The 112,513-nt window shown below is 65.0% G+C and carries 103 protein-coding genes, 1 tRNA gene and 1 riboswitch (2 of these 105 only partly in view); of the genes, 57 read left to right on the top strand and 47 right to left on the bottom strand.

Annotated elements, in window-relative coordinates; translation table 11 throughout:
* Positions 1–2,276, bottom strand: partial view of an RNA polymerase sigma factor RpoD gene (rpoD, locus tag ACIGJG_RS04430; RefSeq protein WP_011297072.1) — the 5' portion only. 76 nt of this gene lie to the left of the window's left edge; 2,276 of the gene's 2,352 nt are visible here — the first part of the coding sequence; its start codon is at positions 2,274–2,276; its stop codon lies beyond the left edge, outside the window.
* On the opposite strand from rpoD, the gene ACIGJG_RS04425 reads away from it, so the two are divergent.
* Positions 2,188–2,541 (top strand): hypothetical protein, encoded by a 354-nt coding sequence (locus ACIGJG_RS04425; protein ID WP_235679863.1) that lies wholly within the window; start codon positions 2,188–2,190, stop codon positions 2,539–2,541. The two genes, rpoD and ACIGJG_RS04425, sit on opposite strands and share 89 nt — an antisense overlap.
* A gap of 142 nt (positions 2,542–2,683) precedes the next feature.
* Here ACIGJG_RS04425 and dnaG read toward each other — a convergent pair whose 3' ends face one another.
* From dnaG to ACIGJG_RS04410, 3 genes are all read right to left on the bottom strand, one after another.
* On the bottom strand, positions 2,684–4,498 hold the full coding sequence (gene dnaG / locus ACIGJG_RS04420) for a DNA primase (RefSeq protein WP_483672810.1): 1,815 nt from the start codon (positions 4,496–4,498) through the stop codon (positions 2,684–2,686).
* Positions 4,499–4,691: 193 nt separating this feature from the next.
* Positions 4,692–5,138 (bottom strand): GatB/YqeY domain-containing protein, encoded by a 447-nt coding sequence (locus tag ACIGJG_RS04415; RefSeq protein WP_011297070.1) that lies wholly within the window; start codon positions 5,136–5,138, stop codon positions 4,692–4,694.
* A gap of 171 nt (positions 5,139–5,309) precedes the next feature.
* Positions 5,310–6,560, bottom strand: coding sequence for a BaiN/RdsA family NAD(P)/FAD-dependent oxidoreductase (locus ACIGJG_RS04410; protein WP_011297069.1), 1,251 nt, complete (start codon positions 6,558–6,560; stop codon positions 5,310–5,312).
* A gap of 155 nt (positions 6,561–6,715) precedes the next feature.
* Between ACIGJG_RS04410 and tsaD the strand changes: the two genes are divergently transcribed.
* A complete protein-coding gene (gene tsaD, locus ACIGJG_RS04405; protein ID WP_483672808.1) occupies positions 6,716–7,750 on the top strand; it encodes a tRNA (adenosine(37)-N6)-threonylcarbamoyltransferase complex transferase subunit TsaD in 1,035 nt (344 codons plus the stop codon).
* A gap of 67 nt (positions 7,751–7,817) precedes the next feature.
* On the opposite strand, the gene folE2 is transcribed toward tsaD, so the two are convergent.
* The 4 genes from folE2 to ACIGJG_RS04385 form a co-directional block, all read right to left on the bottom strand.
* On the bottom strand, positions 7,818–8,630 hold the full coding sequence (gene folE2, locus ACIGJG_RS04400; protein WP_483672807.1) for a GTP cyclohydrolase FolE2: 813 nt from the start codon (positions 8,628–8,630) through the stop codon (positions 7,818–7,820).
* 235 nt (positions 8,631–8,865) lie between these two features.
* Positions 8,866–10,782 (bottom strand): 1-deoxy-D-xylulose-5-phosphate synthase, encoded by a 1,917-nt coding sequence (dxs, locus tag ACIGJG_RS04395; RefSeq protein WP_483672806.1) that lies wholly within the window; start codon positions 10,780–10,782, stop codon positions 8,866–8,868.
* Between the two features lie 43 nt (positions 10,783–10,825).
* Positions 10,826–11,710 (bottom strand): polyprenyl synthetase family protein, encoded by an 885-nt coding sequence (locus ACIGJG_RS04390; protein WP_011297065.1) that lies wholly within the window; start codon positions 11,708–11,710, stop codon positions 10,826–10,828.
* Complete coding sequence (locus ACIGJG_RS04385; RefSeq protein WP_140951739.1) at positions 11,707–12,009, bottom strand: exodeoxyribonuclease VII small subunit; 303 nt, start codon at positions 12,007–12,009, stop codon at positions 11,707–11,709. The genes ACIGJG_RS04390 and ACIGJG_RS04385 overlap by 4 nt, the downstream gene beginning before the upstream one ends.
* Before the next feature lie 369 nt (positions 12,010–12,378).
* On the opposite strand from ACIGJG_RS04385, the gene ACIGJG_RS04380 reads away from it, so the two are divergent.
* From ACIGJG_RS04380 to ACIGJG_RS04370, 3 genes are all read left to right on the top strand, one after another.
* A complete protein-coding gene (locus ACIGJG_RS04380) occupies positions 12,379–13,482 on the top strand; it encodes an aromatic ring-hydroxylating oxygenase subunit alpha (protein WP_011297063.1) in 1,104 nt (367 codons plus the stop codon).
* Between the two features lie 206 nt (positions 13,483–13,688).
* On the top strand, positions 13,689–14,612 hold the full coding sequence (locus tag ACIGJG_RS04375; RefSeq protein WP_011297062.1) for a DMT family transporter: 924 nt from the start codon (positions 13,689–13,691) through the stop codon (positions 14,610–14,612).
* A 34-nt stretch (positions 14,613–14,646) separates the two neighbouring features.
* A complete protein-coding gene (locus tag ACIGJG_RS04370; protein ID WP_483672805.1) occupies positions 14,647–15,510 on the top strand; it encodes a sulfurtransferase in 864 nt (287 codons plus the stop codon).
* A 15-nt stretch (positions 15,511–15,525) separates the two neighbouring features.
* Here ACIGJG_RS04370 and ACIGJG_RS04365 read toward each other — a convergent pair whose 3' ends face one another.
* The 4 genes from ACIGJG_RS04365 to polA form a co-directional block, all read right to left on the bottom strand.
* Positions 15,526–16,341 carry a ZIP family metal transporter gene (locus ACIGJG_RS04365; protein ID WP_224009731.1) on the bottom strand — a complete coding sequence of 272 codons (816 nt, stop codon included), beginning with the start codon at positions 16,339–16,341 and terminating at the stop codon, positions 15,526–15,528.
* 177 nt (positions 16,342–16,518) lie between these two features.
* A complete protein-coding gene (locus ACIGJG_RS04360) occupies positions 16,519–17,394 on the bottom strand; it encodes a dienelactone hydrolase family protein (protein WP_140951747.1) in 876 nt (291 codons plus the stop codon).
* A gap of 114 nt (positions 17,395–17,508) precedes the next feature.
* The gene (locus ACIGJG_RS04355; protein ID WP_011297058.1) at positions 17,509–18,843 is read right to left on the bottom strand and encodes an NAD(P)/FAD-dependent oxidoreductase; all 1,335 of its coding nucleotides are present in this window, start codon (positions 18,841–18,843) and stop codon (positions 17,509–17,511) included.
* A gap of 214 nt (positions 18,844–19,057) precedes the next feature.
* Positions 19,058–21,883, bottom strand: coding sequence for a DNA polymerase I (gene polA / locus ACIGJG_RS04350; RefSeq protein WP_220631418.1), 2,826 nt, complete (start codon positions 21,881–21,883; stop codon positions 19,058–19,060).
* 4 nt (positions 21,884–21,887) lie between these two features.
* On the opposite strand from polA, the gene ACIGJG_RS04345 reads away from it, so the two are divergent.
* The 4 genes from ACIGJG_RS04345 (at position 21,888) to ACIGJG_RS04330 (ending at position 25,356) form a co-directional block, all read left to right on the top strand.
* Positions 21,888–22,829 carry an LOG family protein gene (locus ACIGJG_RS04345; RefSeq protein WP_224009699.1) on the top strand — a complete coding sequence of 314 codons (942 nt, stop codon included), beginning with the start codon at positions 21,888–21,890 and terminating at the stop codon, positions 22,827–22,829.
* A gap of 209 nt (positions 22,830–23,038) precedes the next feature.
* Positions 23,039–23,455 carry a hypothetical protein gene (locus ACIGJG_RS04340; protein WP_011297055.1) on the top strand — a complete coding sequence of 139 codons (417 nt, stop codon included), beginning with the start codon at positions 23,039–23,041 and terminating at the stop codon, positions 23,453–23,455.
* A 114-nt stretch (positions 23,456–23,569) separates the two neighbouring features.
* Positions 23,570–24,562 carry a homoserine kinase gene (locus tag ACIGJG_RS04335; protein ID WP_483672804.1) on the top strand — a complete coding sequence of 331 codons (993 nt, stop codon included), beginning with the start codon at positions 23,570–23,572 and terminating at the stop codon, positions 24,560–24,562.
* A 5-nt stretch (positions 24,563–24,567) separates the two neighbouring features.
* Positions 24,568–25,356 (top strand): BPSS1780 family membrane protein, encoded by a 789-nt coding sequence (locus ACIGJG_RS04330; RefSeq protein WP_011297053.1) that lies wholly within the window; start codon positions 24,568–24,570, stop codon positions 25,354–25,356.
* A gap of 61 nt (positions 25,357–25,417) precedes the next feature.
* On the opposite strand, the gene ACIGJG_RS04325 is transcribed toward ACIGJG_RS04330, so the two are convergent.
* On the bottom strand, positions 25,418–26,176 hold the full coding sequence (locus ACIGJG_RS04325) for an IclR family transcriptional regulator (protein ID WP_011297052.1): 759 nt from the start codon (positions 26,174–26,176) through the stop codon (positions 25,418–25,420).
* A 209-nt stretch (positions 26,177–26,385) separates the two neighbouring features.
* On the opposite strand from ACIGJG_RS04325, the gene sauS reads away from it, so the two are divergent.
* The 3 genes from sauS to ACIGJG_RS04310 all read left to right on the top strand — a co-directional run bounded on the left by sauS (position 26,386) and on the right by ACIGJG_RS04310 (position 30,932).
* The gene (sauS, locus tag ACIGJG_RS04320; protein ID WP_011297051.1) at positions 26,386–27,852 is read left to right on the top strand and encodes an acylating sulfoacetaldehyde dehydrogenase; all 1,467 of its coding nucleotides are present in this window, start codon (positions 26,386–26,388) and stop codon (positions 27,850–27,852) included.
* A complete protein-coding gene (locus ACIGJG_RS04315) occupies positions 27,849–29,378 on the top strand; it encodes an acyl--CoA ligase (RefSeq protein WP_011297050.1) in 1,530 nt (509 codons plus the stop codon). Before sauS ends, ACIGJG_RS04315 begins: the two co-directional genes overlap by 4 nt.
* 261 nt (positions 29,379–29,639) lie before the next feature.
* Entirely contained in the window at positions 29,640–30,932 is a 1,293-nt protein-coding gene (locus ACIGJG_RS04310; RefSeq protein WP_011297049.1) for an MFS transporter, read from the top strand.
* Between the two features lie 24 nt (positions 30,933–30,956).
* Here the strand turns inward: ACIGJG_RS04310 and ACIGJG_RS04305 are convergent, their stop codons facing one another.
* Positions 30,957–33,317 (bottom strand): UvrD-helicase domain-containing protein, encoded by a 2,361-nt coding sequence (locus tag ACIGJG_RS04305; RefSeq protein WP_220631413.1) that lies wholly within the window; start codon positions 33,315–33,317, stop codon positions 30,957–30,959.
* Between the two features lie 767 nt (positions 33,318–34,084).
* Here ACIGJG_RS04305 and ACIGJG_RS04300 point away from each other — a divergent pair.
* A complete protein-coding gene (locus ACIGJG_RS04300; protein WP_011297047.1) occupies positions 34,085–36,952 on the top strand; it encodes a valine--tRNA ligase in 2,868 nt (955 codons plus the stop codon).
* A gap of 115 nt (positions 36,953–37,067) precedes the next feature.
* Entirely contained in the window at positions 37,068–37,964 is an 897-nt protein-coding gene (gene galU, locus ACIGJG_RS04295) for a UTP--glucose-1-phosphate uridylyltransferase GalU (RefSeq protein WP_011297046.1), read from the top strand.
* A 76-nt stretch (positions 37,965–38,040) separates the two neighbouring features.
* Here galU and ACIGJG_RS04290 read toward each other — a convergent pair whose 3' ends face one another.
* The 7 genes from ACIGJG_RS04290 to ACIGJG_RS04260 all read right to left on the bottom strand — a co-directional run bounded on the left by ACIGJG_RS04290 (position 38,041) and on the right by ACIGJG_RS04260 (position 42,570).
* Positions 38,041–38,268, bottom strand: coding sequence for a sulfurtransferase TusA family protein (locus ACIGJG_RS04290; protein ID WP_011297045.1), 228 nt, complete (start codon positions 38,266–38,268; stop codon positions 38,041–38,043).
* A 29-nt stretch (positions 38,269–38,297) separates the two neighbouring features.
* A complete protein-coding gene (locus ACIGJG_RS04285; RefSeq protein WP_011297044.1) occupies positions 38,298–38,882 on the bottom strand; it encodes an NUDIX domain-containing protein in 585 nt (194 codons plus the stop codon).
* Positions 38,883–38,948: 66 nt separating this feature from the next.
* A complete protein-coding gene (locus tag ACIGJG_RS04280) occupies positions 38,949–39,989 on the bottom strand; it encodes a threonine aldolase family protein (protein WP_140949616.1) in 1,041 nt (346 codons plus the stop codon).
* Between the two features lie 31 nt (positions 39,990–40,020).
* Positions 40,021–40,209: a 4-oxalocrotonate tautomerase gene (locus ACIGJG_RS04275; protein ID WP_011297042.1), complete on the bottom strand. Its 189-nt coding sequence runs from the start codon at positions 40,207–40,209 to the stop codon at positions 40,021–40,023.
* Between the two features lie 58 nt (positions 40,210–40,267).
* Entirely contained in the window at positions 40,268–41,041 is a 774-nt protein-coding gene (locus ACIGJG_RS04270) for a class II aldolase/adducin family protein (RefSeq protein WP_011297041.1), read from the bottom strand.
* Between the two features lie 87 nt (positions 41,042–41,128).
* Positions 41,129–42,367 carry a YbfB/YjiJ family MFS transporter gene (locus ACIGJG_RS04265; protein ID WP_483672803.1) on the bottom strand — a complete coding sequence of 413 codons (1,239 nt, stop codon included), beginning with the start codon at positions 42,365–42,367 and terminating at the stop codon, positions 41,129–41,131.
* Positions 42,367–42,570: a tautomerase family protein gene (locus tag ACIGJG_RS04260; protein WP_140949614.1), complete on the bottom strand. Its 204-nt coding sequence runs from the start codon at positions 42,568–42,570 to the stop codon at positions 42,367–42,369. Before ACIGJG_RS04260 ends, ACIGJG_RS04265 begins: the two co-directional genes overlap by 1 nt.
* Positions 42,571–42,717: 147 nt before the next feature.
* Here ACIGJG_RS04260 and ACIGJG_RS04255 point away from each other — a divergent pair, with 147 nt between their 5' ends.
* The 3 genes from ACIGJG_RS04255 to ACIGJG_RS04245 all read left to right on the top strand — a co-directional run bounded on the left by ACIGJG_RS04255 (position 42,718) and on the right by ACIGJG_RS04245 (position 45,909).
* Entirely contained in the window at positions 42,718–43,611 is an 894-nt protein-coding gene (locus ACIGJG_RS04255; protein WP_140949613.1) for a LysR family transcriptional regulator, read from the top strand.
* Between the two features lie 93 nt (positions 43,612–43,704).
* A complete protein-coding gene (locus tag ACIGJG_RS04250; protein WP_011297037.1) occupies positions 43,705–45,123 on the top strand; it encodes an NfeD family protein in 1,419 nt (472 codons plus the stop codon).
* Positions 45,124–45,135: 12 nt separating this feature from the next.
* Positions 45,136–45,909, top strand: coding sequence for a slipin family protein (locus ACIGJG_RS04245; RefSeq protein ID WP_011297036.1), 774 nt, complete (start codon positions 45,136–45,138; stop codon positions 45,907–45,909).
* A gap of 21 nt (positions 45,910–45,930) precedes the next feature.
* On the opposite strand, the gene ACIGJG_RS04240 is transcribed toward ACIGJG_RS04245, so the two are convergent.
* Both ACIGJG_RS04240 and alaS read right to left on the bottom strand, forming a co-directional pair.
* Positions 45,931–46,134 carry a type II toxin-antitoxin system VapB family antitoxin gene (locus ACIGJG_RS04240; RefSeq protein WP_041679515.1) on the bottom strand — a complete coding sequence of 68 codons (204 nt, stop codon included), beginning with the start codon at positions 46,132–46,134 and terminating at the stop codon, positions 45,931–45,933.
* An 86-nt stretch (positions 46,135–46,220) separates the two neighbouring features.
* Positions 46,221–48,845, bottom strand: a complete 2,625-nt coding sequence (gene alaS / locus ACIGJG_RS04235) for an alanine--tRNA ligase (RefSeq protein WP_140950834.1) — start codon at positions 48,843–48,845, stop codon at positions 46,221–46,223.
* Between the two features lie 293 nt (positions 48,846–49,138).
* Between alaS and ACIGJG_RS04230 the strand changes: the two genes are divergently transcribed.
* The 3 genes from ACIGJG_RS04230 to ACIGJG_RS04220 all read left to right on the top strand — a co-directional run bounded on the left by ACIGJG_RS04230 (position 49,139) and on the right by ACIGJG_RS04220 (position 51,997).
* Positions 49,139–50,359: a CaiB/BaiF CoA transferase family protein gene (locus ACIGJG_RS04230; protein WP_140950833.1), complete on the top strand. Its 1,221-nt coding sequence runs from the start codon at positions 49,139–49,141 to the stop codon at positions 50,357–50,359.
* Positions 50,360–50,506: 147 nt separating this feature from the next.
* Positions 50,507–50,962, top strand: coding sequence for a DUF2214 family protein (locus ACIGJG_RS04225; RefSeq protein WP_011297032.1), 456 nt, complete (start codon positions 50,507–50,509; stop codon positions 50,960–50,962).
* A gap of 39 nt (positions 50,963–51,001) precedes the next feature.
* A complete protein-coding gene (locus tag ACIGJG_RS04220; protein WP_140950832.1) occupies positions 51,002–51,997 on the top strand; it encodes a Bug family tripartite tricarboxylate transporter substrate binding protein in 996 nt (331 codons plus the stop codon).
* Between the two features lie 10 nt (positions 51,998–52,007).
* On the opposite strand, the gene ACIGJG_RS04215 is transcribed toward ACIGJG_RS04220, so the two are convergent.
* On the bottom strand, positions 52,008–53,774 hold the full coding sequence (locus ACIGJG_RS04215) for a potassium/proton antiporter (protein WP_011297030.1): 1,767 nt from the start codon (positions 53,772–53,774) through the stop codon (positions 52,008–52,010).
* A 372-nt stretch (positions 53,775–54,146) separates the two neighbouring features.
* Here ACIGJG_RS04215 and ACIGJG_RS04210 point away from each other — a divergent pair, with 372 nt between their 5' ends.
* Together ACIGJG_RS04210 and ACIGJG_RS04205 are read left to right on the top strand one after the other, a co-directional pair.
* The gene (locus ACIGJG_RS04210) at positions 54,147–54,608 is read left to right on the top strand and encodes a tripartite tricarboxylate transporter TctB family protein (protein ID WP_011297029.1); all 462 of its coding nucleotides are present in this window, start codon (positions 54,147–54,149) and stop codon (positions 54,606–54,608) included.
* Positions 54,609–54,621: 13 nt separating this feature from the next.
* Positions 54,622–56,124: a tripartite tricarboxylate transporter permease gene (locus tag ACIGJG_RS04205; RefSeq protein WP_011297028.1), complete on the top strand. Its 1,503-nt coding sequence runs from the start codon at positions 54,622–54,624 to the stop codon at positions 56,122–56,124.
* Between the two features lie 103 nt (positions 56,125–56,227).
* Here the strand turns inward: ACIGJG_RS04205 and ACIGJG_RS04200 are convergent, their stop codons facing one another.
* On the bottom strand, positions 56,228–57,112 hold the full coding sequence (locus ACIGJG_RS04200; RefSeq protein ID WP_011297027.1) for a LysR substrate-binding domain-containing protein: 885 nt from the start codon (positions 57,110–57,112) through the stop codon (positions 56,228–56,230).
* 218 nt (positions 57,113–57,330) lie between these two features.
* Between ACIGJG_RS04200 and ACIGJG_RS04195 the strand changes: the two genes are divergently transcribed.
* The 8 genes from ACIGJG_RS04195 (at position 57,331) to ACIGJG_RS04160 (ending at position 66,528) form a co-directional block, all read left to right on the top strand.
* On the top strand, positions 57,331–58,308 hold the full coding sequence (locus ACIGJG_RS04195) for a Bug family tripartite tricarboxylate transporter substrate binding protein (protein ID WP_483672801.1): 978 nt from the start codon (positions 57,331–57,333) through the stop codon (positions 58,306–58,308).
* A gap of 56 nt (positions 58,309–58,364) precedes the next feature.
* Positions 58,365–59,990 (top strand): gamma-glutamyltransferase, encoded by a 1,626-nt coding sequence (ggt, locus tag ACIGJG_RS04190; RefSeq protein WP_011297025.1) that lies wholly within the window; start codon positions 58,365–58,367, stop codon positions 59,988–59,990.
* Between the two features lie 261 nt (positions 59,991–60,251).
* The gene (locus tag ACIGJG_RS04185; RefSeq protein ID WP_011297024.1) at positions 60,252–60,800 is read left to right on the top strand and encodes a fimbrial protein; all 549 of its coding nucleotides are present in this window, start codon (positions 60,252–60,254) and stop codon (positions 60,798–60,800) included.
* A gap of 72 nt (positions 60,801–60,872) precedes the next feature.
* On the top strand, positions 60,873–61,628 hold the full coding sequence (locus ACIGJG_RS04180; RefSeq protein ID WP_011297023.1) for a fimbria/pilus periplasmic chaperone: 756 nt from the start codon (positions 60,873–60,875) through the stop codon (positions 61,626–61,628).
* A 116-nt stretch (positions 61,629–61,744) separates the two neighbouring features.
* Positions 61,745–64,303: a fimbria/pilus outer membrane usher protein gene (locus tag ACIGJG_RS04175; RefSeq protein WP_483672800.1), complete on the top strand. Its 2,559-nt coding sequence runs from the start codon at positions 61,745–61,747 to the stop codon at positions 64,301–64,303.
* Between the two features lie 89 nt (positions 64,304–64,392).
* On the top strand, positions 64,393–65,253 hold the full coding sequence (locus tag ACIGJG_RS04170; protein ID WP_011297021.1) for a PhzF family phenazine biosynthesis protein: 861 nt from the start codon (positions 64,393–64,395) through the stop codon (positions 65,251–65,253).
* Between the two features lie 28 nt (positions 65,254–65,281).
* Positions 65,282–65,899, top strand: a complete 618-nt coding sequence (locus ACIGJG_RS04165; RefSeq protein ID WP_011297020.1) for a pyridoxamine 5'-phosphate oxidase family protein — start codon at positions 65,282–65,284, stop codon at positions 65,897–65,899.
* Between the two features lie 11 nt (positions 65,900–65,910).
* Positions 65,911–66,528, top strand: coding sequence for an FMN-binding negative transcriptional regulator (locus ACIGJG_RS04160; protein WP_140949658.1), 618 nt, complete (start codon positions 65,911–65,913; stop codon positions 66,526–66,528).
* A gap of 7 nt (positions 66,529–66,535) precedes the next feature.
* Here ACIGJG_RS04160 and ACIGJG_RS04155 read toward each other — a convergent pair whose 3' ends face one another.
* A complete protein-coding gene (locus ACIGJG_RS04155) occupies positions 66,536–67,975 on the bottom strand; it encodes a CoA transferase (protein WP_483672799.1) in 1,440 nt (479 codons plus the stop codon).
* Between the two features lie 255 nt (positions 67,976–68,230).
* On the opposite strand from ACIGJG_RS04155, the gene ACIGJG_RS04150 reads away from it, so the two are divergent.
* The 7 genes from ACIGJG_RS04150 to ACIGJG_RS04120 all read left to right on the top strand — a co-directional run bounded on the left by ACIGJG_RS04150 (position 68,231) and on the right by ACIGJG_RS04120 (position 72,812).
* Positions 68,231–69,991, top strand: a complete 1,761-nt coding sequence (locus ACIGJG_RS04150) for a glutamine--tRNA ligase/YqeY domain fusion protein (RefSeq protein WP_483673049.1) — start codon at positions 68,231–68,233, stop codon at positions 69,989–69,991.
* Positions 69,991–70,233 carry an RNA-binding S4 domain-containing protein gene (locus tag ACIGJG_RS04145; protein ID WP_011297016.1) on the top strand — a complete coding sequence of 81 codons (243 nt, stop codon included), beginning with the start codon at positions 69,991–69,993 and terminating at the stop codon, positions 70,231–70,233. Before ACIGJG_RS04150 ends, ACIGJG_RS04145 begins: the two co-directional genes overlap by 1 nt.
* Before the next feature lie 63 nt (positions 70,234–70,296).
* A complete protein-coding gene (locus ACIGJG_RS04140) occupies positions 70,297–70,683 on the top strand; it encodes an MAPEG family protein (RefSeq protein WP_011297015.1) in 387 nt (128 codons plus the stop codon).
* Between the two features lie 12 nt (positions 70,684–70,695).
* Positions 70,696–71,295: a YceI family protein gene (locus ACIGJG_RS04135; protein WP_011297014.1), complete on the top strand. Its 600-nt coding sequence runs from the start codon at positions 70,696–70,698 to the stop codon at positions 71,293–71,295.
* Positions 71,296–71,410: 115 nt separating this feature from the next.
* A complete protein-coding gene (locus tag ACIGJG_RS04130) occupies positions 71,411–71,719 on the top strand; it encodes a hypothetical protein (RefSeq protein WP_011297013.1) in 309 nt (102 codons plus the stop codon).
* Positions 71,720–71,844: 125 nt separating this feature from the next.
* A complete protein-coding gene (locus ACIGJG_RS04125) occupies positions 71,845–72,393 on the top strand; it encodes a YaeQ family protein (RefSeq protein ID WP_011297012.1) in 549 nt (182 codons plus the stop codon).
* A 71-nt stretch (positions 72,394–72,464) separates the two neighbouring features.
* A complete protein-coding gene (locus ACIGJG_RS04120; RefSeq protein ID WP_011297011.1) occupies positions 72,465–72,812 on the top strand; it encodes an FKBP-type peptidyl-prolyl cis-trans isomerase in 348 nt (115 codons plus the stop codon).
* Positions 72,813–72,881: 69 nt separating this feature from the next.
* Here the strand turns inward: ACIGJG_RS04120 and ACIGJG_RS04115 are convergent, their stop codons facing one another.
* Complete coding sequence (locus ACIGJG_RS04115) at positions 72,882–73,202, bottom strand: hypothetical protein (protein ID WP_011297010.1); 321 nt, start codon at positions 73,200–73,202, stop codon at positions 72,882–72,884.
* 215 nt (positions 73,203–73,417) lie between these two features.
* Between ACIGJG_RS04115 and ACIGJG_RS04110 the strand changes: the two genes are divergently transcribed.
* Both ACIGJG_RS04110 and ACIGJG_RS04105 read left to right on the top strand, forming a co-directional pair.
* Positions 73,418–74,200, top strand: coding sequence for a gamma-glutamylcyclotransferase (locus ACIGJG_RS04110; protein ID WP_041679846.1), 783 nt, complete (start codon positions 73,418–73,420; stop codon positions 74,198–74,200).
* Between the two features lie 16 nt (positions 74,201–74,216).
* The gene (locus ACIGJG_RS04105) at positions 74,217–75,017 is read left to right on the top strand and encodes an ankyrin repeat domain-containing protein (protein WP_011297008.1); all 801 of its coding nucleotides are present in this window, start codon (positions 74,217–74,219) and stop codon (positions 75,015–75,017) included.
* Positions 75,018–75,044: 27 nt separating this feature from the next.
* On the opposite strand, the gene ACIGJG_RS04100 is transcribed toward ACIGJG_RS04105, so the two are convergent.
* Entirely contained in the window at positions 75,045–76,760 is a 1,716-nt protein-coding gene (locus ACIGJG_RS04100; protein ID WP_140951093.1) for a long-chain fatty acid--CoA ligase, read from the bottom strand.
* 218 nt (positions 76,761–76,978) lie between these two features.
* On the opposite strand from ACIGJG_RS04100, the gene trxA reads away from it, so the two are divergent.
* On the top strand, positions 76,979–77,824 hold the full coding sequence (gene trxA, locus ACIGJG_RS04095) for a thioredoxin (RefSeq protein WP_220631403.1): 846 nt from the start codon (positions 76,979–76,981) through the stop codon (positions 77,822–77,824).
* Positions 77,825–77,900: 76 nt separating this feature from the next.
* Positions 77,901–78,284, top strand: a complete 384-nt coding sequence (locus ACIGJG_RS04090) for a cupin domain-containing protein (protein WP_041679512.1) — start codon at positions 77,901–77,903, stop codon at positions 78,282–78,284.
* 1 nt (position 78,285) lies between these two features.
* On the opposite strand, the gene ACIGJG_RS04085 is transcribed toward ACIGJG_RS04090, so the two are convergent.
* Positions 78,286–78,732, bottom strand: coding sequence for a bacteriohemerythrin (locus tag ACIGJG_RS04085; protein WP_041679511.1), 447 nt, complete (start codon positions 78,730–78,732; stop codon positions 78,286–78,288).
* Between the two features lie 159 nt (positions 78,733–78,891).
* Between ACIGJG_RS04085 and ACIGJG_RS04080 the strand changes: the two genes are divergently transcribed.
* The gene (locus ACIGJG_RS04080) at positions 78,892–79,470 is read left to right on the top strand and encodes a P-loop nucleotide/nucleoside kinase family protein (protein WP_011297003.1); all 579 of its coding nucleotides are present in this window, start codon (positions 78,892–78,894) and stop codon (positions 79,468–79,470) included.
* Here ACIGJG_RS04080 and tcdA read toward each other — a convergent pair.
* Positions 79,467–80,354: a tRNA cyclic N6-threonylcarbamoyladenosine(37) synthase TcdA gene (tcdA, locus tag ACIGJG_RS04075; protein ID WP_011297002.1), complete on the bottom strand. Its 888-nt coding sequence runs from the start codon at positions 80,352–80,354 to the stop codon at positions 79,467–79,469. The two genes, ACIGJG_RS04080 and tcdA, sit on opposite strands and share 4 nt — an antisense overlap.
* Before the next feature lie 194 nt (positions 80,355–80,548).
* On the opposite strand from tcdA, the gene ACIGJG_RS04070 reads away from it, so the two are divergent.
* The 5 genes from ACIGJG_RS04070 (at position 80,549) to ACIGJG_RS04050 (ending at position 87,609) form a co-directional block, all read left to right on the top strand.
* Entirely contained in the window at positions 80,549–82,924 is a 2,376-nt protein-coding gene (locus tag ACIGJG_RS04070) for an AsmA family protein (RefSeq protein ID WP_220631402.1), read from the top strand.
* A gap of 251 nt (positions 82,925–83,175) precedes the next feature.
* Complete coding sequence (locus tag ACIGJG_RS04065) at positions 83,176–84,381, top strand: MFS transporter (protein WP_483672798.1); 1,206 nt, start codon at positions 83,176–83,178, stop codon at positions 84,379–84,381.
* A gap of 84 nt (positions 84,382–84,465) precedes the next feature.
* Positions 84,466–85,104 (top strand): pyridoxamine 5'-phosphate oxidase, encoded by a 639-nt coding sequence (gene pdxH / locus ACIGJG_RS04060; protein ID WP_011296999.1) that lies wholly within the window; start codon positions 84,466–84,468, stop codon positions 85,102–85,104.
* 205 nt (positions 85,105–85,309) lie between these two features.
* Complete coding sequence (locus ACIGJG_RS04055; protein WP_140952545.1) at positions 85,310–86,545, top strand: SAM-dependent methyltransferase; 1,236 nt, start codon at positions 85,310–85,312, stop codon at positions 86,543–86,545.
* Between the two features lie 5 nt (positions 86,546–86,550).
* Positions 86,551–87,609: a DUF72 domain-containing protein gene (locus tag ACIGJG_RS04050; RefSeq protein WP_483672797.1), complete on the top strand. Its 1,059-nt coding sequence runs from the start codon at positions 86,551–86,553 to the stop codon at positions 87,607–87,609.
* Between the two features lie 18 nt (positions 87,610–87,627).
* Here ACIGJG_RS04050 and msrA read toward each other — a convergent pair whose 3' ends face one another.
* The gene (gene msrA / locus ACIGJG_RS04045; protein ID WP_011296996.1) at positions 87,628–88,170 is read right to left on the bottom strand and encodes a peptide-methionine (S)-S-oxide reductase MsrA; all 543 of its coding nucleotides are present in this window, start codon (positions 88,168–88,170) and stop codon (positions 87,628–87,630) included.
* Positions 88,171–88,479: 309 nt separating this feature from the next.
* On the opposite strand from msrA, the gene ACIGJG_RS04040 reads away from it, so the two are divergent.
* Positions 88,480–89,040, top strand: coding sequence for a flavin reductase family protein (locus ACIGJG_RS04040; RefSeq protein WP_011296995.1), 561 nt, complete (start codon positions 88,480–88,482; stop codon positions 89,038–89,040).
* Positions 89,041–89,066: 26 nt separating this feature from the next.
* Here ACIGJG_RS04040 and ACIGJG_RS04035 read toward each other — a convergent pair whose 3' ends face one another.
* Positions 89,067–89,555 carry an Lrp/AsnC family transcriptional regulator gene (locus ACIGJG_RS04035; RefSeq protein WP_011296994.1) on the bottom strand — a complete coding sequence of 163 codons (489 nt, stop codon included), beginning with the start codon at positions 89,553–89,555 and terminating at the stop codon, positions 89,067–89,069.
* Between the two features lie 155 nt (positions 89,556–89,710).
* Between ACIGJG_RS04035 and kynB the strand changes: the two genes are divergently transcribed.
* The 3 genes from kynB to kynA are packed head-to-tail and all read left to right on the top strand — an operon-like array spanning position 89,711 to position 92,556.
* Complete coding sequence (gene kynB / locus ACIGJG_RS04030) at positions 89,711–90,370, top strand: arylformamidase (protein ID WP_220631400.1); 660 nt, start codon at positions 89,711–89,713, stop codon at positions 90,368–90,370.
* Positions 90,371–90,402: 32 nt separating this feature from the next.
* Positions 90,403–91,659, top strand: coding sequence for a kynureninase (gene kynU / locus ACIGJG_RS04025; RefSeq protein WP_011296992.1), 1,257 nt, complete (start codon positions 90,403–90,405; stop codon positions 91,657–91,659).
* Positions 91,660–91,671: 12 nt separating this feature from the next.
* Positions 91,672–92,556 (top strand): tryptophan 2,3-dioxygenase, encoded by an 885-nt coding sequence (gene kynA / locus ACIGJG_RS04020; protein ID WP_011296991.1) that lies wholly within the window; start codon positions 91,672–91,674, stop codon positions 92,554–92,556.
* Between the two features lie 27 nt (positions 92,557–92,583).
* On the opposite strand, the gene ACIGJG_RS04015 is transcribed toward kynA, so the two are convergent.
* The gene (locus ACIGJG_RS04015) at positions 92,584–93,387 is read right to left on the bottom strand and encodes an IclR family transcriptional regulator (RefSeq protein WP_011296990.1); all 804 of its coding nucleotides are present in this window, start codon (positions 93,385–93,387) and stop codon (positions 92,584–92,586) included.
* 217 nt (positions 93,388–93,604) lie between these two features.
* Here ACIGJG_RS04015 and ACIGJG_RS04010 point away from each other — a divergent pair, with 217 nt between their 5' ends.
* Positions 93,605–94,798: an acyl-CoA dehydrogenase gene (locus tag ACIGJG_RS04010; RefSeq protein WP_011296989.1), complete on the top strand. Its 1,194-nt coding sequence runs from the start codon at positions 93,605–93,607 to the stop codon at positions 94,796–94,798.
* A 153-nt stretch (positions 94,799–94,951) separates the two neighbouring features.
* Here the strand turns inward: ACIGJG_RS04010 and ACIGJG_RS04005 are convergent, their stop codons facing one another.
* Complete coding sequence (locus ACIGJG_RS04005; RefSeq protein ID WP_140952552.1) at positions 94,952–95,590, bottom strand: peroxiredoxin; 639 nt, start codon at positions 95,588–95,590, stop codon at positions 94,952–94,954.
* Positions 95,591–95,822: 232 nt separating this feature from the next.
* On the opposite strand from ACIGJG_RS04005, the gene ACIGJG_RS04000 reads away from it, so the two are divergent.
* From ACIGJG_RS04000 to ACIGJG_RS03990, 3 genes are all read left to right on the top strand, one after another.
* On the top strand, positions 95,823–96,149 hold the full coding sequence (locus ACIGJG_RS04000; protein WP_011296988.1) for a DUF883 family protein: 327 nt from the start codon (positions 95,823–95,825) through the stop codon (positions 96,147–96,149).
* Between the two features lie 173 nt (positions 96,150–96,322).
* The gene (locus ACIGJG_RS03995; RefSeq protein WP_011296987.1) at positions 96,323–96,700 is read left to right on the top strand and encodes a phage holin family protein; all 378 of its coding nucleotides are present in this window, start codon (positions 96,323–96,325) and stop codon (positions 96,698–96,700) included.
* Entirely contained in the window at positions 96,697–97,188 is a 492-nt protein-coding gene (locus ACIGJG_RS03990) for a DUF3318 domain-containing protein (RefSeq protein ID WP_011296986.1), read from the top strand. The genes ACIGJG_RS03995 and ACIGJG_RS03990 overlap by 4 nt, the downstream gene beginning before the upstream one ends.
* Here the strand turns inward: ACIGJG_RS03990 and ACIGJG_RS03985 are convergent.
* The 11 genes from ACIGJG_RS03985 to ybgC all read right to left on the bottom strand — a co-directional run bounded on the left by ACIGJG_RS03985 (position 97,185) and on the right by ybgC (position 107,951).
* Complete coding sequence (locus ACIGJG_RS03985; RefSeq protein ID WP_483672796.1) at positions 97,185–100,022, bottom strand: EAL domain-containing protein; 2,838 nt, start codon at positions 100,020–100,022, stop codon at positions 97,185–97,187. The two genes, ACIGJG_RS03990 and ACIGJG_RS03985, sit on opposite strands and share 4 nt — an antisense overlap.
* 245 nt (positions 100,023–100,267) lie before the next feature.
* Positions 100,268–100,343, bottom strand: a tRNA-Lys gene (locus tag ACIGJG_RS03980).
* A gap of 62 nt (positions 100,344–100,405) precedes the next feature.
* Positions 100,406–101,527: a YeeE/YedE family protein gene (locus ACIGJG_RS03975; RefSeq protein WP_011296984.1), complete on the bottom strand. Its 1,122-nt coding sequence runs from the start codon at positions 101,525–101,527 to the stop codon at positions 100,406–100,408.
* Between the two features lie 33 nt (positions 101,528–101,560).
* On the bottom strand, positions 101,561–102,241 hold the full coding sequence (queC, locus tag ACIGJG_RS03970; RefSeq protein ID WP_483672795.1) for a 7-cyano-7-deazaguanine synthase QueC: 681 nt from the start codon (positions 102,239–102,241) through the stop codon (positions 101,561–101,563).
* A gap of 120 nt (positions 102,242–102,361) precedes the next feature.
* The gene (gene ybgF, locus ACIGJG_RS03965; protein WP_011296982.1) at positions 102,362–103,120 is read right to left on the bottom strand and encodes a tol-pal system protein YbgF; all 759 of its coding nucleotides are present in this window, start codon (positions 103,118–103,120) and stop codon (positions 102,362–102,364) included.
* A 23-nt stretch (positions 103,121–103,143) separates the two neighbouring features.
* Positions 103,144–103,656, bottom strand: a complete 513-nt coding sequence (gene pal, locus ACIGJG_RS03960; protein WP_011296981.1) for a peptidoglycan-associated lipoprotein Pal — start codon at positions 103,654–103,656, stop codon at positions 103,144–103,146.
* 23 nt (positions 103,657–103,679) lie between these two features.
* Complete coding sequence (gene tolB, locus ACIGJG_RS03955) at positions 103,680–105,032, bottom strand: Tol-Pal system beta propeller repeat protein TolB (protein ID WP_011296980.1); 1,353 nt, start codon at positions 105,030–105,032, stop codon at positions 103,680–103,682.
* A gap of 199 nt (positions 105,033–105,231) precedes the next feature.
* Positions 105,232–106,359 carry a cell envelope integrity protein TolA gene (gene tolA / locus ACIGJG_RS03950; RefSeq protein ID WP_483672794.1) on the bottom strand — a complete coding sequence of 376 codons (1,128 nt, stop codon included), beginning with the start codon at positions 106,357–106,359 and terminating at the stop codon, positions 105,232–105,234.
* A 43-nt stretch (positions 106,360–106,402) separates the two neighbouring features.
* Positions 106,403–106,840 carry a protein TolR gene (gene tolR / locus ACIGJG_RS03945; protein WP_011296978.1) on the bottom strand — a complete coding sequence of 146 codons (438 nt, stop codon included), beginning with the start codon at positions 106,838–106,840 and terminating at the stop codon, positions 106,403–106,405.
* A 26-nt stretch (positions 106,841–106,866) separates the two neighbouring features.
* On the bottom strand, positions 106,867–107,550 hold the full coding sequence (gene tolQ / locus ACIGJG_RS03940) for a protein TolQ (RefSeq protein WP_011296977.1): 684 nt from the start codon (positions 107,548–107,550) through the stop codon (positions 106,867–106,869).
* Complete coding sequence (ybgC, locus tag ACIGJG_RS03935) at positions 107,547–107,951, bottom strand: tol-pal system-associated acyl-CoA thioesterase (RefSeq protein ID WP_011296976.1); 405 nt, start codon at positions 107,949–107,951, stop codon at positions 107,547–107,549. The genes tolQ and ybgC overlap by 4 nt, the downstream gene beginning before the upstream one ends.
* Positions 107,952–108,106: 155 nt before the next feature.
* Positions 108,107–108,207: riboswitch (ZMP/ZTP riboswitch) on the top strand.
* Positions 108,208–108,331: 124 nt separating this feature from the next.
* Between ybgC and glyA the strand changes: the two genes are divergently transcribed.
* Both glyA and nrdR read left to right on the top strand, forming a co-directional pair.
* Positions 108,332–109,579 (top strand): serine hydroxymethyltransferase, encoded by a 1,248-nt coding sequence (gene glyA, locus ACIGJG_RS03930; RefSeq protein ID WP_011296975.1) that lies wholly within the window; start codon positions 108,332–108,334, stop codon positions 109,577–109,579.
* A 143-nt stretch (positions 109,580–109,722) separates the two neighbouring features.
* Positions 109,723–110,187, top strand: coding sequence for a transcriptional regulator NrdR (gene nrdR, locus ACIGJG_RS03925; protein ID WP_011296974.1), 465 nt, complete (start codon positions 109,723–109,725; stop codon positions 110,185–110,187).
* 21 nt (positions 110,188–110,208) lie between these two features.
* Here the strand turns inward: nrdR and ACIGJG_RS03920 are convergent, their stop codons facing one another.
* Complete coding sequence (locus ACIGJG_RS03920) at positions 110,209–110,700, bottom strand: type IV pilin protein (protein WP_011296973.1); 492 nt, start codon at positions 110,698–110,700, stop codon at positions 110,209–110,211.
* Positions 110,697–112,513, bottom strand: the final stretch of a protein-coding gene (locus ACIGJG_RS03915) for a pilus assembly protein (RefSeq protein ID WP_483672793.1). It continues 1,846 nt past the right edge of the window; 1,817 of the gene's 3,663 nt are visible here — the last part of the coding sequence; its start codon lies beyond the right edge, outside the window; it ends in the stop codon at positions 110,697–110,699. Before ACIGJG_RS03915 ends, ACIGJG_RS03920 begins: the two co-directional genes overlap by 4 nt.

The following is a 112,513-nucleotide window of genomic DNA, read 5'->3' as shown; positions in this document are numbered from 1 at the left end:
ATCTGGCGGATACGTTCGCGGGTGACGTCGAACTGCTTGCCGACCTCTTCCAGCGTGTGATCGGTGCTCATTTCGATGCCGAAGCGCATGCGCAGCACCTTGGCTTCGCGCGGCGTCAGCGAGTCCAGCACGTCCTTGACGACGTCGCGCATGGAGCCGTGCAGTGCCGCTTCGGCCGGGGCCAGCGTATTGGTGTCCTCGATGAAGTCGCCCAGATGGGAGTCGTCGTCGTCACCGATCGGCGTTTCCATGGAGATCGGTTCCTTCGCGATCTTCATGATCTTGCGGATCTTGTCTTCCGGCATCTCCATCTTCTCGGCCAGCGTTGCCGGATCCGGCTCGTTGCCGGTTTCCTGCAGGATCTGGCGCGAGATGCGGTTCATCTTGTTGATCGTCTCGATCATGTGCACCGGGATACGGATGGTGCGCGCCTGGTCGGCGATCGAACGCGTGATGGCCTGGCGGATCCACCACGTGGCATACGTCGAGAACTTGTAGCCGCGGCGGTATTCGAACTTGTCCACCGCCTTCATCAGGCCGATGTTGCCTTCCTGGATCAGATCGAGGAACTGCAGGCCGCGGTTGGTGTACTTCTTGGCGATCGAGATCACCAGGCGCAGGTTGGCCTCGGTCATCTCGCGCTTGGCTTCGCGGGCGCGCTTTTCGCCCTCGGCCATCTTGCGGTTGACGCCCTTGAGTTCCTTGAGCGGCAGCACCACGCGCGATTGCAGGTCAATCAGCTTCTGCTGCAGTTCATGCACGGCCGGCACGTTGCGTTCGACGATGGTGCTGTAGGGCTTGCCATCGGCCACGATGGTGCCAACCCAGTCGAGGTTGGTTTCGTTGCCCGGGAAGCGCGCGACAAAATCCGAGCGCGGCATGCCGCATTTGTCGACCACGATATTCAGGATCGAGCGTTCGAGCTTGCGCACTTCGTCGACCTGGCCGCGCAGCGTGTCGCACAGGCGCTCGACGCTGCGCGCGGTAAAGCGGATGCCCATCAGCTCGGCCTGGATGGCTTCCTGCGCCTTCACGTAAGGCTTGGAGTTATAGCCTTCCTTCTCGAACGCGCGGCGCATCTTGTCGAACTGCTCGGCGATGACGCGGAATTTCTCGAGTGCGGACAGCTTCAGCTCTTCGAGCTGGCGTGCCGAGGCACCGGCGCCGGCAGCGTCGTCGTCTTCCTCGTCCTCGTCGGACTCTTCGTCCTCGTCGGATTCCAGGTCTTCTTCATCCGCGGCCGAAGCACCCGCGGCTTCCTGGGCCATTTCATCGGCGTTCGGGTCGATCAGGCCATCAACGAATTCGTCGATCTTGATTTCGTCGCTGGCGACGCGCTCGGCGTTGGCCAGAATTTCCGAGATCGTGACCGGGCACGCGGAAATGGCCATCACCATGTCCTTCAGGCCCGCCTCGATACGCTTGGCGATCACGATTTCGCCTTCGCGCGTGAGCAGCTCCACCGTGCCCATTTCGCGCATGTACATACGCACGGGGTCGGTGGTGCGGCCGAATTCGGAGTCGACGGTCGACAGCGCGGCTTCGGCTTCTTCCTCAGCCTCTTCCTCGCTGGTGGCGGACGGCGCGTTGTCGTTGAGCAGCAGCGTTTCGGCGTCCGGCGCCTGTTCGTACACGGCAATGCCGATGTCGTTCAGGGTGGCGACGAGCGTGTCGATCGTCTCCGAATCGACCATGTCGTCCGGCAGGTGATCGTTGATTTCGGCGTAGGTCAGGTAGCCGCGCGACTTGCCCAGCTTGATCAGCGCCTTGAGCTTCTGTCGACGCAGCTCGAGCTCTTCCTCCGTGCCCTGCTGGGTCGAGGCGAACTCCTTCAGCAGCGCCTTCTCCTTGGCCTTGCGGTCCTTGGCCTTCTGCTTTTCGGTCTTCGGCGCGGCGGCAGGCGCCGCTGCGGGCGTGTCGTTCTCGAAGAACTCTTCAGTCACGTCGTCAGTCGTGCTCTCGTCGCGCTGCAACTCCGCCTTTGGCTTGCGGCCACGCTTTTTCGGTTCCGGCTTGACTGCCGGCGCTGCGGGACGCTCGGATGCAACGGCGGCGGGAGAAGCGGCGCGTGCCTTGGGTGCCGGCGCAGTCGCACCTGCCTTGGCGCTTGCGCTCTTGGCACCGGCTGCTGCTGCCGTCTGCTTGCTTTCGACTTCGGTATTCTGCTGTTTCGCCACGGTGATACTCTTGCCTTTCACTGGTGCAGATGCGGCGACCTTGCCGCTCGTACTGGCGCTCTTGCCGCTCTCGCGTGCCGAAGTCGAGGCCTTTGTCATTTCGGATGTGCGATTCCTGGTGGCAGTGGCCAGGGCGGGCGATTCGGCGCCTCGCGCTGGCTTTGATGGCGCAGACCGGGGGGCCGGAGTCTTGACTGACGCGGTCGATGTCTTCGCCGCCGTCGTTTTTGCAGACGCCTTGCCGCTCCCTGATTGGGGAGCTTTCACGGAAACCTTTTCGGTTGCTTTGGCCTTTGCCATTGGCACGCTCACTTTTCACCAGACTTGGAGAGAAAGATTTCGCAATCCAAACCGGCTATTGTAGCACGCCACAGATAGCCAGCTTCCTGTCAGATATGGTTTTCACCTGAAAAATCAAGGGCTAAGCTCGACCCCGCCTTGGCTCAGCCTACTACATCTTCCTTGCTGCCCCGCGCAAATGCCCCCTCGGCACCATTCAGCCTGCTTCAGCCGAGACGGCGGCGGCGATGGATTTCACCCACCAGCCAGCGCATGCGCTGCTTGCCATCCTCATCGGCGGTACCGGCAATCACGGCCGCCTGCAGCCTTTCCAGTTCGCGGCTCAGCGGTTCAGCGAGCAGCTTGGTGACCGCGGCGTCGAATTCCTGCGTCGCGGGTTCCTCTTCAATTTCTTCACGCAGCACCGCTGTGCGCGCCGCAGCATACATTTCCGCATACGGCGATTGCGCCAGGTGCTCGCTAAAGGCCGCAAAGTTCACCTGACCTTCCACCTCGTCACAGGCAGCGACTAGGTGAGCCAGCACTTCGGCGTCCGCACCCTCCGGATCAAGCAGCAGTGCCCGGCTATCCTCGTCAAGACGCGCCGCCAGGGACGGATAGCACATCAGCAATTGCAGCACGCGCTGCTCGAGACCGGTCGGTGCCTGGCGCTTCGCACGTGGCCGCGGCTGGGCGAAGCGGCCGGCACGTGCCGGGTCGCTGCGCAGCCCGCAAATCGCCTCGATCTCGGCCGGTGTTGTCCCTGTAGCATCGGCAAGTTCGCGGATAATCTGTAGCCGCAGGCCGCAAGCCGGCATCGCCTGCAGCAGGGGCTTGGCTTCATACTGTGCGCGGGCACGACCCTCCGGCTGACGCATATCCTGCTCTTCCGTCACCGCCTGCAGCAGGAACCGCGACAACGGCATGGCGTCGCGCACCTGAGCAGCGAACGCTTCGGTACCCTCTTCGCGTACATAGCTGTCCGGATCGTGCTCGGCCGGCAGGAACAGGAAGCGGATGGCCTTGTTGTCAGCCACGTGCGGGAGGCACGCCTCGAGCGCGCGCCGCGCGGCGCGCCGGCCCGCCGCGTCCCCATCGAACGAGAACACGACCGAATCAGTCTGGCGCAGAAGCTTTTGCACGTGCACGGGCGTGCACGCCGTGCCCAATGTGGCCACGGCATTGGCAAACCCAAGCTGCGCCAGCGCCACGACATCCATATACCCTTCGACCACGAGGACGTAGCCGGTTTCCCGAATCGCGTGACGGGCCTCAAACAGCCCGTACAGTTCAGTGCCTTTGCTGAACAGAGGCGTCTCGGGCGAATTAAGGTACTTGGGCTCGCCCTGCCCCATGACGCGCCCACCGAAGCCGATCACCGCACCCTTGGTGTTGCGGATAGGGAACATGATGCGGTCGCGGAAACGGTCGTAGCGGCGTGGCTTGCCGTCCGCATCGCGCTTCTCGCTGCTTTCGATCAGCAGGCCGGCCTCCACAAGCGGCGCCGCAATCGTGTCATCGCGATAGCTGCCAAAGACGGCTTCCAGACCCTGCCAGTCGTCCGGCGCGTAGCCAAGGCCGAACTGGGCCGCGATCTCGCCGGTGAGGCCGCGCCCCTTCAGGTACTGGATCGCCTGCGGTGCGCCGCGCAGCTGGCGGCGGTAGAACTCCGTGGCGCGGCTCATGGCGTCGGACAACGCCACCGAACGCGCCTGCTGTTCCGCGCGCTGGCCCGGCGGCAGGCGGTCGCGCTCCTCGGGGACCGACATGCCCACGGACTGGGCAAGCTCTCGGACAGCCTCCGGATACGACTGCCCCGAATACTCCATCAGGAAACCGATCGCCGACCCGTGCGCCCCGCAGCCAAAGCAGTGATAGAACTGCTTGGTCGGCGACACCGTGAACGACGGCGATTTCTCGTTATGGAAGGGGCACAGCCCCATAAAGTTGGCGCCGCCCTTCTTCAGCTGCACATACTTGCCCACCACATCGACAATGTCGACACGGTTGAGCAGGTCCTGAATGAAGGATTGCGGAATCACCCGACTGACCGTCCTGATGGCATGGCCGTCCCTTGGTCGGGCAGCCGCTTTTTAAGAATGCGTGACCGGAAAGTCTCCCGGTTGCTATCGAACCATTGTAGTGTAGGCGCGACAATGCGCCTGAACTATCTGCATCGCCGTCCAATCTCGCCGATCAGTCGCCGATTTTCATGCAAAGGAATTAAACGTGCATTTACTTGGCCAGTGCGGCCTTGACCTGCGCGGACACGGCAGTCATGTCGGCGCGGCCGGCAAGTTTCGCCTTCAGCACGCCCATCACCTTGCCCATGTCCTGCGGACCGGCGGCGCCGGTTTCGGTGACGGCTTGCTGTACCGCGGCGGCGACTTCAGCTTCGGAAAGCGCCGCCGGCATATAGACCTTGAGCACTTCGACCTCGGCCTGTTCCTTCTGCACCAGATCATCCCGGCCGGCCTGCTCGAACTGGGTGATGGAATCCTTGCGCTGCTTGAGCAACTTTTCCACCACCGCCAGCACGGCGGTGTCGTCCAGTTCAATGCGCTCATCGACTTCGCGCTGCTTGATGGCGGCCAGCAGCAGGCGGATGGTGCCGAGGCGCTCGGTTTCGCGGGCGCGCATGGCGGCCTTCATGTCATCGTTGATTCGGGCTTTAAGAGACATCGTGATCTTCCGGGAAATTGGCGGGCGGCAAGCCTGCAAGCCAGAAATGCAAAAACCCGCAGCGGCGCTGGCCACAGCGGGTCTGCGCGCAAAGGCGGGCGCGGTAGGTCAGGATTGTAGCACCAAGCCCCCCACCGTCGATGGCGGCGCACCGGGCTGGATGCGCCGCATTCACGCGACAGCGCGGCCGTTGCGCGCGGCCTCGGCCAACGCGTGTCCGGCTGCCACCGCGGAAGCCCACGCCCATTGGAAGTTGTAGCCGCCGAGCCATCCCGTCACGTCGACGACCTCGCCGATGAAATACAGGCCCTCCACCTCGCGCGCCATCATGGTAGTGGAAGAGAGCCCGCGCGTGTCCACTCCGCCGATCGTCACTTCGGCCTTTCGGTAGCCTTCCGTGCCGGAAGGAACGACTTGCCAGTCGTTCAGCGACGCCCCGAGCCGCCGCAGCGCCTTGTCGGCAATGTCATGCAGCGGCAGGCTGCCGTCTACGCCGGCCGCCGCACACCACGCGTCCGCCAGCCGCGCCGGCAAGCGCTGAGATAGCAGGTTGGCCAGGTGCTTGCGGCTACCGGCCTTCTGCTCGAGCAGCCAGCCGGCGGCGTCCTCGCCATCGAACAGGTCGATCTTGATGGGCGTGCCGGGCCGCCAGAAGCTCGATATCTGCAGCACGGCCGGGCCCGACAGGCCGCGGTGGGTCCACAGCAGGTCTTCGCGAAACGCGCCGGCCGTCTTGCCGGCTCCGGTCGAGATATCGACTTCGAGCGACACCCCGGCCAGCGGCACGAACGGCTGCCAGGCCTGCCCGTCGAAAGTCAGCGGCACCAGCGCCGGCCGGGTCTCGATGATCTTCAGGCCGAACTGGCGGGCAATGCGGTAGCCGAAGTCCGTGGCGCCGATCTTCGGGATCGAAAGCCCGCCCGTGGCCACCACCAGCGCCCTGGCGCGCACGGTGCCCTGAGAGGTCAGCAGCAGGTAGTCGTCGCCCTCGCGGCGGACTTCCTCGATGCTGCAGCCGGTCTGCCAGTGCACATGGCCCGCGTCACACTCGGCGCGCAGCATGGCGATGACGTCTTCGGCACTGTCGTTGCAGAACAGCTGACCCCGATGCTTTTCATGCCAGTCGATACGGTGGCGCCGCATCAACTCCAGGAAATGCTGAGGCGTGTAGCGGGCGAGCGCCGAGCGGCAAAAGTGCGGATTGGACGACAGATAGTTGGCCGGCCCTGCCTGCAGATTGGTGAAATTGCAGCGGCCGCCGCCTGAGATGCGAATCTTCTCGGCCAGTTTCGTGGCATGGTCGATCAACACCACGCGCGCGCCGCCCTGGCCCGCCACGGCGGCACACATCATGCCGGCCGCGCCCGCGCCCAGCACGGCCACGTCATACCGGCCCGCCTGCCGACCCGCCACACCACTCATTCCAACCCTCTTTAAATGGGAACCCTGCCGTGCAGGGAAAGCGCAGATTGTAGCGAAAAGCACGCCGGGCGCCGGTGTGCTAACCTGCTGGGTTCCACGCAACCCGTTGTTTTGACGGCTGTTTCGATCCGATCGGACAGCCGCCCCTGCTTCCCATGCTTGTCCTCGGCATCGAATCTTCCTGCGACGAAACCGGCCTGGCCCTCTACGACACCGAGGCCGGCCTGCTCTCGCACGCCCTGCATTCGCAGATCGCCATGCACCGTGACTACGGCGGCGTGGTGCCTGAACTGGCCTCGCGCGACCATATTCGCCGCGTGCTGCCGCTGCTGCAGCAGGTGCTCGATGAAGCGGGCCGCAGCCGCGCGGACATCGACGCCATTGCCTTCACCCAGGGTCCTGGGCTTGCGGGCGCGCTGCTGGTCGGCGCTTCGGTCGCCAATGCGCTGGGCTTCGCGCTGAACGTGCCGATGGTGGGTGTCCACCACCTGGAAGGCCACCTGCTGTCGCCGCTGCTTACGCGCGAGCCACCGCCGTTCCCGTTCATCGCCTTGCTGGTTTCAGGCGGCCACACGCAGCTCATGGAAGTGAAAGGCATCGGCGACTATACGCTGCTCGGCGAAACGCTCGACGATGCCGCCGGCGAGGCCTTCGACAAGACCGCCAAGCTGCTCGGCCTTGGTTATCCGGGCGGACCGGAAGTGTCGCGCCTTGCCGAGTTCGGCACGCCCGGCGCGTTCGACCTCCCCCGGCCAATGCTGCATTCGGGCAACCTCGATTTCTCGTTTGCCGGGCTCAAGACCGCCGTGCTGACGCAGACGCGCAAGCTCGCCAACACCTGCGAGCAGGACCGCGCCAACCTCGCGCGCGCGTTCGTCGATGCGATCGTCGATGTGCTCGCTGCGAAGTCCTTTGCCGCGCTCAAGCAGACCGGCCACAAGCGGCTGGTCGTGGCCGGCGGTGTCGGCGCCAACCGCCAACTGCGCGAACGCCTGAACCAGCTCGGCAAGCAGCGCAAGATCGACGTCTATTACCCGGACCTCGCGTTCTGCACCGACAACGGCGCGATGATCGCTTTCGCTGGCGCCATGCGGTTGCAGGCAGCACCTGAGCTCGCGCAGCACAGCTACGGCTATGGCGTGACGCCGCGATGGGATCTGGCAGATATCCGCCTGCCTTCGGCTGCCTGAACAATGCCGACGCTGAAAACAGAAAGGCCACCGCGAAGGTGGCCGTTCCGTTTGTACTCAAACCGACTTACACAGTCGGCTCGAGCCGCTTGTCGCGTTCAATCACGGCGTAAGCGCTGTGGTTGTGGATCGACTCGAAGTTCTCGGCTTCGAGCACGTACGCCACGATGCGCTCATCGGCATTGAGCCGCATGGCGATATCGCGCACCAGGTCTTCCACGAACTTCGGGTTTTCGTACGCGCGCTCGGTCACGAACTTCTCGTCCGGACGCTTGAGCAGGCCCCACAGTTCGCACGACGCCTCTTCTTCCGCCATGCGCACCAGCGCTTCCACCGGCAGTTCGCCCGCCAGCTCGACATTCATGGTGATGTGCGAGCGCTGGTTGTGCGCGCCGTACTGCGAGATCTTCTTGGAGCACGGGCACAGGCTCGTCACCGGCACCAGTGCCTTCAGGAACACGCGCGTCACGCCGTTGCGGATCTCGCCGGTCAGCGTGACCTCGTAGTCCATCAGCGACTCCACCCCCGACACAGGCGCGATCTTGCTGATGAAGTACGGGAACGTGACCTCGATGCGACCGGCCTCGGCTTCGAGCTTTTCCAGCATCTTGTCGAGCAGCACGCGGAAGCTCGCTAGCTCCAGCGGCGCGCGCTCTTCTTCGAGCAGCGCGACAAAGCGCGACATGTGCGTACCTTTGACTTCGGCAGGCAGATGCACGTCGAGATTGAAGGTGCCCACGCTCGGAACCACGCCGGCCGGCGTCTTCAGCGAGACGGGATAGCGCACGCCCTTGACACCGACACGCTGGATGGGAATCTGGCGGGTGTCACGGCTCGACTGGACGTCGGGCATCACGAAGGCGGGATTGATGTCATTCATCTACGGTTTCCTCCAGGAGTGCACCAGGGGATGGCACAGGTCCTTACGGTCGCGGCATTTTCGCAGTCCATCCATGCCGCGCAACGAGTGTGAAACCACGGCGCCGGCAACACTCAAAGCCGACCCGCAGCTGCGAACACAAAAACGGGAAGTTTAAGGGAATTCACACGGAGCCGCCGAAAGCGGCTCCGTACCCTTACAGATCGTACGGGTGATGCCGTGCGCCTGCCGTGGATCAGGCCACGCGAGAAGCAACCGCGACGGGTGCCTGGCCGATGCCGAAACGCTCACGTACCGAGCGCTCGATGCCGGCGGCGTCGAGCCCGCACTGCGACAGCAGCAGGGCTGGATCGCCATGGTCGATGAAGCGGTCGGGCAGGCCCAGCACGAGTACCGGGATGTCGATGCCCGCTTCCGCCAGCGCTTCCAGCACGGCACTGCCAGCACCGCCCATGACACTGCCCTCTTCCACGGTCACGAGGTAGTTGTGCTCCTCCGCCAGTCGCTTGACGAGTTCAACGTCGAGCGGCTTGACGAAGCGCATGTCCGCCACCGAGGCGTCGAGCGCCTGCGCCGCGCCAAGCGCCGGGTGCACCATCGAACCAAAACCCAGGAACGCCACGCGCTGGCCCGAGCGTGCGCCGCCCGTACGGCGCATCACGCCCTTGCCCACCGGCACATCCTTCAGTACAGCTTCCGTCGCCACACCCTGGCCAGCGCCGCGCGGATAGCGCACGGCAGTCGGGCAGTTCTGGTGGAACGCGGTCGTCAGCAACTGACGGCACTCGTTCTCGTCGGACGGCGTCATCACCATCATGTTGGGGATGCAGCGCAGGTAGGCGATATCGTAGGCACCCGCGTGCGTGGCGCCGTCGGCGCCGACCAGGCCCGCGCGGTCCAGCGCAAACACCACCGGCAGGTTCTGCAGCGCCACGTCGTGGATCAACTGGTCATAGCCACGCTGCAGGAACGTCGAATAAATCGCCACGACGGGCTTCAGTCCTTCGCAAGCCATGCCGCCCGCGAACGTCACGGCATGCTGCTCGGCGATGCCCACGTCGTAGTAGCGCTCCGGGAAGCGCTTCTCAAACTCGACCATGCCCGAGCCTTCGCGCATTGCCGGCGTAATGCCGATCAGGCGCTTGTCCGCGGCGGCCATGTCGCACAGCCATTCACCGAAGACCTGCGTGTAGGTCTTGCGCGCGGGCTTGGCGGCCGGGCGGATGCCTTCGGCCGGGTTGAACTTGCCAGGGCCGTGATACAGGATCGGGTCGGCCTCGGCCAGCTTGTAGCCCTGGCCCTTCTTGGTCACCACGTGCAGGAACTGCGGGCCCGCGCCTTCGAGCGCACGCTTGCGGATGTTCTGCAGCGTCGGCACCAGCGAGTCGAGGTCGTGGCCGTCGATGGGGCCGATGTAGTTGAAGCCGAACTCTTCGAACAGCGTCGCCGGCACCATCATGCCCTTGGCGTGTTCCTCGAAGCGCTTGGCGAATTCGAGCACCGGCGGGGCCACCGACAGCACCTTCTCGATGCCCTTCTTGGTGGCAGCATAGAACTGTCCGCTGAGCAGCCGCGCCAGATGCTTGTTGAGCGCGCCGACCGGCGGCGAGATCGACATGTCGTTGTCGTTGAGCACGACCACCAGCGGCAGGTCCTTGTAAACACCCGCGTTGTTCAGGGCTTCGAAGGCCATGCCCGCGGTCATCGCGCCATCGCCGATCACGGCGATCGACACGCGCTGCTCGCCGAGCGTGCGCGCGCCCAGCGCCATGCCGAGCGCGGCCGAGATCGAGGTCGACGAATGCGCGGTACCGAAAGTGTCGTACTGGCTTTCGCTGCGGCGCGGGAAGCCCGAGATGCCGCCGAACTGGCGCAGCGTATTCATGCGCTCGCGCCGGCCCGTCAGGATCTTGTGCGGATAGCTCTGGTGGCCCACGTCCCAGACGACACGGTCGTCGGGCGTATGGAATACGTAGTGCAGCGCGATGGTCAGTTCCACCGTGCCGAGATTCGACGAGAGGTGGCCGCCGGTCTGCGAGACCGACTCCAGCACGTAGGCGCGAAGTTCATCGGCCAGTGTCCGCAGCTCGCGCCGGTCGAGCTTGCGCAGGTCTGCGGGGGCGTCAATCTTTTTGAGCAGTGCGTAGGTCATGATGTCCGTTCGGCCGCCGGTTTCTGCTGTCCGGCTTGTGTGTTCAATGTGTGCGCAGCACGATCAGGTCCGCCAGATCGGCCAGGCGGCCCGCGCGTGCGCCGAAACCGGCCAGTGCCGCATGCGCGGACTCGCGCAGCTCGGCCGCCAGTGCGCGCGCCGCTTCCAGCCCCATCAGCGAGACATAGGTCGGCTTGTCATGCGCGGCGTCCTTGCCGGCGGTCTTGCCAAGCGTGGCGGTATCGGCGGTGACGTCCAGAATATCGTCTACTACCTGAAACGCCAAACCCACGGCTGCGGCATACCGGTCCAGCGCCGACAGTCCCTGCGCGTCGATTTCACCACAGAGCGCGCCCATGCGCACGCTTGCGCGCAGCAGCGCACCGGTCTTCATGCGGTGCATGGCCTCCAGCGCATCGCGCGACATGGCCTTGCCCACGTTCTGCAGGTCGATGGCCTGGCCACCGGCCATGCCGACCGAGCCAGATGCCACGGCCAGTTCGGCCACGAGCTTCAGCCGCGCCTCGGCCTGTACCGATTGTGCCTGCGCCAGCACGATGAACGCCTGCGTCTGCAGCGCGTCGCCGACGAGCAGCGCCGTGGCTTCGTCATAGGCCTTGTGCACGGTCGGGCGGCCGCGGCGCAGGTCGTCGTCATCCATGCAGGGCATGTCGTCGTGTACAAGCGAGTAGGCGTGGATCATCTCCACCGCGCAGGCTGCGGCGTCGCAGGCCTCGGCGCTCGCACCCGTCACTTCACCGGCGGCATGCACCAGCAGCGGGCGCACGCGCTTGCCACCGCCGAGCACAGCATAGCGCATGGCCTCATGCAGTGTATGCGGCACGGTGTCGGCATTTGGCAACGTTTGGTCCAGCGCGGCCTCGGTCCGGGCGCCCTGCGCCCGCATCCAGCTTGCGAATTCGGTCATTCCTGCTCCATGCCGTTGGCGTTTCCGGCGTTTCCGGCATCACCGGCCATGGGCTTCAGCACGTCGCCTTCGAGTACCCTGACCTGCTGCTCCACCCGCTCGAGCTTCTGCTGGCAGTAGCGGACCAGCTCAGCGCCGCGACGGTAGGCCGCCAGCGACGCTTCCAGCGGCAGTTCACCGCTTTCCATGCTGGCGACCAGCGTTTCAAGCTCGGCCATCGCCGCTTCATACGAAGCGGGCGGCGCGGAACCTGCCGCAGTGTCTTCGGTCTGGACCGGATCGGTCGTGGTTTTTGGCATGTCAGGCTTGGGAACTGTGGGAAGCCCGGATTTTACGCCAAACCCGGCGCTCGCCCCACTCCGGTGCCGGACGTATGCATCACTCGCAGGGTCCTTTTTGGCTGAATGTGACTTGTGCGCTCGGGTCGTCTTTCCGAATGCGCCCGGTACGGCACCCCAATGACGACCCGGGTCGACTTTTTCGCTAAAAAGGCAGGAAAATCAGGCCCTTAACTTTTTGGGGTGGGGTACAATCCCGGGCTCGTCGCCGCAGTCCGCGCAGGCCCTGCCAGGCCAGCAAAGCCGGTCGACAAGTGTTTCCCAAATCGATTCATTTTTCGATGGTTGGGTTGTTCACTGCTTTCACCTGTTTATCTGGGAGTGGGGATAATGTCCAATCTCAGCACCGCGCTCAAGCTGGCGCCGGCTGATTCGCAGTTGCCCGTTGACGTCTATTTCGATGAGGCGCTGCATCAACAAGAACTAGAACTGCTGTTCAGGAATGGCCCGGGCTACGTCGGCCACGAACTGATGGTCCCGGAGGTGGGCGACTACCACACGCTCAAGGCGGAGGACGAAGGCCGCATGCTGGTGCGCAACGCCGCCGGCATCGAGCTGATGTCGAACGTCTGCCGCCACCGCCAGGCCATCATGCTCAACGGCAAGGGCAATTCGAAGAACATCGTTTGCCCGCTGCACCGCTGGACCTACGACCTCAAGGGTGAACTGCTCGGCGCGCCGCATTTCGACCAGCAGCCATGCCTGCACCTGAAGCGTTCGCCGCTGCAGAACTGGAACGGCCTGCTGTTCGACGGCAAGCGCGACGTGCGCGCCGACCTGGCCAAGCTGGGCGTGGCCGAGGACCTGAACTTCGAAGGCTACATGCTCGACCACGTCGAGGTCCACGAGTGCAACTACAACTGGAAGACCTTCATCGAGGTCTATCTGGAGGACTACCACGTCGTGCCGTTCCACCCGGGACTGGGCAGTTTCGTCTCGTGCGACGACCTCAAGTGGGAGTTCGGCGAGTGGCACAGCGTGCAGACCGTCGGCCTGCATGCGGGCCTGAAGCGGCCGGGCAGCATGACGTACCAGAAATGGCACGACGAAGTCCTGCGCTTCAATAACGGCGTGCTGCCCAAGCATGGCGCGATCTGGCTCACGTACTACCCCAACATCATGGTGGAGTGGTACCCGAACGTGCTGGTGGTCTCCACGCTGCATCCGCTGGGTCCGCGCAAGACGCGCAACGTGGTCGAGTTCTACTACCCCGAGGAAATCACGCTATTCGAGCGAGAGTTCGTCGAGGCCGAGCGTGCCGCGTACATGGAAACCTGCATCGAGGACGACGAGATCGCTGAACGCATGGATGCCGGCCGCCTGGCGCTACACAAGCGCGGCACCAGCGAGGTCGGCCCCTACCAGTCGCCGATGGAAGACGGCATGCAGCACTTCCATGAGTGGTACCGGCGCGCCATGGCCTATCAGCGCTAAACAACGCTGAACGACGGGCGATTACCGCACAACCCAGTCACGAACGGACCGCCCCGGCGGTCCGTTTTGCGTTGGCGGCGCCACTACGCACGCTACAATGGCTGCTCGGTCCGGCTGCAAAGCCTGACCGCTCCGAATCGCGACGCAGGGCCACGGCACGATGAAGCCCCGCTCGCACGCCATCTCGATCCGCCTCCTCCCTCGCCATGCAATCGCTCTGGATGTTGTTTGCCGCCTTCTCGTTTTCATTAATGGGGGTGGGCGTCAAGCTGGCATCCGAGTTCTACACGACCGGCGAAATCGTCTTCTACCGCAGCGTGATCGGCGTGGCCATCATGTGGGCGCTGATGGCGTCAAGCGGCGTCTCGGTGCGCACGCCGCACATGCTCACGCACATCAAGCGCAGTGTGTTCGGCGTCACGGCCCTGCTGCTGTGGTTCACATCGATTACGCTGCTGCCGCTCGCCACGGCCATGACGCTCAATTACATGTCGCCGGTCTGGATTGCGCTGATCCTCGGCGCCAGCGCCGCGCTGGCCGGCACTGCGGGCAACGCGGACAAGAAACTGATCATCGCGATCCTGATGTCCTTTGCCGGGGTGCTGTTCCTGCTGCAGCCGTCGGTCGGCAAGGACCAGTTCACAGGCGGCCTGGTCGGCCTGATTTCCGGCATGTTCACGGCACTGGCCTATGTCGAGGTCCGGCAACTCGGACAACTCGGCGAACCGGAGCACCGCATCGTCTTCTACTTCTCTGCTGTGGGATTGGTAGTCGGACTGGTCTGGATGCTGTACTCGGGCCCAACCGCCCACACCTGGCACGGTGTGGGCCTGCTTCTTGCCATCGGCGTGCTTGCCACGCTGGGCCAGACCGCCATGACGCGCGCCTACAAGCGCGGCAATACGCTGCTCACCGCCAACCTGCAGTACGCCGGCATCGTGTTCTCGAGCATCTGGGGCATGCTGATCTGGTCGGACCGACTCAACTCGATTTCCTGGCTCGGCATGGGGCTGATCATTGCCAGCGGCATCGCCACGACGCTCGCTCGCGCACGTCAGGACTCGGGTGAAGAGCCGACGCCGGATACGCCGGTCAAGTCGCCAGAGGCGGAAGTGCATCCGGAGGTGTAGCATTTTCCGAAATGCCGATTGCCAAAGGACGCTCATGCCAAACCCGCTGATTTCCGTCGCCGCGCTGCAAGCCCTGCAAGCCGCGCCGGCACGCAATGTCGTTGTCATCGATTGCAGCTTTGACCTGGCCAATCCGGCTGCGGGCCGCGAAGCCTATCAGCAGGGCCACGTGCCCGGTGCGTTCTACCTGCACCTCGATAACGAACTGTCGGGCCCGAAGACCGGTCACAACGGCCGCCACCCGCTGCCTGACCCCGACGCCTTTACGGACCGCCTGCGCGCGCTGGGCGTGAACCGCGACACCGAAGTCGTTGCCTACGATGCGCAAGGCAGCATGTATGCCGCCCGCTTGTGGTGGATGCTGCGCTGGATCGGCCACGCCGCGGTGACCGTACTCGATGGCGGCAAGCCCGCGTGGGTGAAAGCCGGCCTGCCGCTTGAACATGGTGCCGCGCCGGAACCCGAAACGCCGGGCAACATCCAGCGCGGCGAACCGCTGGTCGCCACTGTCGACGCGGCTGCCCTGCTTGAAAATCTGAATCCGCCGACGCGGCTGGTCGTAGACGCCCGTGCGCCGGATCGCTTCCGCGGCGAGAACGAAACGCTCGACCCTGTTGGCGGGCACATCCCCGGCGCGGTGAACCGCTTCTTCAAGGACAACCTGACCCCGGAAGGCCAGTTCAAACCCGCCGCGGAGTTGCGCGCTGAGCTTGGTGCGGTGCTGGGCCAGACCGCACCGGCGCATGCCGTGATGCAGTGCGGCTCGGGCGTCACCGCGTGCCACAACTTGCTGGCGCTGGAAGTCGCCGGCCTGGAAGGTGCCGCGCTCTATCCGGGCTCGTGGAGCGAATGGTGCGCCGATCCGACGCGCCCGGTCGCCACGGGACCTGCAGCCTGAGCCTGCCGAGACCGCTCAGTCGGACGCCACCGCCCGCGTGGCGTGGCGGTGTCCGCCATGGGCCTGGCGCTCATGGACGCCATTGGTGATGAAGACGATCGCCGTGATGCCGGCCGCCACGAGCACCACCTGAATCGCCGATTCGCGCCAGCGCGGCTTGCGCTGCATCTGCGGCATCAGGTCGCTCACGGCGATGTAGAGGAAGCTGCTGGACGCGATCACGAGCACATAGGGAATCCAGCCGCTCATCTGGTCCAGCAGGAAGTACCCGACCAGCCCGCCCGCCACGGCCGCGACGCTCGACAGCAGGTTGAACGCAAAAGCGCGCGCCTTCGAAAAGCCGGCGTTGAGCAGCACGATGAAATCACCGACTTCCTGCGGAATCTCATGCGCGGCGATGGCCAGCGCCGTGACGATGCCGATGTTCGGATCGGCCAGGAAGGCCGCCGCGATCACAATGCCGTCGGCAAAGTTGTGGAAAGTGTCGCCGACCAGGATGGTCAGGCCGCTGCGGCCCGCTTCTTCACGGTCGTGGCCGTGGTGATGGTGGTGCCCGTCGCCCTCGTGATGGTGCGAGTGGCGCAGCAGCGAGATCTTTTCGAGCAGGAAGAAGCCCAGCAGCCCAGCCAGAAGCGTGCCGAACAAGGCTCGCGGATCGGCACCCGACTCGAATGCCTCGGGCAACGAATGGAGCAAGGCCGTTGCCAGCAGCACGCCCACCGAGAAGCTGACCATGCGTTCGACCACGCGCGAGGCCATTGTCAGCGACAACAGCGCCGCGCCGAAAATGCTGCCCACGCCGGAAATCGTGGCGGCGAGCAGGATGTACAGAAGGGTCGAGTGGATGATGGGCTCCCGGGGCGGTGGTGCCGCATCCGCGGCATGCCGGTTCCGCCCGGCGCTGTGCGGACGGCAAACGCAACAATGTTGCAACAACTGGAAGGCCGCATTGTACGTATTCCGGCGCGGACTTTGCAATCCTCGTCCGCGCAGCGCCTATGAGTACGGTTAGACGACGCCGTGCTGGCGCAGCCAGTCGAGGCACTTCTTCCAGCCGTCCTTAGCGTCCGCCTCGCGATAGCTCGGCCGGTAATCGGCGTGGAAAGCGTGGCCGGATTCGGGATAGACGACGAACTTCGATGCCTTCGCGTCCGGATCCGGGGACGCCGACAGCGCCGCCTTCATCTTCTCGACCTGCTCTTGTGTGATGCCCGTGTCCTTGCCGCCATAGAGGCCGAGCACCGGCGCGTCCAACTGGTCAACCAGGTCCAGCGGGTTCTTCGGCTTCAGCGGCGTAGGCGTGCCGGCGAGCTGCCCGTACCAGGCCACGCCGGCCTTCAGCCGCTCATTGTGCGCGGCATACAGCCACGTGATGCGCCCGCCCCAGCAGAACCCCGTGATCGCCAGCTTCGACAGGTCGCCACCATTGGCGCCGGCCCAGGCCACGGCCGCGTCGAGATCACCCATGACCTGCCCGTCCGGCACCTTGGCGATGACGTTGGTCTGCAGTTCCTGGATGGTGCCGAAGCTCTGCGGATCACCCTGCCGCGCAAACAGCTCCGGCGCAATGGCCAGGTAGCCAAGCTTGGCAAAGCGGCGGCAAACATCGGCGATGTGCTCGTGCACGCCGAAGATCTCGCTGACCACCAGCACCACCGGCAACTTCGTCTTGCCCTCGGGCTGCGCGCGGTAGGCCGGCATGCTGAAGCCGCCCGAAGGAATCGTCACTTCGCCGGCGGTCAGGCCCGCGAAGTCGGTCTTGATCGCCTGCGCCATCGCCGGCAGCGCAGCCGCGGCGAACGCGGAGCCCAGTGCTGTCTTGACGAAACCGCGCCGATTGAAAGTCTGCCCGGGTACCAGGCTTTCCACTTCGGGTTTCAGCATGCATGTCTCCAGGATCGTTGTCGGTTGGGTGTCCGCCGGGGAAGTCCAACGGCGCCAACTGACGATTCTAAGCAAACATGCCGTCACGTGCACCGGCCGGCACGCGGGCGCCGCTCAGTGCAGCTTCACGCGGGGGCTGGTCTTGCTGCGCAACCAGTGCGTCACCGTGTCGAGCCCCATGCCGACCGCGCCGTGAAGCGCCAGCACATGCATGCGGTAGAGCGAGGTGTACATGAAGCGCGCCATCAGCCCTTCGATGAACATCGAGCCGCCGATGAGCCCGCCCATCAGGCTACCCACCGCGCTGAAATGCCCGAGCGATACCAACGAGCCGAAGTCCTTGAACGCGAATTCCGGCAACGGCTTGCCGGCAAGGCGCGCGCGCAGTGCGTCGAACAGGAACGTCGCCTGCTGATGCGCGGCCTGCGCGCGCGGCGGCACCGCAGTCTGCTTCTCGGGCCACGGGCAGCTCGCGCAATCGCCGAACGCGAAGATGTCGGGGTCGCCTTCGCTCTGCAGTGTAGGCCGCACGAGGATCTGGCCTTGCCGGCTGACCGGCAACCCAAGCGTCGCCAGCACCGGCGGCGCGGTAATGCCCGCCGCCCACACCGTCAAGTCGGCATCGATGCGCTTGCCACTCGCAGTCAGCACGGCTTCGGTGTTGACCTCGGTCACGCGCTCGCTGGTGAAGACATCGACGTCGAGCTTGCGCAGCAACTTTGCGGTTTCGGCCGAGACCCGCTCCGATAGCGCAGGCAGGATGCGCGGGCCAGCCTCGATCACGTGGATGCGCACGTCGCGGCGCGGATCGAGCTTGTGCAGTCCGTAGGCGTTGAGCACATGCGCGGTGTTGCGCAGCTCTGCCGACAGTTCCACGCCGGTCGCACCGGCGCCGATGATGGCCACGTCCACGCGCGGCCGGCCGTCCTCGCCAACGCGCCCGCGTCCGTTTTGCGCGCGCACGCAGGCCGCGATCAGACGACGGCGGAAGCGCTCGGCCTGTGCGACGGTATCGAGCGCAATCGCATGCTCCGCCGCACCCGGCACGCCGAAGAAATGCGTCACGCACCCGATGGCCAGCACAAGCGTGTCGTAAGGCAGCTCCCGCGCCGGCAACAGCTCGCCACCGTCGGGGTCGAGGCACGCCGCAACCGAGATCGTCTTGCGCTCGCGGTCGATGCCGGTCATTTCACCCTGCTGGAACTCGAAGTGATGCCAGCGCGCCTGCGCCACGTATTCGAGCTGGTGCGTGTTGGGATCCATGCTGCCCGCGGCAACTTCATGCAGCAGCGGTTTCCAGATATGCGTGGGCAAGCGGTCCACGAGCACCACTTGCGCGGTGCCCTTCTTGCCGAGCTTGTCGCCCAGCCGTGTCACCAGCTCCAGTCCTCCTGCCCCGCCCCCTACGACGATGATGCGATGCGCCCTGCCGTTTGCTCCTGTGGTCATGGTCTACCCGATGCTTTTATTGCTGAGAAACGCTGGCCGTTAGGCATTTGCCCCCAGTTTGCTGCATCGCAGCAGCTGAAGCAAGACAGCAATCACCGATTCAGCAGTCGCTTCATTCCATACGCCAAGTATGTGAAAACAAAGGGTTCCGGGGCATGCAAATGAATACGGCCGGGTACTCCCGGCCGTATGTTCCTATTGCACCTGGCGATGGTCAGTGGGCTTCTTCCCAGTTCGCGCCACTGCCGACTTCTGCAACCAGCGGAACACGCAATTGCGCGACCGAACACATCAACTCGGGCAACCTGGTCTTGACCACGTCCAGTTCGTCCTGCGGCACTTCGAGCACCAGTTCATCGTGCACCTGCATGATCTGGCGCGTCTGCAGCTTGTCGCGTTCGAGCCAGCCCTGCACGGCGATCATCGACAGCTTGATCAGGTCCGCCGCCGTGCCCTGCATCGGCGCGTTGATGGCCGCGCGCTCCGCCGCCTGGCGGCGCGGGCCGCTGCCGCCGTTGATGTCCGGCAGCCACAGGCGTCGTCCAAACACGGTCTCGACATAGCCCTGTTCACGTGCAGTCTGGCGCGTGTCTTCCATGTATTGCGCGACGCCCGGGTAGCGCATGAAGTAGCGGTCGATATAGTGCTTTGCCGCCTCGCGCTCGATGCCGAGGTTGCTCGCCAGGCCGAACGCGCTCATGCCGTAGATCAGGCCGAAGTTGATGACCTTGGCATAGCGGCGCTGCTCGCTGCTCACAGCCTCTCGATCGACGCCGAAGATCTCGGAGGCGGTGGCGCGGTGGATATCCTCGCCATTCGCGAACGCGCGCAGCAAGTTTTCGTCGCCCGAGATATGGGCCATGATACGCAGCTCGATCTGCGAATAGTCGGCCGATACGATCACGCTGCCCGGCGACGCGATGAATGCTTCGCGGATGCGGCGGCCTTCCTCCGTGCGTACGGGGATGTTCTGCAGGTTCGGTTCGGTCGACGCGAGCCGGCCCGTCACAGCTGTCGCCTGGCCATAGCTCGTATGCACGCGTCCCGTGTTCGGGTTGACCATCTTCGGCAGCTTGTCCGTGTAGGTCGACTTGAGCTTCGCCAGGCCACGGTAGTCGAGCAGCAGCTTCGGCAGCGGGTAATCCTCGGCCAGTTTCTGCAGCACCTCTTCGTCCGTCGACGGCGCGCCGCTCGCAGTCTTCTTGACCACCGGCAGCTTCATCTGGTTGAACAGGATCTCGCCGATCTGCTTGGGCGAACCGAGATTGAACGGCTGGCCCGCGGCATCGTACGCGGCCTGCTCCAGCGACAGCATGCGCTGCCCCAGTTCGGCGCTCTGCGCGGCAAGACGTTCCGCATCGATCAGCACGCCGTTGCGTTCGATTTTCTGCAGCACTACGGACACCGGGATCTCGATCTCCTCGTACACGCGGCGCAGGCCCGCCGCGGCGCTGACCTGCGGGAACATCTTGCGATGCAGTCGCAGCGTGACGTCGGCATCCTCGGCCGCGTATTCGGTGGCGCGCGCGAGGTCGATCTGGTCGAAGCCGATCTGGCTCGCGCCCTTGCCGCAGACTTCTTCGTAGGTGATCGTCTTCAGGTTCAGCAGGCGCTCGGCCAGGCTGTCCATGCCGTGGTTGCGATGGGACGCCAGCACGTAGCTTTCCAGCATGGTGTCCTGCGCCACGCCGCACAGGGTCACGCCATGGTTGGCGAACACATGTATGTCGTACTTGATGTTCTGGCCGAGCTTGGGCTTGCTGTCATCCTCAAGCCATGCGCGCATGCGTGCGAGCACGGTATCGCGCGAGAGCTGGCCGTTGTTCTCCATGCCGGCGACGTCCGGGCCACGGTGACCGACGGGGATGTAGCACGCCTCGCCGGGCTCCACCGACAGCGAGATGCCGACCAGCTGCGCGAGCATCGGGTCGAGCGACGTGGTCTCCGTATCGATCGCCGTCAGCGGTGCGCTTTCGATGCGCTGCATCCACGCTTCGAACGCGGCTTCGGTCGTCACCAGCTCGTATCGGATTTCGCTCGGGGCCATGTCTTCGGCAGGCGGGGCCTCGGCTGCCAAGGCAGACGAGGTGGCGGCCGGCGCATCAAACAGTCCGCCTTGCGCGGGTGCCGCGGCAGCGCGCGCCCGCGCTTGCGCGCGCGCATCGGGAAGGCTTTCGCCGGTCGCCTCACGCAGCCAGGTCTTGAAACCGTATCGCGTAAAGAATGCGATGAGCTTTTCCTTATCCTCGCCGATTTCCCGGAGCGCGTGGAAATCCGCCACGGCCGCGCTGAGGTCGCAGTCGGTTTTGACGGTGACCAGTTCGCGCGCCTTCGGCAGCCAGTCCAGCGTGTTGCGCAGATTCTCGCCGACCACGCCCTTGATGCCGGCTGCGCCCGCCATGATGTTGTCGAGCGTGCCGTGTTCGGTCAGCCATTTGACGGCCGTCTTGGGCCCCACCTTGGGCACGCCCGGCACGTTGTCCACGGCATCGCCGATCAGCGACAGATAGTCGACGATACGTTCGGGCGGCACGCCGAACTTCGCATTCACGCCGGCCGGATCGAGCACTTCGCCGCTCATGGTGTTGACCAGCGTGACCTGGTCATTGACGAGCTGCGCCAGATCCTTGTCGCCGGTGGAGACCACCGTGCGCACCCCCTGCTCGGCGGCCTGCCGCGCAAGCGTGCCGATCACGTCGTCGGCCTCCACGCCTTCCACCACGACGATCGGCCAGCCCAGAGCACGCACCGCTTCGTGGATCGGCTCGATCTGGCGGGCCAGATCCTCGGGCATCGACGGGCGGTGTTCCTTGTACGCGGGATACATCTCGTCGCGAAAGGTCTTGCCCTTGGCGTCGAACACGCAGGCGCTATACTCTGCCGGGTAATCGTTGCGCAGCTTGCGCAGCATATTGATCATGCCGTAGATTGCCCCTGTGGGCAGACCCTCACCATTCCTCAGGTCCGGCAGCGCGTGATAAGCGCGATACAAATAGCTCGATCCATCGACGAGCAAGAGTGTTTTTGGACTATCCGACATTCCCATGGACTCTAAATTGACTGGTGCTGCAGCGGGCGGTGCTCCGACCGCCCCCCTTGCCGACCCGGATGTTTCCGATATCTCCGGCGATACCGTACAACCCCCGCCGGAAGCTGCTTCCGAACACGCGGCTGCCATTGCGCGCGCGGCCGATGCCGCCGCTGCCGGCAATCCCGCGCAGCCGCCTGCTGATGGCCCGGCCGGCTCGCGCGCGAATCCGCGCAAGATGATTCCCAGCCTGCGTGCGCTGGCCGACGAAGACCGCGCGACCGCTAAGAAGGCGCGCGCCTCGTGGCAAATGTTCACGATTATGGCAGAGTTCATCGAGGCGACCGAGTACCTGTCGGAGATCCGGCCGGCGGTCTCGATCTACGGTAGTGCGCGCTTGCGCGAGGATTCGCCGTACTACCAGCGCACCATCGAAATCGCGCGGTTGTTCTCGGATGCCGGCTTCGCCGTGATCTCCGGCGGCGGCCCCGGCATCATGGAAGCGGCCAACAAGGGCGCGCACGCGGGCAAGTCGGCCAGCGTCGGCCTCAATATCGAACTGCCGCATGAGCAGCAGGGCAATCCGTACCAGGACATTGCCATGCGGTTTCGCCATTTCTTCACGCGCAAGGTCACCTTCGTCAAGAATTCCGATGCGTTCATCGTCATGCCCGGCGGTTTCGGCACGCTCGACGAGCTGGCTGAAGTGCTGACCCTCGTGCAGACGGGCAAGTCGCGTTCGGTGCCCGTGGTGATGTTCGGCAGCCGTTTCTGGAAGGGCCTGCTCGACTGGTTCCGTTTCACGCTGCTGCCGATGGGCCTGATCGCGGAGCACGACCTCGACCTGATGAAGATCGTCGACGAGCCGCATGAGGTGCTGGAAGCGGTCTACGAGTACTACGAGCGCCGTGGCGGCGACAAGCCGATTCCGCCCAAGGAAGAGATGTTTTACCTGTAAGACAATAGCGCGAAGCAGGGTGGTTTCGCGGCCACCCTGCACGGTGTTGCCGGGGTGCCCCACAGGGCACGGCGGCGGCCCTTTCGCAGCAGGAATTGCTAGAATGGGAGGTATCCACTTGCCAAGCCCGGCGCCACCGGGTAGCAGCCAACGCCGCATTCCGCCGCGCAGCATGCCTTCTCCACGGCTGCGCCGCACAGGAGCCCCTGATGACCTCCCCCTCATTCCGGCCCGCCGCGCTTTCCGGCCCGGCGCCAGCAACCGCCCGGACACCGCGCCTGGCGCTGGCAGCCGCCGTGCTCGCCCTGGCCCTGCCCGGCCTGGCGCTGGCCCAGCCCGCCGAGGAAAGCAACGCCCTGACCCAGCAGGAACTGAACCGCATCAACAACCAGCCGATCGCCCCGGCTGCGCAAACGCAGATCAACCAGCCGCGCCAGCCGAGCTTCCAGCTCAATGAGCGCGACGGCACGCAGGTGCGCGAATACCGCGACAAGGGCCGGGCCACCGATATCCAGGTCAAGTCCGGGTTCGGCACCAAGTATCAGATGAGCAAGCCGGAAGACAGCTCGCCCAAGATCCGCGAGCACGACGTCAATCGCGTGCCTTCCGTGAACCTGACGTTCTGATTTTGACTACCCACGGCCCGGCATGACACCGGGCCGCGCCGGTCCTCCGGCAGTCTTGCCGCGGCGGCGGCCACCCTTGTGCCGCCGCTTTCCGTTCCGCATCACAAAACGAGTATGGCCGTATTCACCACGGTCTCGCACGACGAGATCGCCAGCTGGCTGCTTGACTACGACCTTGGCGAAGTCCGCGAACTGCGCGGCATCGCCTCCGGCATCGAGAACAGCAACTTCTTTCTGACGACGGAGCAGGATGGCCGCACGCGCGAGTACGTGCTGACCATCTTCGAGCGCCTCACCTTCGATCAGCTGCCCTACTACCTGCACCTGATGGCGCATCTTGCCACGCGCGGCATCACCGTGCCCGCGCCGATCCCGGCGCGCGACGGCGAGATCCTGCGCGCCCTCAAGGGCAAGCCCGCGACTATCGTCACGCGCCTGCCTGGCGCTTCGCAGCTTGCACCCGACGCCGAGCATTGTGCGGAAGTCGGCGACATGCTCGCGCGCATGCATTTGGCTGGGCAGGACTACCCGCGCCAGCAGCCGAACCTGCGCAGCCTGCCCTGGTGGCAGCAGACCGAAGCCGAGATCGTGCCTTTCCTCGATGCGCAGCAACGCACGCTGCTGCAGCAGGAGATCGCGCACCAGGCCGCGTTCTTCGGCAGCGCCGACTATGCGGCCCTGCCGGGTGGCCCGTGCCACTGCGACCTGTTCCGCGACAATGCGCTGTTCGAAGAGGTCGGGGGCCACCATCGCCTGGGCGGCTTCTTCGATTTCTACTTCGCCGGCAACGACAAGTGGCTGTTCGACCTGGCCGTGACTGTCAACGACTGGTGCATCGACCTGGCCAGCGGCGAGCTGGACAACGCGCGGGCGCATGCCATGGTGCAGGCTTATCACGCGGTCAGGCCGCTCAGCGCGACGGAAGCCGCGCACTGGCGCGACATGCTGCGCGCGGGCGCGCTGCGCTTCTGGGTGTCGCGCCTGTGGGACTTCTACCTGCCGCGCGAAGCCGACATGCTCCAGCCGCACGACCCGACCCATTTCGAACGCATCCTGCGCCGGCGCCTCGCCATGACGGCCGATGGCGCCGCGCTTGCCTGGATCTGATTGGTATGCAACTACTGGAAGTCCCCGCCAAGGAAGGCTACGTCTGGTTCCGCCAGGGCATCTGGCTGTTCCGCAAGAATCCGCTCGCGTTCCTGATGCTGCTGTTCATCTACCTGATCGCGGCGCAACTCGCCATCGTGGTACCGCTGATCGGCATCATCGCGCTGCTGGTCGTGACACCCGGCCTGTCGGTCGGCGTCATGACAGCGTGCCGCGAAGTCATCCAGAACAAGCGCGTGTTGCCCACCATACTGTTAGCGGGATTCCGCACCAACGGCAAGGAAGCCACGCGCAACCTGCTGGTGCTCGGCGGCATCTATGCGGCGCTGGTATTCCTGCTGAGCCTGATCGCCGGGGCGCTCGTCGACATGAGCGCACTGCTGCCGATCCTGCTCAAGGAAGAAGCGCTGACGGCGGAGGCCGTGCGCCAGCTCTATTACGCGCTGCTGATCGGCGCGCTGCTCTATACGCCGATCGCCATGATGTTCTGGTTCGCGCCGCTGCTGGCGGCATGGCATGGCGTGCCGCCGGTCAAGGCGATGTTCTTCAGCTGGACCGCCTGCTGGCGCAACCGCGGCGCGTTCTTCACCTATGTGCTGCTGTTCGCGGTGCTGCTGGTGGCAATCCCGTTTTTCCTCGAAACTATCTTCAGCGCGTTCGGCGCCGAGACCGTGCTGTCGTTCCTGGTCACGCCGTATTCGCTGCTGATGCTGGCGATCCTGTACTGCTCGTTCTATGCGACGTACCGAGGGTGCTTTAACGTGGTGCCCGCGGAACAGGGCGCAACGACCTGAATTGCATATCGAAAAGGCCGGCGTCATGCCGGTCTTTGAAGGCTGCCGCTTGCAGCGCTCTTCACTCGCTGAACGTCCTTCCCATCTCCTCCGCTGCCGACCTCAAATCCGGCACGAACTCATACAACCGATCCATCGACATCCGCGCCAGCGGCGCCTGCACAGCGATAGCAGCGCAAGCGCGATTGCGGTTCAGCATCACCGGCACCGCCACAGCAATCATCCCCTGCAGGTTCTCCTGATTATTGACCCCAAGCCGACGCCGCCGCGTCTCGGCAAGTTCGGAACGGAGAACCTCGACGTCCGTAATGGTGTTAGCCGACTGCGCCCGCAACGGCAACCCCGCGATCACCCTCTCCCGCTGCGCACAAGGTAAGAACGCCAGCAGCAACTTCCCGCTCGCCGAGCAATGCAGCGGCACACGCGATCCCGGCTGCAGATGCATCCGCAACGGCCACTGCGTCTCCACGCGATCGAGATAAACCACATCGTCACCCGACAGCATCGTGAGGTTGCAGGTCTCGCCAACCTTGTCGACCAGTTGCTGCAGGATCGCATGCCGCGCCGCCGCAGGTCCCGCTTGCATCAGCACATTGACCGCGAACTGCCGCACGCGTGACGAGCACTCGTAATACCGGCTGCCCGCCGTGCGCGACACCAGCCACGTGCTTTCGAGCTGCTTGAGCAGGCGATGCACGGTCTGCTTCGGCAGCCCGATCTCCTGCACGATGTCCGCGAGCGAAAGCGGCTCCTCGGCCATGGACAGGATCTCGAGGATGCGGAAGGCGCGCACCGCGGCGGCGTTCGAGTGATTGCTCATGGATTCAATTTATAGGATTCCGGGACGCCCTGACGTCCCGAAAACTGCGATCCGTGCTGCATGCCGTTCGAGCGCTCGCGAAAGCGCACAAATTGGGACGAACCACCGCGCGGGCTTCACTAGATTCGATCCGGGGCCAGCGCAATCCGCCACACAGCGAGCCACGCGGAAGCCGCCGGACCCCATTGTCCAAACCGCGGAGTCGATCCATGAGTGTGCAAATACTGCGTCACCGGCAGTCCAACAATCCCGATTTGTCCCTAGCCGCAACTTGCGATCGCGACCCGGCTCAGACCGTGGCCGAGGTTGTCGCGCGGGCCAGGCACGCGCAGCGCGAATTCGCGCGTGCCGACCAGGCCACCATCGACACTGCCGTGGCTGCGGCCGCCTGGGCGATCATGGAGCCCGCGCGCAACCGCCGGCTCGCCGAATGCGCCGTGGCCGACACGGGGCTCGGCAATGTCGAGGACAAGATCCGCAAGAACTACCGCAAGACGCTGGGGCTGCTGCGCGATCTGCACGGCCGAAAGACGGTCGGTGTGATCTTGCAGGATGCGGAAACCGGCATCACCGAAATCGCACGTCCCGTCGGCGTGGTGGCGGCCATCACGCCGTCGACGAATCCGGGGGCCACGCCAGCCAACAAGATCATCAACGCGCTCAAGTGCGGCAACAGTGTGATCGTCGCGCCATCGCCTAAGGGCCAGGGCACGTGCGAGCTGCTGCTGTCGTTCATCCACGCGGAGTTCGCGAAGGCGGGACTGCCGGCCGATCTCGTGCAGATGCTGCGCTCGCCAGTCTCGAAAGCGGCCACGGCGGAACTGATGCGGCAGGCCGACCTGATCGTCGCCACCGGCTCGCAGGCCAATGTGCACATGGCCTACACCAGCGGCACGCCAGCGTTCGGCGTGGGTGCGGGCAACGTGGCTTCGATCATCGACGCCAGCGCCACGCTTGACGATGCCGCGGCGAAGATCGTGCGCTCGAAGACGTTCGACAATGCAACGAGCTGCTCGTCGGAGAACAGCCTCGTCGTGCTCGATGCCGTCTACAAGCCCATGCTCAGGGCACTGGCTGCGGTCGGTGGCGTACTGCTCACGTCGACCGAAAAAGCGCGGCTGCAGGCGCTGATGTGGCAGAACGGGAAGCTTGTCGGCGAAGCCACGGGGCAAAGCGCGCGGCGCATCGCCGAACTGGCGGGACTTGAACGCGTACGCGACCAGCAGCCGACCATGCTGCTCGTCGAGGAAAGCGGCGTTGGCAGTGACTTCCCGTTCTCGGGAGAAAAGCTCTCGCCCGTGCTCACGCTGTACCGCGCCGCCGACTTTGCGGCGGCTGTCGACACCGTGTCGCGCCTTTACGACTACATGGGCGCGGGACATTCGGTCAGCTTGCACACTAGCAATCCCCGTCAGGCACAGCAGCTTGGGCTTGAACTGCCGGTCGCGCGCGTGATCGTCAACCAGGCGCACTGCTTCGCAACGGGTGGCAACTTTGACAACGGGCTGCCGTTCTCGCTGTCGATGGGCTGCGGCACCTGGGGCGGCAACAACTTCTCGGACAACCTGGGCTGGCGCCAGTACCTCAATATCACTCGCATTGCCGAACCCATCGCCGAACGCGTGCCCGATGAAGCCGAACTGCTCGGCGACTACTTCGCGAGGGTCGGCCAATGAACGCGCGCGTCGAACCCCAAGCCTTCGAAAGCCTGGCCACGGTGATGGCTGCGCGCGCCGCGCAATGGCCGGACCAGCCGTATCTGCTCTCCCCCGACAGCGGCCATGCGCTCACGTTTGGTGCGCTGTCCGCTGATGCGGACGCGCTCTGCGAACGCTATGCGGCAGCCGGACTGGCGAGCGGGCAGACCGTGTCGGTCTACCTGCCCAACGGCGAACAGACCGCTCGGCTGTTGCTTGGCACGATGGCGTGCGGGCTGGTCGTCAACCCGATCAACCTGCTGTGCCAGCCAGCGCAATTGCGCTACATCCTCACGCACTCGGACACGCGGCTCATCTTCACGTGGCCAGGCGGCGAAGCGGCGATCCGCGAGGCGCTGCGTGAAGCCACGCTCGATGTGCCCGTCGTGATCACGGCACCAGACGCCACCAACCTGCCCGCGCTGCCCGTAGTGAGGAACGATGCCCCTCCGCTGCCATTGCCCGAGCCAGACGCGCCCGCGCTCCTGATGTACACGTCGGGCACCACGGGCACACCCAAGGGCGTGCTGCTCACGCACCACAACCTCGCGACGAATGGCGCCAACGTCAGCCGCGAACATGCGCTTGGCCCGGCCGACCGCGTGCTGGCGACGCTGCCGCTGTATCACATCAACGGCCTCGTCGTGACGGCGATCGCGCCCCTGGTCCACGGTGGATCAGTCGTAATGCCGACGCGATTCTCAGCCAGTTCGTTCTGGCACGACATCACGCGCCATGGCTGCACGTGGCTCAACGTCGTCCCAACCATCATCGCCTACCTGCTCAATGATCCCGACGGCAAGGCGCCCGCAGGCGTGCGCTTCTGCCGCTCGGCGTCGGCCGCGCTGCCGCCCGAACACCATCGCGAGTTCGAGGATCGCTTCGGCATCGGCGTGATCGAGACCATGGGCATGACCGAGACTGCCGCGCCCGCGTTCAGCAATCCGCTCGATCCCCAACAAAGGCGCATCGGCAGCATCGGCCGGCCCTCAGGGACGCATGCACGAGTGCTGGGGCGTGACGGCAAGCCAGTGGATGACGGGCAGATCGGCGAGATCGTCCTGCAAGGCGAGAACGTGATGGCCGGCTACTACAAGGCGCCCGACGTCACGCGCGACGCCTTCACGCACGACGGCTGGCTGCGCACGGGCGATCTCGGCTACCGCGATGCCGATGGCTACTTCTACATCACGGGCCGCGCGAAGGAACTGATCATCAAGGGCGGCGAAAACATCGCCCCGCGCGAGATCGACGAAGCGTTGCTGCGGCACCCTGCGGTGCTCGAAGCTGCCGCGGTCGGCGTGCCGGACCCCGCCTACGGGCAGGAGATCGTCGCGTTCGTCGTCATGCGCGATGCCACGCCGTGCGATGACGCCGCACTGCGCGCGCACTGCCTGCGCGAGCTGGGCCGCTACAAGACGCCGAAGGAGTTCCGCTTCATCAGCGAACTGCCGCGCGGTCCGTCCGGCAAGGTGCAGCGGCTCAAGCTGCTTGATCCTGCGTAGCCACCTGACTCCTCTATTCCCCGGAACGTCCGCGTGGCGGCATCCCGGTCCACAACTATTGCCAAGGAGGCCATCGAACTGCACCGCACCGGAACAGGAGACAAGACTTATCCGGTAACCCGACAGACAGCAGATTGCTCAAGGACTGGGCAGCACGGCAGACGCCGCGCCCCGGCCACCCGAATGCGCTTGGCAATGGACCAATGCGCCGGGCGGCCGCCCCGTCAACGCCACGCGCGGTAGCCGCGCAAAGGAGGTGGTATGAAGCAACGCATCAAGACCCGGCATATGATCCTCGGCGTCATGTGCCTGATGTATTTCATCGCCTATATCGACCGCGTCAACATCTCGGTCGCCGCCCCGCTGATCCGCGAAGAGATGGGACTGACGTCTTCGCAGCTCGGCCTGGTGTTCTCCGCGTTTGCGTACCCGTATGCCGCCATGCAGATCCTCGGCGGCTGGTTGTCCGACAAGTTCGGGCCCAAGAAGGTGCTGATCGTGCTGTCGCTGATCTGGGGCGTGGCCACCGTGATGACCGGCTTCGCGGGCAGCGTGATGATGCTGGTGGTGCTGCGCTTCGTGCTCGGCATTGGCGAGGGCGGCGCGTTTCCGACCGCGACACGTGCGTTCACGTACTGGATGCCGGTGGCCGAACGCGGCTTCGCGCAGGGCGTCACGCACAGCTTCGCTCGACTTGGCGGAGCGATCACGCCGCCGATCGTGCTCGCCATCGTGGCGACTGCCGGTTGGCGTGAAGCGTTCATCGTGCTCGGCGCGATCAGCCTCGGCTGGACCCTGCTCTACGCTACCGTCTTCAAGGATTCGCCCGACGAGCACAAACGCGTGACGCCGCAGGAGTTGCAGGAGATCGGCTACCGGCGCGGCGAATGCCAGCGCTCGGCCAAGGCGGCAACGCCATGGCGACGCCTGTTCCGGCGCATGTGGCTCGTGACGTTCGTGGACTTCTGCTACGGCTGGTCGCTGTGGGTCTACCTGACCTGGCTGCCGTCGTACCTGAAGGAAGCGCGCGGCTTCGATCTCAAGCAGCTCGCATTGTTCACGGCGCTGCCGCTGATGGCCGGCGTGGTCGGCGACACGCTCGGCGGCGTGCTGTCGGACCGCGTCTACAAACGCACGGGCAACCTGCGCCTGGCGCGCGGCTCGATTCTGTTCCTCGGGCTTGCCGGCTCGCTGATGTTCATCGTGCCGATGACCTACACGGCCGACGCGGTCAACGCCGTAATCCTGCTGTCGCTGTCGTTTTTCTTCCTGGAGCTGACCAACGCCGTGCTGTGGAGCCTGCCGCTCGACATCGCCGGCAAGTACGCCGGCACCGCGGGCGGCATGATGAATACGGGCTTCGGACTGGCCGGCATGATCTCGCCGGTGGCGTTCGGCTACCTGATCGAGACCACGGGCAGCTACAACCTGCCGTTCATGATTTCGGCGGGACTGCTCGGCGTCGGTGCAATCGCGGCGTTGTTCATCAATCCGCTGAAGACCGTCGATACGCCAGAGGAAAAGGCGGCCGAGGTGCGTCCGGCCTTCCCCTGATCCGGCATGCGAGGCCGGGCCCGCTCAGTTGATCGGGTCCAGCTTCGCCACCGACAGCGCGAGCCACTTGGCGCCGTGGCGCTTGAAGTCGATCTGGGCCCGCGCATCCGCGCCATCGCCTTCGAGCGCCTTGATCACGCCCTCGCCGAACTTGTTGTGGAACACCTGCTGGCCCACGCGGAAACCGGTGCCGGCTTCGCGCTTGGCATCGGCATAGCCGTTGCCCGTGTCCATGCCGCCGGTCGGCTTGTTGCCCGAATACGGGGCGTCCTCGGGCTTGCGGAACCAGTCGCGGCCCCATGCGTTGTCACGTTCCTGGCGGCGCACGCCGCCGTAGCTCTGCTGCTGCGGCGTGAGCCACTTGAGCGCCTCTTCCGGCAGCTCTTCGAAGAAGCGCGAGCGCACGTGGTAACGCATCTGGCCGTGCAACACTCGGCTCTGCGCGAAGGACAGGTACAGCCGCTCGCGCGCACGCGTGATCGCCACGTACATCAGCCGGCGCTCTTCCTCAAGACCGTCCTGCTCCATCGCGCTGTTCTCGTGCGGGAACAAGCCCTCTTCGAGCCCGGTGATGAAGACCACGTTGAACTCGAGGCCCTTGGCGGCGTGTACGGTCATCATCTGCACCGCGTCCTGGCCCGCCTGCGCCTGGTTGTCGCCGGCCTCGAGCGAGGCGTGCGTGAGGAAGGCCACCAGCGGCGTCATCACCACGGGCAGCGCTTCGGGGTCCAGCACCTGCTGGGCCTGGTCGCCTTCGGCAAGCTGCTGCACGACCTGGGCCGCGCGCGATTCGAAGCCGACCGGGATCACCGCGGCCAGCGCCTCCAGCCCGTAGCCCTCTTCCACGACGAATGCCTGCGCGGCGGTCACCAGTTCCTGCAAGTTCTCGATGCGATCCTGGCCTTCCTTCTCGCCGCGGTAATGCGTGATCAGTCCGCTGGCATTGGTCACGTGCTCCACGACCTCGGCCAGCGTCATGCGACGCGTCTCGGCGCGCATCTGCTCGATCAGGCGGACGAATGCGGCGAGCTTGCTGCCGGCCGCGCCCGGCACATAGGCCACGGCCTCGGCCAGCGAGCAGTTGTACTGGCGCGCGGCATCCTGCAGTTGCTCCAGCGAGCGCGCGCCAATGCCGCGCGCGGGGAAATTCACCACGCGGCCAAAGGCCGCATCGTTGCGCGGGTTCTCCAGCAATTGCAGGTAGGCGAGCGCGTGTTTGATTTCAGCGCGCTCGAAGAAGCGCAGGCCGCCATACACGCGATACGCGATGCCCGCCGAAAACAACGCATGCTCAATCACGCGCGACTGCGCGTTGCTGCGATACAGGATCGCAATCTCCGACCGGCTCATGCCCTGCGCAATCTGGTCGCGGATCTCCTCGACCAGCCACGACGCCTCCTGGCCGTCCGATCCCGCCTGGAACACGCGCACCGGTTCGCCGTGGCCCGCATCGGTACGCAGGTTCTTGCCGAGGCGTCGGGAGTTATGCGAGATCAGGTGATTGGCCGAATCGAGGATATGGCCGTGCGAGCGGTAGTTCTGTTCGAGCTTGATCAGCTTGCGCACGCGGAACTCATGCTCGAAATCGCGCATATTGCCGACATTCGCGCCACGGAACGCGTAGATGCTCTGGTCGTCGTCGCCGACCGCAAACACCGCCGCCGGATTCTGCGTGCCATGGCCGGCCAGCAGCTTGAGCCACTGGTACTGCAGCACGTTGGTGTCCTGGAACTCGTCCACCAGCACATGGCTGAAGCGGTGCTGGTAGTGCTGGCGGATGGCGTCGTTGTAACGTAGCAGCTCATAGCAGCGCAGCAGCAACTCGGCGAAGTCCACCACGCCCTCGCGCTGGCATTGCTGATCGTATGCGGCGTACAGGTCGACGAAACGGCGGTTGAAGTCGTCGTTCGCCTCCACGTCGGCAGGACGCAGGCCCTGCTCCTTGGCGTTGTTGATGAAGTACTGGAGGTTCTTGGCCGGGTACTTCTCGTCATCGACATTGAGCGCTTTCAGCAGGCGCTTGAGCGCCGAAAGCTGGTCCTGGCTGTCGAGGATGGCAAACGTCTGCGGCAGGCCCGCGTCGCGGAAATGCGCGCGCAGCATGCGGTTGCAGAGGCCGTGGAAAGTGCCGATCCACATGCCGCGCGTGTTGATCGGCAGCATCGAGGACAGGCGCGTCTGCATTTCCTTGGCGGCCTTGTTGGTGAAGGTCACGGCCAGGATGCCCGCCGGCGACACCCGTCCGTTCTGGATCAGCCACGCGATGCGCGTGGTCAGCACGCGCGTCTTGCCGCTGCCCGCGCCGGCCAGGATCAGGGCCGGCTCGTCAGGCAGCGTGACGGCGGCGAGTTGTTCGGCGTTCAGGTTGGCGAGCAGATCGGACATTCAGGATGTAGGGGGTGAATGGCGGTTTGTCGGTTTTGGTGTTTTGGAGGTTGGTGGTTCTTGGCGGGCGCTGCTGTTTCGCCGGCGTAGCCGGCGAGTCACTTTTTGTCCGAGCGACAAAAAGTGACCAAAAAGCGCGTCTCCTGCGGGCACTAGCCCAATTCCATCCAGCCCACCTCCTGCGAAATCGCTGAACCGGGAGTGGTACCGGCAATACGGTTTTAGTGCAGATGCCGCGTCGCTCCGACCGAGGTCTACCTCCAAACCGACTAGGATGCGCGCGCAGCGCAGCCGAAGGCGTCCCGCCACTGACCGTATTGGAACGCTGTACCCGAGACCAACTTGGGGATCGTTCAAAAGTCGTGCCGCGCCAGGCACAGGTTCTGACTCACATAGCGTTAGCAGGCTTGAACGAAGATCACGTCTCGCGAGACCAAAGCCGTTTGAACCATAGGAGCGTACCGTTGATGGCCAGCCGCCAGGCGACGCGTTTTTTGGTTACTTTTTGTCGCTCGGACAAAAAGTGACTCGCCGGCTACGCCGGCGAAACAGCCGCACCTGCCAAGCACCCCACCCCATCAAACCCAAATACCAAACCCCAAATTATACCGACCCCCACCCCCGCGAAGCGAACGAATTCCTCCCCGCCCCGCGACGTTCCGTATAATTTGGGGTTTTACTGGCGCATTGCATCCCCGGCCGCGCCAGGCGCAGGCCGAGGCACCTGACCTGCAATCGCCCAGACGCCAAACATCGACATCCCCAGCATGACCGCCCAAGACCAGTCCCTTGCCAAGAGCTTCGAACCCGCCGCCATCGAGGCGAAATGGGGCCCCGAGTGGGAGAAGCGTGGCATCGCGCAGCCGACGTTCGACCCGGCCAAGCCCGATTTCGCCATCCAGCTGCCGCCGCCGAATGTGACCGGCACGCTGCACATGGGCCACGCGTTCAACCAGACGATCATGGACGGCCTGACCCGCCATGCACGCATGCTGGGCGCGAACACATTGTGGGTACCGGGTACGGACCACGCGGGTATTGCCACGCAGATCGTGGTCGAACGCCAGCTCGAAGCGCAGGGCGTGTCGCGCCACGACCTCGGCCGCGAGAAATTCACCGAGAAGGTCTGGGCCTGGAAGGAAGAGTCGGGTTCGACTATCACGCGCCAGGTGCGCCGCATGGGCGCGTCGATCGACTGGACCCGCGAGTACTTCACCATGTCGCCCGACATGTCGAAGGCGGTCACCGAGGTCTTCGTGCGCCTGCATGAGCAGGGCCTGATCTACCGCGGCAAGCGCCTGGTCAACTGGGACCCGGTGCTCGGCACGGCCGTGTCGGACCTGGAAGTCGACAGCGTCGAGGAAGACGGCTTCCTCTGGCATATCCGCTATCCGCTGGTCGAGGCCGACGCCAAGGGCGGCCTGACCCACCTGACCGTTGCGACCACCCGCCCCGAGACCATGCTCGGCGACGTGGCCGTCATGGTCCATCCCGAGGATGAGCGCTATGCGCACCTGATCGGCAAGGAAGTCGAGCTGCCGCTGACCGGCCGCCGCATCCCTGTGATCGCCGACGAGTACGTCGACCGCGAATTCGGTACCGGCGTGGTCAAGGTGACGCCCGCGCATGACTTCAACGACTACGCGGTTGGCCAGCGCCACAACCTGCCGCAGATCTCGATCCTGACGCTCGACGCCAAGATCACTGCCGACGCCCCCGGCAACTACGCCGGCCAGGACCGCTACGACGCCCGCAAGGCCATCGTCGCCGACCTGGAAGCGCAGGGCCTGCTGGTCGAGACCAAGAAGCACAAGCTGATGACGCCGCGCAGCGAGCGCACCGGCAGCGCGATCGAGCCGATGCTGACCGACCAGTGGTTCGTCGCCATGAGCAAGCCCGCGCCGGAAGGCACGTTCTACCCGGGCCGCTCGATTGCCGAAGTGGCGCTCGACGCCGTGCAGAGCGGCGAGATCAAGCTGGTGCCCGAGAACTGGAACAGCACTTACAACCAGTGGCTGGCCAATATCCAGGACTGGTGCATCTCGCGCCAGCTGTGGTGGGGCCACCAGATTCCGGCGTGGTACGACGATGCCGGCAACTGCTTCGTCGCGCGCACCGAGGAAGAAGCGCAGGCCAAGGCGAAGGCCGCCGGCAGCACCGGCGCGCTGCGTCGCGAGGAAGACGTGCTCGACACGTGGTTCTCGTCGGCATTGGTGCCGTTCTCCTCGCTGGGCTGGCCTGAAGAGACGCCGGAACTGAAGCACTTCCTGCCGTCGTCGGTGCTGGTCACCGGCTACGACATCATCTTCTTCTGGGTGGCGCGCATGGTCATGATGACCAAGCACTTCACCGGCCAGGTGCCGTTCCATACCGTGTATGTGCACGGCCTGGTGCGCGACTCGGAAGGCAAGAAGATGAGCAAGTCCGAGGGCAATACGCTGGACCCGGTGGACCTGATCGACGGTATCGACCTCGACACGCTGCTCAAGAAGCGCACCACGGGCCTGCGCCGTCCGAAGGACGCGCCGAAGATCGAGAAGAAGACCAAGAAGGAATTCCCGGAAGGTATTCCGGCCTTCGGCGCCGACGCGCTGCGCTTCACGTTCGCGTCGCTGGCCACGCTCGGCCGCAATATCAACTTCGACACGGGCCGCTGCGAAGGCTACCGCAACTTCTGCAACAAGTTGTGGAACGCGACGCGCTTCGTGCTGATGAACACCGAAGGCCATGACTGCGGCATGGGCCCGTGCAACAACGACTGCGGCCCGGACGGGTACCTGCACTTCTCGCAGGCCGACCGCTGGATCGTGTCGCTGCTGCAGCGCGTGGAAGCCGATGTCGAAAAGGGCTTTGCCGAGTACCGCTTCGACAACATCGCCAGCGCGATCTACAAGTTCGTCTGGGACGAATACTGCGACTGGTACCTGGAGCTGGCCAAGGTGCAGATCCAGACCGGCACCGAAGCCCAACAGCGCGCCACGCGTCGCACGCTGCTGCGCGTGCTCGAAACGGTGCTGCGCCTTGCGCACCCGATCATCCCGTTCATTACCGAAGAGCTCTGGCAGAAGGTTGCACCGCTGGCCGGCCGCGCCAAGGGCGACGGCACCGAGAGCCTCGCCCTGCAGGCCTATCCGCTGCCGGCCATGGCCAAGATCGACGAAGCCGCCGAGCAATGGGTCGCGCAGCTCAAGGCCGTGGTCGATGCCTGCCGCAACCTGCGTGGCGAAATGAACATCTCGCCGGCGCAGCGCATTCCACTTTACGCGCAGGGCGATACCGAGTTCCTGCGCGAGGCGAGCGCGCACATCCAGGCGCTGGCGAAACTTTCTGAAGTGCGCGTATTCGAAGATGACGCCACCCTGCAAGCCGAAGGCGCTGGCGCGCCGGTCGCCATCGTCGGTGGCAACCACCTGCTGTTGAAGATCGAGATCGATGTCGCCGCCGAGCGCGTGCGATTGTCGAAGGAGATCGAGCGCATCGGCGGCGAGATCGGCAAGTGCCGTGGCAAGCTGTCGAACGAGAGCTTTGTCGCCAAGGCGCCGCCCGCCGTGGTGGCGCAGGAAACGCAGCGTCTGTCCGATTTCGAGCAGACACTGGCCAAGCTGCAGGATCAACTGCAGCGCCTGCCGGCCTGAACGGGAACTACTGTGGGTATGTCGGTTTCCGTCCGCCTGACGTCGGACGGAACCTGACAGACGGCCCCCGCAGTATCCGGCAGGGTTACAAGTCGAATCCGAAGGAATAGCTGACATGGAAAATCGCGTTACCAAGGCCGTCTTCCCGGTCGCGGGCCTGGGCACCCGCTTTCTGCCCGCCACCAAGGCCAGCCCGAAGGAAATGCTGCCAGTGGTCGACAAGCCTCTGATCCAGTACGCCGTGGAAGAAGCCATGGCCGCCGGCATCACCGAAATGATCTTCGTCACGGGCCGCTCCAAGCGCGCGATCGAAGACCACTTCGACAAGGCCTTCGAACTGGAAGTGGAACTCGAGGCAAAGAACAAGCAGGCGCTGCTCGACGTGGTGCGTTCGATCAAGCCGGCCAACGTGGAGTGCTACTACGTGCGCCAGCCTGAAGCGCTGGGCCTGGGCCATGCCGTACTGTGCGCCGCCAAGCTCGTCGGTGAAGCCCCGTTCGCGGTCATGCTGGCCGATGACCTGATCGACGGCACGCCGCCGGTGATGAAGCAGATGGTGGACCTGTACAACCACTACAACTGCTCGGTGCTCGGCGTCGAAGAGATCGCCCCGGAGCAGAGCCGTTCATACGGCGTGGTCGATGGCCGCGAATGGGATGAAGGCGTGATCAAGATGTCTGGCATCGTGGAAAAGCCGGCACCCGAAGACGCACCGTCCAACCTGGGCGTGGTCGGCCGCTACATCTTGACGCCGCGCATCTTCGACCACCTGCGCGAACTGAAGCCGGGCGCGGGCGGCGAGTTCCAGCTTACCGACGCGATCCAGTCACTGCTCAGCCAGGAGCAGGTGCTGGCGTACCGCTACCACGGCACGCGCTATGACTGCGGCAGCAAGCTCGGCTACCTGAAGGCCACGGTCGAGTACGCGCTGAAGCACCCGGAAGTCAGCGCTGGCTTCCGCGATTACCTCGAACACCGCGGCACCTACCTCGCCGACGGCACGATGGCCTGAGCGTCCACCGGGCCCATCATGAGAAAAGCCGCCCAAGAGCGGCTTTTCTGCTATCTGGCCGGGAGACGGTCAGCAATCAACGACGGCGCATGTAGAACACGAACACCTTGTCGACTTCCTGGTGCGACAGTAGCTCGTTGCCGGTCTGCTTGGCAAAGGCCTGGAAATCGCGCGTGGCGCCCGGATCGGTGGCCAGCACCTTGAGCACGTCACCGCTGGCCATGTCGGCCAGCGCCTTCTTGGTACGCAGGATCGGCAGCGGGCAGTTCAGGCCACGCGCATCCACTTCTTTCTGGAACTCCATTCCTCTCTTCCTTGCTCTTTTTTCAGTCTTCAGACCCGATATTGTAGCGAACCGTTCAGGACGCTGAAGTCACTCGGCTGGCGCGGGTCTGGGATGTCCTCGCCCGTGCGGCGATCGAAGAAGCGCACCGGGTAACCGCGCGCCTGCAGCCAGTCGGCGACAGCGAAGCCGGTGCCGGCCGACCAGATACGCATGTTCTCGGGCGCGACCAGCTTGTACTCGGCCAGCTCTTCGGACAGCGCGATGTTGCCGCTCGCCTTCACGTGATAGGCGATGATCAGCTCGTTCTTGCGCATGAATTCGTAGACACCGATCAGCGACACGGCTTCGGTGTCGAGATTCGTTTCTTCCTTCAGCTCGCGCGCCACGCCCAGCTCGGGCGTCTCGTCACGTTCAAGGAAGCCGGTGACCAGCGCGAACATCTGCTCCGGCCACGCCGCATTGCGCGCAAGCAGCAGCTTGCCTTCGTACTCGACGACCGCTGCCAGTACCGGCAGCGGATTGTTCCAGTGCACGAAGCCGCATTCCGGCTGGATACAGGCGTGGCGTTCGCGCCCCGACAGCGGCATCACCTCGAGCGGCGCGCCGCATTGCGGGCAGAATCGGTATTGCATGGGGGAGCTCCTCGGTGTCTCGTTATGTTCTGCTACCGCCCGGTATCTTACGCCTGAGTGCGACTTTCAGCAGGCTGCGCAGGCCACGTGCATGTCGGCCGCAAGCGCCTCGACCGTCTCAGGCTGCAGGTCCCACGCACACATAAAGCGGCAGCCGCCCGCACCGATGAACGTATAGAAGCGCCAGCCCTTTGCGCGCAATGCCTCAATCGCTGGCAGCGGCAGTTCGGCGAACACCGCGTTGGACTCGGTCGGGAACATGATGCGCACGCCCGGAATATCTGCAATGCGTGACTGCAGCAGCTGCGCCATGGCATTGGCATGCCGCGCGTTGGACAGCCAGACGTTGTTTTCCAGCAGTCCGAGCCACGGCGCCGAGATGAAACGCATCTTCGATGCAAGCTGGCCAGCCTGCTTGACGCGGTAGGCAAAGTCCTCGGCCAGGCGGCGATCGAAGAAGACCACCGCCTCGCCCACCGGCAGTCCGTTCTTGGTGCCGCCGAAGCACAGTACATCCACGCCGGCGCGCCACGTGATCTCGGACGGATGCACGCCGAGCGAAGCCACCGCATTGGCAAAACGCGCGCCGTCCATGTGAACGCGAAGCTGGCGGCGCTTGGCGATGGCGGCAATCGCCCTAACCTCCTCCACCGTATAGACGGTGCCGACTTCGGTCGACTGCGTCAGAGACACCACCTTAGGCTTCGGGTAGTGGATGTCCGAGCGGCGCGTGACCAGTGCCTCGATCGCATCGGGCGTGAGCTTGCCGTTCTCGCCCGGCGCGGTCAGCAGCTTGGAGCCGTTGGAGAAGAACTCCGGCCCGCCGCACTCGTCGGTCTCGATATGCGCCAGTTCGTGGCAGATGACCGAGTGGTACGACTGGCACAGCGCCGATAGCGCGAGGGAGTTTGCTGCCGTGCCGTTGAAGACGAAGAACACTTCGCAATCGGTCTGGAACAGGTCGCGGATCCGGTCGCAGACTTTCTGGGTCCAGGAATCGTCGCCATAGGCCTGTTCGTGGCCCGTGCCGTTGGCTTCGAGGAAATACTTCAGCGACTCCGGACAAAAGCCGGCGTAGTTGTCCGAGGCGAAATGCTGCTTGGTCATAGGCGGGTCTTGCGGTGTGTGGCTGGTGCGGTTACTTCTTGTCGGCCCACAGCTCGCCGCCGGTGGCCCAGTTCTCGCGCTTGACGTCGGTGATGATGATGTCCACGGCCGCGGGCTCGCAGCCCAGCGTCTCGCAGGTGACGCGCGTCACGGCGTCGACGAACGTGCGCTTCTGTTCGATGGTGCGGCCTTCAAACATCTCTACGTGAAACGTCGGCATTCCTGGCTCCTTGCGTTGTCTTTGGGTGTTCGTTTGTTCGTCTGTCTGTCGCGGGCAATCAGTCCCGGAACGAGGCATCGATTCTATCGAGTTTGCGCAGCAGCGCCGGCCACTCCAGCGCGCCTTCTATGGCGCCGTTGTCGTAGAGCTGCTCGGACGCCTTTTCCGCCACGCCGGGCGCGGGTCGCACGAGCCGGCCGCCTGCCTGCGCGCCGATCTGGACCTCGCATGCCTTGATCAGCGTCGCCATCAGCACATAGGCTTCGGCAACCGTACGACCGACGGTGAGCGTGCCGTGATTGCGCAAGAGCATGGCCTGCTGCTGGCCGAGCGATGCCGTCAGCCGCGCGCCTTCGGCCGGCGTGAACGCGAGGCCTTCGTAGTCGTGGTAAGCCATGCGACAGTGGAAACGCATCGCGTGCTGCGACAGCGGCAGGAGGCCTTCGGCCTGTGCCGACACCGCGATGCCGGCGGTGTTGTGCAGGTGCATGACGCACATCGCATCGGCGCGTGCCGCGTGCACCGCGCCGTGCAGCGCGAAGCCGGTCACATTGACCGGATGGACGGTCTCGCCGACCACCTCGCCGCGGCCATTGATCTTGACGAGGTCCGATGCCCGGATTTCCTCGAAGGCAAAGCCGAACGGGTTGATCAGGAAGTGATCCGGCTCGCCAGGAACCGTGGCCGAGATATGGGTGTAGATCAGGTCATCCCAGCCCTGAAGCGCCGACAGCCGGTAGGCGGCTGCCAGGTCGACGCGGACGCGCTGCTCTTCCGGCGTGACGGGGCTGGGTGCTCCGGCGGCACGCGCCGGCTGCAAGGTAAAAGACATGGGGTCGCTCCTGCGCCGCCCGGTGTCTGGTGCCGGTGTTGGTCCCGGCTTCCTGAGTCTGGAGTCCGCAAAAGGGCGGCGAAGGCGTTACTGTAGCGCAGTCTGCGGCGGCACCGGGATGGGCCAGGCGCGGCGCATCCATACGAACATCACGGCGCCCGCGAGCAGCGCGGCGGATGCGCACGCCAGCGAGCTTGCAAAGCCACCCGAGCGCGCGACGAGCGCCGTGGCCAGCGGCGGTCCGATGATCTGGCCCAGGCCGTAGGACGCCGTCATCAGGCCCATCAGGCGCGGCGCCTGCGGCCCCCACAGCCGGCGCGCCTCGCGCATCGCGAACGACACCAGCGCGGTGAACGGCAGCCCAGCCAGCAGGCTGCTCACGGCAAAGCCGGTGACGTTCGGGAAGACCACGGCGATCGCCACGCCCAGTGCCTGCATGGCGTAGGCCCATGCGAGCAACCGGCGGTTGTCGTGCGCCATGCCCACGCGCGTCGCGAGATAGGCGCCGATCGTCACGCCGGCGCCGAACACCGGCCAGAACAGGTCCGCCCACACCGAGCCCGGCATCGCCTGCCGCGCGATCACGGGCAGGAAGGTCGCCGTGATGATGTAGCCGAAACCCGCGAGGCCATAGGCCACCGTCAGTGCCCACGTCTCGCCATCCAGCCGCGCGCTGCGTGCCGGGTCGATGGCACTGGTTTTGGCGCTTGCGGGCGCCGGCCGTTCGCCGGACGAGAATACCCACCAGACCGCGAGCACCAGCACCGCTGCCATGACCGTGAAGGCGATCCAGCCGGTGGTGGCATCCCAGCCGGCGGCGACCATGCCGAACGCCGAGACGCCGGTCACTACGATGCCGATGCCCGGCCCGCAGAAGATCAGGCCGCCCAGTGCCGGCTGTCCCAGATCCGCCAGCCGTTGCATGCACCAGCCCGAGGTGTAGACAAGCACGACGGCGCTAGCCACACCCGCCAACGCACGCCAAACCGCCCAGGCCGGCATGCCGCCGGGCAGCGCCATGCCCAGTGTCAGCAGCACCGTGGCCACCAGCCCGACCCGGATCGTGCGCGCGGGCTCCGGGCGAATGAACAGGCAGACGGCGGCGCCGACAAAATAGCCAATGTAGTTGAGTGTGGCGAGCCAGCCGCCCTCATGCAGGTTGACCGTGCCATCGTGCAGCATCATCGGCAGCAGCGGCGTGAACGCGAAGCGGCCGATGCCCATCACCACGGCCAGGCATGCCAGCCCTGCCAAGGCAACCGCCCACGCTCCGGACTCGCGCCGCGACATGCTCGCTGCTGCCGTTCCTGTACCTGCCGCAGCCATCACCGGCCCGCCTTGCGGCGCTCCGTGGTGGGTTCGCCCGCAAAGCCCCAGTTATCCGGATCGACCTCGTCGATGACCACCACGGTAGAGCGTGGATCCTTGCCGAGCACGTCAGCCAGGAGTTGCGTGGCGCCGCGAATCAACTGCGCCTTCTGTGCGGCGGTCGTGCCTTCCCGGGTGATGCGGATGTTCACATATGGCATGTCGTCGTTCCTTCAATGTCGGCGGCCGGTGGTGAACCGGCGTGGATTCAACTATGCTACGCCGTGATGATCATCTTCATAAATGAATTATCAAGATGCCATACATCTTTGATAGAGATGATACAACTCTGACTGACTGGAGCCGCCATGGACCTGGCCACGCTTGAAATCTTCCGGACGGTGGTGGAGGCAGGCGGCGTCACACGCGCCGCAGAACGTTTGCACCGGGTGCAATCCAACGTCACAACGCGCATCCGCCAGCTCGAGGAATCACTTGGCGTGGAGCTGTTCGTGCGTGACGGCAAGCGCATGGTGCTGACGCCGGCCGGGCAGACACTGCTCGATTACGCCGGCCGTATGCTGCGGCTGGCCGACGAGGCGCGCCATGCGGTGCTGCCATCCCGCCCGCACGGTCGGCTGCGCATCGCATCGATGGAAAGCACTGCGGCCAGCCGGCTGCCCGCGATGCTGGCCGCCTATCACCAGGCCTGGCCGGATGTCCAGCTCGAACTGGTCACATTGCCGACCCGGCAGGCCATGGAGGCGCTGGAGCGCTTCGAGGCCGACTGCGCCTTCGTCGCCGAGCCGCTTGGCAATCCCGTGCTGGCATCGCGGCCGGCGTTCGAGGAAGAACTGGTGGTGATCGCCCGCGCCGGACATCGCCCGATCCACAGTGCCGCGGATCTCGAAACCGGCACGCTGCTCGGCTTCGAGCCTGGCTGCAATTACCGGGCCCGGCTTGAAGCGTGGCATGCGGCCGGCGGCGGACCGGCGCCGCGCGTGCTGGAGCTGAATTCCTATCACGCAATCGTGGCCTGCGCGGCGGCAGGCATCGGCGCCGCAATCGTGCCGCGCTCGGTGCTCGGCCTGTATCGCGACTTGCCTGCCATCAGCCTGCACAGTCTTGGCGAGGCGGGGTGCGTGCGAACGCTGCTGGCGTGGCATCCGGCCATGGCCAGCGCGGCGCTCGACGCGCTGGTTCAGGCGCTGCCAACGCCGGCCGCTCCGGCCGGCAACCCCGCCCTGCCTGCCGCCGCCTGAGCGCCCCATTCGCCGCGGGCCGTGCAGGATGTGCCCGGTCGCCTACACTGGAAGTGGCGCCACCATGGCACTCGGTGTGCCACGCCCCTTGCGATGAGATTCGCCATTGCGCGCCTCGCGCACCCATGGCTTTATGTCGGATTGCTGCTGGCCGGCTTCGCACTCGCGGTGCTGGGGGCTGCCCCGACCGCTTCCGTGCCGGCGGGAACCGTCGCCGGCACCGCTCCCGTCTATGTGATTCCGCTCAAGGGCGCCATCGGCCCGGCCAGCGCAAGCTTCGTGCTGCGCGGCATGGAACGCGCGCGCGAAGGCGGTGCGCAGCTCGTCGTGCTCGAAATGGATACGCCGGGCGGCCTCGACCTGTCGATGCGCGAGATCATCCAGGCCATCCTCGCCTCACCCGTGCCGATCGCCAGCTACGTGTTCCCCGGCGGCGCCCGTGCGGCCAGCGCTGGAACCTACATCCTGTACGCGAGCCATATCGCCGCCATGGCGCCGGGCACCAACCTCGGTGCCGCGAGTCCCGTGCAGATCGGCATCGGCGGCCCGCAGAAGCCTGAGGCCGCGCCGGCTTCATCGCCAGCCAGCGAACCTGCCGCGCAGGACACGATGACGCGCAAGCAGATGCACGATGCCTCGGCGTATATCCGCGGCCTCGCGCAGCTTCGCGGCCGCAACGCCCACTGGGCCGAGCGCGCGGTGCGCGAAGCGGTCAGCCTGTCCGCAACCGAGGCCGCTACACAGCGCGTGGTCGACATGGTCGCCACCGACCTGCCGGACCTGCTGCGCAAGGTGAACGGCAAGCGCATCACGGCCGCCGGCGTCGAGCGCGTACTGCAGACCGACCGCGCCACGGTCGTCACGCTAGAACCTGACTGGCGCAGCCGCTTCCTGGCCGTCATCACCGAGCCGAGCGTCGCGCTGCTGCTGATGATGATCGGCATCTACGGGCTGATCTTCGAGTTCTCCACACCGGGCATGGTGGTGCCCGGCGTGGCCGGCGCAATCTGCTTGCTCATCGGCCTGTTCGCGCTGCAGATGCTGCCGGTCAACTATGCGGGACTGGCGCTGATCGCACTGGGCATCGGCTGCATGGTGGCCGAGTTGTTCCTGCCGTCCTTCGGCACGCTGGGCGTGGGCGGCATTGTCGCGTTCGCGTTTGGCGCCGTGATGCTGATCGATACCGACGTGCCAGGTTTCGGTGTGCCGATCGGACTGATCGCCGCGCTGTCGGCAGTATCGGCGCTGTTCCTGTTCGGCATGTCGGCGCTATTGCTGCGCGCCCGCAGGCGGCCGGTCGTCAGCGGCGCCGACACGCTGGTGGGCAGCCGCGGCGAAGTGCTCGACGATCTGCAGGACGAAGGCTGGGCGATGGTGCGTGGCGAACAGTGGCGCATCCGCAGTGCGCGGCCGCTCGCGCGCGGCACGCCTGTCATTGTCACAGCACGCGAGGGGCTGCTGCTCGATGTCGTCAGCGCCCCGGAAATCCCGCCCGCACGCCAACCAACCTGAGGGAGCCTGACCATGGCATACGGATTCAGCTTCGGCGGTTTGATCTTCCTGCTGGCCTTGCTCGTCATTACCGCGTTCCGCGTGCTGCGCGAATACGAACGCGGCGTGGTGTTCATGCTCGGGCGCTTCTGGAAGGTGAAGGGGCCAGGCCTGGTGCTGATCATCCCGGTTGTGCAGCAGATGGTCCGCGTGGACCTGCGCACCGTGGTCATGGACGTGCCGCCGCAGGACGTGATCTCGCACGACAACGTATCGGTCAAGGTCAACGCGGTGGTCTACTTCCGGGTGGTCGACCCGGAGCGCGCCATCATCCAGGTCGCCAACTTTCTCGAAGCCACGAGCCAGCTCGCGCAGACCACGCTGCGCGCGGTACTCGGCAAGCATGAACTGGACGAGATGCTGGCCGAGCGCGAACGGCTCAACCTCGACATCCAGAAGGTACTCGACGCGCAGACCGATGCGTGGGGCATCAAGGTATCGAACGTGGAGATCAAGCATGTCGACCTGAACGAGTCGATGGTACGCGCCATCGCGCGGCAGGCCGAGGCGGAACGGGAACGGCGCGCCAAGGTCATTCATGCCGAAGGCGAACTGCAGGCTTCGGAGAAGCTGCTGGAAGCGGCGCAGATGCTCGCGCGACAGCCTCAGGCGATGCAACTGCGGTATATGCAGACGCTGACGCAGATTGCGGGGGACAAGAGTTCGACGATTGTGTTTCCGTTGCCCATGGATCTGCTGTCTGCGCTGATGAGCAAGCCGGGGGGTGGGCCGGAGGGGCGAGGTTAGCGCGGCCGCGTCGCGCAGGGTTCAAGTTACTGGCTTGTCTCGCCCTCGGGGCACGTCGGGCATATTGGGAAGTGCGCCGCCCGCAGCAGCCAAGCGCTTTGCGGCTTGCACGCGAATAAATGTCCTGATCGCCTCCTGAACGAGTTCTGACTTATCCATCAATGGGTCTGCCATTGCAAGCGCCTGCTCGTACAACTCGTCGTCAATCGTCACTGTGGCTCTCATGGTGGTTCCGGACACGGTCAATACATGACGTTGGATGATAAAGAAAAAGGGCGCCGAGGCGCCCTTTTATCCTAGCCGGAAAAACTTTAAACCTTCGCCGACACCCACTCCACCACACCCGACAGCGCCTGCGGCAGCTTGCCCGGCTCGGTACCGCCAGCCTGAGCCATATCCGGACGGCCACCGCCCTTGCCGCCAACCTGCTGCGCGACAAAGTTGACCAGCTCGCCAGCCTTGACCTTGCCGGTCGCATCGGCGGTCACGCCGGCGATCAGGCTGACCTTGCCGTCGGCCACTGCGGCCAGCACGATCGCCGCGCTCTGCAGCTTGTCCTTGAGCTTGTCCATGGTCTCGCGCAGCGTCTTCACATCTGCGCCTTCGAGTTGGGCGGCCAGCACCTTGAGGCCCTTCACGTCGACCGCCTGCTCGGCGAGCTCGTCGCCTTGCGACGAAGCGAGCTTGCTCTTCAGGCGCTCCAACTCCTTCTCGAGCGCGCGTACCTGCTCCTGCACCTGGCCGATGCGCGGCACCAGCTCCGAAGGCTGCGCCTTCAGCGCGGCAGCGGCTTCGTTGAGCTTGGCGTCGAGCTTCTGCAAGTAGTGCAGCGCGTTGTCGCCGGTGATCGCTTCCACGCGGCGGATGCCCGCGGCCACACCGCCTTCCACCACGATCTTGAACAGGCCGATGTCGCCGGTGCGGTGCACGTGGGTGCCGCCACACAGTTCCTTCGAGGTGCCGATCGACAGCACGCGCACGTCATCGGCGTACTTCTCGCCGAACAGTGCCATCGCGCCGCTCTTGACCGCGTCGTCGAACGGCATGATCTCGGCGTGCGTGTCTTCGTTGCGCAGAATTTCGGCGTTGACGATGTCTTCGACGCGACGGATCTGCTCGTCGGTCATCGGCGCGTTGTGCGAGAAGTCGAAACGCGTCTTGTCGGCATCGACCAGCGAGCCCTTCTGTTGCACGTGGGTGCCCAGCACTTCGCGCAGCGCCTTGTGCATCAGGTGGGTGGCCGAGTGGTTGCGCACGGTGCGCGCGCGGCGCAGTGCATCGACCTGCGGCTGCACGGCGTCGCCGACCTTCAGCGCGCCGCCTTCCAGCGTGCCCTGGTGACCGAACACGTCGGCCTGGATCTTGGTGGTGTCAGCCACGGCGAACACGGCATTGCCAGCCTTGAGCACGCCCTGGTCGCCAGCCTGGCCACCGGATTCCGCGTAGAACGGGGTGTTGTCGAGCACGATCACGCCGGTCTGGCCCGGCTGCATGGCGTCGACAGCAGCGCCGTCCACGTACAGTGCGATGATCTTTGCCTGCGGCAGCTCCAGCTTTTCGTAGCCATGGAACACGGTCTTGTCGCCCGAGTATTCCAGACCAGCGGCCATCTTGAACTTGCCGGCGGCACGTGCCTGCTCGCGCTGGCGGTTCATGGCGGCGTCGAACGCGGCCTCGTCCACGGCGATTTCCTGCTCGCGGCAGACGTCCTGCGTCAGGTCCAGCGGGAAGCCGAAGGTGTCGTGCAGCTTGAACGCCAGTTCGCCGTCGAGCGTCTTGCCGCCCTTGAGCTTCAGGTCGGCCAGCGCAGCGTCGAGGATCGACATGCCGTTCTCGATGGTCTCGAAGAAACGCTCTTCCTCGGCCTTCAGCACTTCGGTCACACGGCCCTGGGCGTCGGCCAGTTCCGGATAGGCTTCACCCATCTGCGCCACGAGGTCAGCCACGAGCTTGTGGAAGAACGGGGTCTTCTGGCCCAGCTTGTAGCCATGGCGGATCGCGCGGCGCACGATACGGCGCAGCACGTAGCCCCGGCCTTCGTTGCCGGGGATCACGCCGTCGACGATCAGGAACGAGCACGCGCGGATATGGTCGGCGATGACCTTCAGCGAGTTCTGGTTCAGGTTGTCGATATGCGTTTCACGCGCGGCGGCCTTGATCAGCGCCTGGAACAGGTCGATCTCGTAGTTGCTGTGCACGTGCTGCAGCACCGCGGCAATGCGCTCCAGGCCCATGCCGGTGTCCACGCATGGCTTGGGCAGCGGCGTCATGTTGCCCTGCTCGTCGCGGTTGAACTGCATGAACACGAGGTTCCAGATCTCGATGTAGCGGTCGCCGTCTTCCTCGGGCGATCCCGGGGGGCCGCCCCACACGTCCGGGCCGTGGTCGAAGAAGATTTCCGAGCACGGGCCGCACGGGCCGGTGTCGGCCATCTGCCAGAAGTTGTCCGATGCGTAGCGCGAACCCTTGTTGTCGCCGATGCGCACGATGCGCTCGGTCGGCACGCCGACTTCCTTGGCCCAGATGTCATAGGCTTCGTCGTCTTCCGCGTAGACCGTCACCCACAGCTTCTCGGCCGGGAGCTGGTAGACCTTGGTCAGCAGTTCCCACGCGTACTGGATCGCTTCACGCTTGAAGTAGTCGCCGAACGAGAAGTTGCCCAGCATCTCGAAGAACGTATGGTGGCGGGCGGTGTAGCCCACGTTCTCCAGGTCATTGTGCTTGCCGCCGGCGCGCACCGAACGCTGCGACGAAGTCGCGCGGCTGTACGGGCGCTTGTCGGTGCCCAGGAACACGTCCTTGAACTGCACCATGCCGGAGTTGGTGAACAGCAGCGTCGGGTCATTCGCCGGCACCAGGCTGGACGAGCGGACCACGGTATGGCCCTTCGATTCGAAGAACTGCAGGAACTTGCTGCGAATGTCTGAGACTTTCATGGGATGGCGGACGCTTCCCGCGGCAGGCAGGGCGCGACGAATCAGTGTTGGATTTGCAAACCGTTGATTATACGGGCAAGCCAGCCTCAAAAAACGCATGGCGGCCAGACCAGCCACCGCGCCGCGCGATCGGTCGGTTATCGCCCAAATCCCGACTTGCGAAGCGGCGCATAAGGCACCAGAAGGCGCCATATACCAGCCCCGGTGGTAGAGTGCAGCGTGTCCGCGCCAGCCCATCCGCAGGCTTCGGCATCCCCCTTTACACCCTCTGCAAACGGAGCCCCCTCGCTGCCATGGGAGCCTTAAGCCATCTCCGCGTTCTCGACCTGACCCGCGTCCTTGCCGGGCCTTGGTGTGCCCAGAACCTTGCCGATTTCGGCGCCGATGTCATCAAGATCGAACGCCCCGGCGCCGGGGATGACACCCGTACCTGGGGACCGCCGTGGCTCAAGGCCACCGACGGCAGCGATACCGCAGAAGCCGCCTACTACCTGGCAGCGAACCGCAACAAGCGTTCGGTGACCTGCGATATTTCATCGCCCGAAGGCCAGCAACTCGTGCGCGAACTCGCCGCGCAGAGCGATGTGGTGCTGGAAAACTACAAGGTCGGCCAGTTGAAGAAGTACGGGCTCGACTATGCATCGCTGAAGGCGGTGAAGCCGGACATCATTTATTGCTCGGTGACCGGCTTCGGCCAGAGCGGCCCATATGCGGCCCGCCCCGGCTATGACTTCATCATCCAGGGCATGGGCGGCTTCATGAGCCTGACCGGCGAGCGCGACGACCTGCCGGGCGGCGGCCCGCAGAAGGCCGGCGTGGCGATCTCCGACCTGATGACCGGCCAGTACGCGACTATCGCCGTGCTGGCCGCGCTGGCGCACCGCGACCGCACGGGCGAAGGCCAGTACATCGACATGGCGCTGCTCGACGTGCAGGTCGCCATGCTGGCCAATATGAATACCAACTACCTGGCGAGCGGCCAGGCTCCGCGCCGCTGGGGCAATGCGCACCCGAACATCGTCCCGTACCAGACCTTCCAGGCCGCCGACGGCTGGCTGATCGTCGCGGTCGGCAACGACGGGCAGTTCCGCAAGTTCGTCAACGACGGCGGCCAGCCGGAACTGGCGGATGATCCGCGCTTTTCGACCAACCCGCAGCGCGTGGCCAACCGCGACGTGCTGGTGCCGATCCTGGCCGACATGGTGCGCACGCGTACGCGCGCACAGTGGATCCGCGACCTGGAAGCGGCCGGCGTGCCGTGCGGCCCGATCAACTCGCTCGACGAAGTCTTCGAGGACGAGCAGGTCAAGGCCCGCGGCCTGCGCGTGGACTTGCCGCACCCGAGCGCCGGCGAGGTCAAGCTGGTCGGCAGCCCGATCAAGATGAGCGCCACGCCGCCCGAGGCGCTGCGCCATCCGCCGCTGCTTGGCGAGCACACCGACACCATCCTGGCCGAGTCACTGGGCTACAGCCCCGAGAAGATCGCGGCGCTACGCGCCAAGGGCGTGGTATAAGAGCCACTTGCGCCGGGCCTGGCGCAATGCGCAGTTGTTGATCAGTCGTCCCCCGAAGCTGTTCCGCGCGACCAGGATTGCCTTGCGCTGGCGCCCCGAGTGAGCGCCAGCCGCCATCTTGTGTCGGCGGGCCCCCAAGGAGATTCCATGCTGACCGATGCCTTGCTGGCATTTTTCCACTTCCTGGCGATCTTCGTCCTGATCACGCTGATGGCGGCCGAAGCCGTGGTGCTGCGGCCTGACCTCACGCCGGCCACGGTGCGCCGCCTGTCGATCTACGACGGGGTCTACTTCCTGTCAGCGATGGCGGTTCTGGCGACCGGCCTTCTGCGTCTGTTCTACGGCGCCAAGGGCGTCGACTTCTATCTGCACAACCCGTGGTTCCACGCGAAGATGACCGTGTTCGTCGTCATCGCGCTGTGCTCGCTGCCGCCTACCTTCGCGATCGCGCGCTGGCGCAAGCAGAGCCGCAAGCTGCCCGATTTCGTGCCGCCGCCGTCCGAAATCAAGAAGGTCCGCCGCTGGGTCATGATCGAAGCCCACCTCGTGATCCTGTTGCCGCTGTGCGCCGTGATGATGGCGCGCGGCATTGGCGCGAGGTAAAACACCGCATTCCCTGGTTTTCCATTCTCCGAAGTTCTCATGCTGAAAAAACTGCTCGCCGCCACCGTGCTGGCGGCCATGCTGCCGGCCACGGCTGCCGTGGCGGCCACCGCTTACCCGACCAAGCCGATCAAGTTCGTGGTGCCCTACCCGGCTGGCGGCCCGCTCGATACGGTTGCGCGCGCCATCGGCGAAAAGCTGCGCGACAGCCTTGGCCAGCCGGTCGTCGTCGAAAACAAGCCCGGTGCGGGCGGCAACCTTGGCGCGGACTATGTCGCCAAGCAGCCCGCGGACGGCTACACCATCGTCATGGGGGCGGTGGCCACACACGCCATCAACCCGACGCTGTTCAGCAAGATGCCGTATGACCCGGTGAAGGACTTCGCGCCAATCACGCTGGTGGCGGATGTACCCAACGTGCTCGTGATGCATCCGGGCAAGGCGGCGGAACTTCATATCAACAATGTGCGCGAGCTGGTCGAATACGCACGCAAGCATCCGGGCAAGCTTGACTATGCATCGGGCGGCAACGGCAGCGCGGGCCACCTGTCGGGCGAGCTGTTCAAGAGCATGGCGAAGATCAGCATGGTCCATATCCCGTACAACGGCGCTTCGCCAGCGCAGCTGTCGGTACTTTCCGGCCAGACCGACCTGATCTTCGACAACCTGGCCTCGGCCTCCGCCAACATCAAGGCCGGCAAGCTGAAGGCATTCGCGGTGACCACGGCCACGCGCGCCACGGCGGTCCCGGAACTGCCGACCATTGCCGAAGCTGGCAAGGGCCTCGGACTGGAAGGCTTCGATATCTCGACGTGGTTCGGCGTGTTCGCACCCGCCAACACGCCGCGCGAGATCGTCGACCGGCTCAATCACGATATCGTCGCCATCCTGAAGACGGATGACATGAAGGCGCGGCTGGCGCGTATCGGCGCCCAGCCGGCGCCGACCACGCCGGAGCAGTTCGGCGCGCTGGTACAGCGCGAGCTGAAGAAGTACGCGCAGATCGTGCGCGTGTCGGGCGCTAAGGTCGACTGACGTCCGCGGACTAGGCCTGGCGCTTGCGCCAGATGCCCCAGCGCCGCGTGCCGGTGGCACCTTCAGTGCGCGGCAGCAACAGGCCGACCTGCACAATGCGCGGCCCTTCCATGCGCGCGGCAGTCAGATGCAGCCCGGCGATCACGACGCTGTCGCCTTCAACCGGCGGCGAAACGAAGGCGGCCTGCATGGCGTCGGCCAGCGTCAGCGGACTTTCAGCAGCGGTCAACGCGCGCTCGCCGTAGAGCGCCGCCAGATCGCGCAGGAACGCATCGCCGGAAATCAGGAAATCATGCGTGACTTGCTCCCACGCCGGGGCCGGGCCCGCCGCCTGGAACAGCGCCGCCAGTCTGGGCACCACTGTAGCGGGCGCCAGGACCGACACCGTATCGCCGGCACGCAGCACGGTCTGGTCGTGCGGCGCGAGCGCGTCGTCGCGCGCCACGGTCAGCAACCGGCATTTGGGCGGCAGTTCCAGCTGATCGGCCCGAACGTTTTCCACAGGGGCGTTGGCACCGACCCGGAACTGCATGACCTCCAGTGTCGGGCCGTGCGTGCCACGCAAACGCGAGCGCGCGAGTGGCTCGGGAAAGCCGGGGCGCAGCACGCGGGCCAGCCGCGCGGCAGGCGCCACCGTCGTTCCCTGCAGCAGCAGGCTCGCCAGCACCACGGCGAACGCGATGCGAAAGATCAGGCCGGACTCCGGCAAGCCGCGCAGCAGCGGGAACAGCGACAGCACGATGGGTACCGCGCCGCGCAGCCCCATCCACGCAATGAACCCCTTTTCCCCGACGCTCAGCCGGAAGGGCAGCAGCGCGAGGAATACGGCCGCCGGCCGGGCTACGAACATCAGAAAGGCCGCCACCGCGATGGCGGGCAATGCCACCTCCCAGATCCGGTGCGGTGCCACCAGCAGGCCCAGCAGCAGGAACATCGCCGACTGGGCCAGCCATGCCATGCCGTCCATGGCGCGCATGGTGTCCGATGTCACGGCCCTGTCCCGGTTCCCCACCAGCATGCCGGCGAGGTACACCGCGAGGAAGCCGCTGCCACCCAGAGTCTGCGTGATGGCAAAGATCAGCGCGCCGCCCGAGCAGATCAGGATCGCATGCAGGCCTTCCGCGACCTCGATGCGCTCGAGAACGCTGGCCAGGCACAAGCCGAGCCCGACCCCCAGCACCGCGCCCACACCGAACTGGACGCCCAGCCGCATGGCGAGCGCTAGCGGCGTCAGGCCGTCCGGCGCGGCAATCCACTCCATCAGGGTCAGCGTCAGGAAGATGGCCATCGGGTCGTTGATGCCGGATTCGATTTCGAGCACGCTCGCCACGCGGTCTTTCAGGCGGATGCCGCTGCTGTGCAGCAGCGAAAAGACGGCCGCCGCATCCGTGGAGCCCACGATGGCGCCCAGCAGCAGGCCGAGCTTCCAGTCGATGCCGAGCACCGAGGCCGAGAACAGGCCCACCAGTCCGGCCGTCACCAGCACACCCACGGTGGCCAGTGCGAGCGAAGGCCGCAATGCCACGCGGAACGTCGCATAACTGGTGCGCAGGCCGCCATCGAGCAAGATCACGGCGAGCGCAAGGTTGCCCACCAGGAAACTGAGCCAGGTGTTCGAGAAGCGGATGCCGCCCGGGCCGTCCACGCCGGCCAGCATGCCGACCGCGAGGAACACGAGCAGGAACGGCACGCCGGCGCGTGCGGAAAAGGCGCCGACCACGATGCCGAGCGACATCACGACGGCGCCGATCAGGATGACATGGTCGACGCTCTCCAAAGGGAGTCCTTTCTATCTAACGCCATCTTTCGCAACCTTTCAGCACCTTACAGCCAGTGCCGCGGTCGCCACCTTTCGAGGCGGGGTCCGACCTGTCCGATGATAGCTCAGCACCCCGGAAACCGCCCTGAAGGAGCGCCCGCGATGCGCCGCAAGCCCGCCTCCAGCCTAGCTTCGCAGGCATTTTAAGCGCCGCCTCATTAGGAGATACCCTCAGCATGACCAAGTTTGCAGACATCTGAAAGGTAGCTGAAAGGTCGCACCCTTACCTTGCACCCTGCCCGCGAAGAGGCCCGTCAGTGCAAGTTGCGTTACTGCACCGCACCATCGGCGCCCGGCAGATTTCAAGCAGTCTTATCGAGGAGAATCATTTTGCGCATACGTAGCCAAAAGGACTTTGCCTCCGGCCTGATGTTCATCTTGGTCGGATTCGGCTTTTCCTGGGTCGCACGCGGCTATTCCATGGGAACCGCCGCAAAGATGGGGCCGGGATATTTCCCGTTCTGGCTCGGCGTCGTGCTCGCCCTGCTGGGCGTGCTGGTGCTGTGGGGTTCGCTGTCTGCCAAGGCGGAAGAGGACCACCTTGCCCGCTGGGACATCAAGTCGCTGTTGTGGATTCTGGGTGCCGTCGTGCTGTTCGGCCTGATGCTCAAGCCGCTGGGCATGGTGCTGTCGGTGCTGGTGCTGGTGCTGGTGTCGTCGATGGCCAGCCACGAGTTCAATTGGAAGGGCGCGATCCTCAACTCGATCATCCTCGTGCTGATCAGCCTGGGCGCTTTCGTGTACGGCATCAACCTGCAGATGCCGGTCTGGCCGGCTTTCCTGGCTAGCTAAGGAGACCGCCAACATGGAACTTCTCTCTAATCTGGGACTGGGCTTTGCTACCGCCCTCTCCTTCCAGAACCTGGCCTACGCCTTCCTCGGCTGCGTGCTCGGTACCCTGATCGGCGTGCTGCCGGGCCTGGGGCCGCTGGCCACCATCGCCATGCTGCTGCCGGTGACCTACACGCTGCCGCCGGTGGCCGCACTGATCATGCTGGCCGGTATTTACTACGGCGCCCAGTACGGCGGTTCGACCACGGCAATTCTGGTGAACCTGCCTGGTGAATCGTCGTCGGTGGTGACCACCATCGATGGCTACCAGATGGCACGACGAGGACGAGCGGGGGTGGCGCTAGCCACAGCCGGCCTGGGCTCGTTCTTCGCCGGCTGCGTGGCCACGCTGATCCTGGCCGCCTTTGCCGCGCCGCTGTCGGAACTGGCGTTCAAGTTCGGCCCCGCCGAGTACTTCTCGCTGATGGTGCTGGGCCTGATCGGTGCCGTGGTGCTGGCTTCGGGTTCGCTGGTCAAGGCGATCTCGATGATCGTGCTCGGCCTGCTGCTGGGCCTGGTCGGTACCGACGTGAACTCGGGCGCGGCGCGCTTCTCGTTCGACGTGCCTGAGCTGACCGACGGCCTGAACTTTGTGTCGGTGGCCATGGGCGTGTTCGGCTTCGCGGAAATCATTGCGAACCTTGAACAGAAGGATGCCCGCGAGACCTTTACGGACCACATCACGAATCTGTTCCCGAACAAGGACGACTTCAAGCGCATGATCCCGGCCGTGCTGCGCGGCACGGTGCTCGGTTCGGCGCTGGGTATCCTGCCGGGCGGCGGTGCTGCACTGGCTTCGTTCGCGGCCTACTCGCTGGAAAAGAAAACGTCCAAGTACGCGCATGAGTTCGGCAAGGGTGCGATCGAAGGCGTGGCAGGTCCGGAATCGGCCAACAACGCCGCGGCGCAGACCTCGTTCATCCCGCTGCTGACGCTGGGCATTCCGCCCAACGCTGTGATGGCGCTGATGGTCGGTGCAATGACCATCCACAACATCCAGCCTGGTCCGCAGGTGATGTCGAGCAACCCAGCGCTGTTCTGGGGCCTGATCGCCTCGATGTGGATCGGCAACTTCATGCTGATCGTGCTGAACCTGCCGCTGATCGGCATCTGGGTGAAGCTGCTGAAGGTGCCTTACCGCTACCTGTACCCGGCCATCCTGACGTTCTGCTGCATCGGCGTGTACTCGGTCCAGAACACGACCTTCGACGTGTTCCAGACCGCTGCCTTCGGCGTGATCGGCTACCTGTTCATCAAGCTCAAGTGCGAACCGGCTCCGCTGCTGCTGGGCTTCGTGCTGGGACCGATGATGGAAGAAAACTTCCGCCGCTCGCTGCTGCTGTCGCGTGGTGACTTCAGCGTGTTCGTGACCCGTCCGCTGTCGATGGGCCTGCTGATCGCCGCTGCGGTGCTGGTGCTGATCGTGGCCTCGCCGTCGATCAAGGCCAAGCGCGAGGAAGCGTTCCAGGAAGAATAAAAGGCAAGACCGCCGGCCGCTGGCCGGCAACGAAAGCAAGACTGGGGGCGTCGCAAGACGCCCCTTTTTTCTTTCTTGCCCCGTCGTTGCCGAGCATGGACGCTCAGCCGCCAAACAACTCCGCGCAGGCCGTCCGGATGGCGCCGGTCACATGGCCCCTGCCGTGATCGCGCCGCTCGAGCATGCCGATGGTCCGCATCACCGGCTCGCCATTGACGTGCAACGGCAGGATGCGCAACGCCGCATCATCGCGCCAGCGCGCGCGTGGCAGCAATGGCACCACGGTCACGCCGACCTCCTGCCGCACGAGCTCGACGAGCGCCTCAATCGAATTCAGCTCCAGGAACTCGTTGACACGCAGATGCGCGCGCCGCAGCGCGCGCTCCACCAGCACGCCCGTACGCTGGCTGCGATCGAAGCGCAGGTAGGGATTGCACGCCAGCGCTTCGCGGACGTCCTGCCCGGCACTGCCCTGGGCCGCGATGGCCACCAGGGGTTCCTGGTAGAGGGTCGTCCAGCGCAGCGTGCCTGGCAAGCGTGTGGTGCCCTCGACCAGGATGGCGGCATCTAGGTCGCCCGACTCCACCATCGCCGCGAGTTCGATCGACTTTGCGCCGACCAGCCGCACCTCCAATGCGGGATACGCGCGCTTCATGCGGGCCACGACGTGTGACAGGCCGCCCATTACAGACACCACCGCACCCACGGCGACAGCGCCCGCCATCGCTTCAGGCTGCGCGGCAGGCAGGCGCATTTCGTCATACAACGCCAGCAGACGGCGCGCCTGCGGCAGCAACTCCCGGCCATCGGCGTTCAGCACCGCGACACGGCCGTTGCGATCGAACAATTCGCGGCGCAGTTCGGTTTCGAGCGAACGCATCTGCAGGCTCACCGCTGCCTGCGTCAGCGCCACGTGGCCGGCGGCCGCCGCAAACGATCCGTGCTCGGCCACGGCGACAAGGGTTCGTAAGAATCGGATTGTGCTCATTGGGACACCGGTCGACGCGTGAATGGCTTTGCAACGCGCTGACGAAAAACCGCGCGATCCACAAGAAAAACTTATGCCAAGGAAAAGAAATATTAGCTTTCTTTGTGATAACCGGCGCGGAATAATAATAATGCGCAGGCACCCGTGAAGCCGCACGCATCCGGATGCCGGCCCTGACGCAATCCCGCTTACCCGATTCCCCGATTCCGGAGATCCGAATGAAACCCTGGCTGCGCCTGCTCGGCCTCGGCCTTGCCTCTGGCCTTTGCCTGGCCGCCACGCCGGCCCTGGCCGACAACTACCCCAGCAAGCCGATCCGCCTGATCGTGCCGTTCCCGGCCAGCGGCGCCACAGACCTGCTTGCCCGCGCCATTGCGCAGAAGGTGGGAACCAGCATCGGCCAGCAGATCGTGGTGGACAACAGGCCCGGCGCCGGCGGCGCCATCGGCTCGGACATGGCGGCCAAGGCCGCGCCGGACGGTTACACGTTGCTGATCGCCACGACCAGTACGCATTCGATCGGGCCGTATATCAACGCGCGGCTGCCGTACAACACCGAGACCGACTTCACGCCGGTTGGCCAGGTCGCCATCGCCACCAACGTGCTGGTCGTGCCCAACAGCCTGCCCGTCAAGAACGTGCGCGAGCTGATCGACTACGCGAAGAAGCACCCGGGCGAACTCAACTACGCGTCCAGCGGCAACGGCACCGTCGTGCACCTGACCACCGAGGCCTTCAAGGCGCAGGCCGGCGTGTTCATCACGCACATCCCGTACCGCGGTACGGCGCTCGCGGTGCCGGACCTGATCTCCGGCAAGGTGCAGGTACTGTTCGACAGCATCGTGTCCGGCCTGCCACACGTGAAGGACGGCAAGCTCAAGGCGCTGGCCGTGACGAGCCTCAAGCGCTCGCCGCTCGCACCGGAAATTCCGACGGCCAGCGAATCGGGCCTGCCGGGCTTCGAGTCCGACACGTGGTTCGGTATCTACGGCCCGAAAGGAATGCCGGCCGACATCGTCAACCGGCTCAACGCCGAATTCAACAAGGCCATCCAGTCGCAGGACGTGAAGGATCGGCTGGCCAAGCTGGGCGCGGAGCCGGTCGGCGGCACGCCGGCACAGTTCGCGGCGATGGTGAAGAAGGACAGCGCCCGCTGGGGCAAGCTCATCAAGGATCGCAAGATCACGGCAGAATAACGCGATGCCGCAGCCGGCCCGCATCGGGCCGGCTGCCGGTGACAACGGACAAGACCATGCAGAACTTCAACTGGACCAACCCCTACCCCTCCGTGCGCATCCCGCTGTTTGCGCGCAACGTGGTGTCGACATCGCATCCGCTCGCCGCACAGGCCGGCCTGCGCATGCTGCTCAAAGGCGGCAATGCCGTCGACGCGGCGATCGCAGCCGCGGCGACGATCACCCTAGTCGAGCCCGTGTCCTGCGGGCTGGGCAGCGATGCCTTCGCCATCCTGTGGGACGGCAAGGAACTGCACGGCCTGAACTCCTCCGGCGTGGCGCCGGCCGCGTGGAATCCCGAGTACTTCAAGAACAAGTACGGCACCGATGCCAACGGGCTGGCGAACCGCCCGGTCCGCGGGTGGGACTCTGTCACCGTCCCCGGCGTGGTAGCGGGCTGGGCCGCGCTCCACGAACGTTTCGGCAAGCTGCCGTTCGCCGACCTGATGGAACCGGCGATCGAGATCGCTGAACGTGGCTACGCCGTGCCGCCCGTGGTCGCGCACAAGTGGGCCGCGGCCGTGCCGGAACTGAAGAACCAGCCGGGCTTTGCCGATACATTCATGCCCAACGGCCGCGCACCGCTGGTGGGCGAGAAATTCACGCTCAAGGCCGCTGCCGAGACGCTGCGCAAGATCGGCGAGACCGGTGGCCGCGCCTACTACGAAGGCGAGATTGCCGAGAAAATCGCCGCCTTCAGCAAGCAGAGCGGCGGCGCCATGACGCTGGACGACCTGCGCAACTACCGGCCCGACTGGGTCAAGCCGATCAGCAAGTCGTATCGTGGCTACGAACTGCACGAAATTCCGCCGAACGGGCAAGGCATCGCCGCGCTGATCGCGCTGGGCATTCTCAACCAGTTCGACGTTGGCGCGCTGCCCGTGGATTCGGTGGATTCGCAGCACCTGCAGATCGAAGCCATGAAGCTGGCCTTTGCCGATCTTTACCGCTATGTGGCCGACCCGCGCAGCATGGAAGTCACGCCTGAGCAGATGCTCGACGACGCCTACCTGAAATCGCGCGCGAAGCTCATCGACATGCAGCGCGCCACGCATTTCAACTTCGGCATGCCTAAGGTCGGCGGCACCATCTACCTGACGGCCGCGGATGAGAACGGGATGATGATCTCGTTCATCCAGTCCAACTACATGGGCTTCGGTTCGGGCGTGGTGGTGCCGGACACCGGCATCAGCCTGCAGAACCGCGGCGTGGGCTTCTCGATGGATCCGAAGTCGGCCAACGTGGTGGCTGGCGGCAAGCGGCCGTTCCACACCATTATCCCGGCCTTCCTGACCAAAGACGGCCAGCCGGTCATGAGCTTCGGCGTGATGGGCGGCGACATGCAGCCGCAGGGCCATCTGCAGACCGTGGTGCGTATGCTCGACTACAAGCAGCAGCCGCAAGCGGCGTGCTGCGCGCCGCGCTGGAAAGTCAACCGCGACTTCACGCTGGACGTGGAAGGCACCATGGACCCGGCAACGGTCGAGGGCCTGAAGGCACGCGGCCACCAGCTCAAGTCAGTGGACGATCCGTACATGGACTTTGGCTCGGGCCAGTTCATCTGGCGTCTGTCGGACGACCCGGAACACGGCTACGTTGCCGCGAGCGACAGTCGACGCGACGGACAGGCGGTCGGCTTCTGACCACCATCCTGGCAACAAAAGAAGGGCGCTTCCCGAACGGGCAGCGCCTTTTTTGTTTGCGGCACGTCGGCGCATTCTCATAGACTGACTGCCATCGCTCAGATTAAGAAAACGGCCATTTTTCCGGTTCAGGTCGATCGATATATTTCCGCTCACTCGCTGCACGGTGCGCACACGGCAAGAGTCAACCGAAAGGAGTCAGCCAGCTTTCGCGGCAGGCTCCGGACATCGCCACAGATATTGATCGACCTCCAAACAACAATGAACCAGAAATTCCTTGGCGCGGCCATTGCGGCCATCGCTGCCGCTTCCGCTTTCTCCGCACAATCCGCGTTTGCCGCAGACGGCACCATCACCTTCAACGGCACCATCACTGCTCAGACCTGCACCATCAACGGCAACGGCACCGGGTCCAAGGACTTCACGGTCACGCTGCCCAAGGTGTCCGCTTCGACGCTGGCCACTGCTGGCCAGACCGCCGGCCGTACGCCGTTCAACATCTCGCTGAGCGACTGCACGCCCAACGCCGGCGCCGTCGCGACGTACTTCGAACCCGGCCCGACCACCGACACGGCCACCGGCCGGCTCAACCTGAATGCGGGTGGCGCCGGCAATGTGCAGATCGGCCTGTTGAACTCCGACTTCACGCCGATCAAGGCCGGCTTTGACGAAGCGTCGCAAGGCTCGAAGACTGCCGCGATCAACGCGGGCTCCGCCTTGCTGCCGTACTACGCCGAATATGTCGCAACCGGCACTGCCACTGCCGGCGCCGCAAATTCGAGCGTGATGTACACCATCGTCTATCAGTAAGCATGCAACGCCCGGGTGCGCGGCCTTTCAAGCCGCCGCACCCGCCGCCTGCATTCGCGTGTTGCCCCCATCATGAACCGATCGATCAGGAACGTCATTGGCGCCTGCGCAATGACGCTGGTACTGCTGTCCCACTCGCACGCGTCCGTCGTCATCGCCGGCACACGTGTCATCGTCCATGCAGGCGATGGGGAAGCCACCATCAAGCTCAGCAATGAAGGCAAATCCCCCGCCCTGACCCAGGCATGGCTCGACACAGGCGATGCTTCGGCACAGCCCGCCGGTATCGATGTGCCATTCACCGTCACACCACCGATCGCGCGCATCGAACCAGGGAAGGCGCAGACACTGCGCATTCACTACACCGGCGAGCCGTTGCCGGCCGACAAGGAATCGGTGTTCTGGCTCAGTGTGCTCGAAGTCCCTCCGAAGCCCGGAGCCGACGAGATCGATGCGAACAAGCTCCAGCTGGCGTTTCGGTCGCGCATCAAGCTCTTCTTCCGTCCTGCCGGCCTGCATGGCGAAGCCACCGAAGCGCCGGCACGCGTTGCATGGCGGCTTGTCAAAGCCGACCGTGGCCTCGCGCTGGAGGCCAGCAACCCGACTGCCTACCACGTCTCGTTCTCCAGCGTGGAATTGCTGGATGGTACGCACAGCGCCAGCAACGAAGCTGGCGGCATGGTGGCGCCAGGCAAATCGATGCGATTTCCGCTTGCCGGCAATGTGGATCCAGGCAAAGCCATCACCGTTCGCTACCAGGCCATCAACGACTATGGCGGCCCTATCGACGGCGAAGCTCACCCGAACCGGTCCGCCGCTGCCCGATAGCGCCTGCTCCAACCGCCGGCACATGCCGGCCTCACTGAAATTCCCTGATTCGCGCTGACGCATGCCGCTGGACGGCAGGGACGCGTGTTACCCCAATTTCCAGCGCAATACATGCCATGCAAAAAAGAACAGCGCACGCTATTCCGCCCAGCCTGCGGCCGCTCAGTGCCGTAGTCATGATGCTCGTCAGTGCCGGCGCGCTCGGTGCAAACCCCGATCCACGCCCGGCGCCTTCGTCCGCCGAAGTGGAATTCAATGACCTGTTCCTGCACCAGCCCGGCGGAAGCGCAGTCGATTTCAGCCGCTTCAACACGGGCAATGTCGTGCTGCCTGGCAACTACCGCGCGGAGCTTTACGTCAACCAGGCATGGCTCGGGCGGATGGAAGTCCGCATGGGCGAGACGGCGGGCAAGGATAGTCCGGTACTGCCTTGCTTCGATGAGCCACTGCTTGTTCGGATCGGCGCGGATGCCAACAAGCTCACGCCGGAAGCGACGGCATCCGTGCAAGATCGCGACGCTTGCGTGCCGCTGCATGCCATCATCGCTGGTGCCACCGCGAGCTTCGACAGCAGCGAACAACGGCTCGATGTCAGCGTGCCACAGGCCGCGCTGACGCGGCAGGCGCGCGGGTATGTGGATCCTCGGTACTGGAGCGACGGCGTAACCGCGGCGACGCTCCAGTACAACGGCAGCGTCTATCAGTCGCGCGCGGAAGCCCGTACGGCCACGCAAGGCTATCTGGGCCTCAATGCGGGCTTCAATGCCGGCCCCTGGCGCTTCCGACACAAGGGCAGCCTCGGCGTCGATCAGGGCAACGCGCGGTACCAGAGCATACAGACCAGCTTGCAGCGCTCGGTCGTTGCGCTGCGCAGCCAACTGGTGCTCGGCGATGCTTTCACCGACGGTACCGTCTTCGACAGCGTCGGCTTCCGTGGCGTCCAGCTCGCGAGCGACGACCGCATGCAACCGGAATCACAGCGCGGCTATGCACCGAGCGTGCGCGGCATCGCCAACAGCAACGCGCGCGTACAGGTCCGCCAAAACGGCAACCTGATCTACGAAACCACGGTCGCGGCCGGCCCGTTCGAGATCGACGACCTCTATCCGACCGGCTATGGCGGCGACCTGGAAGTCGTGGTGACCGAAGCCGACGGCAGCGTGCATGTTTCGCGTGTCCCTTATGCGGCCGCTGTCAATGCCTTGCGTCCCGGCGTCACACGCTATGGCATCACCGCAGGCCAATACCGCAATGCGGGCCTGCATGACCGTCCTGCCATGATCCAGGCCACCGTACAGCACGGCTTCACCAATATGGTGACCGGCTACGGTGGTGTCGTGGTAGCAGAAGGCTACCTCGCCGCAGCGGCTGGCGCCGCGCTCAACACGGTCTATGGTGCGTTCGGTGCTGACCTGACCCATGCGGGCACGCGCCTCACCACGCAGCCGGACCGTCATGGCTTCAGCATGCGAATCAGCTACAGCAAGCTCGTGGAGCCCACCGGCACCAACGTATCCGTCGCGGCCTATCGCTATTCGAGCAGCGGTTACCTCAGCTTTGCCGATGCGATGACCCTGCGCGAACTCGAGCACGGCGCCATGCAATCGACGATGCGCGGCATCCCGCGCAGCCAGCTCCAGCTCACCCTGAATCAACGCCTGCAGCCCGGCTACGGGTCCCTGTATCTGTCCGGGTCAGTACACGGCTACTGGAACCGCAGAGGCACCGACACGCAGTTCCAGCTCGGCTACAACAACAGCTACAAGTCGCTGAACTATGGCGTTGCGGCATCGCGCCAGTTCAGCGTGTCGAGCGGTCGCTGGGAAAGCCGCGTTATGCTCAATATCGGCATCCCGCTGGGCAAGGCCCGGCATGCGCCGTATGCCATGACCGGCATCGAGCGCGATTCGTCCGGAGCGGTGAGCCTGCAGCAGTCAATGACTGGCTCGCTCGGCGCCGACAACGCCTTCAGCTACGGCGTGAATGCCGGTTATGCCGGCGGTAGCGGCCGCCATGCTGCAAGCCTCGCGGGTAATGCGTCTTATCTGTCTCCCGTGGCTACGCTGACGGCAACTGCTGGCAAGGGCAGCAACTATTCGCAAGTGTCCGCGGGCATCTCGGGCGGCGTCGTGGCCTATGCCGGCGGCGTGGGCTTCACGCCGACGATGGGCGAGACGCTTGCCATCGTCGAAGCCGCCGACGCTGGCGGAGCCCGGCTCGCCAACGGGAGCGGGCTGCGTATCGATCGCTGGGGCCACGCGGTGGTGCCCGGACTGGTGCCGTTCTCGCGCAACCAGATCGAGATCGATCCGAAGGGCCTGCCGATGAACGTGGAGCTGGACTCCACGCTCCAGCAGGTTGCCCCGACCGCAGGCGCCGTGGTGGCGGTCCGGTTCGCGACCGCGGATCGCGGACGGCCTGCGGTCATCCGCACCAGCACGGCCGATGGCAAGTCGATTCCATTCGGCGCCGAAGTACAGGATGCTCACGGCAACAACATTGGCACCGTTGGACAAGGCAGCCGCATCGTTGCGCGCGGCCTGCGGGCCGAACGTGGCCAGTTGACCGTGCGGTGGGGCAAGACGGCGCAAGACAGCTGCCGACTCGACTATGTGCTGCCCGCCGCAGCGCGGCGCGATACGCGCATTGAGGTCATCGAGGCGCAGTGCCATTGAACTGGCCCGCCGTTTCACCAAGAAATTGTCCATGGCACCGCGGCGGCAGGTGGCTACACTGTGAAGCTACCGCGCCTCCGGATGCCGTCATGACCACCTACGCGTTTCGCCTGCTCAACGTCTTCGCCGAATCCACGTTCGGCGGCAACCCGCTGTGCGTCTTCGAGGATGCCCGCGGCATGGACGACGCCACCATGCAGGCACTGGCGCTGCAGTTCAACCTGTCCGAAACCACCTTCATCCTGCCGTCGGACCGCGCACATGCGCAGGTGCGGATCTTCACGCCCGGCTATGAAATGCGCTTCGCCGGACATCCCACGCTTGGTACCGCGCATGTGGTCCGCGACCTGGTCGCAAGCGGCGACCGACTGACGCTCGAATTCAAGGCCGGCGTGGTGCCCGTTGAGGCGAGCGGCGATGTATGGACCTTCACCGCTCCACACGCGGGCCCGCCCAAGACCGTGGCGGTCAATCTGCCCGATGCGGAAATGGCCGCGCTGCTGGGACTCGACGCGCACGATCTGCTGACCTCGCCGATGTGGGTCGATACCGGCGCGGATCAGTTGCTCGTGGCTGTCCGCACCACGGCTGCCGTGCGACGTGCGCAACCGGATACGGCGCGGCTGGCAGAGTGGCCGCAGAGCAGCCTTGGCCGCAAGACGGCCTACGTGTTCGCGTTCGACCCGACTCAGCCGGGCCGCGTGCTCGCGCGGTACTTCTTCAGCAAGCAAGGCGGTGGCGTCGCCGAAGACCCGGGCACGGGATCAGCGTGCGCCAACCTTGGCGGCTGGTTGCTTGCCAACGCCCATGCGCTGCCGGCCGAGTATGAGGTCGACCAGGGTGCCGCCGTGGATCGCCCCTGCACACTGCGACTTGCCGTTACGGCGAATGGCGCGATCCGTGTTGGCGGCCGCGTGATCGAGATCGGCCGCGGCACTGTCACGCTGTAGCGCCGGCCTTACCCTGCAAAGATCCCCCATGGACCCGCACACCATTACCACGCTTGCTGAGCTCGAAGCGTTGTATGCCAGGCCGGCTGCACCGTCGCTCGCAAAGGAAGTCGACTACCTGCACCCGCACTACCGCGCCTTTTTGGAAGCGGCGCCACTGTGCCTGCTTTCGACTGTCGGCAAGGATGCTGCGGAATGCTCGCCGCGCGGCGACGCTCCAGGCTTCGTGCAGGTGCTGGACGAACGCACGCTGCTGTTGCCCGACCGCCGCGGCAACAACCGCATCGACAGCCTGCGCAATATCGTCGCCGATCCGCGCGTGGGGCTGCTGTTCGTGATCCCCGGCATCAACGAGACGCTGCGCATCAACGGGACCGCGCGGATTTCGGTCGATCCTGCCTTCATTGCGAGGTGCGTCGTCGCAGGCAAGGCGCCCGTGTCAGTGCTGGTCATCCAGGTCGAGGCCGTGTTTTTCCAGTGCGCCCGAGCATTGCTGCGCTCGCGCCTGTGGGATGCGGATACGCAGCGCCCGCGCAGCGAACTCCCCAGCAATGGTGAAATCCTGGCGGCGTTGAGCCGCAACGCGATCGATGGCACTGCCTACGACCGCGAACTTCCCGAGCGGCTGCGCACTTCGCTCTACTAGGACTCGATTCCATGTACACGCCATCCCATTTTTCCAGCGACGATCCCGCACTGATCGATGAAGTCATGCGCCGCTATGCGTTCGCGACGCTGACTGGCAACGATGCGGATCACCGGCCGTTTGCGACGCATCTTCCGGTTGTGGCGGAGCGCGACGGGCAAACCTGGCGGATCGAAGGACACGTCGCGCGCGCGAATCCGCATTGGCGCTGGCTGGAGCAATCGCCGCAGGCGCTGCTGGTGTTCCAGGGCCCGCACGGCTATGTATCCCCGTCGCTGTACGAACAGAAGCTGTCGGTGCCGACCTGGAACTACGTCGCGGTGCATGTGTATGCCGACGTCACTACGGTGCATGACGCCGGCGAAAAGGACGCACTGCTAAAGCGCCTGATCGGCCGCAACGAGCCCGACTATGCCGAGCAGTGGCGCGGCCTGCCTGAGGACTTCCAGCAAAAAATGCTGGGGGCCATCGTCGGCCTGCGCGTGGTGCCAACGCGTGTCGAGGCGAAGTTCAAGCTGAGCCAGAACCGGCCCGCCGCCGACCGCGCGCGCATCCTGGCCGCGCAGCGCGAAGGCAACGAAACCGAGCGCGACATGGCCGACTGGATGGCGAGGCTCACAGGCGCCTGACCCCGCATCAGCCGCGCGGCAGCCACGCGGGCGCGTGCGTGCCCAGCGGCTCAGAAGGCAGCGCCCAGTGCGCCGGCGTCTCGGACAGCTGCGCGGCGTGCCGCACCACTGTCAGCATGCCGAAGCCCGACGGCAGCACCTCCAACAGGTCGGCGACGTCGTCAATCTTCTGCTCGGGTGCCTGCAGCCCATCCGGCACGCGGCCCAAACCCCGCAGCCACTGCCCGACCTGCGCCAGCGACACGCGCACAAGCCAGCTCCCGCCTTCGGTGGCGCGCCGGTGCAGCGCCGCCATGGCGCCAAACGCGAGCAGGTAACCAGCCGCATGGTCGAGTACCTGAGCCGGCAAGGGACGCGGGACATCGTCCCCGGCCGCCTGCGCTTCCGCATGGTTGAAACCCGTCGCCGTCTGCACCAGCGAATCGAACCCGCGCTTGCCTGACCACGGCCCGACATGGCCGTAGGCACTTAGCGACACATAGATGATGCCGGGCCGGGCACGCGCGGCCGCTTCAGGGCCCACGCCCAGTTCAGCCAACCCGCCGGGCCGATAGCCCTGCAGCATCACATCGGCGCCATGCAGCAACTTGTGCAGCGTGCGCTTGTCGTCGGGGTCGCGCAGGTCGAGCTCGCAGTTGCGCTTGCCGCGGCCGGTGTCGATCACCAGCGGGGCAATGGCCGGCAGGTGCGCTGCCGTGACCATCAGTACGTCGGCCCCATGCGCGGCCAGAGTCCGCCCCGCTACCGGCCCGGCGATGATCCTCGTGAAATCTAGGACGCGGACACCGGAAAGCGGCCGGCCTTCGGCCGAAGGCAGCGCTGGCAAGGGCTGCGGCGGCGCTTCGCCGATCCGCTCGAGCGTCACTGGCGGCAGCCCGCGCAGCGCCTCGGCCTGCGGATGCCGGTCCCATTCGTCGAAGCTGCGCATGGCGGCAACGACCAGGCCGGCGTCGGACGCCGTGGCCTCGAACGCTTCGGCTTCCCACTTGCCAAGCGCCGCCTGGACCGCAGCCTTGTCGTGAGCGCAGCCCAGTAGCCGCAGGACGCCATCCCGGTGGTGCGGGAAGTTGGTGTGCAGGCGAACCCAGCGGCCATCGCCGCAGCGATAGACGCCGGCGATCTTGTCCCAGAGCTCCGGGGCCGGGCCGCCATCTACGCGCAGGTAGCGCTCGCTGCGGAATTCGGTGATGGCATGGCGCATCTCCACGCCGACCTGCTGCCAGCGGCCGGTACGCTGGTGCCAAAGCGCAGCGGCGGCCAGGGCCGAGGCCGCCAGGCTGGCCTGTGCCGCGGTACCCACGGCAAAGCTGGACGGCAGCACCGGCTCGTCGCCCGTGAGGACAAGGTGATCCAGCGTTTCGGCAGGCAACCCGGCGCCCTGCCACAAGGCAGAGACAACACTGGCCGGCGCGGCGGGAACAGTAGCGGTATCGAGACTGGCAGTCATGGCGGCAAACCCCGAAAAGATGCCGGGGGGCGCGAAGCCGGCCGGCCGGTGAACGTTCGCCCTACATGCTACCCCCGGACGTCACTTTCCGTGATCCCCACCACGCCAGCCGGGTGCCGCCATGGACAAAAGCGGGCACAAATCCAACGTGCTCCTGCCGAGTGGCACCGCTGGCACGGTAAAATCATGAAATTGGCAATCCGCCACGCAACACTGAAGACCAAGCGGTCCATCCAGCCGCCAGCCGGCGCCACCATGAGCCACGACAACAAGCCTACCGACAGCACGCCCGCCTCGCCCGCAGTCTCCAACTTTCTGCGGAGCATCATTGACCAGGATCTCGCAGCCGGCACGTACGCCGGCCGCCAGGACAGCCAGGGCGAGCCGCTGCCGACCGTCATCACCCGCTTTCCGCCGGAGCCCAACGGCTACCTGCATATCGGCCATGCCAAGAGCATCTGCCTGAACTTCGGCCTCGCGCGCGACTACGGCGGCCGCTGCCACCTGCGCTTCGACGACACCAATCCGGTCAAGGAAGACACCGAATACGTCGACTCGATCATCGACGCGGTGCACTGGCTCGGCTTTTCCTGGGACAGCAAGACCCCGGGCGGCCAGCCGCACCTGCATTATGCGAGCGACTACTTCGACCAGCTGTACGCGTTTGCCGAAAAGCTGATCGAGCGCGGCGCCGCCTATGTCGACAGCCAGAGCGCGGAGCAGATCGCCGCCAACCGTGGCAATTTCTCGGAGCCGGGCAAGCCGTCGCCATTCCGCGACCGCAGCGTCGAGGAGAACCTGCAGCTGTTCCGCGATATGCGCGACGGCAAGTACAAGGACGGCGAGCACGTGCTGCGCGCGAAGATCGACATGACCGCGCCGAACATCGTGATGCGCGATCCAGTGATCTACCGTATCCGCCATGCCCATCACCACCGTACTGGCGACAAGTGGTGCATCTACCCGATGTACGACTTCACGCACTGTATTTCGGATGCGATCGAGAACATCTCGCATTCGCTGTGCACGCTCGAGTTCGAGAACAATCGCCCGCTGTACGACTGGGTGCTCGAGCATCTGCGCGACGCTGGCGTGTTCCGCGATCCGCTGCCGCACCAGTATGAATTCGCGCGCCTGAACCTGACCTACGCGATCACCAGCAAGCGCAAGCTCAAGCAACTGGTGGACGAACAGCGCGTGGACGGCTGGGACGATCCGCGCATGCCGACCATCGTCGGTATCCGCCGCCGCGGCTACACGCCGGAATCGATCCAGCTGTTCTGCGACCGCGTGGGCGTGGCCAAGGCCGACAGCTGGATCGACATGAGCACGCTCGAAGGCTCCGTGCGCGACGACCTGGACGCGCGCGCAGCGCGCGGCGTGGCCGTGCTCGACCCGCTCAAGCTGATCCTCGACAACTACCCCGAAGGCCAGACCGAGGAATGCTCGGCGCCGGTGCATCCGAAGAAGCCGGAATTGGGCAAGCGCGTGTTCCCGATCTCGCGCGAGCTGTGGATCGAACGCGAGGACTTCAACGAGACCCCGCCGAAGGGCTATTTCCGCCTGTTCCCGGGCAACAAGGTGCGCCTGAAGTACGGCTATGTGATCGAGTGCACCGGCGTGGACAAGGACGCTGACGGTAACGTCATCGCCGTGCACGCAAACTACCTGCCCGACACCAAGAGCGGCACACCGGGCGCGGACAGCGTCAAGGTCAAGGGCGTGATCCACTGGGTCAGCGCCGCCGCGGCCTACGAGTGCGAAGTGCGCCTGTACGACCGCTTGTTCAACGACCCGAACCCGGATGCCGGCGGCAAGAACTTCCTCGAAGCGCTGAACCCCGATTCGAAGAAGGTAATCACCGCCTATCTGGAGCCGAGCCTGCGTGACGCGAAGCCGGACGACCGCTTCCAGTTCGAGCGCCATGGCTACTTCGTCGCCGACCGCAACGATTCCCAGCCGGGCAAGCCGGTATTCAACCGCATCGTCGGGTTGAAAGACAGCTGGGGCAAGTGATGGCAAAGGCAGGCAAATCGAACGTGCAGGTCATCACGTTCGAGCTCGACGGCGAATTCATTGCGCTCAATGACCTGCTCAAGCTGGCCGGCATATGCGACAGCGGCGGCGCCGGCAAGGCGCTGGTCGCGGCCGGCGAAGTCTCGGTGGACGGCGAGCCCGAGTCGCGCAAGACTGCGAAAATCCGCGTCGGCCAGGTAGTCAGCCTGGCCGGCATCGACATCCGGGTGGTTGCCGCCTGATTGCCGGTGCACGGCAGCGGCGCGGCCACCGGGAAGAATGCAGCTTCACGGAAGGACGGAACGATGCCGATCGCATTCTGGTGTGTCCTGGTGGCAGGCGTCCTGCCGATCTTGACCGTGGCCATAGCCAAAGGTGGCGGCAAGGCCTTTGACAACCACGATCCGCGCGGCTGGCTGGAACGCCAGAGCGGCCGCGCGCGCCGTGCCGACATGGCACACCGGAACCATTTCGAGGCATTTCCGTTCTTTGCCGCCGCAGTCCTGTCCGCGAGCTTTCTGCAGGCTCCGCAGGCGCGCATCAACGAGCTGGCAATCGTTTTCATCCTCGCGCGCGTGCTCTACACGGTGTGCTACCTGACGGACCGCCCTACGCTGCGCTCGCTGTGCTGGACCATCGGTTACCTGTCGGCGATCGGCATTTTCCTGCTGCCGGTTTTCGTGCATAACTAGGAGCGACCAGCCATGCGTTTGCGATGCCTTGCGTGGCTGCTGGCTGCCTTGGGTGTGACGGGTGGTGGCGCGGCCGGTGCTGCGCCGGTTTCGTACACCGTCGACCCGACGCATACGACCGTCTACTTCGCCGCGAGCCATTTCGACCGCACCACGGTGCGCGGAAGGTTTGGCAAGATCGACGGGCGAATCATCTACGATCCTGCCACGGGCGCCGGCGGCATCGATTTCACCGTGGATACGGCGTCGGTGGACACCGGCAACCGAAGCCTTGACGGCGTGCTGCGTTCGGCACAATTCTTCGATGCCGCGAATTCGCCGGTGGCCAGGTTGCGGGCCGACCGCTTCGTTGTCGAAAACGGCAAGCTGGTGGCTGTCGAAGGCGAACTGACCCTGCTGAGCACGACCCGGCCGCTGCGGCTGGAAGCCGACCGCTTCAGCTGCGGCGAGATCTCGCTGTTCGGCATCCGCCGCAAGGTCTGCGGCGGTGACTTCCACGCCACTGTGACGCGCAGTGGTTTTGGCATGACCCGCTTCCTCCCTGAAGTGGGCGACAACGTGACGCTACAGATCTCGGTTGAAGCGATGCCCTCGGATTCGGTAGCCCCATGACGGCATCGGATCACCTTTGCAGTCCGATTCTTTTGTAAAATTGGTGGTTTGCTTTTCCCCAATTGCCTGCCGCGTCGCGTCCTCATCCTGCGTGCCCGGCGATGCGAGACAGACAATGATCGATATCCACTCTGGCGACATCGTGGCCGCCGCGCTGGCCGCCTCCGGGGCGTGCCTGCTGTGCGCCATCCCCGCTGATTTCCTGCGTCGCTTCCCGCTGTGGGCTGTGCGCACCTATGGCCGCGGCGCGCTGCTGCTGCCGTTCCTGGCCATGACGGTCGGCACCTGGCTGTTCCGCCTTGCGACGGCTGGCCAGATCGACAGCCCGGCCGGCAATGCCATGGTCGTGGCGGCGGCTTTCCTGAGCACCGTGCTGATGTCGGCGCTGCTGCGCTTCTATCTGAGCGAATACCGCAAGCGCTGATGTCGTGCGGCTGGCCTCTCGCCAGCCTGCTCGCGCCTGGCCCGATGCCGGCCATATGTCCGGCGGCCCGAATCACGTATGATGCGGCCTTTCGCGTCGCATGACGCGTGCCTCACGCTTTCCCCATGGCGCTCAAATCCACGATCTTCAAAGCCGAACTGTCCGTGTCCGACATGGACCGGCCCTACTATGGCAGCCATGCGCTGACCATCGCCCAGCATCCGTCCGAGAACGATGCGCGCATGATGGTGCGGCTGCTCGCCTTTGCCTGCGAAGCCAGCGAAACCCTCGCCTTCACCCGTGGCCTCGACGAGCCGGACGAGCCGGACCTGTGGGAGAAGAGCCTGACCGGCGACATCATCCACTGGGTGGAGCTCGGCCAGCCCGACGAAGCGCGGCTCAAGCGCGCGGCCGCACGCGCCGAACGCGTCACGGTCTATGCCTATAACGGCGCCAGCGCGCGCGAATGGTGGAAGGGCATGGCCGGCAAGGCCGGCAAGCTGCGCAACGTCACGGTCTACAATGTGCCGACTGACGCCGTCGACGCGCTGGCCGCGCTCGCGCAACGCGCCATGCGCCTGTCCGTGACAATCCAGGATGGCGAGATCTGGGTCAGCGACGACGACCGCAATGTGCAACTGACGCTGGATGTACTCCAGCGCGCCGCAGGCTGAGCAGGCCGGCATCGACCTGCCCCGCCCCGATCCCACCGCATTTATTTGCACCAACCGGAAGGAATAACACCATGCAAACGACCCCGTCTGGCCTGCAGTACGAAGACACCACCGTCGGCTCCGGCGCCGAAGCCGTTGCCGGCAAGCACGTGACCGTGCACTACACCGGCTGGCTGTACGAAAACGGCCAGGCCGGCCGCAAGTTCGATTCGAGCAAGGATCGCAATGACCCGTTCGTGTTCCCGCTGGGCGCCGGCCATGTCATCCGCGGCTGGGATGAAGGCGTGCAGGGCATGAAGGTTGGCGGCGTGCGCCGTCTGGTGATCCCGGCCGACCTGGGCTACGGTGCGCGCGGCGCCGGCGGCGTGATTCCGCCGAACGCCACGCTGCTGTTCGAAGTGGAATTGCTGGGCGTCTGACGCCAATGACGAAGCGGGCATTGCCCGCTTCGCTTCCGTTTCAGTCTCAGTATTGGCCGAGAAATCGGCTCAGAAGCCGATGGCGGCATTGCCGACATCGACGCGGACCTTGTCGCGGTCCAGCAGGCGCGCCGCATGGCGAGCATAATCCTGCGCCCAGGCGGTATCGCCGGTAAAGCGCGACTCCCCCGAGAATTTTGCGACGTTCAGGATCTTGTCGATCACGAGCACCTTGCCAACAGGGCTCGACGCCTGGCAATCGAGGTCGGTGTATTCCTTGTCGAACCAGCGCCACGCTGCGTCCTCCGGGATCGATGCCAGTTCGGCCTGGCTGATCGTGAATTCGAACTCCTTGCCGCCGCTGAACACCACCGTAAGCGTACGCGCCATTGCCGGTTCTCCATGGTCGGGATAATGCTGCCATTGTAAGGACAAGGTGGCAGCCAGAGCCAGTGCAGACGCGCGCTGGCGTGATCGCGGGCAAATCGTCAATTGCTGCCTGACCGTTGCCCGGCACCCACACCGTTGGCCGCCACCGACGAAATATGGCGGCCGTGCCGCTTGCGGCCCCTGCCCGTTGCCCCGCTTTGCATTATGCTGGCAGCATGGCCATCACCCGACAGGACCTCGAAACGGACCGGCTGCGCTCCTCGCTGTGCAGCACGCCGATCGCGTCCGCCCTGTTGCCCGAGCAAGCGCTCGAGCAAACGCTTCACGATGCGCTCGCCAGGCGGCCCGATGATGGCGCGCTAAACGGCGATGTCTGGGTATTCGGCTACGGCTCCCTGATCTGGAACCCGATGGTGGTGCACACCGAACGCCAGCGCGCGACCGTGCATGGCTACCATCGCGGCTTCTACCTGTACTCTCGCATCAACCGCGGCACGTGGGACAACCCGGGGCTGGTCCTGGGACTGGATCGCGGCGGCTGTTGCCACGGCATGGTGTTCCGCATTCCGAGCCATATGGTCGAACAGGAATTCCGTCTGTTGTGGCGCCGCGAGATGCTGACCGGCGCCTATCATCCGCGCTGGCTGCGCGTCCGCACCGGCAGCGACCCGGACGGGCCTGAGCAACGTGCACTCGCCTTCGTCATGAACCGCGAGCACGAAGGCTATGCCGGGCGCCTGCCCGATGCCAGCGTGGTTGAACGGTTGCGCCATGCTGTCGGACTTTACGGCCCCGCGCGCGAATACCTGCAGCAGACCCTGCTGGGCCTGGCCACCAATGGCGTTGATGATCCCTACCTCGGCCGCCTGTGGCGCCAGCTCCAGGCCCATGACGCCGCCGACGCTGCCCGCAGCCATGGCGGGCTCGCGCATCCTGCCGGGACCGATGCCAGCGACGCGCCGCTGCCCCAGCCGGCCAGCCCGCACGAGACCGTCTGAACCAGGAGCGAACGCCATGACGCGCCCCGTTCTCCGCACCCGCCGCCAGGCGCTCTCCGAGATGCTGGGATTGATGGGGTTGCTGACCTGCGGTGCGCTGCTGGCCGGCCAGGGCAACCAGACCCTGGCGGCACGGCCCTCGGGAGCATCAGCCCCGGCCGGCTCGCCACGCGGGCCGCGTGGCGACAGCACGCACGTACCGGCCCGCTCGGAAGGCATCAGCGCGCTGGACCGCAACCTGTTCACCGCCGCCTCGGCGGGCGACCTCGAACTGGTCAACCGCCTGCTCGCGGCCGGCGCGTCGGCGCAGGCGGTCGATGAGCGCGGCCGCAGTGCCCTGCTCGCCGCCGTCTATAACCGCCGCGGCGAGGTTTCGAGGACGCTGATCGTGGCCGGCGCCGACGTCAACCGCAAGGACACCGAGTCCAACAGCCCATTCCTGCTTGCGGCAGCCACGGGGCAGGTCGATGTGGTACGGCTCGCGCTGTCGCATGGGGCGGACCTGACCAGTACCGACCGCTACGACGGCACAGCGCTAATCGTTGCCAGCCAGCACGGCAATGTGGAAGTGGTGAAGCTGCTGCTGCAGAAAGGTATTGCCGTCGACCACGTCAACCAGCTCGGATGGACGGCGCTGCTGGAAGCCGTGATCCTCGGCGACGGCGGTGCGCGCTACGAAGAGATCGTGCAGTTGCTGATCGACGCAGGCGCCGATGCCAATCTTGCCGACCGCGAAGGCGTGACGCCCACGCGCCATGCGCGCGAGCGCGGCTACAAGTCGATGGTGAAGATCCTGATGCGTGCCCGCGGGCATTGACCGCAGGCACGCAGCCTGACGCCGGCGTCAGGCTGCCGCGGGCTTCTGCGCGCTCTCACTGCGCGCGTTTTCAGTCTCCTGCAGCTGACGCCACATCACCTTGCCCGTACCGGACTTGGGCAGCGCATCGACGAACTCGACCACACGCGGGTACTTGTAGGCGGCCATGTTTTCCTTGGCCCAGTCGACGATTTCCTCGGCCGTGGTCTTGCCCTTGGCGTGCGCCCGCAGCACCACTACCGCCTTGACGGTCTCGCCGCGATACGCGTCGCGCGTGCCGATGATGCATGCCTCCTGCACATCCGGATGCTTGTACAGCAGGTTCTCCACTTCGGCCGGCCACACCTTGAAACCGGACGCATTGATCATGCGCTTGAGGCGGTCGGTGATGAAGTAGTAGCCCTCTTCATCCATGCGACCGAGGTCGCCGGTACGGAAGAAGGTTTTGCCCTCGAATTCGATGAAGGCGTCGCGCGTCGCGTCTTCCTTGCCCCAGTAGCCCTTGAACACCTGCGGGCCAGACACGATGATCTCGCCGACTTCGTTGGGCGGCAGTTCCTTGAGCATAACCGGATCGATGACGCGTGCGTCGGTGTTGAAAGTCGGCACGCCCAGGCACTGCAGTTTCGGTCGGTCGGCCGGGTTGCTGTGCGTCGGCGCCATGGTCTCGGACAGCCCGTAGCCTTCCAGGTAGTTCAGCCCGAACTGGTCGCGCAACCGCTCCGCGATGGCCTGCGGCATGGCCGCGCCGCCACCGCCGATATAGCGCAGGCTGGACATGTCGAACTCCGCGAGGTTCGGGCTTGCCAGGAAATCGATCACCATCGTCGGGATGTTGGTCCAGTGCGTGACCTGGTAGCGCGAGATCAGACGGCCGGCAACTTCGCGATCCCAGCGTGGCAGCATCACGACCGTGGCGCCGCTGTAGATCGGGCCGTTCATGCCGTACTGCATGCCGGTCACATGGAACAGCGGCAGCACCGACAGGATCACCGATTCCGCACCGCTGCCTGACCACGTCGCGCCGCCCACGATGTTGTGCATCACCGAGCGGTGCGTATGGATGCAGCCCTTAGGGAAGCCAGTCGTACCGGACGTGTACGGCATCACCGCGAGATCCTCGGGGCCGGCCGTGTGCGGGCCGGGCTGCAGGCCGGCGCCGAGCGCTTCAGTCCACGGCGTGGCGCCGGCGGGCAGCGGATGCTGCGTCGTCAGCCACGACGCCGGCGCATCTTCCGGGTGTTCGTGGGTGGCCGGCAACGCATCCGAATACTGAGTTGCCAGCAGGTGCTGCAGACGATCGGCCGGCGCCAGTTCGGACTGGGCCTGCTCGACGCCCACGGCCAGGTCCGCAGTGCAGATGGCCACGCGCGCGCCGGCGTCGGTGACGTAGTGCTTGAACTCTTCGACGCGGTTCATCGGGTTGACTGGCACCACCACGGCATCCGCACGCAGGATCGCGTAGTAGCTGACGATGAACTGCGGGCAGTTCTGCATGTACAGCAGCACGCGGTCGCCCTTCTTCACGCCGGCCTTCTGCTGCAGCCAGCCCGCCAGCGCGGTCGCCTGCGCCTCCAGTTCGCGGAACGTGACAGCCTTGCCGAAATAGCGAATGGCCGCCTTGTCCGCATAGCGGTGTGCGGAGACCTCCAGGTTGTACCAGAGCGAAGTCTCGGGCAGCACGATCGAGGTCGGCACGCGCTTTGGCCAGAACTGGAAATGCGGGCGAGCGGGGTTCTGCATCGAAGAGTCTCCTGTGCGGTCTTTGGGCGACCTGTGTAAGGGTGTCAATCACTATAACCGAACGATCGTTCTATTTTCAATCGGTGACTTTCCCGAATCGTGCAATGGAATAGTGCGCCAAATGGGGGGCAATGAAGCCGCCAAGGTTGCAATTGGCGCCTTCGCCCTCACAATCGTTCTATTCCAGAACTCGATGCCTGCCAGACAGGCTTGCCGCCATGAGCGATGTCACCCTGCAGAATTTCGAACCGGAAGTGATCGAGGCCTCGCGCCAGGCACCGGTGCTCGTCGATTTCTGGGCGCCGTGGTGCGGTCCCTGCCGCACGCTGGGCCCGATGCTGGAAAAGCTAGAGGCAGAAGCCAATGGCCAGTGGAAGCTGACCAAGGTGAACGTCGATGAGAACCAGGAGCTGGCGGCCCACTTCGGCGTGCGCAGCATTCCCCACGTGGTGGCGTTCGCCGACGGGGAGGCGGTGGACCAGTTCATCGGCGTACTGCCGGAATCGGGCCTGCGCGAATTCCTGTCGCGGCTGACGCCGAACCCCGCGCAACTGGCGCTGCAGGACGCACAGTCATTGGCCGCGGCTGGGGACCGCCAGGCTGCCGGCGATGCGTTTCAGTCGTTGCTGGCGCTGGATCCCGGTTCCGACGCCGCGCGTCTTGCGTACATCAGCTTCCTGCTGGACGGCAATGCGCTGGCCGAGGCCGAAGCGGAATTCGGCAGACTGTCCCCGCAAGCCGCGCAGGAAGACGCCTATGCCGCGCTGCGCACGCGACTGGAAGCAATGAAGGGCGTGAGTGACCTGCCGGACGAGCAAACCCTGACGAGCCGCATCGCGGCCGACCCGCGTGACCTGCCGGCCCGGCTTGACCTGGCCCGCCTGCTGATCGCGCGCCAGCAGTACGAGCCCGCGCTCGAACAGTTGCTGGCGATCGTGCGCATGGACCGCGGCTTTGAGGACGATGTTGGCCGCAAGACCATGATTTCGGTGTTCGATATGCTGGGCGACCACCCTGACGTGGTGTCGCGCTGGCGCCGTCAGCTCAGCACCTCGCTCAACTGACGCACGGCGGATGCGCACAGGCCATGGCGCGTTAAACTGGCGGGCCTGCTTCCAGCATCCGCCTGATATTCCCGCCATGACCGCATCCGTGCGACTGATCGATTTCCAAGCCAACGCGCCCGCCCCCACCCACGACCGTCCGCGCCCGGACCGGCTCGTCGCGGGCAACCCCGACCGCACCACCTGGACGCACTACAGTGCGCAGCACGGCGATTTCGATTGCGGTATCTGGGCCTGCGAGCCGGGCGCCTGGCGCATTGCCTTCCCCGCCGGCAAGGAGGAATTTTTCCATGTAATCAGCGGCCGCATCCGCATCAGCGACGATGCCGGCGCGGCCAGCGAGTTCGGGCCGGGCGATGCTTGCGTGATTCCGGCAGGATTCACTGGCCTGTTTGAAGTGCTGGAGCGTGTGCGCAAGTACTTCGTCGTGATTGACCGCGAGGCTGCGCAATCAGCCTGAATCAGGCTGCCGGCTGGTCGGCAGGACCTTCGACCAGTGTGAAGCCGTTCTTCTGCATGTGCTCGACCATCATCGCGTCCATGGACTTGACGTGGTGGTCGAACCAGCCCGACAGTTCGGCCGCCAGCCGGCGGCCCAGCTCCAGTTCCCCGTCGCTGGCAACCTTGTCGCGCACCGCCTTGGCCACGGCCAATACCTGCTGGTGCTCGCCGGCATGACAGTGGCGCGGCCCGAACCCCATCGCCTCCATCCAGGATTCCTCCTGGGCAAAGTGATGGCGCGTGTGATCGATCCATTCGTCCATGGCCGCGAGGAAACCGGCGTCATCGGCACCTGCGACGGCTGCAAGCAACTGCACGAATTCCGCATGCGTGGCGTCGGTGACCGGTTCGCCCAGATGCAGGTCGGCGGGCAGGCCGTCGGAAGAGAGCTGGCTTTTGGAATCCATGGAAGGGGCTGGCGCGGCGGGCGGCATGGAAAGAAACGGAAAGGATACCGAAATCAGTGGCCCGGCATCTGATTTCGCTCAAATCCGCCCGGGACGCGCGAGCGGTTATGCTTGATGCTGCGCCGCCACCAGCGGCACCCCTGAGCCAAGGCTTCCCCGATGCCACGACTGATCTTCTTCTGCGGCCATGCCGGTACCGGCAAGTCCACCCTGGCGCATCGCCTGATCGGCCCGCTGATGCAGGCGACCGGCGAGCCGTTCTGCCTGCTCGACAAGGACACGCTGTACGGCCGCTACAGCGCCGCCGCCATGGCCGCCATCACCGGCGACCCGAACGACAGGGACAGCCCTGCCTATCTGGACAACCTGCGCGACCCCGAATACCAGGGCCTGCTCGACACGGCGCGCGAGAATCTTGCGCTGGGCATCAGCGTGCTGGTCGTCGGACCGCTGTCGCGCGAGATCAAGGCCCATCAGCTCCATGATCCGGCGTGGTTGCACGTGCCAGCCAGGACTGCGGTCCGCATTGTGTGGGTGCACCTGCCCGAAGACGAGGCGCACGCGCGCATCATCCGGCGCGGCAACCCCAATGACGCCTACAAGCTCGCGCACTGGGAGGCCTATCGCACGCGCCGCTTCATGCCGGAACCGGCCGAGTACCCGGAACTCATCTACTTCAACAATCTTGCACCCGAGCAGGCAGAGACCGACGCGCTGCTGCGCGCATTGAGCGCTTAGGGCTTGCCTCTGGCGATCGCGCCGATCACGGCGGAAGCCGCGACGAACCCGAACACCGCTGTCACCGCCACCGAGGATCCGAAGCCGGCGCAGGCCAGCCCTTGCGGCCCCGACGCAGGCGCCACCGCCGCGGCCGGCGGCGCTTCGTCGATCTCGCAGGCCTGCTGTTCGGGTTCGGGATACTGCAGCGGCTCGTCCGAATAGACCGCCGCGATGCCGAACCTCTTCTTCGGATCACGCGAAAAGCCCCAGTCCTTGCGCAGGCTCGCGCGAACCTTGGACAGCAACGGATCCTGGATGGTACGGGACAGATCGTCGATGCGCACGCGCGTCGGGTCGAACTGCCCGCCGGCGCCGCCGCAGGTGATGATCGGCATGCCGTGGCCGCGCGCCCAGCCCAGCATGGCGGTCTTGACGCGCACCGCATCAATGGCGTCGATCACGTAATCGTGGCCGGCGCCGAGCAGTTGGGCCACGTTGTCCGTGGTGACGAAGTCATCGACCTGCGTGACGCGACAGCGCGGGTTGATCGCCATGATGCGCTCGGCCATGGCCTCTACCTTGGCGCGGCCGTAGGCATCGCCAAGTGCATGGATCTGCCGGTTGGTGTTGGACAGCGCGATATGGTCGAGGTCTATCAGCGTGATGCGGCCGACGGCATTGCGCGCCAGCGCCTCTGCCGTCCAGCTCCCGACGCCGCCGATGCCCACCACGCAAATGCTGGCCGCCTCAAGGCGCGCGAGCCCGGCGTTGCCGTAGAGCCGGGCGACACCGCCGAAACGGCGGTGATAGTCGTCATCGGCCGGGCTTTCGTGGGTCAGCGGTTCGGGCAGATCCGCCAGATGAGGCGGCAGTTCGGGCAATGGGGAGGCAGCGTCGTTCATGCTGGCAGTCGGGTTGGAAATCGGCTGAATTCGGGCGGAAAAACTTGCGGGCACGCGCATGCAAAATAGGACGGCGCACGCGGCTCTGTCAGCCATTCCCCGACAGGTAAGCGAAGCGCGCAACTATACAATAGACCTAGTGCCCCGTCCGCCGCATGCTCCGCAGCGGTGTGCAGCCTCACAGGAGACACCCCATGCCGGTGCGCCGCAAGGTCATTCTCTGGACAGTGCTCACGCCGATCCTGCTGATAGCCCTGCTGGTCATCCTGATCCTGACCTTCGACTGGAACCGCCTGAAGCCCTGGCTGAACGAGCGGGTGTCGGATGCCATCGGCCGGCCGTTCGCGATCAACGGTGATCTCACCGTCACCTGGCGCACGGCTGAGGGAGAGACCGGCTGGCACACGCTGGTGCCCTGGCCCCGTCTTTCGGCGCGGGACATCACGATCGGCAATCCTGACTGGACCAAGTCGCCAAACATTGCCACCGTGCGCGAATTGATCTTCGTGCTGCGCCCGGTACCGCTGCTGACCCATGAGATCGCGGTGCCAACCATCGTGATCGACAGCCCCGCCGTTTGGCTGGAACGACTGGCCGACAATCGCAACAACTGGACATTTGACACCGGCCCAAAGACGGGCAAGTCGCGCTGGCATCTCGACATCGGCGAAGTCGTGCTCGCGCGCGGCAATCTCGCCTTGTCCGACGAGGCGCAGAAGATCGAGCTGCAAGCGTCGGTCGATACGATCGGGGACGCTGCGCTGTACGAGAAGGCACGCGATGGCGCGCTGGTCACGCCTGACGCCTCCGCGCCAGCCAGCGAATCGGCGCCGGTTGCCGCGAGCGCGCCGTCCGCGTCTGGCCCTCCCGCCAATGCCGTGGCCGGCAACCAGCGTTACGGACTGCGCTGGAAAGCCAACGGCCGCTACAACGAGGCGAGCATCAACGCCAGCGGCAAGGCCGGCAACGTGCTGAGCCTGCGCAATGTGAACGTGCCCTTCCCGCTACTGGCTGATGTACGCGTCGGCGCGACCCGGGCCGTCATCGAAGGCACGCTCACTAATCCGGCGCACCTCGCCGCCCTTGATGTTTATCTGCATCTGCAGGGCGACAGCATGGCCAAGCTGTACGCGCTCACGGGCATTGTGCTGCCTTCCACGCCGCCGTACGAAACGCGTGGCCGGCTGGTGGCCACGATTAAAAAGGGCGCATCGGTCTATGCGTACCGCGGCTTCACGGGCAAGGTCGGCGGCAGCGACCTGAGCGGCACATTGACCTTTACGCAGCGCGTACCGCGGCCACTTCTGGCCGGTGAGCTGGTTTCCAAGGAGCTGCGCTTCGTGGACCTGGCACCGCTGATTGGCGCCAACGCGAAGCCGGGCAAACCTGCGCCGGACAGCAATGTGCGCCAGCCTGCCGACAAGGCGCTACCGGTGGCGCCGTTCCGGACCGAACGCTGGGACAGAATCGACGCCGATGTCCGCTTCACCGGCAAGCGCATCATCCGCGATGAACGGTTGCCCATCACCGACCTGGTGACGCACCTGAAGCTGCAGGATGCGGTGCTGCTACTCGATCCGCTTAACTTCGGCGTTGCCGGCGGCGACCTGGTATCCACTATCCGGCTCGACGGCAAGCGCGAGCCGATGGGCGCCGTCATCGACATGCGTGCGCACCACCTCAAGCTCAAGCAGTTGTTCCCGACGGTGCAGTCGATGCGGGCCAGCATCGGGGAGATCAACGGCAGCGCCAAGCTGTCCGCGGCCGGCAATTCCGTGGGCGCATTGCTGGGATCGTCCAACGGCGAGGCCAAGCTGCTCGTCGAAAACGGCACCGTCAGCAAGTTCCTGCTGGAAGCCGCGGGCCTCAATGTCGGCAGCGTGATCATCTCCAAGCTGTTCGGCGACAAGCCTGTGCAGATCAATTGCGGCGTCAGCGACTTCGCGTTCACCAACGGCATCGCGCGGGCCCGCACTTTCGTGCTGGACACGCAGGATGCCGAGATCGTCGCCGAGGGCGCCGTCGATCTCAACAGCGAAAAGCTGGCCATGACGATCCACCCGGACTCCAAGGGCGTGCGAATCTTCTCGCTGCGCTCGCCGCTCTATGTCGGCGGGACGCTGAAGAAGCCGCGTGTGAGCCCCGATGTCGGCGTGCTGGCGCTGCGCGCCGGCGGCGCACTCGCGCTCGCGCTGGTCGCCCCGGTGGCCACGGCCGTGGTACCGCTGGTCGACCTGTCGTCGTCGAAGGAAAACCAGTGCGGCCGTCTGCTGGCGGACTTGAACAAGAAGCCGATTGCACCGCCGCCCGGCAAGACCTATCGTGACCCGAAGGCGCCGGGCGCGGCCAGCGCGGTGGCCGCCGAACTGCGCAACCCGGAGCATCCCGCCCCGGCTCAGCAGGCAAAGCAGGCGCAACAGGCCCAACAGCAAGCGCAGCAACCAGCCAGGGCACCGCAGCCAGCGCAGGGACCGCAAGCGCAACAGGCCGAGGACGGTCGCACTGCGCGCCCACCAGCGGCACCTGCTAACCGGCCACCGACTGATGCCGAGCTTTATCGGGGCGGCTGATCTTCCCGCCAAACCGCCGCTGCAAATTCACAACACTTGTGCATAAATTGACCGCTCAACGTCTTTGAACGTTGTGCTGTGCCCAGGCCCGGCGCATAATTAAATGGCCATTTACAAGATGTATCAAACAAATGGCACACTCCGGGTGCCGGCGACGGCGCCCTTCCGAAGGTGCGGCCCATGGCCGCCCTTGTTTTTTTGTTGTCCGTCGTACTGCGGCAACAAAAACCGAATTCGCCGTCCGCCCCCCCATGACGCTGCCCCATGCCGCCGTCCCGCCGATCAGCTGGCTGATCGCGCTGACGGTGTGCAATCACGTGGCGTTCAATGCCAGCCGCGTGGTGGTGTCCCTGTTTGCCATTTCCCTGAAGGCGTCGACGCTCACGCTGGGCTTGCTCATGTCGCTGTACGCGCTGCTGCCGATGCTGCTCGCGATTCGCGCCGGCAAGCGCATCGACGAGATCGGTCCGCGCAAGCCGATGACTGCGGGTTCCCTCATGGTCGTGGCCGGCACGCTGCTGCCCGCCGTGTGGCACGAGATTGCCGCACTGTATTTTTCTTGCGCGCTGATCGGCGTCGGATTCATGCTGGTCCAGGTTGCCATGCAACTGCTGATCGGACAGGTTTCCACCAATGACACCCGGCTGCGCAACTACACGCTGCACGCGCTCGGGCTGTCGGTATCCGGCACGCTTGGCCCGGTGGTGATGGGCTATGTGATCGAACATGCGGGTTTCCGGCCAGCCTTCCTGGTACTGGTAGCGGTCGCCCTGGTCGGCCAGGCCGGGCTGCAATGGGTGCGTCCGCGCCTGCCGGCACAAGGCGGCAATGCCGGGCGCATCGCCATTGAAGACGGCAGCCGGCGCTCCACGCTGGACCTGCTCCAGTATCCGGAGCTGCGTGCGGTCTTCGTTGCAAGCGCGGTGCTGTCGGCCGCGTGGGACCTGCATGCGTTCCTGATCCCGATTCATGGCTCGCGCATCGGCCTGTTGCCCTCGTCGATCGGCTGGGTGCTGGGCGCATTCGCGATCGCCACGTTCGCGATCCGCGTGGCCATGCCGCTGGTATCGCGGCGGCTGTCGGAGTGGAAGATCATCCGATTCGCACTGATGGTGGGCGCGTCGGCCTACCTGATCTACCCGTTCGTCACGCATTTCTGGATGATGTGCGGCCTGGCCTTCGTTCTGGGTCTCGCGCTCGGCAGCGCCCAGCCCAATGTCATGAATATCCTGCACACCGCCTCGCCCAGCGGTCGCGCCGGCGAGGCGCTGGGACTGCGTTCGGCGGTGCTCAATACCAGCCAGGTGGTGTGGCCACTCACGTTTGGCGTGGTCGGGACAGCATTGGGCATGCTGCCTATCTTCCTGTCGATGGCGGGTGCCATGGGTATGGCGGGCCTCTATTCCCGACGCCAGTCTCGCGTCGCGGCTGCGGAATTGTCTCCACCCTCGCATTGATTTGCCGGCGCACAAAAGCGGCTTGCAACGCATTCGCTATACTCAAATCAGCCGGATTTCCGGCAGATTCCAATCGATTGCGACATGACCCAACTCGCTGACCTCCGCCGTACCTATGTCCTGGGCTCCCTCAACGAATCGGACGTGGCAGGCGACCCCATCGCCCAGTTCAAGCGCTGGTTCGACGAGGCCGTGACCGCCAAGCTGCCCGAGCCCAATGCGATGACGCTGGCTACCGTCGGCGCCGACGGCCAGCCGTCGGCACGCATCGTGCTTCTCAAAGGCATGGACGAGAAAGGCTTCACTTTCTTTACCAACTACGAAAGCCGCAAGGGACTGGACATGGCCGCCAACCCGCGCGCCGCGCTGCTGTTCCACTGGGTGCAACTCGAGCGCCAGGTGCGTGTGGAAGGCCGCGTTGAAAAAGTTGCCGACGACGAGAGCGATGCTTACTACGCGTCGCGCCCGCTCGGCTCACGCCTGGGCGCCTGGGCTTCGGAGCAGAGCAGGGAAGTGCCGGGCCGCGATGTGCTCGAGCAGCGCGAATCCGAATACCGTGCGAAGTTCGGCGAGAACCCGCCACGGCCTGCGCACTGGGGCGGCTATCGGCTCGTGCCGACCGCGCTCGAATTCTGGCAAGGGCGGCCATCGCGGCTGCATGACCGCATTGCGTACCGCGTCGAAGCCGACGGTAGCTGGAAGATCGTGCGGCTGTCGCCTTGATCGCTGCGCAGCACAAGCCGGGGAATTGTCCTAAAGTGGGATAAGCGTCGCTTTGAGGACGTGACGAGACACCGCGGGCGAAAATCCCCGCGGGTCGCTGAATGCGTCCCATCGCGACCGGGCTGCGCCCGGCTGTCACTGCCCTGCTGTCTCCGCCTGGCGCCTTCGTTCGTCACGTGTGCCGCAACGACAGGAGGTAACGCGCATGTTCTTCAAGCAAGCCCTCGACAAGCAACTGGACAGCTGGATCGCCGACCTGCGCGAGCATGCCAACCTGCCCGTCAAGCTACGCCTGTGGAACGGCAGCGAGTACCCGCTGGGCAGTTTCGACAAGCCGAACGTGACCCTGACCGTACGCGAAGCCGGCGCGCTGCCGCTGCTTCTTACCCCAAGCCTGGACAATCTCGGCGAAGCCTATGTCCAGGAAAAGATCGACCTCGACGGCAAGCTCACGGACATCATCGACGTGGGTTACCGTTTTTCGGCGGCGGCCAAGCGGCGCGCGGGCGGTGCGCTGGCCCGGGTTGCCCATCATTTCACGCATACCAAGCAGGAAGACAAGAACGCGATCCAGTACCACTATGACGTGTCCAATGCGTTCTACACCCAGTGGCTGGACCCGAAGATGGTCTATTCCTGCGCCTACTTCGAAAACGGCGATGAAGACCTGGCCACCGCGCAGCGCAAGAAGATCGATCACATCCTGACCAAGATCCGGCTGCAGCCGGACCAGACGCTGCTCGACATCGGTTGCGGCTGGGGCGCTCTGGTGATGCGCGCCGCGCAGAAGTTCGGCGCTCGCTGCGTTGGCATCACGCTGTCGCAGAACCAGTTCGACCTGGCCACCGAGCGCGTCCGCGCCGCCGGCCTGTCGGACCGCATCGAAATCCGCCTGCAGGATTACCGCGACATCGCAGGCACCTTCGACCGCATCACCAGCGTCGGCATGTTCGAGCACGTGGGCAAGAAGAACCTGGCCGGCTATTTCGGCCGCATGCGTGAATTGCTGGCCGACAATGGCGTCGCTATGAACCATGGCATCACGGTGCCGGACCCCAGCGATGCGCCGATGGACGGTTCCCAGTTCATGGATCGCTACGTTTTTCCGCAGGGCGAGCTGCCGCACATCGGCCTGGTGTTGAAGACCATGCAGGAAGGCGGATTGGAAGCGTTTGACGTGGAGCTGCTGCGCCGCCATTATGCGCAGACGCTGCGGCACTGGGCGGAGAACTTCGAGGCGCACGCCAGCGCGATCCGCGACATGGTTGGCGAGAAGAAGTACCGTATCTGGCGCGTCTATCTTGCCGGGTGCGCACACGCCTTCGATACGGACCAGATGTCGATCTACCAGGTCGTGTGCCACAAGGCGGGCAGGTCGTCGTCCGCGATACCCTGGTCGCGCCGCTATATCTACGACCACCCGATTGGCCAGAACGATTGACTGGATTGACTGAAGACCTGTTCGGCGAGCTGCTTCCGCCAGCCTCGCCGCCACAAGCGTGCGTCGCCGGCGGTGGCGCGCCGAGCCCAGACAAAGCTTCCCGCGGCAAATCCGTCCTGCCGGCCCGGCCGGATCCCGCCATTGACGCGCTCGCCAGGCGGCTGCCGCCAAATCTCTATCTCGGCACGTCGTCGTGGTCGTACAACGGCTGGAATGGCCTGGTCTATGACGGCGAGTACAGCGACAACCTGCTTTCGCGCAAGGGCCTCGCCGCGTATTCGCGACATCCGTTACTGCGTGCCGCCGGCATCGACCGCGGCTTCTACTGCCCGATTCCGCTCGCGGACTACCTGGCTTATGCAGCGCAGGTGCCGGAACAGTTCCGCTTTCTGGTGAAGGCGCCGGCCAGCGTCTGCGATGCGTGGCTGCGCGGCTCGGACGGCGTCGGGCGGCTGGCCAATGCGGCCTTTCTCGATGCGGAGATCGCGATCCGCGATTTCATCACGCCGGCCACCAGCGGACTCGGTGCCAAATGCGGACCGCTGCTGTTCCAACTTTCCCCGCTGGGCAGCCTGGCGAACGATGCCGCGGCTTTTCTCGATCGGCTTGACGGATTCCTGTCCGCGCTGCCGCCGCTCGATCCGTCCATCACGCCGCATGCCTGTTATGCCGTGGAAATGCGCGACCCGGTACTGCTGACACCGCGCTATATCAAGCTGCTGCGCCGTTACGGCGTGCGCTTCTGCCTGTCGGCGCGTGACCGGCTGCCGCCGGTGCATCGGCAGGCTTCAGCCCAGGCCCTGATGGACGCCGAAGCGCCGGGCCCGCTCGTATTGCGCTGGATGCTGCACGCCGGACGGCCCTACGAGGTGGCCGAATCGATCTATGCGCCGTTCAACCGCCTCGTCGACGAAGACCCCGAAACGCGCGATGCCATCGCCGATCTTGTCGTACGCACGTTGAACGCGGGGCAGAGCGCGACTGTCATCATCAGCAACAAGGCCGAAGGCTCCGCGCCGCTCACGTGCATACGGCTGGCCGAGGCCATCGCCGCGCGCCTGTAATGGCACGGTGCCGCGCCGCTACCGGCGCAGCTTGCTGGCAAACCTCTCGCGGAACTTGGCGACCTTGGGCGAGATGACGAACGCGCAGTATCCCTGGCTCGGATGCTCCTGGAAGTAGTTCTGGTGGCTCGCCTCGGCACGCCAGTACGGCTGCTCCGGCTCGATCTGCGTGACGATGGGTGCGTCGAAGACCTTGTTGGCGACCAGTTCGCGCATGACGTACTCCGCCACGGCGCGCTGCGCTTCGGAGTGCGTGAAGATGATCGAGCGATATTGCGGGCCAACGTCGTTCCCCTGCCGGTTCAGCGTGGTCGGATCATGGATCGCAAAGAAAATCTCGATGATCTCGCGATAGTTGATGACCGCCGGATCGAACGTCACGCGGATGACTTCGGCATGGCCCGTATCGCCTTCGGAAACCTGCTGGTAGCTGGGATGGCTCACATGCCCGCCGGTGTAGCCCGATTCCACGGCACGCACGCCATTGACCTGCTGGTACACCGCCTCCAGGCACCAGAAACATCCTCCGCCGAGGGTCGCCGTATCGAGTCCATGTTCCATGTCGCCGCTCCCGGGGTTCACGCGTTGTGTCGATGTACCGTTCCTAAGCATAAGCGCAGATAAGGCAATCTGCCGGCGGGTTATCCCCAAGCGCGGTCAGCATTGCGGCCTCTCCGGCGCAGGGGCCTTCCAAACCCGATACAATTCTCAAGAATCCGTTGCGGTTAGGGCACATCGTTGCATGGCGCGACACCGTTGCGCAGAAGTGTTAGCTGCCAGACTGACGCCGCTGCGCGCATCGCCAGATCTTGTCCCTGTCGCCGCGACCCCCAACTATGAATCATCATGACCGCCAGTGGAGCCCTTGCGATGGGCATGCCTGAAATCCCGCCGCGGGACCTCGGCCAGGCCGCATCTCCGGATTTCGATGCACTGCATTTTCGCCGCACGCTGTCGCAGTTCGCGACTGGCGTGACGATCATCACCACCCGCACCAGCGCAGCGGCCGTCGCGGCCGGGGCGCCGCCGTTCATCGGCATGACCGCCAGTTCTTTCAACTCCGTATCGCTGGACCCACCCCTGGTGCTATGGAGCATGGCGATGCGCGCCAACAGCCTGCCAATGTTTCGCGACGGTTCGCATTACATCGTCAACGTGCTGTCGGCGTCGCAACTGGACTTATGCAAGCGCTTTGCGACGCTCAAGGGCGACCGTTTCGCCGGCGTGGACTACCGGCTGTCCGAGAACGGCTTGCCGGTCCTGAAAAATGCCCTGGCCTGGTTCGAGTGCCACAACCGCAGCCGCTATGACGAAGGCGACCATGTGATCTTCGTCGGCGAAGTCGAACGCTGCGGTGTGCTCGAAAGCCACGAGCCGCCGCTGATTTTCCAAAACGGCATCTTCTCGACCACGACGCCGCTGGAAGGCTGACCGCCGCCCGCCTCCCCGCCCCATCTTCAGGTTCCTGCCGGATCGGCCGCCTTCAGCACGGCCAGCGGCGAACTATCCGTCTTGATCCGCTGCAGCACGATGTTGGAGCGGATATCCATCACGCCCGGTGTACGGTACAGCCGGTTCACGATGAAATCCGAGTAGTGCTTCAGATTGCGCGCCTGCACGCGCAGGATGTAGTTGCTGTCGCCAGTGATGATGTAAGCCGACAGCACCTCCGGCCACGCCTGCACGGCCGCGATAAACGTGTCGTGCCAGCCCTCCACGTCGTGCCGCATCGACACCTGCACGATCGCTTCCAGTTCCAGCCCCAGCCGCTCGGCGTCGAACCACGCGCGGTAGCCGCCGATGACGCCTGATTCCTCCAGCAGCCGCACGCGCCGCAGGCACGCCGACGGCGACAGCGCCACGCGATCGGCCAGGTCCTGATTGCTGATGCGGCCGTGCTCCTGGAGGCACTCCAGGATGCGCAAATCAATAGGATCAAGAGTCATTCGAATATTTACGCTTAAATCTAGTAGATTTTCGAATTTTATGCGAAATAGCCGCCGTTAAGCAGTGGATTTCGCAAGCCTCTTGCCGGTTTTTTTGACTATCATGCCGTCATCGAGGACGACATCGGCGCCGCCCCTGCGGCAGCCGTGCAGACATGACCAACCGCCCCGCAACGCCCGCCGACAGCCGCAAGCTGTGGGACATCAGCCCTCCGCTTTCCCCCGCCACGCCCGTGTGGCCCGGCGACACGCCGTTCCAACAGGAAACCGCTTGGCAGATGGATGAGCACTGCCCGGTCAATGTCGGCCGCATCACGCTGTCGCCGCATACCGGCGCCCATGCCGACGCGCCGCTGCACTATGCCGCTGATGGGGCGCCGATCGGCGAAGTGGGCCTGGAACCTTACCTTGGCCGTTGCCGCGTGATCCATTGTGTGGGTGCCACGCCCGTCGTCGCACCACATCACGTGGAACATGCGCTGAACGACCTGCCGACGCGCGTGCTGCTGCGCACGTACAAACGCGCGCCGCTCGATCAATGGGACACCGGTTTCTGCGCCGTCGCCCCCGAAACCATTGCACTGCTTGCCGCGCACGGCGTGCAGCTGATCGGCATCGACACGCCGTCGCTGGACCCGCAGGAGTCCAAGACCATGGACGCGCACAAGGCCGTGCGCCGCCACGGGCTGGCCATTCTCGAAGGCCTGGTGCTCGATACCGTCGCCGAAGGCGACTACGAACTCATTGCGCTGCCGCTGCGCTTTACCGGGCTCGACGCAAGCCCGGTGCGTGCCGTGCTGCGCAGCCTTGACTGAACACCCCCCGTAATCCTTTGCCTCTTTCCGACATGACCGCACTGACCCGCGAGCAATGCCTGTTGCTCGACCAGCAAGACCCCCTGCGCGCATTGCGCGACCAGTTCGCGCTACCTGACGGCGTGATCTACCTCGATGGCAATTCGCTGGGCGCCCGCCCGCGCGCTGCTGCGGCACGTGCCGCCGAAGTCGTCAGCGAGGAATGGGGCACTGGCCTGATCCGCAGCTGGAACACCGCGGGCTGGTTCGACCTGCCGCAGCGCCTCGGAAACATGCTGGCTCCGCTGATCGGCGCCGGCGAGAACGAGGTGGTGGTCACCGATACCACGTCGATCAACCTGTTCAAGGTGCTGGCCGCCGCGCTGCGCGTGCAGGCCACGCGAGATCCGTCGCGCAAGGTGATCGTGTCTGAAGCAAGCAATTTCCCGACCGACCTGTATATCGCGCAAGGTCTGGCGGATCTGCTGCAGCAAGGCTATTCGCTGCGCCTGGTGAACTCGCCGGCCGAGATCGATGCCGCCGTCGGCGCCGACACCGCCGTGCTGATGCTCACGCACGTGAACTACAAGAGCGGCGAGATGCTCGACATGGCCGCGCTGACCGAACTCGCCCATGCGCGCGGCGCGTTGACCGTGTGGGACCTCTGCCATTCGGCAGGCGCCGTGCCCGTGGCACTGAACGCGTCGAAGGCTGACTACGCGATCGGCTGCACCTACAAGTACCTCAACGGCGGCCCGGGTTCGCCGGCCTTCGTGTGGGTCGCGCCGGCGCTGCGCGATGCCTTCTGGCAGCCGCTGTCGGGCTGGTGGGGCCACGCCGCGCCGTTCGCGATGGATCCGCAATACCGCCCTGTCGAAGGTGTGCGCCGTTTCCTGTGCGGCACGCAGCCGATCACGTCGATGGCGATGGTCGAATGCGGACTCGACATCTACGCACAAACCGACATGGCGGCGCTGCGCGCCAAGTCGCTTCAACTTACCGACCTGTTCATCGCGCTCGTGGAATCGCGTTGCGGCCACCACCCGCTCACGCTGGTCACGCCGCGCGAGCACGCACGCCGCGGCAGCCAGGTCAGCTTCGAACATCCGCAAGGCTATGCCGTGATGCAGGCACTGATCGAGCGCGGCGTGATCGGCGATTACCGCGAGCCGCGCATCATCCGTTTCGGCTTCACGCCGCTGTACACGAGCTTCACCGAAGTGTGGGACGCCGTGGAAACGCTGCGCGACGTGCTGGATACCGAAACCCACCGGGCCGAGCGCTTCCATACGCGCGGCGCAGTGACCTGAGCGGAGCGCACCATGAGCGAATTCAAGGGATGCCCGATGTCGGGCGCGGTACGGCAAGGCGGACAAGGCAAGCAGGGCGACGGCTGGCACGGCGCGCAGATGGACTTCGCCAAGGACATGAGCTATGGCGACTACCTGGGCCTGGACCAAATTCTGAGCGCGCAGCATCCGCTGTCGCCCGACCACAACGAGATGCTCTTCATCGTGCAGCACCAGACCACCGAGCTGTGGATGAAGCTGATGCTGCACGAACTGCGCGCGGCGCGTGCATCGGTGCGCGAAGACGTCCTGCCGCCGGCCTTCAAGATGCTGACGCGCGTATCGCGCATCATGGACCAGCTTGTCCAGGCGTGGAACGTGCTGGCAACCATGACGCCGCCGGAATATTCGGCGATGCGACCCTACCTGGGCATGTCGTCCGGCTTCCAGTCGTATCAGTACCGCGAGATCGAGTTCATCCTCGGCAACAAGAACGCGGCCATGCTGCGCCCGCATTCACACCGGCCGGAACATCTGGAACTGGTGGAGACGGCCCTGAAAACGCCGTCGCTCTATGACGAGGCAATCCGCCTGATGGCGCGCCGCGGCTTTGCCATCGACGCCAATTGTGTCGAGCGCGACTGGAGCCAGCCGACGACCTACAACGCCTCGGTCGAAGCGGCGTGGCTTGAGGTCTACCGGAATCCGAACGCGCACTGGGAGCTGTACGAACTCGGCGAGAAGTTTGTCGACCTCGAAGACTCGTTCCGCCAATGGCGCTTCCGCCATGTGACCACGGTCGAGCGCGTGATCGGCTTCAAGCGCGGTACCGGCGGCACCGAAGGCGTCAGCTATCTGCGCAAGATGCTCGACGTGGTGCTGTTCCCGGAACTGTGGAAACTGCGTACGGACCTGTAAGGCGGCAGCGAGCCAGCAAGGCCGGCGTCAGCCGGCCGGATCCGACAGGCGTGCGGCCAGCGCCTTCAGGGCCGGTGCAAGGGTTTCGTGGAACACGGACTCTTCGACGGTCCCGTACGAGGCGCTGCAGCTGAGCATGTGCGGCTCCTTCTCCCCTACCGGCCGGAATGCCACCGCACAGGCATGGATAGCCGGGTGCCAGTCCCGGAACGACGAGGCATAGCCGCGCCGTTCCGCCTCTTCAAGCGCCGCACGCGTTGGCGCTTCCTGCTGCTTCCATTGCTCCGGAAAAGCCTGGCTGAACTCGGCCAGCACGCGTTCCCGCCGCGCCGCCGGCAGCGCCGCCAGATAGGCGCGCCCCATCGAGCTCGACACCAGCGACAGCCGCGATCCCACGCCCAGCCCCAGCATCACACCCGCGTCGTTACGGATCGATTCCAGGTAGGTCACTTCCATGCGCTCGCGCTTGCCGAGCGACACCGACACGCCGTAGGACTGCGCGAACGCGAGCATATGCGGCCGGGCCAGCGCCACCACGTCAGAAGCGGATAGATAGGCGTAGCCTAGCGCCAGCACGCCCGCATCGAGCGCGTATTTTCCGAGGCTATCGTCATAGCGCAGATAGCCAAGCTGCACGAGCGTCCCGGCCAGACGGCTGACGGTAGCCTTGGGGAAGCCTGTACGGCGCACGAAATCCTGGTTGCCGAGCATAGCCTCGCCGGTGCGGAAACAACGTAGCAACTCCAGGCCGCGGGCCAGTGCCGTGACGAAATTGGGATCGCTTTCGCGCACTGAGGCGGCGGAAGTGGCGTCTGGAGAAAGGCTGCTCAAGGCTGGCTCCTGTGGGCGGTCGGGCGCCACGCGCGACAATCGAACACACCGTGGTCATCCCGCTTGCATGGCGAACGCATTGCGATATACTAATCCAACGGAACACAGTTCCGCAATGCGGAACTTAAAAATTCCACCGATTCCATCGATTGCCGCTGAGGCGGGTGCATCCCAAAGCGCCTGGCAGCGGTTCCCCGCTCTACCGAAGGAGACCTGCATGGCTGCCAACGCCGAATTCCACTGGGCCGATCCCCTGCTGCTGGACCAGCAACTGACCGCCGACGAGCGCGCCGTGCGTGACGCCTCCGCGGCGTACTGTCAGGACAAGCTGATGCCGCGCGTGCTCCAGTCGTTCCGCAATGAAAAAACCGACGTGGAAATCTTCCGCGAGATGGGCGAACTGGGCCTGCTGGGTCCGACCATCCCCGAGCAGTATGGCGGCCCGGGCCTGAACTACGTGAGCTATGGCCTGATCGCACGCGAGGTCGAGCGTGTAGATTCGGGCTACCGCTCGATGATGAGCGTGCAGTCGTCGCTGGTCATGGTGCCGATCTATGAATTCGGCACCGAAGCGCAGAAGCAGAAGTACCTGCCCAAGCTGGCCACCGGCGAGTGGATCGGCTGCTTCGGCCTGACCGAGCCGAACCACGGCTCCGACCCGGGCTCGATGGTCACGCGCGCCAAGAAGGTCAATGGCGGCTACGAGCTGACCGGCGCCAAGATGTGGATCACCAACTCGCCGATCGCCGACGTGTTTGTGGTATGGGCCAAGCTGGCGGGTGAAGACGGCAAGGAAGATATCCGTGGCTTTATCCTGGAAAAGGGCTGGAAGGGCCTGAGCGCCCCGGCCATCCACGGCAAGGTCGGCCTGCGTACGTCGATCACCGGCGAAATCGTGCTCGACCAGGTCTTCGTGCCGGAAGAGAACATCATGCCGGGCGTGAAGGGCCTGAAGGGTCCGTTCACCTGCCTGAACTCCGCCCGCTACGGTATTGCCTGGGGCGCGCTCGGTGCCGCCGAATTCTGCTGGCACACCGCCCGCCAGTACACGCTGGACCGCAAGCAATTTGGCCGCCCGCTGGCCCAGACTCAACTGGTGCAGAAGAAGCTGGCCGACATGCAGACCGAGATCACGCTGGGCCTGCAAGGCTGCCTGCGCCTTGGCCGCATGAAAGACGAAGGCACGGCCGCCGTGGAAATCACCTCGATCATGAAGCGCAATTCGTGCGGCAAGTCGCTCGACATCGCCCGCGTGGCGCGTGACATGCTCGGCGGCAACGGCATCTCGGACGAATTCGGCGTGATCCGCCACGTGGTGAACCTGGAAGTGGTCAACACCTACGAAGGCACGCACGACATCCACGCGCTGATCCTGGGCCGCGCCCAGACCGGCCTCCAGGCCTTCTTCTGATCCGGAATCGGATATCTGGCACTCGTTTCGTCTCTGCGCAGAAATAAAAAAAGCCCGGCTGGAAAGCCGGGCGAAGCACACTACCAAGGAGACGACGGGCTGCCCCGCCGTAGACAACATCGGCAAATGGCACGGGGCGTTGCGCCCCGGTGCCTATTTGTTCGGTTGCGGCGTGAGCCGCAGATAGGGCCGCACGGCCTTGTAGCCCTTCGGGAATTTCTCGCGGATCACCGCTTCGTCCTTCAGCGAAGGGATGATCACCACGTCGTCGCCGTCCTGCCAGTTGCCCGGCGTGGCTACGCTATGGTTGTCGGTGAGCTGCAGCGAATCGATGACGCGCAGGATCTCGTGGAAATTGCGCCCCGTGCTGGCCGGATACGTGATGATCAGGCGCACCCTCTTCTTCGGGTCGATGATAAACAGCGAACGCACCGTCAGGGTTTCGTTCGCGTTCGGGTGAATCATGTCGTACAGCTGCGAGACCTTCCGGTCGCCATCGGCCAGAATCGGGAAATTGACCGTGGTGGATTGCGTCTCGTTGATGTCCTGAATCCATCCTTTATGGGATTCGACACCGTCCACCGACAGCGCTATCGCCTTCACGCCACGGCGCACGAACTCATCCTGGAGCCTGGCAGTCAGGCCCAGCTCGGTCGTGCACACCGGCGTGTAGTCCGCCGGATGCGAAAACAACACGCCCCAGCTGTCGCCCAGCCAGTCGTGGAAGCGGATGCGGCCCTCGCTGGAATCCTGCTCGAAATCGGGGGCGAGGTCGCCCAGTCGCAATGCCATGCCCGGTCTCCGGAAAAATGCGTGGAACCAGAGTATCCGGATTGCGATCGAACCCAAACGAATATAAAGTCACTACAAAATCACTCCCAGTCATATAGAACGGCGCCTCCGGCGTGCGCCGGAAATGGGACGACTTTGCCCCTGTTAGCGTCGTGGTCTTGAAACCACGGGTACTCGCCACATATGCTAAGTAACAAACAAGACGTGCCGTTACTCACCGGGGCAAGGCAAAATGTCAGAAAACGCACAAACCGAACTAACCGCCCGCAAACAGGAGAAACTGATGAGCGATGTCAAGACCGTTCTGTCCGACGCTGAAGAACTGCTGAAACAAGCAGCGTCGACCACCGGCGAAAAGGCTGCCGAACTGCGCGAGCGTGGCATGGGCCTGCTGAAGCAAGCCAAGGAAAAGGCCCAGGACCTGCAAGACGCTGTGGTCACCAAGAGCAAGGCCGCCGCGCGCGCAACTGATGACTATGTGCACGACCATCCGTGGCGTGCCGTCGGCGTGGCTGCCGGTGTAGGTCTGCTGGTCGGTCTGCTGCTGAACCGCAAGTAAGGCTGGCCCGCCCGCGGCGCCTTGGGCGTCGCGGCAACACAGGCATGGTCCGTCATCGCGTACGGGCCGGCCGTTAGCCCGGGCCCGGGCACGAGAAGCGTGTGCCCCCGGGCTTCGCCCGCTGAAAGGCGTGGCCGGCAAGTGCCGGCGCGCCGCTTCCTCGCCGGAGCCGCATGAGCGAATCCTCTTCACCCAAGTTAATGGAATCCGTGCGCAACCTGGCCGGTTCGTTGGTTGCTATGGTCCAGACGCGTTTGGAACTCGCCAGCGTCGAATTCGCCGAGGAGCGCACACGGCTCATGAAAGTGGGCCTGCTGGCCTGCTTCGGGCTGGTTTTCTTCGGCATTGCGCTGGTGACCTTCACCGCGCTGATCGCGATCCTGTTCTGGGACACCTACCGCTGGCAAGCCCTGGTCGGACTGGTAATCGCCTATCTCGTGCTGTCCGCCGGCTGCCTGGCATTCGCCCGACACCTGGTGCGCAACGCCCCGCCGATGTTCGAGGCAACACTGGCGGAAATCGACAAAGATCGGGAGACCCTGCGCCGATGAACACTCCGGAATCCGGACCGGGCGCCGGCACACCGCCCCGTCGCGAGCATCCTCGCCCCGTGCGTTACGCGCGGGAAGTGCGGCTGCCGCTCGACGTCCGCAAGGAACTGCTACTGACACGCGCCGAACTGGAGCGCCACGATCTGCTGAAAGCGCTGCATGACGTCAAAGGTGGCGCCAGGCGCCTGGGCAGCTTCGCCAATCTGCTGCCGCGCGCCGTGCGGCCGGCTTCGTTGATGAAGGTGCTCGGCCTGGCACAGGACTATCCGCTGCTCAGCACGGCTGTCACGCTCGCCCTGCCGCTGCTGCGCCGCACGCCGGTGCTGCGCTGGACGTGGAAGGCATCCAAGATCGGTGCCGCCGCAGGTGCCGCCTACTGGGCCTACAACGCCTGGCGCCAGGCCAAGAGCCAGGCTGTGCCGCCCGCCATCAACGGCGACGCCAAGCCGCCGCTCGACACGGGATTCCGCGATCCCCTCGTACGTTAGTTCGTCATCAGGGCCTCGAGTCCGCGTGCCTCGCCGATCGTCGCCATTGCCTGCCTCGGCGTTGGCAGGAACGGCACGGGCGGCGCGATGTGGTGGCCCTGCACCAGATCCACCCCCAGCTCGCGCAGCCGCGCGAGTTCGACCTCGGTTTCCACATGTTCGGCGATCGTCTTCTTGCCCATCGCATGGCCGATGCGCTGGATGACTTCCACCATCACCTGGTTGACCGGATCCTCGAGCATCTCGCGCACGAAGCTGCCGTCGATCTTCAGGTAGGCGGCCGGCAAGTGCTTGAGATAGATGAACGACGCCATGCCGGCGCCGAAATCGTCCAGCGCGAATACACAACCCAGTGCCTGCATCTGCTCGATGAATGCTGCGGCCTGCGCCAGGTTGGAAATCGCGGCTGTTTCGGTGATCTCGAAGCAGATGCCGCTCAACGCGACGCCAGTCCGCTGCGCCTGCTCACGGATAAACGTCGGGAAGCGGACATCGGCCAGCGAAGATGCTGACAGGTTGATCGCGCACAGCGCAATGTCTTCAGCCGACTCCGCGCGCCGCTGAGCCAGCGTGGCGAACGCCGTTTCGACCACCCAGCGGTCGATCATCGGCATCAGGTTATAGCGTTCGCACGCTGGCACGAACGCCATCGGCGGCACCAGCTGGTTGCGTTCGTCGACCATACGCAGCAGCAGTTCGACGTGCTTTCCGCCTTGCCGCTGACCGTTCAGCGGAACGATTTCCTGCTCGTAAAGGCAGAACCGTCCGGCCGCGAGCGCCGCGTGCACGCGGCTGACCCACTCCATCTCGCCATGGCGCGCCTGTACCACGCTGTCCTGCGGATGGTAGACCTGCACCCGGTTACGGCCATTCTCCTTCGCCACATAGCAGGCCGCGTCGGCTGCGCTCATTGCTTCCGCCACGCCGCCGGTGTCGCCGTCCAGCGCCACCAGGCCGATGCTGACGCCCACAGCAAAGGTGCGCTGACGGTGAGTGAAGCGGAATCCGGCCACCGCACGCCGCAGCGACTCGGCCATCCGCTCTGCGTCCGGCGCCGGAGAATGTTTGAGCAGAATGCCGAATTCGTCGCCGCCAAGCCGTGCGAGCGTATCGCCCTTGCGCAACTGGGCGCGCATGACCGCCGCCATCTGGCGAATCAGTTCGTCGCCGGCGGCGTGGCCGCAGGTATCGTTCACAACCTTGAACTGGTCGAGGTCCAGGTACATCAGCGCATGCGTGCCGCTGGTGACCCGCACCCGCGCAATCGCTGCCGCCAGGCGGCGCTCGAACTCGGTCCGGTTGACCAGCCCAGTGAGCGCGTCGTGGCTGGCTTCGTGCGCCAGCCGGGCCGCGTGTTCGCGCTCGTGGCTGATGTCGTGCAGCACGACGACGACGCCGATCGCCTGCGCCGAGCGGTCGCGAATCAGCGCGACCGATGGCTTCACCGCCACCGTGCGCCCGCCGCGGCCGGTCAGCAATGCCGTCATGCCGGGCCACCGCTGCTGCAGCGCCAGCGCGACCAGGTTGCGCAGCGGCGCCTCGCTGCCCTCGTCGCAAAGCGCGCAAACCTGCTGGAGCAGGCGGCCGCGCGCCTCTTCCTCGCGCCAGCCGGTCAACGCCTCGGCGGCCGGATTTAGCGATTCGATGCGGCCCCAGACGTCGGTGGTGACCACGGCATCGCCGATTGCCTGCAGCGTGACCTGGGCCCGCTCCTTCTCGGCGAACAGTTGGGACTCGTAGCGCTTGTGCTCGGAGATATCCGTGAGCGAACCAGCCATGCGCATCACTCGTCCATCGTCGCCACGTACGAGCCGGCCGCGTGCGCGGACCCACAGATAGCCATCGCCGCTCGTACGCAACCGGAAGTTGGCATCGTACGGATCGCCGCGCCGCAGATGGCGCCAGAGCTTGTCGTCAAAGCCATTCAGGTCAGCTGGATGGAGCAGGCCGAGCAGCGTCTCCCGCGCGTGCGGCAAGGCGTCCGGCTCGAACCCGAGCATCTGCGCGCAGCGCGGCGAAAAATACAGCTTGCCGCTGCGCACATCCCAGTCCCACAGCCCGTCGTTGCTGCCGCCCACGGCCAGTTGCAGACGCTCCTCGCTGGTGGCCAGCGCTTCACGCAGCCGGCGTTCGCGCCGCAGCCGTCCCTGGCAAAGCAGGATGCCGGACAGCAGCAGCGCCAATGCGACCACGACTGCACCGACTGTAAGCCATCGTGTTACGCGCCGCGACGCCTTGCCCAACTGCTGCGAAAACGCCGCTTCGAGCGGCGTCAGCCGTGCGTCGATGGCGACAATGCCCTTCAACACCGGCTCGACGCACGCGACGCCACAGCCGGGCTCGGCAACCAGTTGACGCAGCGCCATCGCCTGCTCATGCAGGGCCGCGATCTCGCGATCGCCTTCCGCCCAGATGCGGATCGCCGCATCCACTTCCTCGACATGGCGAAAGTTGCGGTAGAGACGGAAGATGCCCGCGATGTCGTCGGCGTGGATGGCGCCCGCGAGAAAGCCGGCACGCGCGCGCTCGTAGTCGGGCTTGTCGCGATCCAGCTCGATGCGCGCACGGTGGTCGCCCATCGGCGCGGCAATATCCGATAGATAAGCCCGGAAATCGGCCTCGTCGCGGTCTTCGCCATAACGCAGCAGGTGCATGACGGCGTTCTTCTGGCCCCTGGACCACTGACTCTCACCCGCAACAAGGGCGCGCGCGGCAGACAGTACGTCGACACTGGCGATGGTAAACAGCGCCAGCGCGATGACCACAGGAACGAACGGCCAGATAACGCGCAATGCATGCACATCGCCCGGCAAAGACTTGCCTGCTTGCCGCATAGGACTTCCGACGGTTGGGGCGCCGGCAGCGTGGCGGGACACAACCTTGCTGCCAGGATTGCTGTTCATTGTCCGTGGCGGGATGGGCGATGTCTCTAACTCGAAGAGGTTAATACGGACTTGTCCACACTCTGGTGGGGAGTGGCCTAGTGTTTGCAGCCCGTATGGGGCCAACGGGCGGTGTGGCTCGGCGCGCAACAATGCAAAAAGGGCCTGTGACTTGCGCCACAGGCCCTTCGAAATGCTGGTGGGTCGTGCGTGACTCGAACACGCGACCAACGGATTAAAAGTCCGCTGCTCTACCGACTGAGCTAACGACCCGAAAAAACAGAACCGCGATTATAGTGACACACTTCCCGATGTGTCAAGCATGGATCACCGGCTCAGGCGAATGCCATGCGCTCAAGGCGCCATATCTGGTAGCGGAATGCCAGCACTGCGCCCGCGAGAATGCCGCCGAAGGCGATGAACGAGCCGATGGCCAGCGTCGACACGCCGGACAGCCCCTGCCCCACCGTGCAGCCGAGCGCCGTCACACCGCCTGCTCCCATCAGGATGCCCCCGATCATGTGGTTGGCGACGTCCTCCGCATTGCCGAACCCTTCCCAGCGGAATGTGCGAGTAGCCAGCGCATACACCGACGCACCGGCAATCACGCCGAAGACGCTGACGATGCCGATGGTCAGCACCTTGCTCTTGTCGCTGAACATCATCAGCCAGTCGAGCGTATAGGCGTACGGCGCCACGAAGCTCAGGCTTTCCATGCGGCCGCTGTTGGTAGCGACGAACAGCTCGTCCAGTGTGTTCGGATCTTCGGCTACATAGCCGATGTGCCCCGACACGTACCACATCGCGACGATGATCAGGCCGACGCCGACGCCACCGAGCATGTTGTCGAACGTGCGGAAACCGCGTGCCACGAGCGCCCAGACCACCAGCGCTCCACCAAGTACCAGGCCTAGCCCGAGCTGCAGCGCGCCGCGCGCGACACCGGTGCCTTGCGACAGCAGCGACGGCAGATCCTGTGTGACCGGCAACGTGACCGAGACCGCGTCAACGGTATTGACGCGCACCACGCCGAACAGGCCGCGCAGTGTCATATAGGCGGACAGCCCGAGGAATACGAACACCACCAGGGACTTGAGGTTGCCCGCGCCGATCCGCACCAGCGTCTTGCTGCCGCAGCCCGAGGCCAGCACCATGCCGAAGCCGAACATCAGGCCGCCCGAGAGCGCCGACAGCCAGCCCAGCTTGTTCGCCGCGTAAATGGTCTTGGTCGGATCGATGAGCCCGGCCCACGCCAGCACGCCGGTGCCGATCATCGCCACGCCGATGGCCAGGCCCCACATGCGCATGCGGCTCCAGTCGCCCATGTTGACGATGTCCGAGACCGCGCCCATGGTGCAGAAGTGCGTGCGCTGCAGGATGGCGCCGAACAGGAAGGTCAGGACAAAAGTGCTCAGCAGCACGGTGCGCGAAAGCGCGGCGATATCGATCTCGGGCATGTCGGGGGCGATGAAGAAAAAGCTGGGGGCTGCTCAGGCGTTCTGGTAACGAGTCGGGTCGGGAACACCGGCTGCTTCGAAGCCGGCGCGGCGGATACGGCAGGAATCGCAGACGCCGCAGGCGCGGCCGTCGTCGTCGGCCTTGTAGCATGACACCGTCATGCTGTAATCGACACCGAGGCGAATACCCGCGCGGATGATCTCGGCCTTGGTCATGTCGATGATCGGCGCATGCACATGGAAGCGGTCACCCTCCACGCCGGCCTTGGTGGCGAGGTTGGCCAGCGTCTCGTAGGCTGCGACGTATTCGGGACGGCAATCAGGATAGCCCGAGTAGTCCACGGCGTTCGCACCGAAGAACAGGTCGCGCCCGCCAACGGCTTCGGCCCAGCCGAGTGCCAGCGACAGCATGATGGTGTTGCGCGCTGGCACGTAGGTGATTGGAATACCCGTCGACGCGCCGCCGGTCGGCACGTCGAGCTTGTCGTCGGTCAGCGCGGAGCCACCGAAGCGGCGCAGGTCCAGGTCGACGATTTCGTGGCGCACGGCGCCGAGCGCGCTGGCGACCTGTTTGGCCGCATCAAGCTCGGAAGAATGGCGCTGGCCATAGCGCATCGACAGCGCATAGGTCTCGAAGCCCTGGGCCTTGGCCATGGCAAGAACGGTGGCGGAATCAAGCCCGCCCGAAAGCAGGACAATGGCGCGTTTGGTCATGATGGCAGTCGCGCCGCGCAGGCGGCACGCGAAAATTGCAGGCGAATCGCGTATTTTAGCGCGAGACGGAAAAAAGCCCGCTGAACGCGGGCTTTGCAGTCAATCTGGTGCCGTACCGGCTTACTTCAGCGTCTTGAGCCGGTTGCTTGCGGCCTGCGCGCCTTCGGTACCCGGATACTTGGCCACCACCTGCTCCAGCGTCTTGCGCGCCGCAGCCTTCTGGCCGGACTCCAGCTGGTTGTTGGCGATGGCGATCATGGCATCGGGCGCCTTCGGGTGCGTCGGGTTCGCCTGCAGCATGTTCTGCAGCACGGTGGTCGAGCCCTTGTAGTCGCGTTGCGCGTAAAGAGCATTTCCAAGCCAATACTGCGCGAGCGGCAGGTACGGGCTCTGCGGATACTTCTTGACGAACGCCGCAAACGAATTGCCGGAGCTCTTGAAGTCGCCGGCCTGGAACTGCTTGAGCGCGGCGTCGTACTCGGGCTTTTCATTGGGCTGGACCGTGCCCTCGCGGCCTTCCACGGTGACCTGCTGCGGCTCGAATTTCTTCAGGCGCGCATCGAGGTCCGCGTAGTAGTCCTTCTGCTGCTTTTGCAGCGTTTCCACCGTGTTCTGCAGCACCTCGTTCTGGCCGCGCAGCCGGGCGACCTCCTGGCGAAGGCCTTCCAGCTGGTTCTGGATGTCGATCGTCGTGCGGCTGTTCTGCTCGATGCGCTGCGTCGCGGTCGCCTGGAAACCGTTGAACTGGTCGCGCAGGGTGATCACGGCGCGGCGCGCCTCGTCATCATCGAACACGCCGGCACGGGCCGGAGCAAGGGGCAGCATGGCTGCACCGGAAACGGCGGCAAGCCACAACAGGGTGGAAACGCGTGCTTTCATGGATGGCCTGTACGCGGATCAGATCAGTAGTTGATGTCGGCGCGGCGGTTCTCGGCCCAGGCGGCTTCGTCGTGGCCCGTCGACTTCGGCTTTTCCTTGCCCAGGCTCACGGCCTCCATCTGGCTATCGGACACGCCCATGGTCGCCAGCGAACGGCGCACCGCTTCGGCACGCTTCTGGCCCAGGGCAAGGTTGTACTCGCTGGTACCGCGTTCGTCGGTATTGCCCTGGATCAGGATCTTGCGGCCCTTGTTCGAGCCCAGGTACTTGGCGTGCTCGCCGAGCATGCTTTGGTATTCGGGCTTGACGCTGTAGCTATCAAAGTCGAAGTACACGCTGCGCTTGGCCAGCGGGCTGTTCGGATCGTTCAGCGGGTCACGCGAAACGTCCACCGGCTGCACCGTGCGGGCATCGGCACCGGTGCCGCCCTTGTTGGCGCCGGCATTGGCGGCGTCGTCCAGCTTCACGCCGGAGCTGCAGGCACCTAGGGCCAGCAGGGCGGCGACGGCAAGGGTTTTAGTCATCAGTTGGGGCATGGCGAGAGACTCCTGTTATTGCGTTATTGCATGAAAGGACCCCAGGACGGCTCGCGGACATCGCCGGACTGGAGAGACAGAACCTGCCGGGTACGCCCGTCAGTGGACACCGCCGCCAGTACCGAGCGGCCGCCCACGCGGGTGGCGTATAGGATGTACTTGCCGTTCGCGGCAAAGCTCGGCGCTTCGTCATTGGACGTATCGGTCAGCGAGGTGACGTCGCCGTTGGTCAGGTCCTGCAGCTGCAGCTTGAAGCCGCCCGAGCGCGTGATGTACGCCAGATACTTGCCGTCCGGCGAAATCCGCGGGCTCACGTTGTAGCTGCCCTTGAAGGTCACGCGCTGCGCGCTGCCCGCTTCCTCGCCGCCTGCCGGCATGCGATAGACCTGCGGTGCACCGCCGCGGTCGCTGGTGAAATAGATGCTCTTGCCGTCAGGCGAATACTGCGGCTCGGTGTCGATCGCGCTGCTGCGGGTCAGGCGGCGAATACCCGAACCATCGGCATTGACTTGGTACACCTGGGTATTGCCATCGCGCGACAGCGCCACGGCCAGGTGCTGCCCATCGGGCGACCACGACGGCGCGCTGTTATTGCCCTTCTGGTTCGACACCAGCGTGCGCTTGCCCGTGGCCAGGTCGTGCACGTACACCACCGGCTTCTTGGCTTCGAACGAGACATAGGCCACGCGGCGGCCGTCCGGCGACCACGACGGCGAGATGATCGGCTCGTTGCTGGTCAGCGCAACCTGCGAGTTCTGGCCATCCGAATCGGAGATCAGCAACTGGTAGCGGCCGCCGACACGCGACACATAGGACAGGCGCGTCGCGAACACGCCACGCTCGCCGAGCAGCTTCTCGTAGATGTAGTCGGCGATCTTGTGAGCCGTGACACGCAACTGGCCCTGGTTGACGTTGAACGCCAGCCCGCCCAGGCTCTGGCCCTTGACGGTGTCGTAAAGGCGGAAGCGCACCTCGTACTGGCCATTGCCCGAAGGCGTCACGCTGCCGGCAACGAAGGCATCGGCGCCGCGGCTTTTCCAGCTTCCGAGATCGACATTGGCCGACTCGGCCACCGTGGCACCGCCCGGATCAACGTTGCGGAGACGGCCGCTGCGCGCGAGGTCGCTGCGAATGATGGCGGTTAGGTTCTGCGGGGCTTGGGCCTCGCCCTGGAAATTCGCCGTGGCGACCGGGATCTGGCTCGCGCCAACACCGGAGATCTCCACGTTCAGTTGCGCCTGTGCGGCGCCGGCGGACAAGGCCAGCGCGGCGGCCAGCCAGGCCATCAGTGCGTGCCGGCCAATCAATCGGGTCGCGGCCTGGTTTGCGTGGTGCCGCTTCGCGGACAGCCAGTTGGGGGCCCAAAGCTTTCGCATGCTGCTCCTCAGTCGATTTCAAGATTCATCGGGCACGGCAGGCAGACAGCGGAACAGGCGTGGATGCGCACGGCGCATGCCCGTTCCGCGTGCAGATCGCACGCTGCCGGCCGCGTCAGGCAACCTGTCATGGTAGCGGTGGGACTGGCACCGGTTAATGAAGGTTGCATTATGTTGCAATTCATGGCGCCCGGATCACTTAATCCTTGGGTCGGAAAGTGATGGTGAAGCTCGCGGGCGCCTTGCCGTTCTCGTCGCGCGGCAGCGGATCCGACCGCTCGACCGCGCGCAGCACGGCGTTATCCCAGGCTGAATTGCCGCTGGACTTGGACAGGCGCGCCGACATCAGCGAGCCGTCCGGCGCCAGTTGCACCGAGACCACCGCGGTCGGATTGCCAGGCACGTCTTCCGTGAACACGATGTTCGGCTTCACGCGGCGGCGCACGCGGTCTGGGTAACCCGGCGAGGCCTTGCCACCGCCGCCGGCACCGGCGCCCGCGGTATTGCCCACACCGCCGCCGCCCTGCCCGCCCGCACCAGCACCGCCGGCCAGCGCCTGCAGGCGCGCCAGTTCGCCTTTGCGCTGCGCGTTCGCTGCGGCCTCGCGCTTGGCCTTGGCTTCCGCATCCGCCTTGGCCTTCGCCTGAGCTTCGGACTTGGCCTTGGCTTCGGCGTCAGCCTTCGCCTTAGCCTGGGCCTGCGCTTCAGCCTTGGCCTTCGCGTCGGCCTCTGCCTTGGCTTTTGCCTTGGCATCCGCTTCCTTGCGCTCGCGCTCGGCCTGCTCGCGGCGTTGCTGATCCTGTTGCGCGGCCTTCTTCTTCGCGTCTTCCTTGTGTTGCGCTTCCTTACGCTCCGCTTCCTTACGCTCCGCTTCCTCGCGCTGGGCTTCCTTGCGCTGGGCTTCCTTGCGTTCGGCCTCTTTGCGATCGGCCTCTTTGCGATCGGCCTCTTTGCGATCGGCCTCCTTGCGTGCGGCTTCCTTGCGCGCAGCCTCTTCCTTGGCGGCCTGCTCGGCGGCTCGGCGCTTCTGGCGCTCAAGCGCGATATCGGCGTCTTCCTCGATCTTGCTCTTTACCTCGGGCGCCGGCGGCGCGGGCCGCGGCTGGACCACCGGCTCGGGCGCAGGCGGAGGCGGGGGCGGCGCGGTCGTGGCCGGGATTTCGTCCCACAACTCGGCTTCGGAGCCGACCGGCGTGCTGCTCTGCCAATGCACGCCGTAGTACAGCACGATGCCGAGCAGCAGGTGCATGAGGAGCGCGAGCAGGAAGGAACGCAGGGTCCCCCGCTCCTTCACCGGCTGGTAAGGATAGGCAACAGCGGTCGTCATGGGGCGCGGCATTCGGACAGGCATCTCACGCAGGCGGCGCGTTCTACTTTGACTTCACCATCAGGCCGACACGCTTGATGCCATCGGCCTTGAGCACGGACATGACGTCGAGCACGGACTCGTACTTGACCGAGCGGTCCGCGGCGATCACTACGGGCTGGTCCGGGTTCTCGTTCTGGCGCTGGTGCACGAAATCGAGCAGGCCGTTCTTGTCGAGCTTGTGCTCGAACGAGTTGCCGGCGTTGTCTTTGCCGCGCGCGGTCAGGACCCCGTCCTCCCGCACCGTGACGACGATCGGCGGGGCCTTCTGTTGCGGCGTGGCATTGGCCACGGTCGGCAGGTCGACGACGGCGGGGCTGACGATCGGTGCCGCCACCATGAAGATGACCAGCAGCACGAGCATCACGTCGATATACGGTACGACGTTGATCTCGGCACTGGCCCGGCGGCGTGATCCGCCGCGGCGCTGAATGGCTGCCATTGCTGGTCTCCTGGGCGTTCAATCGGTCAGCGGGTCTGCCGCTGCAGGATGTTCAGGAATTCTTCCATGAAGCTTTCGAACCGGATGGCCAGACGATCGATTTCGGTGGCGTAGCGGTTGTAGGCGATCACGGCCGGGATAGCGGCGAAAAGGCCGATCGCGGTCGCCACGAGGGCTTCCGCGATGCCGGGCGCCACCGATGCGAGCGTCGCCTGCTGCACATTGGACAGGCCGCGGAACGCGTTCATGATCCCCCAGACGGTCCCAAACAGGCCGATATAGGGACTGACCGAGCCGACCGAGGCCAGGAACGGCAGGTGCGATTCGAGTACGTCCATTTCGCGCTGGTAGGCCGCGCGCATCGCGCGGCGGGCGGCGTCGAGCAGTGCGCTGGCTTCGTTGCCGCGCTCGCGCGCCTTCAAAAATTCGCCCATGCCGGACTCGAAGATCCGCTCGAGGGCGCCGGTGTTGTGCCGGTTGTTGACGGCACTGTTATATAGCGCCTGCAGGTCGCCGCCGGCCCAGAAGTCGCGTTCGAAACCTTCCGTCTGCGTGCGCGCCGAGCGCAGCGCCAGATGCTTACGGAAGATATAAGTCCAGGAAAACAGCGACATGACGAGCAGCAGCGCCATGACGGCCTGTGCGAGCAGGCTGGCATGTAGCACCAGCGAAATGATCGACAGGTCTTGCGTGACGGTCACGGGATTCATCGGGCGGTCTTGATGGTGGCCAGGACAGGGGCGGGAATGGGAGACGGGCGGAAAGTGCTTCGGTCGACACAGCCAACGCGGATCTGGCCGCTGGCGAGCAACGTCTCGCCGCGCCAGGCCTCTTGCGCGAACTGCACCGAGGCCGGTCCGACCCGTTCGATACGCGTGCGAATCTCAAGCTGGTCGTCGAGCCGGGCGGGCGCATTGTAGTCCACTGCCGTGCTGCGGACGATAAAGACCACGCCGGCCTCATCGGCCAGCACCTGCTGTTCGACACCAAGCGAGCGCAGCCACTCCGTACGGGCGCGCTCGAAGAATTTGAGATAGTTGGCGTAGAACACTACGCCGCCCGCGTCGGTGTCTTCCCAGTACACGCGCAGGGTCCAGACAAAGTTTGTCATGGCCGGGATTGTAACGGAGAGCACGACAGCTTCGGTGTTAACCCGCAGGACGAGTTTGCAACAGCAAGTTGCGGGGCGCGCCAGGGCTTGGGTTGCGGGCCGTTTGCCGCGGCTTGCGGCAAATCCCCGCCTCACGCTACACTGCGGCCAACCATTCCACCTTGCGCGACTGGCGATGTCAGTGGGTACTACCACGAGGAAGCGCAAGTTCTCTGGCGTGAAGTTCAGACGCCTGCCGCTCGCCTGGGCAGCGAATGGGAAGCAGGGTGCGCCCTGCGCCGACGGTTCATCGACCCGCCGGCGTCGGCCGCCAATCGCTTTCCCCGCGCGCCCTACCCCGATGCAGTGATCGGATTCCCTTTTTTCAGACGAGTTTCGCCATGTTCGAACGCAGCCGCTATACGATCGACCAGATCGACCCCGAGGTCTTTGCCGCTATCCAGAAGGAAAACCAGCGCCAGGAAGACCACATCGAGCTGATCGCCTCCGAAAACTACACCTCGCCGGCCGTGATGGCTGCGCAAGGCTCGCAACTGACCAACAAGTACGCCGAGGGCTATCCCGGCAAGCGCTACTACGGTGGCTGCGAGTACGTCGACATCGTCGAACAGCTGGCCATCGACCGCGTCAAGCAGCTGTTCGGCGCCGAAGCCGCCAACGTGCAGCCGAACTCGGGCTCGCAGGCCAACCAGGGCGTGTACTTCGCCGTGCTGAAGCCGGGCGACACCATCATGGGCATGAGCCTGGCCGAAGGCGGTCACCTGACCCACGGCATGGCGCTGAACATGAGCGGCAAGTGGTTCAACGTGGTCAGCTACGGCCTGAACGCGCAGGAAGACATCGACTACGACGCGCTGGAAAAGCTGGCACAAGAGAAGAAGCCGAAGCTGATCATCGCCGGCGCATCGGCCTTCGCGCTGCGCATCGACTTCGAGCGCATCGGCAAGGTCGCCAAGTCGATCGGTGCCTACTTCATGGTCGACATGGCCCACTACGCCGGCCTGATCGCCGCGGGCGTGTACCCGAACCCGGTGCCGCACGCCGACTTCGTCACCACCACCACGCACAAGAGCCTGCGCGGCCCGCGCGGCGGCGTGATCCTGATGAAGGCCGAGCATGAGAAGGCCATCAACTCGTCGATCTTCCCGGGCATCCAGGGCGGTCCGCTGATGCATGTGATCGCTGGCAAGGCCGTCGCGTTCAAGGAAGCGCTGACGCCGGAATTCAAGGCTTACCAGGAACAGGTGGTCAAGAACGCCGCCGTGCTGGCCGAAACGCTGATCGCGCGCGGCCTGCGCATTGTCTCGGGCCGCACCGAAAGCCACGTGATGCTGGTCGACCTGCGCGCCAAGAACATCACCGGCAAGGAAGCCGAGCGCATCCTGGGCGAAGCGCACCTGACCGTGAACAAGAACGCGATCCCGAACGATCCGGAAAAGCCGTTCGTGACCTCGGGCATTCGCGTCGGCTCGCCGGCCATGACCACGCGCGGCTTCAAGGAAGAAGAAGCGCGTATCGTCGGCAACCTGATCGCCGACGTGCTGGACAACCCGCACGACGCGGGCAACATCGCCAGCGTGCGCGAGCAGGTTTCCGCCCTGACCAAGCGTTTTCCGGTCTACGGCTGATGCTGTGCATGGCCGCCCGCGAGGGCGGCCGGCAGCCCCGCGGGCGCGCCACCGCGCCGCTTGCGGGCCTCGCCAACCTGCCCTACTGCCATAGAAGGACAAGATACCAAGGCGGCCGGGCTCAATTCTGAAGGTGGTCAGGCATGAAATGCCCCTTTTGCGGACATTCCAATACCCAGGTGCTCGACACCCGCATGTCGGAAGACGGCGATGCCGTACGCCGGCGCCGGCGCTGCGAAGCCTGCGACCGCCGCTTCACCACTTACGAGCGGATCGAACTATTCTTTCCGGCCATCGTCAAGAAGAACGGCTCGCGCGTGGACTACAGCCGCGCCAAGCTGAAGGATTCCATGCGCCTGGCGCTGCGCAAGCGCCCCGTGTCGGCTGAAGCCATCGACGAGGCCATTACCCGCATCGAAGAAAAGCTGCTCGCCCTCGGCCAGAAGGAAATTCCCAGCAGCCAGGTCGGTGAACTGGTCATGCGCGAACTGCGCAAGCTCGACAAGATCGCCTATATCCGGTTTGCTTCCGTGTATCGGAGCTTTGAGGATGTCGCCGAGTTTTCCGATGTGCTGGCCGAGGTGACGTCAGGGAATAGCAAGCGCTAGAGCGTGGCCGCCCCCTCGGCGTCAGCGCTCCCAGCAATTCTGCAGGTACGCCGCCGGGTTCGCGCCAACGGTATTCAGACGCGTGCCGGCCTGATCCAGCGTATAGGTGCCGCAGGCATCCGTGGCATCCACGGGAACAGCCTGGAGCAGATAACTGTTCGCAGTCAGCGAATTGGCAACGATCGAAACGTTGTAGCGCACGCGCGTACTGTCGCGCGGCGACGTCCGCAGCCCCGCCGGCAACGCAAAAGCATTCCCGCCCACGTCCTGGTTGTAGCGCCCGTTGACTGAGCGGAACCGCTCGAGCACCTGCGCGGCTTCCGTCATCATGCCGCGCGCGTCGGCGCGGTAGCCGCGCCGCACATACTCTGTGTAGTTGGGAATGGCGATCGCGGCCAGGATGCCGAGGATGGCCACGACGGCCATCAGTTCCATCAGCGTCATGCCTTGAGCCAGGCGCCGGGTGCGGCATAGACCCGTGCTACCCCGGTGTGCCAGAGTGCGTGCGTTCATTGCGAAATCTGCCTCCATGAAAGGCGGTTGCGTGCGACGTTGCCTTGTTCGACGACGCTGATGACCTCGCCGGTTGTCGCGCTGGCCACTTTCAGGTGGCCCCCCCCTCCTCCGCCTCCACCGCCGCCCCCTCCCCCACCGCCGCCTCCGCCGCCACCGAGGAAGATGGTCGAGCCGAAGTTGCCTTGCTGGGACAAACCCGAGACGACCAATAACTTGTTGCTCGAGTTCGTCACCTTGTCCGAGGCGTCGATCTTGCCGTCGCTGTTGACGTCAAGTACCGAATAGTTCAGCGCGGAGCCGTTCAGTGCCGAGAAGTCGAGCAGGTTGGAACTGATCCCGCCCACGCACTCGTCGGTGGACGGCGTCAGCGTCGTGATCACCAGGCGCTCCGCGTCCACTTTCGGTTTCACGACGACGCGCTCGCCCTGCGTCAGCAAGTCGATGACCCAGCCCTTCTGCTTGGTGTAATCCACTGTATTGCCAGTGAGCGTGTACACCGTGCGCGACACACCGCCTACGGTCATGCTCCCCGAGGTCAGTGTCTGGGGTTGCAGATTTGCCCGGGTGGCCGTGGTCGTCTGATCGTCCCAGACTCCATACACCGAGTTGTATCCGGTCGCACCCGAGTCTGCTGTGTCGTAGAAGCGGCCGGTGCCGAAGGTCAGCAGGAACCCCTTTTTCGGATCCTTCGGATTGATCAGCGCCGTAGGCGCGGCGGTGATCGGTTGCGCCACCGGCGTCTTGTTCACGCCGTCCACAGCGGTGAACAGCGGCACACCTTGCGTGGTGCCCATGCGCGCTGCCCATGCCGTCGGGTTGGTGTCGGAAAGATCGAACTTCCACAACCTGCCCTTCAGGTCGCCCGCGTAGGCCGCCTGGATGGTGAGGTTGGTGTCGTACACCACTTCCGGACTGCCAAGGCCGTTGCCGTTGCCTGACGTAGCCGTTTCCTTCGGGTCCGCATAGATCTTGCGGATGCCGCCGGCACCGAAGGGATTGGCCAGGTCAACGACATAGAGCACCGCCTTGCCCGATCCGCTCTCGTAGCCATTGCCGAAGATCGCTACCCACTTGCCGCTGTTCAGGCGCCCGATCACCGGCGTGCCGATGGTGTAGCCAAGGTCGGTTTCGGTATCGCCCGAAATTTCCCACATGACCTTGCTGGCGTCGAAATTCGCCGGATCGGTAATGTCCAGCGCGAACATCGCCTTGCCGCCCGAACCCATGCCGCCGATGAGCACGGTCTTCCAGCTGGCCGAGGTCTCGCTGGTACGCTGGAAGTAGGCGTCTCCTGAAGCAGGCGTCGCGTCGACGAAGAAGCGATGGATATAGTCCGGCGAGGCCAGCGATTTCACTGCGTTTCCGCCGACGATCGCCTGGTTGGGCATGAAGGCAAACTTCTCGACGCCGGTCAGCGCATCGAATCCGTGCAGCATGCCGTCGTTCGCGCCCACGTAGATCATGGCGCGGCGATTGGCGCGATTGTTAGACAGGAACGAGAAGTAGCTGCGCCCTTCCGTGGACTTCAGGAAGTCGTAGCCCGAATCAGCTGCCTTCACGTAGATCGGCGACGAATTGACGATATCGCCCAGGATGTTCGACACCAGTGTGCCGGTGCCGTTGTCGGTCACGCGGTCGCGATACTTGCCGCCGTTGCGCTTTTCCAGCGTCGTATCGCCGCGCAGGTAGGCCACCATTGCCTTGTCGCCCCCGAGCGCGGTCTTCTGCGTCGTGGACAACGAGGTATCGGTATCACTGGCCCACGTGAATGGCTTGCCAACCGGCGCGGTGCCCGCGGACCACGTGTAAA

It is taken from the genome of Cupriavidus sp. C1SS-2L (genome assembly GCF_057073735.1).
The sequence above is the reverse complement of the archived record's forward strand: the minus strand, read 5'-3'. Positions and strand labels throughout refer to the sequence as shown.

What these genes read in the sequence shown, in the direction of transcription:
- ACIGJG_RS04205 (WP_011297028.1), top strand. Translation starts at nt 54,622, where the DNA reads ATGGAACTTCTCTCTAATCTGGGACTGGGCTTTGCTACCGCCCTCTCC.
- ACIGJG_RS04125 (WP_011297012.1), top strand. Translation starts at nt 71,845, where the DNA reads ATGGCGCTCAAATCCACGATCTTCAAAGCCGAACTGTCCGTGTCCGAC.
- sauS (WP_011297051.1), top strand. Translation starts at nt 26,386, where the DNA reads ATGAGTGTGCAAATACTGCGTCACCGGCAGTCCAACAATCCCGATTTG.
- pal (WP_011296981.1), bottom strand. Translation starts at nt 103,656, where the DNA reads ATGCCCCAACTGATGACTAAAACCCTTGCCGTCGCCGCCCTGCTGGCC.
- ACIGJG_RS04110 (WP_041679846.1), top strand. Translation starts at nt 73,418, where the DNA reads ATGGCCATCACCCGACAGGACCTCGAAACGGACCGGCTGCGCTCCTCG.
- ACIGJG_RS04040 (WP_011296995.1), top strand. Translation starts at nt 88,480, where the DNA reads ATGGGCATGCCTGAAATCCCGCCGCGGGACCTCGGCCAGGCCGCATCT.
- ACIGJG_RS04260 (WP_140949614.1), bottom strand. Translation starts at nt 42,570, where the DNA reads ATGCCATATGTGAACATCCGCATCACCCGGGAAGGCACGACCGCCGCA.
- ACIGJG_RS04100 (WP_140951093.1), bottom strand. Translation starts at nt 76,760, where the DNA reads ATGCAGAACCCCGCTCGCCCGCATTTCCAGTTCTGGCCAAAGCGCGTG.
- ACIGJG_RS04380 (WP_011297063.1), top strand. Translation starts at nt 12,379, where the DNA reads ATGTCCAATCTCAGCACCGCGCTCAAGCTGGCGCCGGCTGATTCGCAG.
- ggt (WP_011297025.1), top strand. Translation starts at nt 58,365, where the DNA reads ATGCAGAACTTCAACTGGACCAACCCCTACCCCTCCGTGCGCATCCCG.
- ACIGJG_RS04135 (WP_011297014.1), top strand. Translation starts at nt 70,696, where the DNA reads ATGCGTTTGCGATGCCTTGCGTGGCTGCTGGCTGCCTTGGGTGTGACG.
- kynB (WP_220631400.1), top strand. Translation starts at nt 89,711, where the DNA reads ATGACCAACCGCCCCGCAACGCCCGCCGACAGCCGCAAGCTGTGGGAC.
- ACIGJG_RS04275 (WP_011297042.1), bottom strand. Translation starts at nt 40,209, where the DNA reads ATGCCGACGTTTCACGTAGAGATGTTTGAAGGCCGCACCATCGAACAG.
- msrA (WP_011296996.1), bottom strand. Translation starts at nt 88,170, where the DNA reads ATGGAACATGGACTCGATACGGCGACCCTCGGCGGAGGATGTTTCTGG.
- ACIGJG_RS04375 (WP_011297062.1), top strand. Translation starts at nt 13,689, where the DNA reads ATGCAATCGCTCTGGATGTTGTTTGCCGCCTTCTCGTTTTCATTAATG.
- ACIGJG_RS04385 (WP_140951739.1), bottom strand. Translation starts at nt 12,009, where the DNA reads ATGCCAAAAACCACGACCGATCCGGTCCAGACCGAAGACACTGCGGCA.
- ACIGJG_RS04270 (WP_011297041.1), bottom strand. Translation starts at nt 41,041, where the DNA reads ATGTCTTTTACCTTGCAGCCGGCGCGTGCCGCCGGAGCACCCAGCCCC.
- ACIGJG_RS04120 (WP_011297011.1), top strand. Translation starts at nt 72,465, where the DNA reads ATGCAAACGACCCCGTCTGGCCTGCAGTACGAAGACACCACCGTCGGC.
- ACIGJG_RS04300 (WP_011297047.1), top strand. Translation starts at nt 34,085, where the DNA reads ATGACCGCCCAAGACCAGTCCCTTGCCAAGAGCTTCGAACCCGCCGCC.
- ACIGJG_RS04370 (WP_483672805.1), top strand. Translation starts at nt 14,647, where the DNA reads ATGCCAAACCCGCTGATTTCCGTCGCCGCGCTGCAAGCCCTGCAAGCC.
- trxA (WP_220631403.1), top strand. Translation starts at nt 76,979, where the DNA reads ATGAGCGATGTCACCCTGCAGAATTTCGAACCGGAAGTGATCGAGGCC.
- alaS (WP_140950834.1), bottom strand. Translation starts at nt 48,845, where the DNA reads ATGAAAGTCTCAGACATTCGCAGCAAGTTCCTGCAGTTCTTCGAATCG.
- ACIGJG_RS04140 (WP_011297015.1), top strand. Translation starts at nt 70,297, where the DNA reads ATGCCGATCGCATTCTGGTGTGTCCTGGTGGCAGGCGTCCTGCCGATC.
- ACIGJG_RS04330 (WP_011297053.1), top strand. Translation starts at nt 24,568, where the DNA reads ATGCAACTACTGGAAGTCCCCGCCAAGGAAGGCTACGTCTGGTTCCGC.
- nrdR (WP_011296974.1), top strand. Translation starts at nt 109,723, where the DNA reads ATGAAATGCCCCTTTTGCGGACATTCCAATACCCAGGTGCTCGACACC.
- kynA (WP_011296991.1), top strand. Translation starts at nt 91,672, where the DNA reads ATGAGCGAATTCAAGGGATGCCCGATGTCGGGCGCGGTACGGCAAGGC.
- ACIGJG_RS04070 (WP_220631402.1), top strand. Translation starts at nt 80,549, where the DNA reads ATGCCGGTGCGCCGCAAGGTCATTCTCTGGACAGTGCTCACGCCGATC.
- polA (WP_220631418.1), bottom strand. Translation starts at nt 21,883, where the DNA reads ATGTCGGATAGTCCAAAAACACTCTTGCTCGTCGATGGATCGAGCTAT.
- ACIGJG_RS04225 (WP_011297032.1), top strand. Translation starts at nt 50,507, where the DNA reads ATGCTGACCGATGCCTTGCTGGCATTTTTCCACTTCCTGGCGATCTTC.
- ACIGJG_RS04165 (WP_011297020.1), top strand. Translation starts at nt 65,282, where the DNA reads ATGGACCCGCACACCATTACCACGCTTGCTGAGCTCGAAGCGTTGTAT.
- ACIGJG_RS04160 (WP_140949658.1), top strand. Translation starts at nt 65,911, where the DNA reads ATGTACACGCCATCCCATTTTTCCAGCGACGATCCCGCACTGATCGAT.
- dxs (WP_483672806.1), bottom strand. Translation starts at nt 10,782, where the DNA reads ATGACCTACGCACTGCTCAAAAAGATTGACGCCCCCGCAGACCTGCGC.
- ACIGJG_RS04305 (WP_220631413.1), bottom strand. Translation starts at nt 33,317, where the DNA reads ATGTCCGATCTGCTCGCCAACCTGAACGCCGAACAACTCGCCGCCGTC.
- tolR (WP_011296978.1), bottom strand. Translation starts at nt 106,840, where the DNA reads ATGGCAGCCATTCAGCGCCGCGGCGGATCACGCCGCCGGGCCAGTGCC.
- glyA (WP_011296975.1), top strand. Translation starts at nt 108,332, where the DNA reads ATGTTCGAACGCAGCCGCTATACGATCGACCAGATCGACCCCGAGGTC.
- ACIGJG_RS04280 (WP_140949616.1), bottom strand. Translation starts at nt 39,989, where the DNA reads ATGACCAAGCAGCATTTCGCCTCGGACAACTACGCCGGCTTTTGTCCG.
- ACIGJG_RS04255 (WP_140949613.1), top strand. Translation starts at nt 42,718, where the DNA reads ATGGACCTGGCCACGCTTGAAATCTTCCGGACGGTGGTGGAGGCAGGC.
- ACIGJG_RS04240 (WP_041679515.1), bottom strand. Translation starts at nt 46,134, where the DNA reads ATGAGAGCCACAGTGACGATTGACGACGAGTTGTACGAGCAGGCGCTT.
- ACIGJG_RS04065 (WP_483672798.1), top strand. Translation starts at nt 83,176, where the DNA reads ATGACGCTGCCCCATGCCGCCGTCCCGCCGATCAGCTGGCTGATCGCG.
- ACIGJG_RS04175 (WP_483672800.1), top strand. Translation starts at nt 61,745, where the DNA reads ATGCAAAAAAGAACAGCGCACGCTATTCCGCCCAGCCTGCGGCCGCTC.
- ACIGJG_RS03920 (WP_011296973.1), bottom strand. Translation starts at nt 110,700, where the DNA reads ATGAACGCACGCACTCTGGCACACCGGGGTAGCACGGGTCTATGCCGC.
- ACIGJG_RS03985 (WP_483672796.1), bottom strand. Translation starts at nt 100,022, where the DNA reads ATGCGGCAAGCAGGCAAGTCTTTGCCGGGCGATGTGCATGCATTGCGC.
- ACIGJG_RS04230 (WP_140950833.1), top strand. Translation starts at nt 49,139, where the DNA reads ATGGGAGCCTTAAGCCATCTCCGCGTTCTCGACCTGACCCGCGTCCTT.
- ACIGJG_RS04090 (WP_041679512.1), top strand. Translation starts at nt 77,901, where the DNA reads ATGACCGCATCCGTGCGACTGATCGATTTCCAAGCCAACGCGCCCGCC.
- ACIGJG_RS04335 (WP_483672804.1), top strand. Translation starts at nt 23,570, where the DNA reads ATGGCCGTATTCACCACGGTCTCGCACGACGAGATCGCCAGCTGGCTG.
- ACIGJG_RS04200 (WP_011297027.1), bottom strand. Translation starts at nt 57,112, where the DNA reads ATGAGCACAATCCGATTCTTACGAACCCTTGTCGCCGTGGCCGAGCAC.
- ACIGJG_RS04410 (WP_011297069.1), bottom strand. Translation starts at nt 6,560, where the DNA reads ATGAGTGGTGTGGCGGGTCGGCAGGCGGGCCGGTATGACGTGGCCGTG.
- ACIGJG_RS04150 (WP_483673049.1), top strand. Translation starts at nt 68,231, where the DNA reads ATGAGCCACGACAACAAGCCTACCGACAGCACGCCCGCCTCGCCCGCA.
- tcdA (WP_011297002.1), bottom strand. Translation starts at nt 80,354, where the DNA reads ATGAACGACGCTGCCTCCCCATTGCCCGAACTGCCGCCTCATCTGGCG.
- ACIGJG_RS04310 (WP_011297049.1), top strand. Translation starts at nt 29,640, where the DNA reads ATGAAGCAACGCATCAAGACCCGGCATATGATCCTCGGCGTCATGTGC.
- ACIGJG_RS04155 (WP_483672799.1), bottom strand. Translation starts at nt 67,975, where the DNA reads ATGACTGCCAGTCTCGATACCGCTACTGTTCCCGCCGCGCCGGCCAGT.
- ybgF (WP_011296982.1), bottom strand. Translation starts at nt 103,120, where the DNA reads ATGAAAGCACGCGTTTCCACCCTGTTGTGGCTTGCCGCCGTTTCCGGT.
- ACIGJG_RS03990 (WP_011296986.1), top strand. Translation starts at nt 96,697, where the DNA reads ATGAACACTCCGGAATCCGGACCGGGCGCCGGCACACCGCCCCGTCGC.
- ACIGJG_RS03995 (WP_011296987.1), top strand. Translation starts at nt 96,323, where the DNA reads ATGAGCGAATCCTCTTCACCCAAGTTAATGGAATCCGTGCGCAACCTG.
- ACIGJG_RS04115 (WP_011297010.1), bottom strand. Translation starts at nt 73,202, where the DNA reads ATGGCGCGTACGCTTACGGTGGTGTTCAGCGGCGGCAAGGAGTTCGAA.
- ACIGJG_RS04340 (WP_011297055.1), top strand. Translation starts at nt 23,039, where the DNA reads ATGACCTCCCCCTCATTCCGGCCCGCCGCGCTTTCCGGCCCGGCGCCA.
- ACIGJG_RS04080 (WP_011297003.1), top strand. Translation starts at nt 78,892, where the DNA reads ATGCCACGACTGATCTTCTTCTGCGGCCATGCCGGTACCGGCAAGTCC.
- ACIGJG_RS04290 (WP_011297045.1), bottom strand. Translation starts at nt 38,268, where the DNA reads ATGGAGTTCCAGAAAGAAGTGGATGCGCGTGGCCTGAACTGCCCGCTG.
- ACIGJG_RS04265 (WP_483672803.1), bottom strand. Translation starts at nt 42,367, where the DNA reads ATGGCTGCGGCAGGTACAGGAACGGCAGCAGCGAGCATGTCGCGGCGC.
- ACIGJG_RS04035 (WP_011296994.1), bottom strand. Translation starts at nt 89,555, where the DNA reads ATGACTCTTGATCCTATTGATTTGCGCATCCTGGAGTGCCTCCAGGAG.
- ACIGJG_RS04250 (WP_011297037.1), top strand. Translation starts at nt 43,705, where the DNA reads ATGAGATTCGCCATTGCGCGCCTCGCGCACCCATGGCTTTATGTCGGA.
- ACIGJG_RS04345 (WP_224009699.1), top strand. Translation starts at nt 21,888, where the DNA reads ATGGACTCTAAATTGACTGGTGCTGCAGCGGGCGGTGCTCCGACCGCC.
- ybgC (WP_011296976.1), bottom strand. Translation starts at nt 107,951, where the DNA reads ATGACAAACTTTGTCTGGACCCTGCGCGTGTACTGGGAAGACACCGAC.
- ACIGJG_RS04010 (WP_011296989.1), top strand. Translation starts at nt 93,605, where the DNA reads ATGGCTGCCAACGCCGAATTCCACTGGGCCGATCCCCTGCTGCTGGAC.
- ACIGJG_RS04415 (WP_011297070.1), bottom strand. Translation starts at nt 5,138, where the DNA reads ATGTCTCTTAAAGCCCGAATCAACGATGACATGAAGGCCGCCATGCGC.
- ACIGJG_RS04130 (WP_011297013.1), top strand. Translation starts at nt 71,411, where the DNA reads ATGATCGATATCCACTCTGGCGACATCGTGGCCGCCGCGCTGGCCGCC.
- pdxH (WP_011296999.1), top strand. Translation starts at nt 84,466, where the DNA reads ATGACCCAACTCGCTGACCTCCGCCGTACCTATGTCCTGGGCTCCCTC.
- tolB (WP_011296980.1), bottom strand. Translation starts at nt 105,032, where the DNA reads ATGCGAAAGCTTTGGGCCCCCAACTGGCTGTCCGCGAAGCGGCACCAC.
- ACIGJG_RS04315 (WP_011297050.1), top strand. Translation starts at nt 27,849, where the DNA reads ATGAACGCGCGCGTCGAACCCCAAGCCTTCGAAAGCCTGGCCACGGTG.
- queC (WP_483672795.1), bottom strand. Translation starts at nt 102,241, where the DNA reads ATGACCAAACGCGCCATTGTCCTGCTTTCGGGCGGGCTTGATTCCGCC.
- ACIGJG_RS04145 (WP_011297016.1), top strand. Translation starts at nt 69,991, where the DNA reads ATGGCAAAGGCAGGCAAATCGAACGTGCAGGTCATCACGTTCGAGCTC.
- ACIGJG_RS04325 (WP_011297052.1), bottom strand. Translation starts at nt 26,176, where the DNA reads ATGAGCAATCACTCGAACGCCGCCGCGGTGCGCGCCTTCCGCATCCTC.
- ACIGJG_RS04105 (WP_011297008.1), top strand. Translation starts at nt 74,217, where the DNA reads ATGACGCGCCCCGTTCTCCGCACCCGCCGCCAGGCGCTCTCCGAGATG.
- ACIGJG_RS03975 (WP_011296984.1), bottom strand. Translation starts at nt 101,527, where the DNA reads ATGCCCGAGATCGATATCGCCGCGCTTTCGCGCACCGTGCTGCTGAGC.
- ACIGJG_RS04360 (WP_140951747.1), bottom strand. Translation starts at nt 17,394, where the DNA reads ATGCTGAAACCCGAAGTGGAAAGCCTGGTACCCGGGCAGACTTTCAAT.
- ACIGJG_RS04285 (WP_011297044.1), bottom strand. Translation starts at nt 38,882, where the DNA reads ATGCAATACCGATTCTGCCCGCAATGCGGCGCGCCGCTCGAGGTGATG.
- tsaD (WP_483672808.1), top strand. Translation starts at nt 6,716, where the DNA reads ATGCTTGTCCTCGGCATCGAATCTTCCTGCGACGAAACCGGCCTGGCC.
- folE2 (WP_483672807.1), bottom strand. Translation starts at nt 8,630, where the DNA reads ATGAATGACATCAATCCCGCCTTCGTGATGCCCGACGTCCAGTCGAGC.
- ACIGJG_RS04355 (WP_011297058.1), bottom strand. Translation starts at nt 18,843, where the DNA reads ATGACCACAGGAGCAAACGGCAGGGCGCATCGCATCATCGTCGTAGGG.
- ACIGJG_RS04000 (WP_011296988.1), top strand. Translation starts at nt 95,823, where the DNA reads ATGTCAGAAAACGCACAAACCGAACTAACCGCCCGCAAACAGGAGAAA.
- kynU (WP_011296992.1), top strand. Translation starts at nt 90,403, where the DNA reads ATGACCGCACTGACCCGCGAGCAATGCCTGTTGCTCGACCAGCAAGAC.
- ACIGJG_RS04055 (WP_140952545.1), top strand. Translation starts at nt 85,310, where the DNA reads ATGTTCTTCAAGCAAGCCCTCGACAAGCAACTGGACAGCTGGATCGCC.
- ACIGJG_RS04220 (WP_140950832.1), top strand. Translation starts at nt 51,002, where the DNA reads ATGCTGAAAAAACTGCTCGCCGCCACCGTGCTGGCGGCCATGCTGCCG.
- tolA (WP_483672794.1), bottom strand. Translation starts at nt 106,359, where the DNA reads ATGACGACCGCTGTTGCCTATCCTTACCAGCCGGTGAAGGAGCGGGGG.
- ACIGJG_RS04085 (WP_041679511.1), bottom strand. Translation starts at nt 78,732, where the DNA reads ATGGATTCCAAAAGCCAGCTCTCTTCCGACGGCCTGCCCGCCGACCTG.
- ACIGJG_RS04195 (WP_483672801.1), top strand. Translation starts at nt 57,331, where the DNA reads ATGAAACCCTGGCTGCGCCTGCTCGGCCTCGGCCTTGCCTCTGGCCTT.
- galU (WP_011297046.1), top strand. Translation starts at nt 37,068, where the DNA reads ATGGAAAATCGCGTTACCAAGGCCGTCTTCCCGGTCGCGGGCCTGGGC.
- ACIGJG_RS04185 (WP_011297024.1), top strand. Translation starts at nt 60,252, where the DNA reads ATGAACCAGAAATTCCTTGGCGCGGCCATTGCGGCCATCGCTGCCGCT.
- ACIGJG_RS04390 (WP_011297065.1), bottom strand. Translation starts at nt 11,710, where the DNA reads ATGACCGAATTCGCAAGCTGGATGCGGGCGCAGGGCGCCCGGACCGAG.
- ACIGJG_RS04245 (WP_011297036.1), top strand. Translation starts at nt 45,136, where the DNA reads ATGGCATACGGATTCAGCTTCGGCGGTTTGATCTTCCTGCTGGCCTTG.
- ACIGJG_RS04005 (WP_140952552.1), bottom strand. Translation starts at nt 95,590, where the DNA reads ATGGCATTGCGACTGGGCGACCTCGCCCCCGATTTCGAGCAGGATTCC.
- ACIGJG_RS04170 (WP_011297021.1), top strand. Translation starts at nt 64,393, where the DNA reads ATGACCACCTACGCGTTTCGCCTGCTCAACGTCTTCGCCGAATCCACG.
- tolQ (WP_011296977.1), bottom strand. Translation starts at nt 107,550, where the DNA reads ATGAATCCCGTGACCGTCACGCAAGACCTGTCGATCATTTCGCTGGTG.
- ACIGJG_RS04180 (WP_011297023.1), top strand. Translation starts at nt 60,873, where the DNA reads ATGAACCGATCGATCAGGAACGTCATTGGCGCCTGCGCAATGACGCTG.